Here is a 110266-nt window from a genome sequence, read left to right on the forward strand (position 1 = left end):
GCCTCCTGAGGTCCCTCTCTCTCGGTCTCGTGGCTTCCTCTCAGTGTCCGGGCCGGCCCCCCCCCCCCCCCCCCCCGCCGCCCCCCCCCCCCCCCCCCCCCCGCGGCGAGGTTCTCGATGATCGCCCGGTCGGTGACGGTGATGTTGAGGAAGCCGGGGCCGGAGACCTCGACTTCCTTGATCACGTCACCGGTGACGATGTTGCCGACGACCTGCGTCGCCAGCTCCCGGGGGTTCGACTTGGCCTTCTTGGCGAGGGCCAGGATCCCGTTGGCCTGGAAGTCGGCCCGGTCGCTACGTCGCAGCAGGGCGTCCCCGACGGTTCCCGGGAGGGCGGCCGTCAGGGCGTCGGAGAGCTGTGCGTTGACGTTGGCGGTGATGGACGTGACCGGGGCCATGGGTATGGGCTGCCGTTCTGGTCGGGGCTGGGTTGACAGTCGTGGCCAGTATCCCACGGGGCCGCAAAGGGGTTTTCCGGGTTTGTGCCCGGCCGCGGGCCGGTGGGGGCTTGTCGCGCCCACGCGGCGGAGCCGCATGTCGATACCGCCTACGCCCCTCGATAAACGACTGCGCCGCTTATCCCGTCTGGGACAATGGACGGCGCCAGCCGTTGACCGTACGGCTGCCCCGGAGAAAGAAGGACGTGCCGACGTGGCTCAGAGCACCGAGACCACCGACTGGGTCTCCCGTTTCGCGGATGAGGTCATCGAGGAGTCGGAGCGTCGGGCCCCCGGCAAACCCGTTGTCGTCGCGTCCGGGCTGTCCCCCTCCGGACCCATCCACTTGGGCAACCTGCGCGAGGTCATGACCCCGCACCTCGTCGCCGACGAGATCCGGCGGCGCGGGTACCAGGTGCGGCACCTGATCTCCTGGGACGACTACGACCGGTACCGGAAGGTGCCCAAGGGCATCGCCGGTGTCTCCGACGAGAGCCACCTCCAGCACATCGGCAAGCCGCTGACCTCCGTGCCGGCGCCCCAGGGGTCGCCGTATCCGAACTGGGCCGAGCACTTCAAGGCGGCGATGACCGAGTCGCTCGCCGAGCTCGGTGTGGAGTTCGACGGGATCAGCCAGACCGCGCAGTACACCTCCGGCGTGTACCGCGAGCAGATCCTGCACGCCATGAAGCACCGCGGCGACATCGACGCCGTGCTCGCCCAGTACCGCACCAAGCCCAAGGGCGGCGCCAAGAAGTCGCAGAAGCCCGTCGACGAGGCCGAGCTGGAGGCCGCCGAGGGATCGGGGGCGGCCGCCGAGGACGACGGGAGCTCCGGTGCCGCCGGGTACTTCCCGTACAAGCCCTACTGCGGCAACTGCGAGAAGGACCTCACCACGGTCACCTCGTACCTCGACGACACCACCGAGCTGTCGTACACCTGCGACGAGTGCGGCTTCTCCGAGACCGTCCGGCTCAACGAGTTCAACCGCGGCAAGCTGGTCTGGAAGGTCGACTGGCCCATGCGCTGGGCCTACGAGGGTGTCGTGTTCGAGCCCAGCGGGGTCGACCACTCGTCCCCCGGATCCTCCTTCCAGGTCGGCGGGCAGATCGTCGGGATCTTCGGCGGCAAGCAGCCCATCGGGCCCATGTACGCCTTCGTGGGGATCAGCGGCATGGCGAAGATGTCGTCCTCGCGGGGTGGGGTGCCCACCCCCGCCGACGCCCTGAAGATCATGGAGCCGCAGATCCTGCGCTGGCTCTACGCCCGCCGCAGGCCCAACCAGTCCTTCAAGATCGCCTTCGACCAGGAGATCCAGCGGCTCTACGACGAGTGGGACAAGCTGGACGGGAAGGTCGCGGACGGGTCGGCTCTGCCCGCCGACGTCGCCGCCCACTCGCGTGCGGTGCGCACCGCCGCCGGTGAGCTGCCGCGGACGGCGCGCCCGCTGCCGTACCGGACGCTCGCCTCCGTCGCCGACATCACCGCCGGACACCAGGACCAGGCCCTGCGCATCCTCTCCGAGCTCGACCCGGAGAACCCGCTGAGCTCGCTGGACGAGGCCCGGCCGCGGTACGACAAGGCCGAGGCCTGGATCAACACGCAGGTGCCCGCCGACCAGCGGACCATCGTGCGCGACGAGCCCGACGCCGAGCTGCTGAAGTCCCTGGACGAGGCGTCCCAGCAGTCGCTGCGGCTGCTGCTCGACGGGCTCGCCGAGCACTGGTCGCTCGACGGGCTGACCCACCTCGTGTACGGCGTGCCCAAGGTGCAGGCCGGATTCTCCGCCGACGCCACGCCCAAGGAACTGCCGGCCGAGATCAAGACCGCCCAGCGGGCGTTCTTCGCGCTGCTGTACCACCTGCTGGTCGGCCGGGACACCGGTCCGCGACTGCCCACGCTGCTGCTGGCGGTGGGGCAGGAGCGCGTACGGGCCCTGCTCGGGGAGTAGGACCGGGTGAAGCGTTGAGGGGCCCTCGGACGAGGGCCCCTCAGGTCTTTCACCGGCTCTTATGCGATGTGCTCCTCTTCCAGTTGCGCCGAGTGGCGCTGCTGGAAGCGTTCCGTGAGGGCCTTCAGTTCGCTGCTGCCCAGCGTCGTGCCGTACGTCGCCTGGATGTTGTCGCCCAGGACGCGGGGCGTGGGGTAGCTGCCGTCTATGGACTGGCGGAAGACCTGGTAGTAGTCCTCGTCGGTCGGGTCGGCCGGCTCCGGGGGACCGCCGCCCTCGCCGAGCTGGCGGGTGCGGTTGCCCGTCACCGGGATCGGGAAGGTACCGGTGTCCTCCGGGGAGGGTTCCTGGACCGGGGGCTCTTCCTCGTACTGGTCGCGGTACTCCTCGGCCCGCTGCTGCTCCGTGTACCACTGCTGGTAGTGGCCCTGGGGGTCGTACTGGGCGTCATAGCCCCCCTGGTACTCGACCTGGCGGGGCGTGTTGAACCAGTCCTGTACGTAGTCCGGCTGCTCCGCGCCGGGGCCGCCCATCAGCTCCGGGACGGGCACCGGCCCGGCCGTACGGCCGCCTGCGGCCATGCCGGGAGCCTGTGCGCCTGGAGCCGGAGTGACGGGGGCCGATGTGCCAGGAGTCGGTGCGCCAGGAGTCGGTGCGCCAGGAGTCGGGGCGTGGGGAGTCGGCGCGACCACGTCGGCCGTCGGCGTCACGCCGACGGCGGGCGCCGTGTCCAGGGCCTGCTTCGGTACCGGGGGCAGCAGTGCCGGCTCGATGCCCGCCGCCGCCAGGCCCGCCGGAGCCGTCTGCGCAAGTGGGACGCCGTAGCGCGCCAGACGCAGCGGCATCAGCGACTCCACCGGGGCCTTCCGCCGCCACGAGCGGCCGAAGCGGGAACGCAGCCGGGCCTGGTAGACCAGGCGTTCCTGCTCCAGCTTGATGACCTGCTCGTAGGAGCGCAGCTCCCACAGCTTCATCCGGCGCCACAGGAGGAACGTCGGGACCGGCGACAGCAGCCAGCGGGTCAGACGTACGCCCTCCATGTGCTTGTCGGCCGTGATGTCCGCTATGCGGCCGATCGCATGGCGGGCCGCCTCGACCGACACCACGAACAGGATCGGGATCACCGCGTGCATGCCCACGCCCAGCGGGTCCGGCCAGGCCGCCGCGCCGTTGAAGGCGATCGTCGCGGCCGTCAGCAGCCAGGCCGTCTGACGGAGCAGGGGGAACGGTATGCGTATCCAGGTCAGGAGCAGGTCGAGGGCGAGCAGGACACAGATGCCCGCGTCGATGCCGATCGGGAAGACATAACTGAAGTTCCCGAAACCCTTCTGGATGGCCAGCTCACGGACGGCCGCGTACGAACCGGCGAAGCCGATGCCGGCGATGATCACGGCGCCGAACACGACCACACCGATGAGAATGCGGTGCGTCCGAGTCAGCTGCGGTGTCGCGGCCACTCGTACTCCCCTCCCCTTGCGTGTTGTTGCGCGCAACAGGGTGGCACATCCGTGCGGCGGACGGACCTCCGGTACGGCCCGAGCCCGGCCCCCGAAAGGGCCGGGCTCGGGCAAAAGGCGCGGCTGAGCTGCAAGTTGTGACTCAGTCGTGAGGCGGGTGTGACGGTCAGCTCTTCTTCGCCGCTGACTTGGACGGGGAGGCTGACGCCGCCTTCGAGGGGCTGCCGGACGGGGACTTCGAGGGAGACTTCGAAGCGGACTTCGAAGGGGCGCTGCTCGGCGTGCCCGCGCTGCCGCTGCCGTTCGCCTTCGTCACGGCGGCGACGACCTCCTTGGCCGCCTTCTGCGCCAGCTTGTTCAGGGAGTCCGCGCTCGGGGTCTTGTCACCGGCGTAACCGGCGCCGTTGTAGTCGAGCGAGACGACCACGTTCTCCACCCGGGCGACGATCGTCTCCTGCTTGAAGGCGCCCTCCTTCTTCTTCAGGTCGTAGCGCACCGCCGTGGCCTCGTCACCCACTCCGGCGACCGGCTCCGACTTCACGTTCTTCGCGCCGGACACCGAACGGGCGCCCTGCAGCTGCGACTCGTAGTACTCCCGCGCCAGCTTGTCGCCCGAGCCGCGCGTGACGTCCGACTCGAAGCGCAGCAGGGAGACATTGAGCCAGCGGAACTGCGAGCCCTTCACGCCGTTGTCGTCGAGGCTGCTCCAGGAGCAGGAGCCGCGCGTCGAGTCGTCGTCCGACGCATGCGCCTTGCCCGACTTCGCCTTCGGGACCAGATCCTCCAGCGTCTTCTTCGCCAGCACCTTGCACGCCTGCGGAAGCGACTTGTACGTGGCCGCCTGCACCGTCGGCGACGGGCTCGCGGAGGTCTCCGACGTCGACGCCGAGGTCTTCGCGCTGTCGTTCCCGGCTCCGTCGTCCGAACCGGAGTCCGAGGAACAGCCCACGGCCACCAGCATCGCGGGGACGACGGCCGCGCCGACAAGGACCCGGTGAAGGCCCTTCACACGCTGCTCGCGCTGGTCACGCCGGTCATGCTGGTCTCGCTTCGCTGCTCGCTGCATGGTTCCTTCACTCATGACTGACACTCGTGGTTCCTGCGGTCGGATCGGGTCCGAGGGGCCACGGTACGCGGTGAAGAAGCTGTGTGGTCTCGTTTCGGTTACGTCGCAGGAGGGCGCGAAGGGGCTGCGGAGGGGCGCTACTCCGCAAGTGCGTCCGCCAGTTGCGCGGCCAGTTTCTGGGCTCTGTCCTGCAATTCCTCACTGTCCGGAACCGTGCCGACGGTCGCCGGCTGCTCCTCGTACACGATCCTCACGATCACGTTGGACGTGCGGAACGCCACAGTCACCGTGCGCTGCTCGGCCGTCGAACCGGAGCTGCTGAGCGCGTCGTCGAGGAAGGCCTCGTCGCCGAGGTCCTCCAGGACGCGGGGCTGCAGCTCGGCACCGGCCGCGCCGTCGGGGGAGGCGGAACCGGAGGCGCCCGAGGCGGAGATCGAGGGGGAGGCCGAGGTGGAGGACGAAGGGGACGAAGAGGGTGAAGGGGACTCAGTGGACGTGGGCGTGGAGGCCGAGGAGGACGGTGAGGAGGACGGCGGGCCGCTCGGATCGACGGAGGAGGAGCTCACCGGCTCGGGAAGGTCGGCCGCCTCCTGCCGCACCGCGAAGAGCCGCTCCGCCTCACTGTCGTCGCTGACCGTCTTGTCGTACGACACCACGCGCTCGAAGTCGACGAGCAGGTGATCCGTGGCCTCCGCCGACTCGACCTTCCAACGGCAGCCCACCTTGCGGTCCGTGTCGTAGGTCAGCGTCGGCGTGCCCTCGTACGCCTTGTCGCGCTGCTCCTCGTCCGGGAGTTGCCGGATGCCGGGCAGCAGCGTGTCGAGGGTGTCCTGGTCGACCACGCCGCACGCCTCGGGCAGCGTCTGATACCGGCCGGGCTCGGCCGTCGCGGTCGCCGTGCCGGCGTCGCCGGGGTTGGCGTCGTCCGTCGCGCCGCCGTCGTCGGAGCCGCCGGTGCAGCCGGCCAGCAGCGCCGCGAGGAGCGCGGCGACGCCGGATACGTACGCCTTCCGCTGCACGGTCAGGCTCCTCTCGACGGTGACTGTGTGGTTGGTGTGTTGCCGGTCTCTCAGTGTCCCCGCTGGTTAATCGCTTGCCGCGCGGGGGCGCCGCCTGCAGACAATGTGTATCGCACGCACTGCCGTGGACGCCGGTCCGCTGTCCCTTTTCATTGACCTTGGCGCCGGTTTTGCGATTTCAGACTTGTATTTTGTTTCCGGGGGATAGAGGACGATATGTCGTACGTGGAGATGCCGGGCGCGAAGGTGCCCATCCGGATGTGGACCGACCCGACGACGGTCGAGGACGTGGCCCTGCAGCAGCTGCGCAACGTCGCGACCCTGCCGTGGATCAAGGGCCTCGCCGTGATGCCGGACGTGCATTACGGGAAGGGGGCGACGGTCGGGTCCGTCATCGCGATGCAGGGGGCTGTGTGTCCTGCGGCGGTGGGGGTGGACATCGGGTGCGGGATGTCGGCGGTGAAGACGTCCCTGACGGCGAACGACCTGCCGGGGGATCTGTCGCGGCTGCGGTCGAAGATCGAGCAGGCCATTCCGGTGGGGCGGGGGATGCATGACAGTCCTGTTGAGCCGGGGCGGTTCCATGGGTTGGCCACTGCGGGGTGGGATGACTTTTGGGGGCGGTTCGAGGGGGTCGCTGAGGCCGTGAAGTTCCGGCGGGAGCGGGCGAGTTTGCAGATCGGGACCCTCGGATCCGGGAATCACTTTGCAGAAGTAAATATTTGCGATTCCGGGTCTGTGTGGCTGATGTTGCACTCCGGTTCGCGCAACATCGGCAAGGAGCTGGCCGAGTACCACATCGGCGTGGCCCAGAAGCTCCCGCACAACCAGGGCCTGGTTGACCGTGACCTGGCTGTTTTCGTAGCGGATACCCCGCAGATGGCAGAGTATCGGAACGACCTGTTCTGGGCGCAGGAGTACGCCAAGTACAACCGCACGATCATGATGGCGCTCCTCAAGGATGTTATTCGCAGGGAGTTCAAGAAAGCAAAGCCGACCTTCGATCCGGAGATCTCCTGTCACCACAACTACGTGGCGGAGGAGCGGTACGAAGGCATGGACCTACTCGTGACCCGTAAGGGGGCGATCCGGGCCGGCTCCGGCGAGTACGGGATCATCCCGGGTTCGATGGGGACGGGCTCGTACATCGTGAAGGGCCTCGGCAACGAGAAGGCCTTCAACTCGGCGTCGCACGGGGCCGGTCGGCGCATGAGCAGGAATGCGGCGAAGCGTCGCTTCACGACGAAGGACCTGGAGGAGCAGACGCGAGGGGTGGAGTGCCGTAAGGACTCCGGTGTCGTGGATGAGATCCCGGGGGCTTACAAGCCGATCGAGCAGGTCATCGATCAGCAGCGGGACCTGGTGGAGGTCGTGGCGAAGCTGAAGCAGGTCGTCTGCGTGAAGGGGTGACATACGAGGCCCCCGGCGGGAACCGGGGGCCTTGCTCACTTGGTCACTGGTCGCTCTGCATGGGCACTCGGCCGGTGCGGAGGCGCCAAAGGCGGAGGTGGGCGGCCAACTTCTGTGCCTGCTCCTTCCAGTAGCAGATATTGAAGATGTCGTCGCGTTTGTTGCGTTTGATGTTGCGCTCAGTTCCAGTGACTTCCCTTGCGTAGAAGCACAGATAGGCGCCGATCGCCGTGCTTGCAGTGGTCAGGGAGATGAAGGGCAGCCCTTGCTTGGTGAACCCCACCGAACCGTCGGCGTCGATGACACCTCGGAGATAGTCGCGGCGTGAGAACTCGACGCGAGGCGGAGTGATCGTCTTCGACTTGCGGCCGTACGGCAGGCCGAGGTCGTTGAGCTTGGTCCTGGCTTCGAGGGACCACAGGCTCCACAAGGCCGAGATGTGGGTCTCGGAGAAGTTCGTGGATCGCGTGCGCTCTGTGATGTTGCTGTTGTACGGAGTCAGCTCCTGGAACTTGCGCAGGAGATCGGCGTCTCGGGCGCTGATCTCGACGGTCAATCGCCCTCGCTGCCGGGACTGTTGGGAGAGGTGCCCGTCCGCCTGCAAGAAGCCGAACATGTACGCGTACTCGGGGACCCTCAGGTCCATGAACTGGTGGACGCTAGGCTCGCAGTCAGCCATGAGGAAGTGGTTCCTTCCTTGCTGGTCAGGCCCTCGGTTCGGGTTGCCGCCCGGCCGGGGGCCGTCGATTTGATGTTGTGGCGCGAGCCTAGATCGTCAGTTCAGCGTCCGTTCGGGTGATCGATGACGTTCACTCCTGTGGGTTACTTCGGCGCGTGCGTCACCGCGTAGATCATCACGAACGCCACGATGTGGATGCCGAACAGGAAGTAACCGAGCCACCACCACATCTGGCGTTCGTTGTGCGGGTCCTTGCGGCCGTCCTGTGCCACTACAGCTCCCTGTGGACCTTCGTGTTGGACGCCTGCGCGCGCGGGCGGACGACCAGGAGGTCGATGTTGACGTGGCTGGGGCGGGTGACCGTCCAGGTGATGGTGTCGGCGACGTCGTCGGCGGTCAGGGGCTCGGCGACGCCCTGGTAGACCTTCTCGGCCTTCTCCTTGTCGCCGGCGAAGCGGGTCAGGGCGAACTCGTCCGTCTTGACCATGCCGGGGGCGATCTCGATCACGCGGACCGGGCGGCCGACGATCTCCAGGCGCAGGGTCTCGGCGAGGACGTGGGTGCCGTGCTTGGCGGCGACGTAGCCGGCGCCGCCCTCGTACGTGCCGTGGCCGGCGGTGGAGGAGACGACCACGATCGTGCCGTCGCCGCTCGCCTCCAGCTTGGGGAGCAGGGCCTGGGTGAGGTTCAGGGTGCCGATGACGTTCGTCTCGTACATCGTGCGCCACTCGGCCGGGTCGCCGGTCGCGACCGGGTCGGCGCCGAGCGCGCCGCCCGCGTTGTTGACCAGGACGCCGATCGCCTTGAAGGCCGTCGCGAACTCGTCGACCGCGGCGCGGTCCGTCACGTCCAGCTGGTAGGCCGTCGCCGACCCGCCCGCCGCGGTGATCTCTTCCGCCAGCGCCTCGATGCGGTCCTTGCGGCGGGCCGTCAGGACGACGCGGTAGCCGGCCGCGGCGAGCTGTCGTGCCGTGGCGGCGCCGATTCCGCTGCTCGCACCGGTGATGACGGCGATGCGGGAGGCGGCGGACGGGGCTGCGGTGGGCATGGCTGCTCCTCGTACGTGATCGACGTGTCGTCGTAATCGGGCCGGAGGGTTTCCGGAGACCGTTCGGCCAGGATAGGCGGGGCGAGCGGTGGGACAATGAGATGGGTGATCCCCTGGAGCGGAGGTGGATCATGGGACAGGCACGTGAGGTCATGGACCGGCTCACGGACGCGGTGACCACACACCCGGATCTGAGGACGCTGGGCGAGCTGTATGCCGAGGACGCGGTCGCCGTCACTCCCGACGGCGGTGAGATCCACGGGCGCGACGGCATCGTCGAGTACTGGCGCCAGATGACGGACGCGATCCCCGACGGCACATACGAGTCCGTGCACGCGTACGAGGTCGGCGACACGGCCATCGACGAGGGTTTCTTCAGCGGACACAACACCGGGCCGATTCAGCTGCCCTCCGGCGAGACCATCCCCGCGACGCAGAAAGAGATCAAGATCCGCGGCGTGGACTTCGCCACCGTCCGGGACGGCAAGATCGTGGAGTACCGGCTGTACTTCGACGAGATGGAGTTCCTGGGGCAGCTGGGGCTGCTCCCGCCGTCCTGAGCCGCGGTTTCCGTGGCCGTCGGTTCGTAAGTGCCGTCGGCTGTGTCGGCTCCGTCAGTTTCCGCGTGGTGCGTACATGATCACCGCCATGCCCGCGAGGCAGATCAGCGCGCCCGTCACGTCCCAGCGGTCCGGGCGGTAGCCGTCCGCGACCATGCCCCAGGCCAGTGAGCCGGCGACGAAGACGCCGCCGTACGCGGCGAGGATGCGGCCGAATTCGGCGTCGGGCTGGAGCGTGGCGATGAACCCGTAGGCGCCGAGGGCCATGACGCCCGCGCCGATCCACAGCCAGCCGCGGTGTTCACGCACGCCCTGCCAGACCAGCCAGGCGCCGCCGATCTCGAACAGCGCGGCGACGACGAAGAGGGCGGCGGAGCGGAGGATCAGCATGGCCGCCAGCTTCGCATGCCGTCGCGAGCCCCCTGGCCGGCCTCTCGTGGGCCCTTTCAGCCGTCGGGGTTCTCGGTGTCGTAGCGGTCGCGGGACTCGTGGACCTCGTCGAAGTGGTTCTCCGCCCAGTCCTTCACCGCGGTGAGGAGCTGGGCGAGGCTGTGGCCCAGGGCGGTGAGCTCGTAGTCGACGCGGACCGGGACGGACGGGGTGACGGTGCGGGTGAGGAGGCCGTCGCGTTCCAGTGAACGCAGGGTCTGGGTCAGCATCTTGGGGCTGACGCCGGCGATCTTGCGGCCGAGGTCGCTGTAGCGCATCGGGCCGGCGGCGAGGGCGGAGACGACGAGGCTGACCCACTTGTCGCTGATGCGGTCCAGAAGCTGGTTGGTGGGGCAGCTCCGGAGGAACGCGTCGTACTCGACGCGGGCCTGTTCGCGCCGCTGGGCCGCCGTCATGGTCGCCATGGCTCACCTCCGGGGTAGGTACGCACTCTGAGGTAACTACTTACTGAGAGATAGTAACTCTTCCTAGGGTTGCGGCAGCAGAGAGAAGCAAGGAACGCAAGGAACACAAGGGAAGCAAGGGAGAGTTGCTGTGCGTGCTGCTGTCGTGAACGCGTTCGGTGGGCCCGAGGTGGTCGAGGTCGTGGAGGCCGAGGTGCCGGAGCCCGGTGCGCGGCAGGTGCGGATCAAGGTCGCGGCGGCGGCGTTGAATCCGGTGGACGCGGGGGTGCGGGCCGGGGTCTTCGGGGGTGCGGGGAAGCGGATCGGGCTCGGATGGGACGTGGCCGGGACCGTGGACGCGGTGGGTGTGGGCAGTGCCTGGACTGTCGGGGACCAGGTGGTCGCGCTCGACTACGGCATGGTCAAGCCGCTGGGCACGCATGCCGAGTACGTCGTCGTGGACACGGACGCCGCGGCCAAGGCGCCGGTGACCGTCGACGCCGTGCACGCGGCGACGCTGCCGCTGAACGCGCTCACCGCCGTACAGGCCCTGGACCGGCTGGAGTTGACGCCAGGTCAGTCGCTGCTCGTGACGGGCGCGGCCGGGGCCGTCGGCGGGTACGCCGTCCAGCTTGCCGCGCACCGGGGGATACCGGTGACCGGGCTGGCCCGGGAGGCGGACGGGGAACTCGTACGGTCGCTGGGGGCGACGCCGGCCGTGGACGCTGCCATCGGGGCGGGCGGCTTCGACGCGGTACTGGACGCGGCGGTGCTCGGCGAACCGGCGCTCGCGTGGGTGCGGGACGGCGGCGCCTACATCGGCGTCATTCCGCAGGCACAGCCCGGCTCTGTGCGAGGGGTGCGGACCGGGGCCGTCGAGGTGAGCGCCGATGGACGGCGGCTGGCCGAGCTGGTGCGGTTGGTCGACGAGGGCGTGCTGACGACGCGGGTGGCCGAGACCTTCGCCCTCGACGAGGCGACCAAGGCCCATGCCCGGCTCGCGGAGGGCGGGGTGCGGGGGCGGCTGGTGCTGGTGCCTTGAGGGGTGGGCGCGAGTCAGGGGGCGGTGCCTGTGGGCGGGAATGCCTTGCCCGCGCCCAGCACCGCCCCCCGGTGCCTCAGCGCACCCCCTGTGCATACGCCGTCGGTGGCACGCCCACCGTTCGGGTGAAGTCGCGGATCAGGTGGGCCTGGTCGGCGTAGCCGAGGTCGGTGGCGAGGGCGGCCCAGTCGATGTCGGTGCGGGTGCCGGCCTGTTCCAGGGCCTCGTGGATGCGGTAGCGCAGGAGGACCCACTTGGGGCTGACGCCGACGTAGGCCGAGAAGAGGCGTTGCAGGGCCCGTACGGAGAGGCCCTGCGCGTCGGCGAAGTCGCTGACTTGGCGCACCGTGCGGTCGGTGCGGATGCGCTGGACCAGGGCCATGGCGAGGTCGGCCTGGGGGTCCGGGGCGCAGGGGACGGTGAGGAGGAAGGCGTCCAGGGCCGCTGCTCGGGCGGCGTCGGTGGCGGGGGTGACCACCGAGCGGGCCGTGTCGGGCGTGGCCTGCGGGAAGACCTCCTCGGCCGGCAGGGCCGCGCCCGTCCAGCGGGACACCGGTGCCTCGGGGGCGTACGGGCGGAAGCCGCCGGGCCGGAACTTCGCCCCGCAGACCCGGCCCCGTCCGGTCAGCTTCCTGGTGTAGAGGCCGAGGGCGACTCCGGTGACCTCGCCGTAGGGCGGCCCCTCTTCCTCGTCCCACTGGAAAGTCAGGTTGACGGACGGGTGCGGGACGACATGGGAGGCGTAGGGCTCGGGCAGGTCCCAGTCGATGAACCAGTACCACTCGACATGGCGGCGCAGCGGCTCGGCGGGCTCGTGCCGGCGGAAGCGGACGCGGCTGAGCAGCCCGGGCGGGTCGACTATCCCGCGGGTGTCGTGGCGGGGTGCCTCCATGGGCGGATCGTACGTCGGGATCGGCCGGGCGGGGCGTCGCGTTTCTTCAAGAAGAGCGGCCGTGGATGTCCCTACCGTCGGGGCATGGACACGAACGACGTGAACGTGAAGACGTACGGCATCGGTGAGCTGCTCGGCATGGCGCGGGAGCGGGCCGTTCCGGTGGTGCGGGGTATTCCGGACGCGGCGCTCGACGCGCCCACGCCCTGCGCGGAGTACGACGTGAAGGCCCTGGTCAATCACCTCTTCCAGGTGATCGTGCAGTTCCAGCGGCTGGCCGCGAAGGAGGCGTCGGACTTCGGTGAGACGCCCGACCGGGTCGGTGCGGACTCCGGGTGGCGTGAGCGGCTCGCGGACGAGGCGGAGCGGCTGGTGGCGGCCTGGTCCGCGCCCGGGGCCGAGGACGGGACGACCGGCGGGATGAACATGCCGGCGCGGCTGGTCGGCTCGATGGCGCTGCTCGATCTGACCGTCCATGTGTGGGATCTGGCGCGGGCGACGGGCCAGGACTACCCGGGCGCCGACGAGGCGGTCGTGACGGAGCTGTCCGGCGCGGTGGCCGAGCTGGCGCCGACGGCCCGGAAGATGGGCGTGTTCGGCGAGCCGGTGCCGGAGCCGGAGGGCGCGTCGCCGTTCGAACGACTGCTGGCCCTGACCGGCCGGGATCCGCACTGGAACCTCAAGGACAAGGACAAGGAATAGGCAGGGGCAGGTCTCCGTTCTCCGGGTATCGTTGAATGGTCAACCACCTGGAGGATGGGCCACCATGCAGTTCGGGATCTTCAGCGTCGGCGACGTCACGCCGGACCCCACCACGGGCCGTGCGCCGACCGAGCGCGACCGCATCAAGGCCATGGTCGCCATCGCGCTGAAGGCCGAGGAGGTCGGGCTCGACGTCTTCGCGACCGGTGAGCACCACAACCCGCCCTTCGTGCCGTCGTCGCCGACGACGATGCTCGGCTACATCGCGGCCCGGACCGAGCGGCTCGTGCTCTCCACCGCCACCACCCTCATCACCACCAACGACCCGGTGAAGATCGCCGAGGACTTCGCGATGCTCCAGCACCTGGCCGACGGAAGGGTCGACCTGATGATGGGGCGCGGCAACACCGGGCCGGTCTACCCCTGGTTCGGCCAGGACATCCGGCAGGGCATCAACCTCGCCGTCGAGAACTACGCCCTGCTCCACCGGCTGTGGCGCGAGGACGTCGTGGACTGGGAAGGGAAGTTCCGTACGCCGCTGGAGGGCTTCACCGCCACGCCCCGCCCGCTGGACGGCGTACCGCCGTTCGTCTGGCACGGCTCCATCCGCTCGCCGGAGATCGCCGAGCAGGCGGCCTACTACGGCGACGGCTTCTTCCACAACAACATCTTCTGGCCGGCCGACCACACCCGGCGGATGGTCGAGCTGTACCGGAAGCGGTACGCCCACTACGGGCACGGCACGCCCGAGCAGGCGATCGTCGGTCTCGGCGGGCAGGTCTTCATGCGGCGCAACTCGCAGGACGCGGTCCGCGAGTTCCGGCCGTACTTCGATGTCGCGCCGGTGTACGGGCACGGCCCGTCGCTGGAGGACTTCATGGAGCAGACGCCGCTGACGGTCGGCTCCCCGCAACAGGTCATCGAGAAGACGCTGGGCTTTCGCGAGTACGCCGGTGACTACCAGCGCCAGCTGTTCCTGATGGACCACGCCGGGCTGCCGCTGAAGACCGTCCTGGAGCAGATCGACATCCTCGGCGAGGAGGTCGTGCCGGTGCTGCGCAAGGAGTTCGCGAACGGCCGTCCGGCCCACGTCCCCGAGGCCCCGACCCATGCCTCCCTGTCGGAGGCGGCCGGGCGACGGTGAGAGCCCAGTAAGAAGGGTGATCGTATGCGCCGCATCACGGCTCAACCGCCGGAGGCCTTGGCAGACTGACCTCGTGTCCCAGACTGTTCTCCTCGCCGAAGACGACCGCGCCATCCGCAACGCGCTGGAGCGCGCGCTGACCCTGGAGGGTTACCGGGTCACCGCGGTCGCCGACGGTGTCGAGGCGCTGGCCCAGGCCCATCGCACCCCGCCGGACGTGCTCGTGCTGGACGTGATGATGCCCGGTATCGACGGGCTCCAGGTCTGCCGGGTGCTGCGCGCGGAGGGCGACCGTACGCCGATCCTGATGCTGACGGCGCTGGTGGAGACCCAGGACCGGATCGCCGGCCTGGACGCGGGCGCCGACGACTACGTCGTGAAGCCCTTCGACGTCGAGGAGGTCTTCGCCCGGCTGCGCGCCCTGCTGCGCCGCACCAGCGAGGCGGGCGCCGCCGCCCCCGCCGACGCACCGAGGCAGACCGCCCCCGAGACCCCCGGGGCAGCCGCCGCCCGGCTGATCGAGGCGGCCGGGCTGCGGATGGACCCGCAGGCGCGGCGGGCCTGGCGGGGCGGGCGGGAGCTGGAGCTGACCCGGACCGAGTTCGAGCTGCTGGAACTGCTGGTGCGCAACGCCGGCATCGTCCTCGACCACTCCACCATCTACGACCGTATCTGGGGCTACGACTTCGGCCCCGGCTCCAAGAACCTCGCCGTCTACGTCGGCTATCTGCGCCGCAAGCTCGACCAGCCCGGCGCCCCGGCGCTGATCCACACGGTGCGCGGCGTGGGTTACGTGCTGCGGGAGGACTGAGTGGGCGCGGCCCGCCGAAGGCTCGGGCGCCTGCTGGCCGGACGCCGCCGCAGCGGCCTCGGCACCACCTTCGCCGTGTCCTTCGCGGCCGTGACCGCCGCGGTCACCGTCCTGGTGGGCCTGCTGTCGTACACCGCCGCCGCCCGGCTGGTGCGGGTGGACCAGGAGTCCGTGTTCGACGAGGTCGTGCAGGACCTGCGGGGCGAGGTGCGGCAGCGGTCGATGAACCCGGAGGACTTCTCCTCCTCCGCGCCCGGCCACGATCTCGTACGGCCCGCCCGCACGGACGTCCAGGTGCTGGGCCCGGACGGCGCGGTCGTCGACCCGGGCAGTCCGGGGCTGCCGGTCACGTCCGAGGACCGGCGGATCGCGGCCGACGCGACGGCCGGGCGGATGGTCCAGCACAAGGACGTCGGTGTCGACAGCGACGTCTACCGCGTCGCGACCGTCGCGCTCGGCGGCGGGCGGGGCGCCGTGCAGGTGGCCCAGGAGTTCAGCGACACGGAGGATCTGCTGCGGGCGCTCCAGCAGCGGACCCTGCTGCTGATGGCCGCGGTGGTGACCCTCGCGGGGCTCTTCGGCTGGTGGCTGGCCCGGCGCATCACCCGCCGTCTGGTCGTGCTCACCGCCGCCGCCGAGGACGTCGCCCGCACCCGCCGGCTAGGCATCCAGGTACCGGTCACCGGCTACGACGAGGTCGGCCGCCTGGGCCGCGCCTTCGACCGTATGCTGGGCCGGCTGGCGCAGTCGGAGGAGGACCAGCGGCGGCTGGTGCAGGACGCGGGCCATGAACTGCGTACGCCTCTGACGTCCCTGCGGACGAACATCTCCCTGCTGCGGCGCATAGACGAACTCCCGCCCGCCACCCGCGACGAACTCGTGGCCGACCTGGGCCAGGAGGCACGCGAACTCACCGATCTCGTCAACGAGCTGGTCGACCTGGCGGCCGGGCAGTCCGACACCGAGCCGGTCCAGCAGGTGGACGTCGCCGACATCGCCGAGGAGGTGGCGGGCCTCGCCCGACGGCGCACCGGACGGCGGATCCAGGTCCGTGCGAGCGGCGACACGACGGCGGAGGGCCGGCCGGGGATGCTCCAGCGCGCGGTGACCAACCTCGTGGAGAACGCGGCCAAGTTCGACCGCGACGGCACCGCACCGATCGAGATCAGCGTCGCGGGCCCGGCGCGGCCCGGCACGGTCCGGGTGGAGGTGCTCGACCGGGGGCCGGGCATCGCCGAGGACGACCTGATCCGCGTCTTCGACCGCTTCTACCGGGCCGCCGACGCGCGCTCGCTGCCCGGGTCGGGGCTGGGGCTGTCGATCGTGCGGGAGGTGGCGTTGTCGCACGGGGGTGCGCCGTTCGCCTTCCGGCGGGACGGGGGCGGGACCGTGATCGGGTTCACGGTCGGAGGCTCCGCCTGACCCGCTTCCCTCTCGTGGGCGACCATCTGTGTGGGATCCCGCGCGGCGCCCCCGGGATGCGGGCGTGGGTGTGGGCGTGGGCATATGGCTTGGCTCGGCTCGGGGAGGAGCGTCATCGTGCTGAACGACGTGGAGGCGGCCGTCCTGGCGGAGATCGACGAGGCCGGGATCGGACGGACGCTGCTGGAACTGATCGCGGTGCCGAGCGTGACCGGCAGCGCGGCCGAGTCGGAGTTGCAGCATCTGCTGGCGGGACGGCTGGAGCGGCTCGGACTGGACGTCGACCTGTGGTCCATGGATCTGGCGGCGCTGCGCGGGGATCCCGGGTTCCCGGGGACGGAGGCGGAGCGGGACGAGGCGTGGGGGCTGGCCGGGGTGACGCCGGACGGCGGGGACGGGCCCACGTTCGTCCTGCAGGGCCATGTGGATGTCGTACCGCCCGGTGATCCGGACGCGTGGGACGGCGATCCGTTCGTGCCGAGGGTGACCGGGGATGTCGTACACGGGCGGGGTGCGTGCGACATGAAGGCCGGCCTGGTGGCCCACCTCGCCGCGCTCGCCGCGATACGGGCGGCCGGGGTGCGGCTGCGCGGGCGGGTCGGCGTGCACTTCGTGGTGGGGGAGGAGGACGGCGGCCTCGGCGCCTTCGGCACGCTGCGGCGCGGCCACCGGGGGGACGTCTGTGTCATCACCGAGCCGACCGGCGGCGCGCTGGTCACCGCGAACGCCGGGGCGCTGACCTTCCGGCTCGCCGTGCCCGGCAAGGCGGCGCACGGCAGTGCGCGGGACCAGGGGGTGAGCGCGTTCGACGCGTATCTGCCGCTGCACCGGGCCCTGGGGCGGCTGGAGACCGAGCGCAACCGGGACCCGCATCCGCTGATGGCCGAGCACCCGATCCCGTACGCCCTGTCGGTGGGGACGGTGCACGCCGGGGACTGGGCGAGCAGCGTGCCGGATCTGCTGGTCGCGGAGGGACGGCTGGGGGTGCGGCTGGGGGAGGACCCGGCTGAGGCGCGGGCCGCTTTCGAACGGTGCGTGGCGCGGGCCTGCGCCGACGACCCCTGGCTGCGCGGACATCCGGCGGTGGTGACCTGGCCGGGCGGGCGGTTCGCGAGCGGACGGCTGCCGGAGGGGCATCCGCTGCCGGGGGTGCTGCGGGGCGCGTACGCCGATGCCGTGGGCGCCGCGGAGCCGCGGGAGTGCGGGGCGCCGTACGGGAGTGATCTGCGGCTGTACGCCGGGGCGGGGATACCGACCCTGCAGTTCGGGCCGGGGGACATCCGGGTGGCGCACAGTGCGCGGGAGCGGGTGTCGGTCGCGGAGGTGGTGGGGGTGGCGCGGACGTTGGCGGTCACGGTGCTGCGGACGGTCGGCACCAAGTGAGTGGGGCGTGGGGGTGATCCCAGGTGCCCCTATCGGCGGGTCAGACGGGTGAGGCGGGTGAGCGTGACGCCGTTGGGGAACGCGGTGCGCTCGGCGACTTCGAAGGCGGTGGGGTCGAAGGCGCCGTCGAAGGCCGGGATCCCGGCTCCGGCGACCACCGGGTAGTGCTTGATCACCAGTTCGTCGATCTCGGGCAGGAGCGCGCCGGCGAGCTTGCCGCCGCCGCAGAGCCAGATGCCCAGGCCGGTGCCCTCCTCCCGCTTGAGCTCGCGGACGAGGGCGAGCGGGTCGCCCGGGACGACGGTGACGGCCGGGTCGGCGTCGGGCTTGAGGGTGCTGGAGACCACGTACTGGCGCAGGTGCGCGTACGGGCTGGTGATGCCGTTGTCGAAGGCGGGACGGTAGGCGCCCAGGCCCATGAGGACGGTGTCGAAGTGCCGGTTGGGTATGTCGGTGAGGCCGGCGGCGGCGCGGTAGGCCGTCGGGACGGTCTCGGGGTACAGCGTGTTGGCCCAGGCGCTGTAGGCGGCGCTCTGCCGCTCGTCGCCGGCAGGGAAGAAGTCGTACTCGCCGCCGGGGCCGGCGATGCGCCCGTCGAGCGAGACTGCGATGTAGTAGGTGAGCTTTCGCATTCCTGGTAACCCCATCCGTAGTACTCTCTCTGTAGTGGTTTGAAGGTAGTACTACAACTGGAGTGGTGTCAATGGTGCGACGGAACGACCAGCGGCGGGCCGCCCTCGTCGACGCGGCGATCGAGGTGCTGGCCAGGGAAGGTGCGCGGGGCCTGACCTTCCGGGCGGTGGACGCCGAGGCCGCCGTGCCCGCCGGTACCGCGTCCAACTACTTCGCCAACCGGGACGAACTGTTCACCCAGGCCGGCGCCCGGGTCTATGAGCGGCTCCAGCCCGACGAGGCCACGATCGCCCGCCAGCGGACGGCCGGCCGCGACCGGGAGACGTACGCGGAGCTGATGCGGGAACTCGTCGGCCGGGTGGCCGCCTTCCGCACCGGCTACCTCGCGCTGCTCGAACTGCGCCTGGAGGCCACCCGCCGCCCCGAACTGCGCAAGGTCCTCACCGAGCGGGTCCGCGCCGATGTCGACGCCAACGTCGCCTACCACGAGGCCTCCGGCCTCCCCGGCGACGCCATGGCCGTCAAGCTGCTCATCCTGACCCTGAACTGGCTGATCGTCGAGCAGCTCACCCTGCCGGACGTCTTCACGGAGGCGGAGCGCGAACAGCTGGTGGCGGCGGCGGTCGAGCGCATCGTTACGGACACACCCTGAAAGGGTCCTGTGTCCGTCCGTATGAAGTCCCGTGAAAACAGTCACCGTTGGGCCACCGCTCCGTACACTCCGTGACCGTGTTGACGCTACGGGCCGGGCACGAGGTCGCAGGCCGCCACCTCCTCCAGGAACCCATCGGCCGAGGCGGGATGGGCGTCGTGCGGCAGGCCTGGGACGAGACGCCGCGGCAGACCGTCGCGGTCAAGTGCGCACGGCCGGACGGCGGGCGGGCCGCCAAGAGGCTCAAGAAGGAGGCGCAGTACGCCACGGCCGAGGCGCTGACGGCCGCCGCGCTGAAGAACATCGCCGAACGACTGCCGGAGGAGACGCCGTGACCGCCGGCCGCCGCCCTGACGACCAGGGCCGCAACCGCCCCGCCGAACCGGGCTGCCCTCGCCCCGCCCCCCACGGCCGCCCCCTCCCCGCCACCTACGACAGCCTCGCCCGCGGTGCCTCCGCCACCGACCCCGGCACGCTCTTCGCCCTCGCGCTCGGCGGCGGTATGACGCTGGGCCCCGGCGAGGGCCGTGAGGTGCTGTTCGGGCGCAACCGGCCCGAGGTGCACGTCTGCCTCGGCGAGGACGATCCCCAGGTCGGCCGGCATCAGGGCACGCTCACCCAGCGGGGCGGGCACTGGTGGGTGAGCAACACCGGGCGCCTGCCGATCCGCTGCGCCGGGGGTCGGCTGCTGTTCCGGGGTGAGGAGCCACTTCTCCTCGACCCCGGCTACACGCCGTTGTTCGTCGGCGGTTCACGTGGCCGCGAGCACCTGCTGGAGGTCTTCGTCACGGACGCCGAGGGCGGCCACCGCGCCCCACGGCACGAGGACGTCACCCGGCCGCCCCGGGTCTGGACCCTCTCCGCCGCCGAGCGCCTCGCCCTGGTCGCCCTCGGCCGCCGCTACCTGCTGCACGAACCCCGCCCACAGCCCCTGACCTGGCGACAGACGGCCGCACTACTGACCGACGTGCAGCCGGGGATGACCTGGACGGACAAACGCGTGGAGCACCTGATCAACGGCGTACGCCTGCGACTGTCCCGCGACGGCGTCTCCGGCCTGACCCGGGAGGAGGTGGGCGAGCCGGTCGGCAACGCCCTCAACGACCACCTCATCCGGGCCCTGCTGACCTCCACGACCCTCGTGCCGATGGACCTGGTGCTGATCGACGATGCCTGATCGACGATGCCTGATCGACGGGGCGTGAGCCGAGGGAGGATCCCAGGGCGATGGCCCGTCTCGTCGTACTCAGCCCTCCCACGCGTCCGGCCCGCCGCCCCGCCACTCGATCAGTCCGGACGCCCGCACCCAGTCGTCGTCCACGTCCTCCAGGCCCGCCAGGCGCAGGAACTCGACGACATCGAGCAGTCCGTACGCCATCCCCACGAACCGGTCGTCGACACGGACACGCCGCCCGCCGTCCTCGGCAGGCGGGTAGATCACGATCGGCTGCGCGCTGGCCATGATTCCCAGCGTCGGCGCCGTAGGCAGGACCCGCTACTTGGGATAGCCCTTTGGCGCTAGCCTCGGATCGCATGATCGTATGGCTCAACGGCACCCACGGCGCGGGCAAGACGACGACCAGTGCACTGGTGCAGCAGCTGATCCCGGATTCCCGGGTGTTCGACGCCGAGAAGGTCGGCGAGACGCTCATGGACATCAGGCCGGGGCTGCCCGCGACGGACAACTTCCAGCACTGGCCGCCGTGGCGCCCGCTCGTCGTAGAGACGGCCCGGCGTGTACTCGACTACACCGGCGGCACCCTGGTGGTGCCCATGACCGTCCTGGTCGAGGAGTACTGGCGCGAGATCAGCGCGGGCCTCGCCCAACACGCCATTCCGGTACGGCACTTCGTCCTCCACGCCGACCAGGACACCCTGCGTGGGCGCATCGCGGGGGACACCGTTCTCGGCCCCGACTCCCCGTTCCGGCTCCAGTACCTGAAACCCTACGCCGAGGCCGCCCGCACCTGGCTGCACGCCGAGGCCGAGGTGGTCGACACCACGCACCTCACGCCCGGCCAGGCCGCCCGGCAGATCGTGGCGGCCGTCAAGGGCTGAGGTCAGGCTGAGGTCGGCTCAAGGAGATCGCCGCTTGACGCCCCGTCGCGAAGCTCAACCGGCGTGCAGGATCCGAAAGCGACCGGGCGCTGCCGGATCCCGGTCGACGACCTGGATCGGCGCCCCGGCCCATTGCCACACACTGATGCCCGGCGTCCGGGAGAACTCGACCCGTCCACGGGTGCCCTCGACCGTGACGCGCGGCCAGGACTCGGCGATGCGCGCCCGGTCCGCACCGTGGGAACGCAGCACCTCGGCGAGGACGGCGACCGTGTCGTAGCCCTCGAACGCGACGAAGGAGGGCGCCTCGGCCAGCCGCTCGCGCAGGACCGTCTCCACTCGTGCACCGAGCGGGCTGAGGCGCTCGGGCAGATAGCGCAGGAACGGGATCGCGGCGCCGTCGTCGCCCAGCAGCGTCGCCCATTCGGCGAACTCCGGCTGCCCGGCCGGAGCACCGATCCTGATCCCGGCGAGGCGCGGGTTGCGGCGGACGGACCTGACGATCGGCACGGCCGGTTCCGGGTGGCCGACCAGGAGAAGGAGGGCTGTGGCGCGGCGGTCGACGAGTTCGTCGCACAGGGCCTCGGGGGTGAGCGCGCGCGTGTCGAGTTCGATGACGGTGCCGCCGCGTGGAGCCAGGTGGTCCCGCAGGATGCGGACCCCGGAAGCCCAGTACACGCTCGGCTGGGTTGCCACGGCGATACGGCTGTGGCCCGCGTCGAGCAGGAAGTCGGCGTAGACCTGCCAGCCGCGGGACTGCGGCGGGGAGAGGCGCGCGACCCGGTCCGTCGGCTGGTCGGTGAGCGCGTCGAGCACCGCCGACGAGCACAGGAACGGCAGGCCGAGGGCGTCGGCCCTGGTGGCAGCGGCACGGGCGACGACGCTGTGATACTCCCCCGCCAGCGCCGCCACGCCCAGCTGGGCCAATTCGTCCACGGCCGCGGCGGCCTTCTGCGGATCGGCCGCGGTGTCCCGGACCACCAGCTCCACCGGTCTTCCGCCGCCCCCTCCGGCGTCGTTGACGTCACCGACGGCCAGCTCAAGGCCGGCGAGCAGGTGCCGGCCTGCCTCCGCCCAGCCGGGCCGGGTCAGCGGAACGAGCACACCGATCCGGACGGACGGTCCGTCAGCTCGCCCTGCTCCAGCGGGGGATGACGGCAACTGGGTGATCATGCCGGACATTGCACCCGCCACCGTCGCCGACGGGCAATCGATTATTCGCCTCGTCATCTGTCCGCGACACTCGTCCCTCTCCCGATGCAAGGAGACAGCGCAGCATGAAGACCGCGAAGAGTTCCCTGACGCGTAAGGCCGCCCCGGTCCTGGTCGCGGGTGTGTCCCTGGCCGCGTTCGCCGTGCCCGCGGCCCCCGCCTTCGCGCAGGGGACGCCCGGTTCCGTGGTGGACCGGATCGACGGCACCGTCCGGATTCTCGCCCGCGCCAACGTGGCGAACCACATGAGGGTCGGCCTGGCCGCCAACGGGCACCTGATCGTCGAGGACGACACCCACATCCAGGCGGGCCAGGGCTGCACGATCATGCCCGGCACCGACGACACCGCCGCCGACTGCGGTCCCGCCACCGGATCGGGCGGGGTCACCCGGATCAACGCCGCGCTGGGCAACTTCGGGGACAGCTTCTTCTCCACCGCCCCCATCAACACCAACATCAATGCCGGCACCGGTGGCGACTTCGTCCGCACCGGCTCCGGCAACGACACGATCAACCTCCGCGACGGCGTGATCGGCAACGACGCGGCCGCCTGCGACGGCGGCAACGACGCGGTGGTCGGCAACCTCCGGGACGTGATCACCACGGACTGCGAGCGGCGGGTGAGGTTCTAGGCCGGCAGCCCGCAAGCCTGTCGGTTCGCCCGGTGCGTCAGTCCGTCGCAGGCCGGGTGCGGCGGGCGTACGCGCGTGCCGCTCGGGCGCGGTCGCCGCAGCGGGTGGAGCACCAGTGGCGGCGGCCGTGCCGGAGCAGGTAGCGGTTGCAGGGGGCGGAGCCGCAGGCCGTGAGGCGGTCGGCGTCGGGGGAGGTGAGCAGGTCGGCGGCGTCGGCGGCGAGGGTCGCCAGGGCGTGGTCGACGATCTCGGTGGTGGGGTGCGGGGCCGCGCGGTAGGGGCCGTCCTTGTCGTCCCACCGCAGGAGCGGGGCCGTGGGCACCCTGGTCATCGCGTCGTTCACGGCGGCCAGGGCGGCGGGCAGGGCGGGCAGGGCCGCCACCCGGGAGTCGAACAGGGACCGGATCTGCTCGCGCAGCGAACGCAGCTGGGCGGCGCACATCTCCCGCATACCGGCGTCGACCGGGGCGAGGTCCCGCTCGACGAGCCACTGGTTCGCCGCGGCCGGAGTGCCCAGGAGATCGACGAACTGGCCGCCCGGCAGCGCGATCACGCTGTTGACGAGGGCGAGCGACGGGTACTGCTCCGCCCCCGGCGCGGGCGGGATCGGGGGTTCGGCGGTCTCCGGCGCGGTCGCCATGGCGGTCTCCTTCATGGCCCCATGGTAGGAACCCGGCGCGACCGGGGGTGTCACACCGGGTTCCGGGAGGCGAAGCAGCACTTCGCAGCCCCTCACAGCACCTCACATGTGGACCACCGGTGCCGCGTCGGGGTCGGCCGTGGGTGCGCCGCGCCGGTAGAGGACGAAGCTGATCACCAGTCCGGCGACGAAGAACACCGCCGACCACCAGTACGCGGTGGAGTACGCCTCCAGGCCGGCCTGGGCGAGGACCGCCGGGTCCTTGGGGTTGCGGCCGGACAGGTACTCCGTGGCGGCGCTGGTGGAGAGCGTGTTGAGCAGGGCCGTGCCGAGCGAGCCGCCGACCTGCTGCATCGTGTTCACCGCGGCGGAGGCGACGCCCGCGTCCTCGGCCCGCACCCCGTCCGTGGCCAGGGCCATCGCCGGAGCCATGATCAGACCGAAGCCGAGGCCCGCGACGATCAGCGGCGGCAGGATGTCGGTGGCGTACGCGCTGTCCAGGCCGAGGCCGGTCAGCCAGACCATGGCCGCCGCGGCCAGGCCCATGCCCAGCGGCACGACCGGCTTGGGGCCGATCCGGGGGACCAGCACCGTGGAGGCGAGGGTGGAGGCCAGCATCAGCCCGCCGACCATGGGCAGGAAGGCCAGCCCGGTCTCGATGGGCGTGTAGCCGAGGCTCTGCTGCAGGTAGTAGGTGAGGAAGAGGAAGACCCCGAACATGCCCGCGCCGATCAGCAGCACGGAGACGAACGACGCGCCGCGGTTGCGGTCGAGCAGCACCCGCAGGGGCAGCAGGGGGTGCGAGGCGCGGGTCTGCCACCAGGTGAACGCGGCCAGCAGTACGGCTCCGGCGACCAGGAAGCCCCAGGTGGCGGGGGAGCTCCAGTCGTGGCTCTCGGCGTTGGAGAAGCCGTAGACCAGGCAGAACAGGCCGGAGGAGACGAGCAGGGCGCCCGGGATGTCGATCGTGGCGGACTTGTCGCGGGTGGTGCGCTGCAGCAGGATCACACCGCCGACGAAGGCGACCGCGGCGAAGGCCAGGTTGACGTAGAGGGTCCAGCGCCAGTCGAGGTGCTCGGTCAGGACGCCGCCGAGGAGGAGGCCGACGGCACCGCCCGCCCCGGCGATCGCGCCGTAGACGCCGAAGGCCTTGGCGCGTTCCTTGGCGTCGGTGAACGTCGTCGTCAGCAGTGACAGCGCGGCGGGGGCCAGCAGCGCGCCGAACACACCCTGCGCGGCCCGCGCGACGATGAGCATCTCGAAGCTCCCGGCGGCGCCACCGACGGCGGAGGCTCCGGCGAAGCCGACGAGGCCGACCAGGAAGGTCATCTTGCGGCCGAACAGGTCCGCTATGCGGCCGCCGAGCAGCAGCAGACTGCCGAAGGCGAGCGCGTAGGCGGTGACCACCCACTGCCGGTCCCCGTCGGAGAAGCCCAGGTCCTGCTGTGCCGACGGCAGGGCGATGTTCACGATCGTGCCGTCCAGCACGACCATCAGCTGGGCCAGACCGACGACGGCGAGGATCCACCAGCGATGTCGGGGTGGCGCCTCGGCGGGCGGTGGGGCGGGGGCGGTGGACGTGCCGACGGGAGTGTCGGCGGAGGTCTGGGTCATGACGGGACTCCGAGAGGTCTGACGGTTGTCAGATTGGCCTGACGAGTGTCAGATTAGCTTCCGTCTGACAGGTGTCAAGTAAGCTCCCGGCGAGAGGCGAAGCAGTGAAGGAGGCAGAGGTGGGTGCACGAGCGGAATCCGCACGGAGGCCGGGGCGTCCGGGCGCGGGCACTCCGGCGGTGCCGGACGAGCAGAACATCCTGCACCGCGGGCTCGAAGCCTTCGCGGAGCTGGGCTACGACCATGCCTCGGCGCGCGAGCTGGCCCGCCGGCTGGGCGTCAGCCACAACTTCATCAATGACCGGTACGGATCCAAGGCGGCGTTCTGGCGCGCGGTGGTGGACCACTCGCTGGGGGCGCAGCTGGCGCGCATGCCGCAGGCGGACCCTTCGCTCGACGATGCCGAGCAGCTGCGGCAGATCATCGTCGGCTTCTACCGGACCGCGGCGGACGCTCCCCTGGTCGGACGGCTCTTCGTCAACGAATTCACCCTGGACAGCGAGCGGTTGGACTACCTGTACGAGAACTACATGGCCCCGACCCTGGGGACCATGGGAGGTGTCATCGACCGGCTCGTTGCCGACGGACGCATGGCGGCCGTCCCGATGGACGTGCTCTTCTTCGCCGTGGTCCCTCCCATCTCGGGGATGGTGGAGGTGCCCTTGGCGCGACGCCTGGGCAGGGCCGAGCCGACCTCACCGCAGCAGCTCACCGAGACGGCGCAAACACTGGCGACGCTGGTGGTCAACGGGCTGCTGGCGACGGGAACCAGGGCCTGTCCGGTCGGCGGGGAGTGAAACACCGGACAGGCCCTGGTGGACCGAAGGGGACGTGCGCTCGCTACACCGCCAGCCAGACCGCCTGATCCGGCGCCAGCGTCCCGCCCTCGACGGACCCACTCGTCAGCAGAACCGCCTTGTGCTCCGGCAGCGCACACGCCTCGCCCGACAGGTTCACCACGCACACGAAGCCGGGCTCGCGGCGGAAGGCAAGCACCCCCTCGGGGGCGTCCAGCCAGGTCAGCGCCCCGTCACCGAGGGCCGGTTGCTCGCGGCGCAGGCGCAGCGCGGTGCGGTACAGCTCCAGCATCGACGCCGGATCGCCGCTCTGGGCGGCCACGCTGTACTCGGCCCACCGGGACGGCTGGGGCAGCCACGGTTCGGCGGTCGTGCCGTCGGGGCCGAAGCCGTACGGCGCACTCCGCCCCGACCACGGGATCGGGACCCGGCAGCCGTCGCGGCCGCGCTCGGTGTGGCCGGAGCGTTCCCAGACCGGGTCCTGGAGGACGGACTCGGGCAGGTCCTCGACCTCGGGCAGGCCGAGTTCCTCGCCCTGGTAGACGTAGGCGCCTCCGGGCAGGGCCAGCATGAGCAGGGCCGCGGCGCGGGCGCGGCGGGTGCCCAGGGCGAGGTCCAGGGGGCCCTCGGCGCGGTACGTCTCGTTGGCCACCCAGCGCCGGGTGGGGCTCGGACGGCCGTAGCGGCTGGGATGGCGTACGACGTCGTGGTTGGACAGGACCCAGGTGGCCGGGGCGCCCACCGAGCCGAGCATGGCGAGCGAGTCGTCGATCACCGTGCGCAGGTCCTTGGGGTCCCAAGTCGCCATCAGGAAGTCGAAGTTGAACGCGGTGTGCAGGCCGTCCGGGCGGACGTACGCGGCGAGCCGCTCGGGGGTGTCCGCCCAGGCCTCGGCCACGAAGCAGCGGTCGCCGGGGAACTCGTCGGCCACCTTGCGCCAGGCCCGGTAGACGGCGTGCACCTCGTCGCGGTCCCAGTGCGGGTGGTCGGAGTGCCGGACCGGCTGCCCGTCCTCCGGGTTACTGCGGGGCGGCAGGTCGGGGAGTTCCGGGTGCTTGATCAGGCCGTGGGCGACGTCGATCCGGAAGCCGTCCACACCCCGGCCGAACCAGAAGCGCAGAATCGACTCGAACTCCGCACCGACGTCCGGGTGCTGCCAGTTGAGGTCGGGCTGCTCGGGGGCGAACAGGTGCAGATACCAGTCGCCGTCGGGCAGCCGGGTCCAGGCGGGGCCGCCGAAGCAGGACACCCAGTCGTTGGGCGGCTCGGCGCCGTCGGGGCCGCGGCCGGGGCGGAAGACGTAGCGCTCGCGCTCCGGGCTGCCGGGGCCCGCCGCCAGCGCCGCCCGGAACCAGGCGTGCCGGTCGGAGGTGTGGTTGGGGACGATGTCGGGGATGACGCGGATCCCGTGCTCGTGCGCCTCCTCGATGAGCCGCTCCGCCTCGGCCACGGAGCCGAACAGCGGGTCGATCTCGCGGAAGTCGGCCACGTCGTAGCCGTGGTCGGCCATCGGTGACTTGTACCAGGGGTTGATCCAGATGGCGTCCACGCCGAGGGACTTCAGGTACGGCAGCCTGGAGCGCAGGCCGGCGATGTCGCCGACGCCGTCGCCGTTGCCGTCGGCGAAACTGCGGATGTAGACCTGGTAGATGACGGCGCTGCGCCACCAGGGTGCGGTGGGGGACACGGTTGTGGTGCTCCTCGGTGGTTGAAGGGGGCGTGGCTACTTCGCCGCGCCGGCCGTGAGCCCGGCGACGATACGGCGCTGGAAGACCAGCACCATGACCACCAGCGGGACCGTGACTAGGACGCCGGCCGCCATCTGGCTGCCGAACGGGGTCTCGTACGTCGTCGCGCCGGTGAACTTCGAGATGGCGACCGGTGCGGTCTGCATGCCGGGCTTGTTGGTCATCGACAGGGCGATGAGGAACTCGTTCCAGGCCGCGATGAACGTGATGATCGCGGTGGTGAAGATGCCCGGCGCCGCGAGCGGGATGATGACCTTGCGGAACGCCTGGCCGCGGGTGCAGCCGTCGACCATGGCGGCGTGCTCCAGCTCGTCCGGCATCTGCCGGAAGAACGTGGTCAGGTTCCACACCGCCAGCGGCAGCGCGAAGGACATGCTCGGCACGATCATGGCCTGGTAGGTGTTGATCCAGCCCATGTCCGTGAACAGCTTCAGCAGCGGCACCACGATCGACACCACCGGGAACATCGAGGTGGCGATGATCAGGGTCAGGATCAGCCGCTTGAAACGGAAATCGAGGCGGGCCATCGCGTACGCCGTGAACGTCGCGAGCAGCAGGGCCAGGACGGTCGTGATGCCCGCCACGACCAGGCTGTTGAGCAGCGCCCGGCCGAAGCCCTGCGCGGGGTCGAACACCGCACCGTAGTTCTCGAAGGAGAGCGTGGTGGGCAGGAGCGAGGTGTCGAAGATGTCCGTCGTGCGGCGCAGGCTGGAGACCAGCATCCAGTAGAAGGGGGCCAGGCAGTACGCCACGACCGCGATGACACCGGCGTACAGCAGGCCGCCGCGCCACTTCGCGTTGAGGGTCATGCCGTCACCTCCGTGCGGCGCGACGCGAGGATCCGCCTGTTCTTTCGCCTACGGGTGTGCCCGCCGACGTCGCCGATCAGATCCGCCCCGAGCAGCCGTACGAAGGCCAGCGCGACCAGGAAGACGTAGAGGAAGAGGAGCACCGAGTACGCGGACGCCGGTCCGAAGCGGACGTTGGACGCCTCGTTCTGCGCGAGCATCGACAGGGTCTCCACCGAGCGCTTCTGGGCGCCGACCAGGATGTACGGCAGGTCGAACATGCGCAGCGCGTCCATGCAGCGGAACAGCATCGCCACCAGCAGCGCCGGCTTCACGAGGGGCAGGGTGATGTGCCAGAACTGGCGCGGCGGGCTCGCTCCGTCCATGCGGGCGGCCTCGTAGACCTCCTTGGGGATGACCTGGAGCCCGGCCAGCACCAGCAGCCCGATGAAGGGCGCCGTCTTCCACACCTCGGCGACGATGACCGCGACCTTGGCGTGGAAGCCCTCGGTGGTCCACAGGATCTGATGGCCGATCAGCGCGTTGGCGATGCCGTCGCTGTTGAAGATCCACCGCCACAGCAGACCGGAGATCGCCGTGGGCACCGCCCAGGGGATGAGGATGCCCGCCCGGACCAGGCCGCGGCCCCGGAACGCCTTGTGCATGATCAGGGCCATCGCCACCCCGACCAGCGTCTCCAGGGCGACCGTGACGACGGTGAAGAAGGTGGTGTTCCAGAAGGCGTTCCAGAACCGCTCACCGGCCTCGCCGAAGATGTCGGCGTAGTTGCGCAGCCCGACGAACGGCTCGGTCGCGCTGATGAACCCCGTCTCCGGGTCCAGGCCCTTCGCCCCGTACAGCGACTCGTTCAGCGCCATCAGGGTCGGGTAGAGCACGACGATCGTCAGCACCAGCAGCGTCGGGGAGACCAGCAGCGCGGCCATGCGCGCCGAGCCGGCGGTCGCCCGGGTCTGCTTCCGCGGCTGCTTCACCGGCCCGGAGGGGACCGGAACCGCGTGGCCGGCGGCGGCTTCGGGCGGGGTCTTGGTGTCGGCCATGGCCTGCCTCCTCACTGACCGGTGGACTTCTGCAGCGCCTCCTGCAGGTCCTTCAGTGCCTGCGCGCTGCTCTTGCTCCCGGTCAGCGCGGCATACGCCTCCTGCTGGACCGCCGAGGTCACATCGCCGTACTGCACGACGCGCGGGCGGGGCACGGCGCGCAGGATGGACTCCTTGAGCACCGGCAGATACGGGTACTGCCCGATCAGCGCCTTGTCGTCGTACAGGGAGGCGTACGGCGGGGCCAGGGAGGCCTCCTTGAGGAACGTGGCCGTGTTCTCCTCGTTGCTGAAGAACTTCATGAAGTCCAGGGCCGTGGCCTTGTTCTTCGCGGTGGACGACAGGGCCAGGTTGTGGCCGCCGAGGCTGGAGGAGCCGGGGCCGTCCAGACCGGGCAGCGGGGCGACGGCGTACTCGCCTTTGATGTCGCTCTTGCCGGCCAGGGAGTACACGTAGGGCCAGTTGCGCAGGAAGAGCAGCTTGCCGGACTGGAACGCCTGGCGGCCGTCCTCCTCCAGGTAGGTGATGCCCTCCTTGGGGACCGTCCCGTCCTTGAAGGAGCCGACGAGGAAGTCCAGGCCCTTCCTCGCCTCGGCCGTGTCGACGTCCGGCTTGCCGTTCGCGTCGGTGACGACGCCGCCCGCGGAGTTCACGGCCTCGGAGAAGTTGACGGTCAGGCCCTCGTACTTCTGGAACTGCCCGCCGTAGCACGCCATGCCCTTGCCCTCGGGCAGCTTCTTCACCTTGGCGCAGGCGGCCTTCAACTCGGCCCAGGTGGTGGGGGGTCGGGCGACGCCCGCCTTCTTCAGCAGGTCGGTGCGGTAGTACAGCATGCCGCCGTCGGAGCTGGCCGGGACCGCGTACAGGCCGTCGCGGTACCTGGCCGTCTCCACCACCGGCTTCAGCATCTTCTGCAGCGGGAACTGCTTCTCGGGCAGCCTGTCGATCCACTGGTGGGCGGCGAACTCCGACGTCCACACGACGTCGAGGGAGAGCACCGTATAGGCGTCGGACTTCGTCTCCGCGTTCTGGATCATCTGCTGGCGCTGCGCGTCCGCGTCCGTCGGCAGCTGGATGAAGGTGACCTTCTCCTTCGGGTGCAGCTTGTTCCAGCGGTCGAGCATCGGCTGCACCGCGCCGGTGGTGTCCTTGCCCGCCACGTACGTGATGGGGCCGCGGCCCTCGAACGCCGCCGCCCCGGCGGCCTGCCCGGAGCCGTCGCCGTCGGACGAGCCGCAGGCGGTGAGGAGGAGCGCGCCGACGGCGAGTATGCCCACGGACTGAAACGCTCTGGTGGTTGTGGTCTTCACGGTGTCTCCTGGTCGTACGTGGCCATCTGTCCCTGTTGTCAGACCGCGTTGTCACGGCTGTCATGAGATCAAAATTGCAGGTCAAGCCCCTTGTAAGCGGCTCACTGGAGTGGTGCATGACCCCGTCGTGACAACGCTTGCAAGCTAGGGGGCGTATTTGCCGGAAGTCAATGCGTTACTACGCGGTAATACGCTGATGAAGATGCTTTCCAGTGCATGAAAGCGCTGTCACGAAACGCCCCGCGGAACGTGCCGCCTGTGCTACCGTCCGCTCATGCCACCAGCTCAGCGGCACCCCACGATGGCTGACGTAGCCGAACGGGCCGGGGTCTCCACATCGACCGTCTCGCGCACTCTGCGCGGCATGTCCACCGTCTCTCCCGAGGTCCGCGCCCGCGTCGAGCAGGCCGCGCGCGAGCTGAACTTCGCCGTGTCCAGACAGGCTGCAAGCCTTGTCACGGGCAAGACCGGGAACGTCGCCGTGATGGTGCCCACACTCCGGTCGTGGTTCATGGGAGCCGCCCTGTCCAGCCTCGCCCCGCTGCTGCGCGCGGCCGGCCTGGAGCTGAACGTCTACGTGATCCCCGACATGGCCGCGCGCACCTCGTTCTTCGAGCACCTGCCGGCCCGGCGCAACGCCGACGCGCTGCTGGTCTTCTGCTTCGACCTCACCGACGCGGAGACCGTCAGCCTGGACAACCTCGGCATGCCGGTGATCTATGTCAGCCAGCATGTCGAGGGGCGCCCGAGCGTCTACGTCGACGACGTGGCCGCCGCCGTGCACGGCACCCGGCACCTGCTCAACCTCGGCCACCGGCGGATCGCCTTCCTCCAGACGATCGGCGCCAGCGGCTTCTCCTTCAGCTCCCAGGAACGGCTGCTCGGCTACCAGCAGGCCCTCGCCGAAGCGGGCCTTCCCCTCGACGACGACCTGGTGGTCGCCACCGAGGTCGGCGACAAGCGCGGTGCCGCCGAGGCGGTGGGCAAGCTCCTGAGCCTGCGCGAGCCGCCCACCGCGCTCTTCGCCGAACAGGACGAGGTCGCCGTCGCCGCCGTCTGGACCCTGCGCAGAGCACAGATCCCGGTGCCCGGCCATGTCTCCGTCCTCGGCTTCGACGACCAGCCCGTCGCCGACTGGTTCGACCTGTCCACCGTGGCCCAGTCGCCCGCCGACATGGGCCGCAAGGCCGGCGAACTCGCCCTCGCCCTCATCGACGACTCCGACGCGGACCACGTCCGGCACGTCGTCCTGCCCACCCACCTGATCCCACGAGAGACCACGGCCCCGCCGCCCGCACCGCCGGGCGATGACGTCCGGGACATCTGAACTCCGGGGAGGGGAGGGGTACATGGGGCAGGAGCAGCAGATCGATCAGGAGCGGCACGTGGGCCAGGGGCAGCACATGGGCCAGGGCCAGGGGCGGCACATGGATCGGCTGAGCGCGGTTTCCTGGCAGGAGGCGGCCTGGCTCAACGAGCCCCGGCGCACCGGGCTCGACGGGACCGACCTCCTCGTCACCGCACGCGCCCGCTCCGACTTCTGGCGCACGACGAGCTACGGCTTCGTCCGCGACGACGGTCACGCCCTGCTCCGCGCCTTCCCGCAGGACCGCGCCACCGAGGAGGGCCTGGAGGTGCGGTTCACCGGATTCGCGCGGGGGCCGGCGGACGCGGCGCTGCATCTGCCGTAGGGCCAGGGCTGTCGTCGTAGGGCGTAGGGCTACGGCTGTCGTGCGACCCCGAGGACGTCGAGCATCGCCCGGGTGGCCGGGCTGGGGTTGAAGCGGCTCCACGCCAGATACTCGATGCGATGCGGTCCGTCGACGACCGGGACCAGCGCCAGTTCGGGGTCCCGGGCGGCCAGCGGCCGGACGTATGCCGACGGCAGCAGCGCGATGCCGAGCCGCCGCGCGACCAGCCGGGTGATCAGCTCGACGACTCCGGCCTGGTAGGCGACGTCGCGAGCCAGGCCCGCCGCGGCGAACGCCTGGTCGGACTGGGCCCGGGCGGGGGTGCCGTCCATGAAGTCCACGAACGTCTCGTCGGCGATCTCCCGCAGTCCCACCCGGCGGGCGCCCGCGAGCCGATGACCGGCCGGCACCACCAGCACATGCTCGTCGTGATCGAGGACGACGGTCTCCACACCGGCCGGCCCCTCGCCCTCCGGCAAGCCGATGAAGGCGATGTCCAGGTCGCCGTCCCGGATCGCGGCCACCATCTCGTCGCTGCGTCCGGAGCGGAGGATCACCTGCACCTCCGGGTGCTTGGCGCGATACCGCTGCAACAGCTCCGGTACGTCCACCGCGGCCGCGGTCACGATCACACCGACGGCGAGCCGGCCCCGTACGACGCCGGTCGCCGCGGCGGCGTCGGCGACCGCGCGGTCGGCCGCGGCCAGGCACTCGCGGGCCCCGGCGAGGAACGCCTCTCCGGCGCCGGTCAGCTCGACGCGGCGGCTTGAGCGGGCGAAGAGTCTGACCCCGAGCTCCCGTTCCAGACCGGCGATCCGATGGCTCAGTGACGACTGCACCACGGAGCAGCGCTCGGCGGCGCGGGTGAAGTTGCGGGTTTCGGCGAGGGCTACGACGTAGCGCATCTGCTGCAGGTCCACGGATCCATCGTTCTGCTTCATGGCTTGCATGGCAAACATGCTTTGGAGTCATGGCTCCGCAGGCCGAGACTTCCTCACATGCCCAACACAGCCAACCCACCCAACACGCCCGGCACCTCTGTACCGACCGGGCGGTCACCGGCCGCCGGCCCGCCACGGACGCCGTCCGCGCAGCAGCTGGCGACCACCGCGCTGACCGCACTCGCCCCCGCCTCCTGGGGCACCACCTACTTCGTCACCACGGAACTTCTCCCGCCCGGGCACCCGCTCTTCGCCGGGCTGATGCGCTCCCTGCCCGCCGGACTGCTGGCGCTGGCGATCACCCGGGTGCTGCCGCGCGGCGACTGGTGGTGGCGGGTCGCCGTCCTCGGCGCGCTCAACATCAGTGGGCTCCCCCTGCTGTTCGTGGCCGCCGAACGACTCCCCGGCGGGGTCGCCGCCACCCTCGGCGCCGCCCAGCCGCTGCTGGTCGCCGGTCTGGCCGTCGCGGTGCTGCACGACCGGCCGACGGTCTGGCGACTGGCCTGGGGCGTCCTCGGCGTGCTCGGCGTCGGCCTGGTCGTCCTCGGTCCACAGGCCCGGCTGGACACCGTCGGCGTACTCGCCGGCCTCGGCCATACGGCGACCATGGCCGCCGGCGTCGTCCTCACCAAGCGGTGGGGGCGCCCCTCGGGAGTGGGTCCGCTGACCCTGGCGGGCTGGCAACTGACGGCCGGCGGGCTGCTGTTGCTCCCGTTCACGCTGGCGTTCGACGGGGCGCCGGAGCGGGTGGATGCCGGGGCGGTGGCGGGTTACCTGTGGCTCGGCAGCATGGGTGGGTTGATCGCGTACACGCTGTGGTTCCGGGGCATCGCGCGGCTGCCGGTCGGTGCGACGGCGCCGCTGGTGCTGCTGTCTCCGCTCGTCGCGGCCGGTATCGGGGCGGCCGCGTTGGAGGAGTCGCTGAGTCTGCTTCAGTCGTGCGGTTTCGCGCTTGCGCTGGCTGCGTTGCTTGCGGGGCAGAGGGATGCGCCGGGGGTGCGGGGGATGTCGGGTGCGCGGGGTGCGCGGGGTGTGTGGCGTGTGTCGGGTGTGCTGGGTGTTCTGGGTGTGCTGATTCGGGGAGGGCGGGTTCGGTGAGGACGGGGTCGGGGAGTGCTGGTTCGGTGAGGGCGGATTCGGTGAAGGCGGGTTCAGTGAGGGCGGGTTCAGTGGGGTCGGGCATGACGATCGCCGTGCTGGGTGCCACCGGGATGGTCGGCAGCCGGGTGATCGGCGAGGCCGGTGCGCGTGGGCATCGGGTGCTGGCGCTGTCGCGGAGGGCCGTGAGCGACGTCGGCCATGACTCGGGCCGTCAGGTGACGCCGGTCGCGGTCGACGCGAGCGACTCGGACGCCGTACGCGAGGCGCTCGGCTCCGTGGAGGGCTCCGTGGACGCGGTCGTGGTGACCGTGCGGACCGATCCGGTCGATCAGGGGTTCCTGGTCGGCATGACCCGCTCGGCGCTGGATGCCGCCGCCCGGCTCGGGGCGCGCGTCCTGGTGGTCGGTGGCGCCGGCGCGTTGCGCAGCCCTGGCAACCCGGAGCTGTTGGTCGCGGACAACCCCGCGTATGTGCCCGCCGGGCTGAAGCCGATCGCCGCCGCCGGGGTCGCCCAGTTGCGGACGTGCGAGACGCACGCCGACGCGGACTGGGTCTACCTGAGCCCGCCGGCCCTGCTGGAGCCCGGCGAACGGACCGGCCGCTACCGGCGAGGCACCGACACCCTGCTCACCGGCGCCGACGGCCGGTCGTGGATCAGTGCGGAGAACCTGGCGGTGGCCGTCGTCGACGAACTGGAGGCCCCTGGCGTCGAGCGGCACATCACGGTCGCCCACTAGGGCCGGCGTGACGCTCGAACGGTCGGGATCGACGCCCGAACGGCCGGGACCGTCGCTGTGGCCGCCATGGCTGCCATGGTCGCTATGGTGGACTCAAGCGGACAGTAGTCCGGTACTGAAGAGTGCCTTGGCGGAGCGAGGGTGCCTTGGTGGAGCAGGGGAGGAGTGCCGGTGGGATCCAGGAGTGACGCCCCGCAGCGCTCGGACGCGCAGCGCAATCGCGAGCGCATTCTGGAGGTCGCGCTGGCCGAGTTGTCGCGCTCTCCGGATGCCCCGTTGAGTGTGATCGCCAAGAAGGCCGGGGTCGGGCAGGGCACGTTCTATCGCAACTTCCCCAACCGTGAGGCGCTCGTCCTTGAGGTCCATCGGCATGAGGTGCGGCAACTCACCGACAGCGCCGAGGAATTGGTGCGGACGCGGGAGCCCGATCGGGCGCTGCGCGAGTGGATGGACGGCCTCGCGCACTTCGCCATGGCCAAGTCCGGTCTGGCCGACGCCCTGCGGCAGGCGACGAGTGCGACGGGTGGTCCGGCGCGGCCCGGCTACTCGCTGGTCGTCGCCGCCATCGGGACCCTGCTCGACGCCAACCACGAGGCCGGCACCATCCGGCCCGGCGTCACCCCCGACGACTTCATCCTCGCCATCGCCGGCATCTGGCAGATCGACCCCGAGGGGGACTGGCGGACGCAGTCGACACGGTTGCTGGACATCGTGATGGACGGTTTGCGGGCGGGGGCTCCTGGGCGGGCGTGACGGAGCCGTCCGGGCCGGAGCGCTTGCTAAGCGGACAGCTGTCCGTTACGTTCTTCTCGTAGCGGACAGCTGTCCGCTACGCTCTCCCGCCCCCATCCCCGCCCCGCCTCGGAGGCCCCCGTCATGAAACTCCTCGTCCTCGGCGCGACCGGCCCCACCGGTCGCCACCTCGTCGATCTGGCCGTGCGATCCGGTGACTCCGTCACGGCCCTGGTGCGCAACCCGGCGGGCCTGGGCGACCTCGCCGACCGGGTCACGGCCGTCACCGGCGACGCCACCTCGCCCCGAGACGTCTCCGCCGCCGCTGCCGGACACGACGTGATCGTCTCCGCGCTCGGCCGGGGCAACTCCGTCCGCGCCGACGGCCTCTTCACGCGAGCCTCGGAGGCCGTGATCGGTGCGGCGCGCGACAACGGCGTATCGCGCCTCGTGTGGCTGTCGTCGTTCGGCGTCGGGCACACCTTCGCGTGGTCCAGCACCGCGCAGAAGCTGATCTACAGCACCCTGCTCCGGTCGCTCTACGCCGACAAGGCGATCGCGGACGAGCGCATCCGCGTCAGCGGGCTGGACTGGACCGTCGTCCTGCCGACCAAGCTGACGCACGGCCCCGCCAAGGGCGCCTTCCTCGCGGACGACCGGCTGCCGATGAAGGGCAACCCGTCGATCAGCCGGGCGGACGTCGCCGCCTTCATGCACCGGGCGGCGCACGGCGGCGAGTGGATCCACCGCAGCCCGGTCATCACCGACTGACGCCGTGGCGGGCCGGCTCACCAGTTCTTCGCGGCGGCCAGCAGACGCTCACGGACGACCGTCACGTGCGGGTTGATGGAGCTGCCCGGGCGTTGGACGAGGAAGGAAGGGTTGATCGGCGGGTCCTCGGGCCGGTGCAGCAGCCGGAGCGCGCCGGAGGCGAGGTCGCTGCGGCACAGATAACTGGGCAGGACGCTCCAGCCGACGCCCGCGAGCACCGCCGTAAGGACACCGCGCAGGTCGGGGAAGGTGATCGCGGCCTCGGCGTGCAGACGGCGGTCGAAGACGTGGCGCCAGTAGCGGCGGACGATGGGCAGGTCGTCGGCGTAGGCGATCAGCGGGAGGCCCTCCAGCGCGGCGCGCAGCTCCTGCCCCTCCTGCCCCTCCTGCCTCTCCTGACCCTCCTGACCCTTGAGCCGTTCGGCCCACACAGGGGCGGCGACCAGGACGAACTCCTCGTCTTCGAGGAGCTCCGCGTGCAGCGTCCGGCCGCGCGGCCGCCGAGTGGCGACGACGAGGTCATGGCGCCCGGCCCGCAGCTCCTCCAGCAACGGTTCGGTCAGTCCCACGGCCACCCGCAACCGGACGCCCTGCTCGACCAGCGGGGCCAGCGCCTTGAGGCCGACCTCGCTCAGAAACTCCGCGGGCCCCGCCAGATGCACCGGCGCCACCGTGTCGCCCGGCTCCTCGCCGGTGATGGCGGCCAACCGGTCGAGGGGCGCAGACAACTGTGTGGCGAGTTCGTCGGCATGGGGCAGCGGCGCCACGCCGTGCGCCCGGCGCTCGAACAGTTCGCGGCCCAGACGCTTCTCCAGCGCCCGGATCTGCGTGGTGACGGTGGACTGCGACAGGCCCAGCCGACGCGCGGCGGCGGTGAAGGAGCCAAGGCGGTGCACGGCGAGGAAGGTGCGCAGCAGGTTCAGGTCGACTGGCCCGACCCCATGGGTGTCCTGACGGGCGTCCCGATGGGTGCCCCGACGGGCGTCCCCATGGGTGTCCGGATGGGTCTCCTGATCGCTCACGGCTTCGAGCCTACGAGGTGCGCGGGGAGGCCGGTGTGCGCGCCCACCGTCCCCGACCGGGACGTCCACCCGGCCACCCACCGGGGCATCGGCCGGGGCATCAACCGGGGCATCGGTTCGCCGATACCTGGTATCGGGGGCTTCATTGGCGTGGCTGCGTCACCGGCACTAGGTTCGAGAGCGGGAGTACGGCCGCTCCATCCGATTCCACCACCGGTACGGAAATCTGGCGCCGCGTCTGCGGGCGCCCCCCGACCACCCCTGCTTTCCCTAGGAGACCCCCACCATGTCGAAGATCCTTTTCGTGCTGACCGGCGCGGACCACTGGACGCTGGCCGACGGCACCAAGCACCCGACCGGCTTCTGGGCCGAGGAGGCCGTCGTCCCCTACGAGGCGTTCACGGCGGCCGGCCACGAGGTCGTCGTCGCGACGCCGGGCGGTGTCGTACCGCCGCTGGACCAGGGCAGCCTGGCGCCGCAGTTCAACGGCGGTGAGGAGGGCGCGAAGAGGATGGCGGACGCAGTCGCCTCGATGAGCGAGATCAAGCGCCCCATCAGCCTGGAGGACGTCGACCTCGCCGACTACGCGGCCGTCTACTACCCCGGTGGCCATGGCCCGATGGAGGACCTGGCCGTGGACGCCACGTCCGGCAAGCTCCTCATCGACGCCCTCGCCTCCGGGCGTCCGCTCGGCGTGGTCTGCCACGCCCCGGCCGCGCTCCTGGCCGCCACCCTGCCCGACGGCGGCAACGCCTTCGCGGGCTACCGGCTCACCGGCTTCAGCAACGCCGAGGAGACCCAGGCCGGCCTCGCGGCGGGCGCGAAGTGGCTGCTGCAGGACCGTCTGGTCGAGATCGGCGCGGACTACGACGAGGGCGAGGCGTGGGCCCCGCACGTGGTGGTCGACCGCAACCTGATCACCGGCCAGAACCCCGCCTCCGCCGGACCGGCCGCGGCCGAGATGCTCAAGAACCTGACCTGACCCACCGAACCACCGCTCCCGGCACCGCCAGTTGTGCGGTGCCGGGAGCTTCGTCAGCGGGACCCGTCTGCCCCGTCAGCTGTGCGGTGCCAGGAACCTCGCCGGCAGGACCCGCCCGCCCGCACCCGCGCCCAACAGGCCCGCCACCGTGCAGATGAGGCTGAGCGCGAGGGCGCGGGCTGCGCGCTCGAAGGCGACACACAAAAAGGGCGGGGTCCGAAAACCCCGCCCGCACGTCGTGACATCCCAGGTCAGGGCCACACCAGGCAATACGGCTGATGCCCCGCCTCATGCAGGCGGTGGCTGAAGTCCTGCCACTCGTGCAGCAACTGGTACACGTTGAACGCATCCCGGGGCCCGCCCCGGTCCGGCACCGTCGACCAGATGAAAGCGGCCGCGCCCACCGCTTCCTCTCCTATGCCCCGCAGCGGATCCACCACCGTCATCGGCAGCTTGACCACCGCGTAGTCGGGGTGAAGGACGACCAGTTCCAGCGGGGGGACCTTGTGCAGGGGGACGCCCTCGATGCCGGTGAGGACCATCGCGGCCATCGTCTCCGGCTTGATCTTGGTGAACATGCCGTTCATGCCGAGTTCGTCGCCGCCGAGTTCTTCGGGGCGCATCGAGATCGGGACGCGGGCCGCGGTCGCACCGTCGGGCGCGCCGAAGTACTTGTACGTCACCCCCACCCGACCACCATTCCTGCTCGACCTCAGCCGATCGACACGTCGATCGGCCGCCCGCTCTGATTCATTCGGTACACCCGGCATATCCGGTACTACGTGTCCCTGGCGTGCTTCGTTCGAATCCTCCGCGTCTCGCCGGTGCCTTCCCCGTTGGGCACGTCGAGGACCCAGGTCATCAGTCCCCTCGCCCAGTCCGCCACCGCGATGCATATCTCCACCCGACTGCTTTTCTAGGACGCGTGGCCCCCGCCGCGCAACCCGATCATCGTGTCAGTGACCTCCCCCACGGCCGCCCGCCGAAACGTGCGTTGAAACACCTGTCCGCAGGATCTTTTCAGTCCCCGACCAACACACCCCGCATGAGCTGTGTGTATCACGTCCAGTCTCGCAGATGCCCGGCAGGGAACGGGGGTGAAGGGGAGTGGAGGGAGAGGGGGACGGGAGGGAGGAGGGCGGCGCACGGTAGGGCGGACGGGGCGGACGGGGCTGACGGAGGAGTGGGGGCGCTCGGCAGACCCGGCCTCGGCCGGCGCCGGCCAGCGGTCGTCCTGCCGACCCTGGGCGAAGCCCCGCCCGGCAAATCCCAGCACGCCCCGCCGCCCCCTGCCCTCGCCGCCCCCTGGCCTACCCTGAGGAGGTCACTGGGAACCGGAGTCCGAGATCATCGGAGAAGGTCAGAGAAGGTCGGAGTAGTCGCAGGTCATGAGCGAAGCGCCCTCTTCAGGAACGCCCTATCCATACGATGCGCCTGCCTCGCAGGCTCTGTTCGACCGTGCGGCCGTCGTCACGCCCGGCGGCGTGAACTCCCCGGTGCGCGCCTTCCGGGCCGTGGGCGGGACGCCCCGGTTCATGGTGTCCGGCACCGGCCCGTACCTGACCGACGCCGACGGGCGCGAGTACGTCGACCTCGTCTGCTCCTGGGGACCCATGATCCTCGGGCACTCCCACCCCGAGGTCATCGCCGCCGTACAGGACGCCGTCTCCCGCGGTACCTCCTTCGGTACGCCGGGGGAGGGCGAGGTCGCGCTCGCCGAGGAGATCGTCGGCCGGATCGAGCCCGTCGACCAGGTGCGGCTCGTCTCCAGCGGCACCGAGGCCACCATGTCCGCGATCCGGCTCGCCCGCGGGTTCACCCGGCGGTCCAAGGTGATCAAGTTCGCCGGGTGCTATCACGGGCATGTCGACTCGCTGCTCGCCGCGGCCGGGTCCGGCGTCGCCACCTTCGCGCTGCCCGACACCCCGGGCGTCACCGGTGCCCAGGCCGGCGACACCATCGTCCTGCCCTACAACGACCTGGAGTCCGTGCACGAGGCCTTCCACCGCTACCCCGGTGAGATCGCCTGTGTGATCACCGAGGCCTCGCCCGGCAACATGGGCGTCGTCCCGCCCCGGCCCGGCTTCAACGAGGGGCTGAAGGACGCCTGCCAGAAGAACGGCGCCCTCTTCATCTCCGACGAGGTCATGACAGGGTTCCGGACCAGCCGTGCCGGGTGGTACGGGGTCGACGGGGTCAGGCCCGACCTCATGACCTTCGGGAAGGTCATGGGGGGTGGCTTCCCCGCCGCCGCCTTCGGTGGGCGCGCCGATGTGATGGCCCACCTCGCGCCCGCCGGGCCCGTCTACCAGGCCGGCACCCTCTCCGGGAACCCGGTCGCCACCGCCGCGGGCCTCGCCCAGCTGCGGCTCCTCGACGAGGCCGCGTACGTCACCGTCGACGCCGTCTCCGCGCAGATCCGGTCCCTCGTCACCGAGGCCCTCACCAAGGAAGGCGTCGCGCACCGGCTGCAGAACGCCTCCAACATGTTCTCCGTGTTCTTCACGGACCGTGAGGTCCGCAACTACGAGGACGCCAAGCGGCAGGAATCCTTCCGCTTCACCGCCTTCTTCCACGCGATGCTGGCGCAGGGCGTCTATCTGCCGCCCTCGTCCTTCGAGTCCTGGTTCGTTTCCACGGCACACGACGAGCAGGCCGTCCAGCGGATCGCCGACGCCCTCCCGGCGGCGGCCCGAGCGGCGGCGGAGGCCACGGCGGAATGAGCGACAACCCGATGACCGACGGCAGCCCCATGATCGACAACAGCGACATCACCGTCGTACACCTCATGCGGCACGGCGAGGTCGCCAACCCGGACGGGATCCTCTACGGCCGGCTCGCGGGCTACCACCTCTCCGAGCTCGGGCGGCAGATGGCCGACCGGGTCGCCGAGCACCTCGCCTCCCGTGATGTCACCCACGTCTGCGCCTCCCCGCTGGAGCGGGCGCAGGAGACCGCGACGCCGATCGCCAAGGCGCACGGGCTGGACCTCGCGACCGACGGGCGGCTCATTGAGGCCGACAACGTCTTCCAGGGCAAGACCTTCGGCGTGGGCGACGGGGCGCTGAAGAAGCCGGGGAACTGGAAGCATCTCGTCAACCCGTTCAAGCCGTCCTGGGGCGAGCCGTACGTCGACCAGGTCATCCGGATGATGGGCGCGCTGAGTGCCGCCAAGGACGCCGCGCGCGGGCACGAGGCCGTACTGGTCAGTCATCAGCTGCCGATCTGGATCGTGCGCAGCTATGTCGAGAAGCGGCGGCTGTGGCACGACCCGCGCAAGCGGCAGTGCACGCTCGCGTCCCTGACGACCTTCACGTTCCAGGGCGACCGGATCGTGTCCGTCGGGTACACCGAGCCCGCCATCGATCTGGTGCCCGCCCATCTCCGCGCAGGCGCCAAGCCGGTGAAGGGGAAGGACAAGGCATTCGGTGCCTGATGGCACTGTTCTGAGCGGGTTGCCCCACGTGGGCTTCTAAGACACGTTTGTGACATTTGTTGCGAATCCTCCGCGATCAGGAGGAACCTCCCTGTTCGTCGTGCCCTCTGACTGGGTGACCACGAGAGCACGACGGATGGGGCAGGAATGCGCAATGTCACCCGGAGGGGACTTATAGGACTCGGTGTCGGTACGGCCGCCGCCGTCGGACTGGCCGGTTGCGGCACCCTCACCTCGTCAGAGGGGTCGAAGGGGTCCGAAGGTTCCGAAGGCGGCGAAGGCAACAAGCCCGGCACCCAGACCAACCGCGCCCGCCCCATCGGTGACGGCTCCACCTCCTACACCGGCAAGCAGCCCAGGCAGCCGGCCAAGCCCGAGCCGCTGGAGCCCGGTCAGGAGCCGCCGCAGTTCGTGGTCTTCTCGTGGGACGGCGCCGGCGAGGTCGGCAACGGCCTCTTCCCGCGCTTCCTCGACCTCGCCAAGGAGAACGACGCGCACATGACCTTCTTCCTCTCGGGGCTGTATCTGCTCCCCGAGTCGAAGAAGCGGCTCTACGACCCCCCGAACAACCCGCGCGGCGCCTCCGACATCGGCTATCTCACCGACGATCACGTCAAGGCGACGCTGACGAACGTCCGGCGCGCCTGGCTCGAAGGGCACGAGATAGGCACCCACTTCAACGGCCACTTCTGCGGCGGCAGCGGCACCGTCGGCAACTGGACGTCCCAGCAGTGGCGCAGCGAGATCCAGCAGGCCAAGGACTTCGTGAAGAAGTGGCGGACCAACACCGGGTGGACCGACCTGCCGTCCCTGCCCTTCGACTACGACAAGGAGCTCGTCGGCGGCCGCACGCCCTGTCTCCTCGGCCAGGACAACCTGCTGCCCACCGCCAAGGAGCTCGGCTGGCGTTACGACGCCTCCTCGCCCGGCGGCCGTCAGGTGTGGCCGCAGAAGAAGCAGGGGCTGTGGGATCTGCCGTTGCAGCAGATACCTTTCCCCGGGCGCTCCTTCGAGGTCCTGTCCATGGACTACAACATGCTGGCCAACCAGTCGATCAACTCGACGAAGGCGCCCGCCCACAACTACCCGGGCTGGCGCGAGCAGTCGTCGCAGGCGTACATCCAGGGATTCAAGCGGGCATTTGAGACGAACCGCGCGCCCTTCTTCATAGGCAACCACTTCGAGCAGTGGAACGGCGGCATCTACATGGACGCCGTCGAGGCCGCCCTCAAGCACATCGCGCAGGAGAAGGAGAAGGGCGCCGACATCCGGCTCGTCTCCTTCCGGCAGTTCGTGGACTGGATGGACGTACAGAAGCCCGAGGTGCTCGCCAAGCTGCGCACCCTGGAGGTCGGACAGGAGCCGGCCGGCGGCTGGAAGACGTTCATGAAGGGCGGCTCCACCGGTACCTCCACGAGCAACTCCACGGGCACTCAGAACGCCGCCTGAAATGCGGGTTTACGTCCGGGAGGGGGGTGCGCAAGATCCCCGGAACGGGCATGCGAAACTTTTCACATGAGTGCCCGTAGCGCCCGTAGTCGTGTCGCCGTCCTGGCCATCACCAGCGCCGCCGTCGCCGCGCTGACCCTGTCCGCGTGCAGTTCCGGCGGTATGTCGGGCGGTGGCGGCGACACCAACTTCGTCCCCGGCAGCAACGGCATCGACACCGCCGTCCAGGGCAAGCGCTCCGCGGCGCCGGCCCTGTCCGGCGAGACCATCGACGGCAAGCAGCTCGACACCGCCGACTACAAGGGCAAGATCCTCGTCATCAACGTATGGGGATCCTGGTGCCCGCCGTGCCGGGCAGAGGCGAAGAACTTCCAGACCGTCTACGACGACGTCAAGGGCCAGGGTGTCGAGTTCGTCGGCATCAACACCCGGGACACCAGCACCACCCCCGCGAAGGCCTTCGAGAAGGAGTTCGGGGTCACCTACCCGAGCCTGTACGACCCCACGGGCAAGCAGATGCTCCGCTTCGGCAAGGGCACGCTCAACCCGCAGGCGATCCCCTCCACGCTGGTCATCGACCGGAAGGGAAAGATCGCCGCGCGTGCGCTGACGCCCCTCAGCGAGGAGACACTGCGCAGCATGATCAAGCCCGTCCTCGCGGAGAAGTGACGTGAGCGCGCTGTCCACGCTCGCCGAGGCCGCGGGCCCCAACCAGACGGTGATGAGCGGCGCTCTGCTGCTGGCCCTGCCCATCGCGCTGCTCGGCGGCCTCGTCTCCTTCTTCTCCCCCTGCGTCCTGCCGCTGGTCCCCGGCTATCTCTCCTACGTCACCGGGGTCACCGGTACGGATCTGGCCGAGGCCCGGCGCGGACGGATGGTCGCGGGCGCCTCCCTGTTCGTGCTCGGCTTCACCGCGGTGTTCGTCTCCAGCGGAGCGCTGTTCGGCTACTTCGGGGACTCGCTGCAGGACCACAAGGACGTCCTGTCCAAGGTGCTGGGCGTGCTCATGATCCTCATGGGTGTCTTCTTCATGGGCCTGATGCCCTGGATGACCCAGCGCGAGTTCCGCTTCCACAAGCGGCCCGTGACCGGGCTGATCGGCGCGCCCTTCCTCGGCGCGCTGTTCGGCATCGGCTGGACGCCCTGCCTCGGCCCGACGCTGACCTCGGTGATCGCGCTGTCCTACAACGAGGCGAGCGCGGGCCGCGGCGCCATACTCACCGTCGCCTACTGCCTGGGCCTCGGCGTCCCCTTCGTGCTCGCTGCCGTAGCCTTCCGCAAGGCCCTCGGCGCCTTCGCCTGGGTCAAGCGCCACTACGTCTGGGTGATGCGCATCGGCGGCACCATGATGATCGCGACCGGTGTGCTGCTGCTGACCGGCGCCTGGGACCGCATCGTGCAGGAGATGCAGGTCTGGTCCAACGGCTTCACTGTGGGGATCTGATCCATGAGCAACACGACCGACAAGGCCGGCCCGGCCGCCGGTGAGGAGGACCTGGACGCCGCCGGCTCCCAGCTCTCCACCGCCCCCGCCGAGGAACTCTCCAGTCCGCCCTCCCTCGGCGTCATCGGCTGGGCCCGCTGGTTCTGGCGGCAGCTCACCTCGATGCGGGTCGCGCTGCTGCTGCTCCTGCTGCTGTCGCTCGGCGCGATCCCCGGCTCGCTCATCCCGCAGACCGGCATCGACGAGACCAAGGTCGCCGAGTTCCGCAAGACGCACGAGACGCTCGCGCCGATCTACGACAAGCTCGGCCTCTTCAACGTCTACAGCTCGGTGTGGTTCTCCGCGATCTACATCCTGCTGTTCGTCTCCCTCATCGGCTGCATCGTCCCGCGCACCTGGCAGTTCGTCGGCCAGCTGCGCGGCCGTCCGCCGGGCGCCCCGAGGCGCCTGACCCGGCTGCCCGCCTACACCACCTGGCGCACCGAGGCGGAGCCCGAGCAGGTCCGCGAGGCCGCGCTCGCCCTGCTGAAGAAGCGCCGCTTCCGCGCCCATCTCTCCGGTGACGCCGTCGCCGCCGAGAAGGGCTATCTGCGCGAGGTCGGCAACCTCGCCTTCCACATCGCGCTGATCGTGATGCTGGTCGCCTTCGCCTGGGGCCAGCTGTTCAAGTCCGAGGGCAACAAGCTGGTCGTCGAGGGCGACGGGTTCTCCAACACCCTCACCCAGTACGACGACTTCAAGTCCGGCAGTCTCTTCACCCAGGACGACCTGGACCCGTTCAGCTTCAGCCTGAAGAACTTCACCGGCACCTACGAGCCGTCCGGCCCCAACCGCGGCACCCCGCGGATCTACAAGGCGGACATCACCTACAGCGTGGGCGCCTACGGCAAGGACAAGGCGACCAGCATCGAGGTCAACGAGCCGCTGGAGATCGGTGACTCGAAGGTCTACCTCGTCAGCCACGGCTACGCCCCCGTCATCACCATCCGCGACGGCAAGGGCAACGAGGTCTTCCACGACGCCGTGCCCCTCCTTCCCCTCGACGGGAACGTCACCTCCACCGGCGCGATCAAGGTCATGGACGGCTACCGCAACGCCAAGGGCGCGTGGGAGCAACTGGGCTTCCAGGCCTTCTTCCTGCCTTCCTACGTCAAGGGCAACGAACTCGCCTCACAGTTCCCGGCACTGCTGAACCCGGTGCTGAACCTGGAGGCGTACCACGGCGAACTCGGTGTCAACGCGGGCATCCCGCAGAGCGTGTACCAGCTGAACAAGAAGAACCTGAAGGGGTTCAAGGACGCCAAGGGCAAGCAGGTCAGGGAGAACCTGAAGCCCGGCGAGACCATGAAGCTCCCGAACGGCGCGGGCACGGTCACCTTCGAGAAGGAGATCAAGGAGTGGGCCGGCTTCCAGGTCGCCCGCCAGCCCGCCAGCGGCTGGGCCTTCGCCGGTGCCCTCACCGCGATCTTCGGCCTCGCCGCCTCCCTGTTCATCCAGCGCCGCCGCGTATGGGTACGGGCGGTCAGGGGCGACGACGGCATCACGGTCGTCGAGATGGCCGGCCTCGGCCGCAGCGAGTCCGCCAAGGTGCCCGAGGAACTGGGCGACCTCGCCGGAATCCTCTATGACCAGGCACCGGGCGCGCCCGACGCCGACGACGACCCCGCAGATTCCGAAGCTTCCCCCGACCCCCAAGTCGCACCCGCCGAAGGGGCTGACACCAAGTGACTCTCGCCGCCGCGACCGAGCTGGCCGCCGCCACCAACGAAAACCTCGCGAGCATCAGCAACACGCTGATCTACTCGTCGATGGCCGTCTACACCCTGGCCTTCTTCGCGTACATCGCCGAATGGCTCCTCGGCAGCCGCAGCAAGGTCGGCCGCACGGCCGCCGCGCTCACCCCGGCCAAGGAGAAGGCGTCGAAGGCCGCAGCGCCCGCCGTCACCGTGAAGAAGGGCGGCTCCACCGCCGTACTGGAGCGGCCGAAGGTCGTCGTGCGGGCCGCGGCCGGGCAGCGGGACGTGCCGGACGGGCCCGGGGCGCACGGTGGGGACGAGCAGGGTGACCTCTACGGGCGTATCGCCATCTCCCTCACCGTCCTCGCCTTCCTGGTCGAGTTCGGTGGTGTGCTCACGCGGGCGCTGTCGGTGCAGCGGGCGCCGTGGGGCAACATGTACGAGTTCAACATCACCTTCTCCACCGTCGCCGTCGGGGTGTACCTCGGGCTGCTGGCGCTGAAGAAGAACGTGCGCTGGCTCGGGCTGTTCCTGATCACCACGGTCCTCCTCGATCTCGGCCTCGCCGTCACTGTCTTGTACACCGCCAGTGACCAGTTGGTTCCCGCCCTTCACTCGTACTGGCTGTACATCCACGTCTCCACCGCGATCTTCTGCGGCGCGGTGTTCTACGTGGGCGCCGTCTCCACGCTGCTGTACCTCTTCAAGGACAGCTACGAGAACAAGCTGGCGAACGGCGGCACCCCCGGCCGCTTCGCGAACTCCGTCCTGGACCGGCTGCCCGCCTCGGCGTCCCTCGACAAGTTCTCCTACCGGGTCAACGCCGCCGTCTTCCCGCTGTGGACGTTCACGATCATCGCGGGCGCCATCTGGGCGGGCGACGCCTGGGGCCGCTACTGGGGCTGGGACCCCAAGGAGACCTGGTCCTTCATCACCTGGGTCGCCTACGCCTGCTACCTGCACGCCCGCGCCACCGCCGGCTGGAAGGGCCGCAAGGCCGCCTACCTGGCCCTCATCGCCTTCGGCTGCTGGCTGTTCAACTACTACGGCGTCAACATCTTCGTCTCCGGCAAGCACTCCTACGCCGGAGTGTGATGCGTTTCGTCCCCTGCGGGGTCAGGCTGGTGTCATGACCGGTTCTGTCGAGCAGGGCGTCATCCAGACCCAGGGGAACACGCACATCCTGCACTTTCTCGTGCGGCTTCCCCGGGTGATGGAGTCGGTCTGGCCGGCGCTCAGCACCCCGGAGGGGCTCGCGGGCTGGTTCACCGCCGCCGATGTGCTGGAGCCCCGGCTCGGCGGTGCGGTCACGCTGCGTGATGTCGGAGCGGGGCGGGTCACCGCGTGGGACGTGGAGCGGGTCGCCGAGTACACACTGGAGGGCGCCGGCCGGATCCGGTTCCATCTGGAGCGGGACGGGGACCGGGGCAGCATCCTGCGCTTCACCCACGAGTACCGGGAAGAGGCGCACTCCGAGCAGCGCTGGCGGGCCCGGTTGGAGAAGCTCGTCGAGACGGTCGCGGCGCACCCGTGACCGCTACGACGACGCCGGCGGCAGGCACTCCTTCGTCGGTGGCTTCCCCGTCGGCCAGGCCAGGGTGACGAAGCGGGCGCGGCCGTCGGCGGTGACCTCGACGATCGGTACGGCCTTGTCGTAGGGGTTGCCGTGCTTGTCCAGGCAGATCCAGCCGCTCGCGCCGTTCACCCGCTGGGAGCCCGTCATCAGCTCCCACTGGTCGTGGACGTCGGCGAGGGTCGGCGCGTCCTCGCCGTCCGGCTTGGCCTCGCGGATGCCCTGGTAGGTCAGTGTCATGGCGTCGTAGGCGATGATCAGCTGGCCGTCCTCCAGGGTGGCCGGACCGATGGGCCCGGCCCGCCGCACGCCCTGCGCCGCCGAGCCCTCCGGCTTCTCCTGTGCCGTGCGCACCAGGTCCGCCAGGACCCTCGCGTCCTCGGCGGAGCCGCCGGTCGCCGGCGGGTTCTTCGTCAGCCAGGCGTCCGGGTGGGCGAGGGCGGTGTATCGGACGGACAGCCTGTGCTTCAGGGCGTCCCGGTCGAGATCCTTGTCGCCGGTGAGATACGAGGCCTCGTCCCCGGTGAGCAGGGTGAACGCCCGGTCCTGGCAGCCGCGTTCGCCGAGCGCGTTGATGAACTGCCGCAGCTGGGTGTGGCGTCCGGCGAACAGGATCGTGTCGGTCTCCTCGGCCGTGTCGCAGACCAGGTGGGTGATCTGCCGGAAGTCGTTCGCGGTGGACCCCTCCTCGCTGCGGTCGGCGGGCGGGGTGAACGCCCACGGCTGGTACGGCGACCCCTTCAGCAGCTTCTCGAACGACCGCTGCAGCGTCGTCGTGTACGGGTCGCCCGGCTTGTCGTACACCAGCACCGCCTCACCCGCCCGCACCTTGGCGAAGGAGGTGAGCGCCCGGGCCTCGTCGGTGTTGGTCGGGGCGACGCGGGCGAGCCCGGGGTAGGGGTCCTCGCCGTCCTGCCCGTTGGCGAGGTTGTCGGCGGTGATGGAGGTGCCGACCACCGGGATACCGCGCCGGGTCAGCTCCTCGACGGCCCGCTTGTTGTTCGCGGTGGACAGCCCTATCCCGGTGACCGCCCGCAGCCGGTCCGGCCCCTCGGCCATCCGCTCCAGCTGCTCGACGGTGTGCTTCCAGTGCTTCCCCGTGGCGCCCGGGTTGGCGAGCACCAGCCGGATCGCCGGGGACTCGCCGTTGGAGCCGTGGTTGGCCTGGTACTGCGCGAGATAGGCGCCCTGGAGCTCGTGCAGGGTGTCGTTGAGGTTGTCGGGGTCGGAGGCGGTGAAGGGCTCGAACAGGGCGACGGTGACGTAGGCGCCCTTGATGGAGCGGTTCTCCCGGTCGATCGCCCGCACGGTGTCCCGGAACCGGTCCCGGTCGAAGTGGTAGTCGGACGTCGACACGCCCACGCACTCGTCGCCGTCCTCGGGCATGACCACCCCGGGCGCGCACGAGCGGTCGTCGTGCAGCAGCACCCGTGCGCCGAGGACACACCCGGTCACCAGCGCGGCGCCGACGAGCAGGGCGACGTACCGGCGCAGCGGGATCTCCCAGACATGCTCGCGCAGCCACGCCCCGGCACCTGCGGCCATCACGCCTCCCCGTCCTCGTCGTCGTCCGGCACCCGCAGGGGCCGCCCGGCGAGCGCGTCCTGCGGCCAGTCCCGCGAGGCCCGCCACAGCAGCGCGTTGCCCGCGGGCCGCAGATTGGACAGCTGCTCCAGCTCGAACCGCAGCCGGTCGCACACCTTCGCGTCGGGCAGCGTCAGCGGATCGGTCAGCTGCCATACGGCGTGCAGCAGCCGCCGTACCCGAAGGTGCAGCGTGGCGTCGACGCCCCGGGGCGGCTCGTGGCCGGCGTCGGTGCGGCCGAGCGCGACCGCGGTGCGCCGGTCGTCATGGCCGGTGAAGCCGTGGCCGTCGGCATCGTGGCCGTCGGCGTCATGGGCGTGGAAGTAGGGCGCGGAGGCGATGAAGCGCAGCGAGCGCAGCCACGCGCGCGTGTCCAGCGTGTGGAAGGTGTCCCGCAGATACGCGACCGCCGACTCGCTGTCCCCCAGGGCGAGTTCGTGATGCAGCCGGTACGGGACCCGGCGGCCCGCGACCTCGGGGTCATCGCCGTCGCCGTCATCGTCGCTGTCGTCGGCGTAGTACGCGATCAGCGTGTCGTGCGCCTTGCGCCACTGTCCGTGGTCCGCGTCGCCGTGATGCAGCCGGAGCAGCAGCAGGGTGCGCGCGAACAGGTCCCCGACGAACTGCCCCGGCACCTCCGGCAGCCCCTCCGTCACCAGCCGGGTCTGCAGCGCGCGTACGTCCGCCGGGCCGAAGTCGTCCGGCAGGAGCTCGTCGGCGAGGGCGCAGGCCGAGTCGTGGTCGTGGGCGGCGGCCAGCACGGTCAGCTCGTCGAGGCGGTCGGCGGGGACGAGCCGGTCCAGCAGCGCGAGATACGTCGGCTCCCCGTCGTGCTCCTCGTGCAGCCGTACGGGCGCGGTGAGCAGCTCGCCCAGGGAGGCCGCGGCGGGCAGGTGCTGGGCGGCGGACTCGGCGAGCAGGGCGATACCGAGCGGGTTGCCGCCGGTCAACCGGTGGGTGGCGTGCGGGAGTTGGGGCGGCACCGCGACCTCCGTGCAGACCGCGCCGATGATGTGCAGGGTGTCGTCGGGGCTGAGCGGCGGCAGCGAGACGAGCAGCGCCCGCGAGGAGGGGGCGGCCGGGTCCGGTGTCCAGTCGCTGCGCCGGGCGACCTCGGGCAGGGCACGGTGGACGGCGTTGCGCAGGGCGGGACGGTGGTCGCCGCGCAGCCCGCAGACGAAGACGACCTGGTCGCCGAGGCCCTCGGCGCGGTCCCGCAGCACGGCCTCGACGAGCCCCGGGCCGGGCGGGGACTGCGCGTTGTCCAGCAGGACGAGCGGCCGGCCGATCCGCTGCATCCGCGGCAGCATCCCGGCGTACGCCTCGCCGAGGTCGGCCAGCAGGGCCCGTACGAGATACCGCTCGGCGTGCTCGCGGGAGGTGCCGCCGGCCCGGAAGTGGTCGGAGAGCAGCATCAGTCCGCGCCGCGCGTTGCCGCCCGCGTTCGGGTAGTCGCGGTACCAGGTGGACGCCCGCTGCCGGCGCCGGTGCACGACGCTGTCGGAGATCGCCTCCAGCGTGGCCTCCACGGCGGACGACAGCAGGGGCCCGCCACCGGTCGCCGCCGCGGCCACCTTGGCGGCGACCCGCCCGGCCCACCGCCCCGCGAACCCGGCGACCCACGACCCGCTCTCGTTCAGCAGCAGGATCCGCTCCACCTCACGCCGGATGCGCTCGGAGTCGGCGTCCCGCCAGCCGCCCGCGGCCACCGCGACCAGCCCCGACATCAGCCGCGGGAACTGGATCCGCCCCGCCCCGGTCACCGGCTCGGCGAGCTGCTCGGCGATCACCAGCAGCGCCTGCGACACCGGCGACCAGGCCTCGGCGGGCCGCCCCGACGGCGGGGCCGCGAACTCGCCCTGCTCACAGTCGATCAGCGCGACCGGGGTGTGCCCCTTGTAGGCGTCCCGCAGCTCCCGCAGCACCGCCGACTTGCCGAGTCCGCGCGTGCCGGTCAGCACGACGAGGGGCAGTTCCTGTGGATGCTCGACCTTGGCGGTCCGGTGCTGGTGCGGACGCAGTCCCACGAGCCGTGGGGCGAGACCGGCGGGGTCCGCGTCGAAGAGGGCTCCACGCCCGTGCAACCGTGTGCCCACCCGCACCTCCCCCCAAAGGCTCTCAACTCAAGGGTAAGGAGGGGGACTTGGTTCGGACTAGATCGCGTGGTGTCCGTTGGGTTACGAAACTGTCGGCGTGCTTACGAAACGGTCGGTGCGCTTACGGAAGGGTCGAGACGATGATGTCCCGCAGCCGTTCGACGTAGAGCCGCATGTTCTTGTACGCGATGTCGGTGTCCGGGTAGCGGCCCGCGAACCACAGGCCCTCGTGGAGCCGGGTGACCCAGGCGCACACCTGGTCGCCGTACGACACCCTGATCAGCCCGTACGCCTTCTGCTCGGCCCAGCGTCCGGATCCGGGGACGCTCCGGGTGTCGACATAGGAGACGGTCGAGTACAGGTCGGGTGACGTCGGGCGGAAGTCCGCGCCGAGCAGCTGGAGCACCCGGGGCAGCGGCATGCGGGCCATGTGCCGGTTGGCGTGCAGCGCGGCGCGCACCGTGCGCAGGGCGCTGGGCAGGTCGTGGACCTCGGTCATGGGGATCTCGACGGGGGCACCGCCCACGTACCAGCCCACGGAGTCCGACCAGCGGGACTTCACCCGGGTGTGCAGGGGCACGATGGTGCGGTAGACGGGCTCTCCGCCGATCTCGTGGACGACGAGGGCGGTGGCGGCCAGGACGCCGACCGCGCTGCCGCCGTAGGGACGGCAGTACGTCTCGAACGCGGCGGCGGCGTCCGGGTCCGTGAGCCGCTCGCGCATGAGCCTCTGGATGGGCAGCGGGCCGTCGGGGTCCAGGCCGAGGTCGAGGGGGAAGGCCGGCGGCCGCCCGTCGCAGCGGCCGATGAACTCCCGCCAGTGGGCGACGATGTCGTGGCTCTCGTCGATCCGGTCGGCGTCCGTCCGCTCGATCTCGCAGAAGTCGACGTAACTTCCGGTCGGCGCGAGCTCCATGGTCCGGCCCGCGACACCCGCAGCGTAGAGCTCGCCGATCTCGGCGGGGATCCGGTAGATGGAGTGGGCGTCGACGTTGCTGTGGTCGAAGGCCAGGTACACGCTGGTCGAGTCGTCCCGGACGACGGCCGTGTAGATGAGGTTGGGCCAGCACAGGGCGTCCGCCGTGGTGTCGAAGCGGTCCAGGAGGTGCCGGACCAGGGCGGCCTGATCGGTGAAGTCGCCGACCTCGGCACGCTGCAGGGACACGGCGTCGGCGTCGAGCGTGAACCGGCGCATTTCGTCGCCCGGCTCGCCGGACCAGCGGAAGCCGCTGCGCAGCGTCTCGTGCCGCAGTGTCCAGCCGCGCAACGCCTCCTCCAGCGCGTCGAGATCGGCCCGGCCCGGGATGTCGAAGGCGGTGCCGATCCAGGTCGGTGCGGACAGGCCGTCCTCACGCATGGACCGGGCGGTCCTGAAGTGCGACTCCTGGTTGTACGCGGGCGGCCTCGTATCCTCCGGCAGACCGGCTGCCGCCGCGACGGTCGCCGCGCTGAGCGTCCACTCGACGAGGCGTCCGGGCCGGACCTCGCAGCGCTGGATGTCGGTGATTCGCACGGGTGGCTCCATTCGCGGCGGGGGACACACCCGAAAGGGTGGTATCTCGCCCAACGAGGCAACCCTTGCTCAGAAACGGTTCGCCGAGAGCGGCCGACCGCGCCCGGACGACGGCGATCAGGCAACGGTGACCAGTGGACAGCGATCAGTCGACGGTGATCGAGTCCAGCTTCTGACGCAGATACACATGCGAGTCGACCGGCTCGTACGCCACCCGCCCCACCGGAGCCGGCACGGACTCCACACGCGTGCCGGGCGTGCACTCCCCGAAGTAGACGAGGGACATCAGCTCCTCGGCCGGCGCGTCCGCGGGCGGCGGCAGCACCCGGTGCCGCCCCGACCGCCACCGGTCACCCGTCCAACGGGCCATCAGATCCCCGATGTTGATGGTGAACGCCTCCGGGTCGAAGGGCGCGTCCTCCCATCCGCCCTCGTCCGTGTAGACCTGCAGCCCGCCCTTCCCCGCCTGCCGGTCGAGGATCGTCACCGTGCCGAAGTCGGTGTGCGGACCGATACGGAACTGCCCGGGCTCCGGCGCACCGATCAGCTCCGCCCCCGGATACCAGTTGATGTTGAAGCCGTACGTCGGATGGTCCATGTGCCGTGAGAAGAAGTCGGGTTCGAGACCGAGGGCCTCGCCGAGCAGGGAGAGCAACTGGTTCTCCAGCTCACCCATCCGCGCGAGGTACTCCTCGCACAGCGACCGGAGTTCGGGTGTCTCGGCCGGCCAGACGTTCGGCGCGTACCACTCGGCGTTGATCGCCGGGTCCTCGAACGGCTCGTGCGTCGCGAAGGTGAGCGACTCCTTCAGGTCCGGCGGGGTCTCGGTGCCCTCCGCGTACCCGTTGGCCTCGGCACCCGGGCCGAGCCAGCCGCGACCGCCGACCTTCGCCTCGTACGCCTGCTTGACCTCGACGGGGAGCGTGAAGAAGGCGCGGGCGGCCGTACGGATGCGGGCCCGCAGGGACGGGTCCACGCCGTGCCCGGTGACCAGGAGGAATCCGGCGGTCTGGAGCGCCTCGTCGACGGTACGGGCGATGGCCCGGCGGGCCTCGGTGTCACCGTCGCGCCAGGGGCGCAGGTCGATCGTGGGGATTCGTGGATTACTCACCGATGTCACCGATGTCCTCGTTCCACAGTGCCGGATTGTTCTCGATGAAGTCGCGCATCATCCCGACGCACTCGGGATCGTCCAGGAGCACGATCCGCACACCGTGCTCGGCCAGCCAGTCGTGCCCGCCGTGAAAGGTGACCGCCTCCCCGATCACCACCCGGGAGATCCCGAACTGCCGGACCAGACCGGAGCAGTACCAGCATGGCGAGAGCGTGGTCACCATGGTCGTACCCCGGTACGACCGCTGCCGCCCCGCCGCCCGGAAGGCCGCCGTCTCCGCGTGCGTGGACGGGTCGCCGTCCTGGACGCGCCGGTTGTGTCCGCGGCCGAGGAGGGCCCCGTCGGGGCCGTACAGCGCGGCGCCGATCGGGATGCCGCCCTCGCCGAGCCCGGCCCGTGCCTCGTCGACGGCGGTGCCGAGCCAGGCACGCGCGGTCTCCTGATCCAAGAGCTCCATGCCCTTACTCTCCGGTGCCCTCCAGGTAGTCGTCCAGGCGACCCGCGCCGGACAGCATCGCCCGGGTGCGGGCCGTGAGCATTTCGCCCCGTGTCGCGATCGCCGCCCGCAGGGCCTCGCTGCTGCCCTCCCGGCGCAGACCGTCGAGGACCGGACGGATCTGGTCCAGGAGGTAGTGGCTGCGGCGCAGGGTGTGGATCAGGCGCGCGTCACGGACGTCGACGGGCCGGTACACGCGATACCCCGTGACCCGCTCCCGCTCCGGCGCGATCAGCCCGGCCGCCTCCCAGACCCGCAAAGCCGACGTCCGTACCCCGAGCAGGGCCGCCACCTCGCCGATCCGCAGCCCGGAGCGCGGCAGCTCGTCCGGCGGCCCCTCGGTCAGCGTCTCCAGGGCCGCGCTGGTCGCCCGCAGCGCCGTCCGCTCCTCGTGCAGCGCGGCGTGCGCGGCGTCGACGAGGGCGAGTGCGGCCGGGATGTCACCGGCGTGCACGGCCCGCATGATCCCGGTCGCCGTGACCGGCCCGAAGCCGCGCAGCAGCGCGCGGTACGCCAGCAGCGCCCGCCGGTGCACGGCCGTGAAGGCCCGGTACCCGGAGGCGGTGCGCGCGGCCGGCGGCAGGACGCCCGCCTCCTCGTAGTTGCGGACCTGCTGCGTCGAGATCCCGGCGAGCCGGGCCAGGTCGACGGGCCACAGCCGCTCGTCTTCGTTCCTCACGGGACTTGAAGGTTACACGGCATCCCTTCCCGCATCACCTGGGGAGAACGCGGCCAAAGTCCCAACAATGACTTCAATGGAAAACTTGAAGGCATGGAGGACTTCATCCGCATCACCGGCGCCCGTCTGCACAACCTCGACAACGTCACCCTCGCGATCCCCAAGAACAAGCTGGTCGTCATGACCGGCCTCTCCGGTTCCGGCAAGTCCACCCTCGCCTTCGACACCCTCCACCGGGAGGGCCAGCGGCAGTACATGGAGTCGCTGGGCATGGTCACCGGCCTCGTCAGCCGCCCCTCCGTGGACTCCATCACCGGCCTGTCCCCGTCCATCAGCGTCGACCAGCACCTCACCAACCGCAGTCCCCGCTCCACCGTCGGCACGGTCACCGAGGTCTTCACCTATCTGCGGCTGCTGTGGTCGAGGATCGGGGTACGGCGGTGTCCCGGCTGCGGGAAGGACGTCCCGCCGTCGCACACGTACGAGTACGGCTACGACGACGAGGACACCGAGGGCGAACAGGCCCCCTGCCCGCACTGCGGCACCCCCGTTCCCGAGCTGGTGATGGGCTCCTTCTCCTTCAACAAGCCCGCCGGCGCCTGCCCGGCCTGCACCGGCCGCGGCGAGGTGATCCGGGCGGACGTGAGCCGCCTGGTCGACGGCGCGCGCTCGGTCGTCGACGGCGCCGTACTGGGCTGGCATCCCCGGGCCGTCGAGCGCAATGTGCAGCTGCTGTCGGCGGCCGCCCGGTACTACGGCTTCACCTTCGACGCGGAACTCCCGCTGGACCAACTCACCTCCACGGAACGCGACTTGCTGCTCCACGGCGTCGAAAGCCCAGAGTTCCGCCGCCACTTCCCGGACACCGAACCGCCCGCCACTGTCACCGCAGGACGCTTCGAGGGCGTCGCCACCGCGGTGCTGCGGCGCTACGCCGAGCGCATCGAGGACACCGAGTACCGGGAGCGCACCGAGAAGCAGGCGCTGGTGAAGGAGGTCTGCGGGGAGTGCCGGGGCGCCCGGCTGCGGGCGGAGAGCCGGGCGGTCACCGTGCACGGCCTGACCATCGTCGAGGCCGCCCACACCTCCCTCGACGAACTCGCCGACTGGCTGGGCGGGTTGCGCGAGCGGGTCTCCCCGGACGAGTGGCTGTTCGTGGAGCCGGTCGTCGCCGACCTGGTGGAGCGGGTACGACGGCTGGTCGACGTCGGCGTCGGCTATCTGACCCTGGAACAGCCCACGCCGAGCCTCTCCGCGGGCGAGTCGCAACGGCTGCGGCTGGCCGCGCTGCTGGGCTCCGGCCTCACCGGGGTGCTCTACGTCCTGGACGAGCCGACCATGGGACTCCATCCCACCGACACCGCCCGCCTGGTCGACGTACTGCGCAGGCTTCGGGATCTGGGCAACACGGTGCTGGTGATCGAGCACGACCTGGACGTGCTGCGGGCGGCCGACCATGTGGTGGACGTCGGCCCGGGCGCGGGCCGGGCCGGCGGGCGGATCGTGGCCCAGGGGACACCTCAGGAGGTGGCGCGGGCCGGGGCGGCGGAGGCGGTCGAGGGTGCCGTGGGCCCGGACACGGGTGCCGTGGGCTCGGTGACGGGAGCGTATCTGTCGGGCCGGCTGTCGGCGCCGGCGTCACGGCGGCGCGGGGACGGCGACCGGGCGCTGGTGATCCGCGGGGCGCGTGCGCACAACCTCAAGGACCTCACCGTACGGATACCGCTCGGCCGTCTGGTCACCGTCACCGGCCCGTCCGGATCGGGCAAGTCGACCCTGCTCCTGGACATCCTGGGCCGGGCCGCGCGCAGGCGCTTCCACGGCGCCGGGGACCGGCCCGGCGAGCACGACGGGATCGACGGCTGGGAGCACCTGGGCAAGGTGGTGGCCATCGACCAGGAGCCGATCAGCCGGCTGCCGCGCTCGAACGCGGCGACGTACTCGGATGTGTTCACGCCGATCCGGGAGGCGTTCGCGGCCCGTTCCGGAGGACGGCTGACTCCCGGCGCCTTCTCCTTCAACGTCCCCGGCGGCCGCTGCGAGCGCTGCGAGGGCGCCGGTGTGCTGTCGGTCCACATGCACTTCCTGCCGCCGGTGGAGGTGAGGTGCCCGGGCTGCCGCGGCCGGCGCTTCAGGCCCGAGGTGCTGGCGGTGCGGCACGACGGGCACGACATCGCCGAGGTGCTGGACGCCACGGTCGACGAGGCCCTGGCGATCTTCACCGGCGTCCCGTCGATCACGGCCCGGCTGCGCCGCCTGTCCGACGTCGGCCTCGGCTACCTCCCGCTGGGCCAGCCGGCCCCGACCCTCTCCGGCGGCGAGGCCCAGCGCCTGAAACTGGCGAAGGAACTGGGCCGCAAGGCCGCGGGCAGCACCCTCTACCTCCTGGACGAGCCCACCACCGGCCTCCACTCGGCCGACACCGCCCGCCTCCTGGCCGTACTCCAACGCCTGGTCGACACCGGCCACTCGGTCATCACCATCGAGCACAACCTCGATGTCGCCCACGCCTCGGACTGGCTGATCGACCTGGGGCCGGAGGGTGGAGCGGGCGGGGGGAAGCTGGTGGCGGAGGGGCCGCCGACGGGATGAGAGGGCCGGGCCCTGCTACTTGCCGTCGTCCTTCTTGTCGTCGTCCTCGTCCAGCGACTTCAGGAAGTCGGGGTTGTCGTCGGGGGCCACCCACTGCTGACGGTCGGTCCGGCGGTCCCGTACGCCGGACCAGCCCTCGGCGGCCGGGCTGCGCTTCTTGCCGGCGATCAGCCAGGAGATCGAGCCGACGAGCGGGAACAGCAGCACGAGGATCGCCCACAGCGGCTTCGGCATGTGGCGGATGTCCTCGTCCTTCGTGCTGATGCAGTCGATGAACGCGTACACGCTCAGCGCCAGTGGCACAAGGAACATCAGCACCCGGAGCATGGGCCCTCTCCAGCGAAACGGTCGTCGGTGCCGGGGGCACGCCCCCGGGTTCAGGGCCAGGGTAGCCGCTCGGGGATACTTGACCCCATGGCTTACGACGATCTTCGTTCCCTGCTCAGGGCACTGGAGCGCGAGGGCGACCTCAAGCGCGTCAAGGCCGAGGTCGATCCGTATCTGGAGGTCGGGGAGATCGTCGACCGGGTACAGAAGTCCGGCGGCCCGGCACTGCTCTTCGAGAACGTGAAGGGCTCCTCGATGCCCCTCGCGATGAACGTCTTCGGCACCGACCGACGGCTGCTCAAGGCCCTCGGCCTGAAGTCGTACGGCGACATCTCCGACAAGATCGGCGGGCTGCTGAAGCCCGAGCTGCCGCACGGCTTCGTCGGCGTCCGCGAGGCCTTCGGCAAGCTCGGCGCCATGACGCACGTGCCGCCGAAGAAGGTGAAGTCGGACAGCGCGCCCGTGCAGGAGGTCGTGCTGCACGGCGACGAGGTGGACCTCGACCGGCTCCCGGCCCTGTTCACCTGGCCCAAGGACGGCGGCTCCTTCTTCAACCTGGGGCTCACCCACACCAAGGACCCGGAGAGCGGCGTACGCAATCTGGGCCTGTACCGCCTCCAGCGCCACGACAAGCGCACCATCGGCATGCACTGGCAGATCCACAAGGACAGCCGGAACCACTACCAGGTGGCGGCCAGGAGGGGCGAGCGGCTGCCGGTCGCGATCGCCTTCGGATGTCCGCCCGCCGTGACGTACGCCTCCACCGCCCCGCTTCCCGGTGACATCGACGAGTACCTGTTCGCCGGCTTCGTCGCGGGCAAGCGGATCGAGATGGTCGACTGCAAGACCGTCCCGCTCCAGGTCCCGGCGCAGGCGGAGGTCGTGCTGGAGGGGTGGCTGGAGCCCGGCGAGATGCTGCCGGAGGGCCCGTTCGGCGACCACACCGGCTTCTACACCCCGCAGGAGCCGTTCCCGGCCCTGAAGATCGACTGCGTGACGATGCGCCGCCGACCGCTCCTCCAGTCGATCGTCGTAGGCAGGCCTCCGACGGAGGACGGACCCCTGGGCCGTGCGACGGAACGCTTCTTCCTCCCCCTGCTGAAGATCATCGTCCCGGACATCGTGGACTACCACCTGCCGGAATCCGGCGGCTTCCACAACTGCGCGATCGTCTCGATCGACAAGAAGTACCCCAAGCACGCCCAGAAGACGATGCACGCGATCTGGGGCGCCCACATGATGTCCCTGACCAAGCTGATCGTGGTCGTCGACTCCGACTGCGACGTCCACGATCTGCACGAGGTCTCCTGGCGGGCGCTCGGCAACACCGACTACGCCCGTGACCTCACGGTCGTCGAAGGCCCCGTCGACCATCTCGACCACGCCTCCTACCAGCAGTTCTGGGGCGGCAAGGCCGGGATCGACGCGACGAAGAAGTGGCCCGAGGAGGGCTACACCCGCGACGGCGGCTGGCCGGACATGGTGGAGTCCGACCCCGAGACGGCGGCGAAGGTCGACCGCCGGTGGAAGGAGTACGGACTGTGAGCAGCGCCTCCGCGGCGATTCCGCAGCCAGGACGCACGAAGGCGTTCCTCCGCCTGGTCATGATCGAGCACTCGGTGTTCGCGCTGCCCTTCGCGTACATCGCCGCGCTCTCCGCGATGTTCCAGTGGGACAGGAACATCCACTGGGGGCGGCTGCTCCTTGTGACGATCTGCATGGTCGGCCTGCGCACCTTCGCGATGGCGGTCAACCGGATCATCGACCGTGAGATCGACGCGCGAAACCCCCGGACGGCGCACCGCGAGCTGGTCACCGGCGCGATGTCGGTCCGCCACGCCTGGACCGGCGCGCTGATCGCCCTGGTGATCTTCCTGGGCTCGGCGGCCCTGCTGAACCCCCTGTGCCTGGCCCTCGCCCCCATCGCCGTGATCCCGATGGTGGTCTACCCCTACGGCAAGCGGTTCACGAACTTCCCCCAGGCCATCCTGGGTCTCGCCCAGGCGATGGGCCCGGTCGGCGGCTGGCTGGCCGTCACCGGCACCTGGTCCTGGGACGCGGTGATCCTCGGCCTCGCCGTCGGCGTCTGGATCGGCGGCTTCGACCTGATCTACGCCTGCCAGGACGTCGACACCGACCGTGAGATCGGCGTCATGTCGGTCCCGGCCCGCTTCGGCATCCCGGCGGCGATCTGGGGCGCGCGGGTCTGCCACACGGTCACCACGGCCCTGTTCGTCTGGTACGCCCTGGCCACGGACGCGGGCGCCTTCTTCTGGCTGGGCCTGCTGATCGTGGCCGCCGCGTTCCTCTACGAGCACTCGATCGTCCGCCCGCACGACCTGTCCCGCGTCAACAGGGCGTTCTTCAGCGTCAACGGGTTCATCGGGATCGCCCTGTTCGTGTGTGCGCTGCTGGATCTGCTGGTGCGCGGGCTCAGCGTCTGACGGATACGGAGCGGGGCTCTAGGCGATGAGTTCCTGACCCGAGGAGGTCCTGCGGCGGCGGAACACGAACGCCGCCGTCACTCCCGCCACCAGCCCCACCAGATGCCCCTGCCAGCTGACGCCGGACTGGGTCGGGGCGAGGCCCGCCAGGATCGAGCCGCCCCAGACCGCGGCCACCAGCAGGCCGGCCAGCACGCCGAGCGGACGCCGCTCGACGAACCCGGTGACCAGCAGGAAGCCGAAGAGGCCGAAGATCAGGCCGGAGGCACCCGCGGTGTTGGTGCCGGACGGCGATATCAGCCACACGCCCAGGCCGTCGGCGACGACGATCAGGGCGCAGACCAGCGCGAACCGGCGTATGCCGCCGAGCGCGGCCAGGAAGCCGAGGACCAGTAGCGGCACGCTGTTCGCGGCGACGTGGGCGAAGCCGAAGTGGATGAAGGCGGCCGGGACCACGTCCACCAGCTCGGACGGGGTGCGCGGGACGATCCCGAAGCCGTCCAGCGCGTGTCCGCTGATCACATCCGCCACTTCCAGCAGCCACAGCAGCGCCACCCAGCCCAGCATCAGCTTGGCCGCCGTCAGCGCGCGCTCACCCCGCGACCCGTCGCGCTCGGCACCCCACACACCCCGCATGGCAACCCCACCGTCCAACTCGTCCCCAAACGGGAACGCCTGGCCCCCCTTGGTCGGTTCCCACCCCGCGACGCCGGATAGGCTCGGAGTCGTGAACCCAGCCAAGCCAGGAGAGACGGCACGTACGCCTTGGATCGTAGGGGTGTCCGGCGCTTCCGGCACCCCATACGCCGCCGCCGTGCTGCGTGCGCTCCTTGCCGCCGGGGAGACCGTCGACCTGGTCGTCAGCCGGGCCTCGCGGCTCACCCTGCTCGATGAGACGGGCATCCCGTTCCGGGACGCGCACTGGCAGGACGACCTGCGGGAGTGGCTCGCCCGGGGCGCCGACGGCAAGCCCGGGACCTTCGGCGTCGACGTCAGCGGCGTGCGGTACTGGGCGGCCGGTGACCTCGCCGCCGGGCCGTCCTCCGGGTCGTACCCCGCTAAGGGCATGCTGATCGTGCCCGCCTCCACCGCCTGCGTCGCCGGTGTCGCCCTCGGGCTGTCCAAGGACCTGCTCCAGCGGGCGGCGAGCGTGACACTTAAAGAGGGTCGGCAGCTCGTCGTCGCCATACGGGAGACCCCCCTGGGCGGGCAGACGCTGCGGCACCTCGTGACACTGGACGACGCGGGAGCGACCGTCGTACCGGCCTCGCCCGCCTTCTACGCGGGCGCCACCCATATCCAGGACCTGGTCGACTTCGTCGCCGGACGCGTACTGGACGCGGCGGGCGTCGAACACCGGCTCTACCGCCGCTGGAAGGGCGAACTCGGCGGCGGACCCCGCACGACATGAACGCCAACTGAGCAAGTCGCAGTACCTCTCATTCACTTCGGGAACTCTTCAGCGGAAGGCTTCGAATCGCATGGACGCGGTGGACAGGCAGCTCATCCAGGCCCTGAGGGAGAACGGCCGGGCCTCCTACGCGGAGCTGGGACGCCTTGTCGGCCTGTCGGGACCCAGCGTCACCGACCGCATCAACCGGCTGGAGGCGGCCGGTGTCATCACCGGTTACCGCGCCACCGTCGACGCCGCCTCGCTCGGCCTCGGCGTCACCGCGCTCATCGGAATCTCCCTCTCCGACGCGGTCGACCACGAGGACGTGGCCCGCCGGCTGAAGGACCTGCCCGAGATCGAGGACTGCTGGTTCATCGCCGGCGACGACTCGTACATGCTCAAGGTGCGGGCGGCCGACGTGGACGGGCTGGAGAAGATCATCCGGCGGCTCAGCGGGACGAAGGGCGTGTCCCGGACCCGTACGACGATCGTGCTCTCCACGAAGTGGGAGAACCGCGTGGGTGAGCTGCCCGAAGAGGTGTAGGGGCGTAGGCGTACGGTTGGCAGGGCTGTCGTAGAAAGGTTGTGGGCATGGACGTCGGGCTCAAGCGCGAGCTGGAGGAGAAGGTCAGGGCCGGTGAGCGGCTGACCCGTGAGGACGGCATCGCGCTGTACGAGTCGGACGACCTGGCATGGCTGGGCGGCCTCGCGCACGAGGTGCGTACGCGCAAGAACGGCGACGTGGTCCACTTCAACGTCAACCGTCACCTCAACATGACCAACGTGTGCACGGCCTCGTGCGCGTACTGCTCCTTCCAGCGCAAGCCGGGCGAGAAGGACGCGTACACGATGCGCATCGAGGAGGCGGTGAAGCTCGCCAAGGCGATGGAGGGCGAGAACCTCACCGAGCTGCACATCGTCAACGGCCTGCACCCGAACCTCCCGTGGCGCTACTACCCGCGCTCGCTGCGGGAGCTGAAGGCCGCCCTGCCGAACGTGTCGCTGAAGGCCTTCACGGCCACCGAGATCCACCACTTCGAGACGATCTCCGGGCTGTCGGCGTCGGAGATCCTCGACGAGCTGATCGACGCGGGCCTGGAGTCGCTGACCGGCGGCGGTGCGGAGATCTTCGACTGGGAGGTCCGCCAGCACATCGTGGACCACCGGACGCATTGGGAGGACTGGTCCCGTATTCACCGGCTGGCGCACGAGAAGGGTCTGAAGACCCCGTGCACCATGCTGTACGGCCACATCGAGGAGCCGCGTCACCGCGTCGACCACGTCCTGCGCCTGCGTGAACTCCAGGACGAGACCGGTGGCTTCCAGGTCTTCATCCCGCTGCGCTACCAGCACGACTTCGTGGACATGAAGGACGGCAAGGTACGCAACCGCCTCCAGGCCCGCACCCAGATGGCCACCGGCGCGGAGGCCCTGAAGACCTTCGCGGTCTCCCGTCTGCTCTTCGACAACGTCCCGCACGTCAAGGTCTTCTGGGTCATGCACGGCGTTCAGACCGCCCAGCTGGCCCTCCAGCACGGCGCCGACGACATGGACGGCTCGGTCGTCGAGTACAAGATCACCCACGACGCGGACAACTACGGCACCCCGAACAAGCTGACCCGCGAGGACCTGCTGGACCTGATCCGGGACGCCGGGTTCCGGCCGGTGGAGCGGAACACGCGGTACGAGGTGATCCGGGACTACGACGGCCCGGACCCGCTGCGCCGGGAGTCCCCGCAGCCCATGCGCCTCTGAGCGCACCGGCTCATGGCGGGTACTCGGCCTCCATGGTGACCACCCGAGCGCCCGAGGACGCCTACACCGCGGAACCCTTCGTCCCCTCTCGTGCCGGTCTGCCCTCGCTGCGTCGCGCCGCCGCCGACTGCCGTGGCTGCCCCCTGCACCGGGACGCGACCCGGACCGTGTTCGGCGAGGGCACGGCCGACGCCCGCGTCATGCTCGTCGGCGAACAGCCCGGCGACCAGGAGGACCGCCAGGGCAGACCGTTCGTCGGCCCCGCGGGCAAGCTGTTGGACCGGGCTCTCGCGGAGGCCGGTATCGACCCGGCGGACGCGTATGTCACCAACGCCGTCAAGCACTTCAAGTTCACCCGGGCCGAACCCCGTAAGCGCCGTATCCACAAGGCACCGTCCCTTCGGGAGATGACGGCGTGCGGTCCCTGGCTCGCCGCCGAGCTGGCCGTCGTGAAGCCGGAGCTGATCGTGCTGCTGGGCGCCAGCGCGGGGAAGGCGCTGCTGGGGTCGTCGTTCCGGGTCGGGGAGATGCGCGGGGCGGTGCTGGAGCGGGAGGTGCACGGCCGGCGGGAGAGGCTGGTGGCGACGGTGCATCCGTCGTCGGTGCTGCGGGCGCGCGACGACGCGGACCGGGAGGCGGCGTACGAGGGGCTGGTCGCCGATCTGAAGGTGGCGGCGCGAGCGCTGGAGTAATGGCTACGATGGCTCGGTGCCTCTTACTTTCACGCTCGATCCCGCCGTCACCCCCGCCCTGCGCGACGGCATCCTCGACCTGTGGACCGATGTCTCCAACGCGGGCGGAGCCGTCGGCTTCGTGCCGCCCGTGACCCGGGAGGCGGTCCGGCCGGAGCTGGTGCGGCACCTCGCGGCGATGGCGGAGGGGCGCAACCGGCTGCTGGTCGGGCACGACGAGGCGGGTGACGTGGTCACGACGGCCTTCTTCACCTTCAACACGCACCGGCTGATGACGCACTGGGTGTGGCTGTACACGGTGATGGTGCACCCCCGGCACCAGGGCAAGGGCTACGGCCGCGACCTGCTGACCGCCGCCGAGGAGGCGGCCCGCACCTTCGACGGCATCGAGGCGATACGGCTCACCTGCCGCGGCGGCCTCGGCCTGGAGCGCTTCTACGGCTCCTGCGGCTACAAGGAGGTCGGCCGCATCCCGAGCGCCATCCGCCTCGCACCGGGCGACGACCGCGACGACGTGATCATGCTGCTGCCGCTCGACTGAGCCCTGCGCCAACCCCCCTGCAAGATCGGTGGCCCTCCGTGCTTCACTGGACAGTGGCCCTTTTTGGAATCGGAAGAGTGGATTGAGATGCTCCGGTACACGCTGATGCGCCTCGGAATCTTCGTGGGCTGCCTCGTGGTCGTCTGGGGCCTCGTCTACTCCGGTCTCGCCCCGCGCGGCCTCGGCGCCTCCAACGGGATGTGGCTCATCCTGCTCGCCCTGGTGATCTCGGCCCCGATCAGCTTCGTCGTGCTGCGCAAGGAGCGCGACCGCGCCTCCGTGCGGATCGTGCAGAAGGTCGACCGGGTGAAGGCCAACCTGGAGGCGAACCGCAGCCAGGAGGACGACGTGGTCGACGAGGCCGCGAAGGCGCAGGGACAGGCTTCTCCCCAGGCCTAGCAAGACAGGTAACTGCGCGGGGCCACCCCCCTTACCCTTGTCCGGATCATGCTGTGAGATGACTGGAACCACATCGGCCCGACCGGTGTATCACCAGTAGGACCCGCAGCGAACGGGCATCGGAACACAAGGGGGAAACGTGGCACGAGCGCGCGCCAAACAGGGCGCACGACGCGTCGCCGAGGCCGTAGCCTCCGGCACCGATCCGCGGAAGGCCGCGCAGGAAGAACTGCAGCGGCAGGCCGGCGGACGCGGAAGCCGGGGAGCCGGCGGCGAGGAGTACGACGCGGAGGGCTGGGCCATCGACCCGGCCGACTTCCTGGCCGCCCGGGAACAGGGCGGCTCCACCGCCACCGTCATGCGGCAGAAGACCGTGCCGCTGGACGAGGCCGGGGAGGCGCTCGGCCGCAGCGAGCAGGTGCGCGAGGGCGGCGAGGTGGTGCACGCCATCTGCCCGATGGTGATCCCCAAGGGCCGCTCGATCGTCTCCATGCTGCCGGTGCTGACCCTGCTCGTGCTGGGCGCGGTGGGCGCGGCACTGGTCGGGGCCGCGGGTGACGACGTCCTGACCAACCCGCTGTTCGGCGTGCACTACTGGGTCATCGCGCTCTTCGCCGTCGCCTTCGTGTGGTGGCGGCAGGGCATGGTCATGGTGCCGGACGGCTGCCAGGCGCTGATCACGCGCTTCGGCAAGCTGGAGAAGGTCGTCGGCCCGGGTCGGATCGTGCTGCTGAGCCCGTGGAAGCGGGTGTCGTACATCGTCAACACCACGATCGAGTACCCGTTCAACGCGCCGGTGCGCGAGGCGCCCACCAAGGGCGGCGTGAAGGCGTCGATCGACCTGTTCATCCAGTTCCGGATCAGCGACCCCACCGAGTTCGTCTACACCCTGGGCGCGGTGCGCGGCTTCGAGGAGAAGCTGAGCAACGCCGTGAGCGAGACGATCCGCAGCCTCATCTACGAGCAGGAGGCCGCCGGTATCTACGACATGGTCGGCGAGGACAGCGGCCGGCTCCTTGAGCAGCTCAACCAGCAGTTCCGCCCGGCCGTCGAGCTGACCAACGCCAACATCACCCACGCCGAGCCCTCCGACCAGCGCTACCGCATGGACCTGGCCGCGCCTGAGATGGTGCGGGTGGCCAAGGAGGCGTACACCCACGAGTACGCACTCCAGCTCCGCAAGGAGCAGGACGAGGGCGACCTCACCCGGGAACTGGCCTCCAGCCTGGAGACGCTCTCCGCGATCCAGGCCGACATCGCCCAGTACCAGGCGCAGATGGACACCGCCGTGGAGCGCGAGACCAACCGCGCCGAGGCACTCGCCCGCCAGCGCTACGTCCAGGCCGAGTCGGAGGCGAAGGCCAACGCGGCCCTCCTGGAGGCACAGGCCCTCGACATCCGCGCGGTGACGGCCGCGGAGGCGCCCGAGATCCTGGAGTACCGCTACCAGCAGCAGGTGCTGGACACCCTGGAGCAGGTCGCCGACCATCTGCCGCGCCTGGTGCGCATCGGCGGCGCCTCGGACGGCGGCGCCGGGATCGACTTCCTGGAGCTGGCCCGCGAACTGGTCGGCGAGCGCGGCACGGAGCTGTTCAGCGACGAGGACATGGCCGCCGTACGGTCGCGGCTCACCGAGGTGTCCGAGCGGATCGCCGCGCGTGAGGCGGAGATCGGCGCGCTGCTGGCCGCCGACCGGCCCACGGTGCCGCACGTGCCGGGCCCGGCCGAGGCCCCCGACGGCGCCGAACCGACCGACCTGACCGAGCCCGCCGAGGAGGCCGCCCAGTGAGCACCGCCCGTTCCCACCGCAGGTCGGTCGTCTCCGAGGCCGTCGCCCCCTGGAGCGACATCGCGCGGCTGCTGCGCGGCGGCGAGGCCGACACCCTGATCCCGGTGATCATCCCCCGCCACCGGCGCCGCCTGTGGTGGATGCTGCCGCTGTGGCTCGGCGTCTACGCCCTGTTCATGGGCGTGATGCTGTCGCTGCACGGGGCGGACGCCGAGTCGACCGCCGGAGACCTCGCCTACGGCGCCCTCGCCACCCTCTCCTACGTCGGCGGTGTCGTCCTGGTGCTGATCGGCGCGCTGTGGTGGTGGCGCTCCTCGATCGTCGAGATCGAGCAGGGCACCAACGGCGTGCTGACCCGCTACGGCGCCGTCACCCGCACCCTGGACGCCGGCCGCCACTACCTGTGGCACCCGTGGTCCCGGGTCGACTTCGTCGTCGACACCGCCACCGAGATCCCGTACTCGGCCCCGGTGATGGCCTGCCCCACGCAGGAGAACGTCCCGCTGCGCTCGATCGAGTTCTTCCTGAAGTTCCGCATCACCGACGCCGTGCTGTTCGTCCGCACCATCGGCGCGGGCAACTTCGACCTGGTGCTCTCCAGCGCCGTACAGGACGCGATCCGGCAGCGGGCGCGTCTGATGCGCACCGAGCGGGCGTACGACCTGCGCGGCTCGGACGTGGCCGACATGCAGGAGCTGCTCAACCGCCAGCTGTCCGGCTACGGCGTGCGCATCACCGGCTGCAACATCCCGGATGTGCAGCTGCCGGCGCAGTACCAGCAGCACCTGGCCACCCGGGAGCGCATCGCCAAGGAGCGCACCGCCTACGACCAGGAGTGGGGACTGATCCGCAAGCGCCGGATCGACCAGCTGGGCATGGACATCGAGCGTGCCAAGAAGGTGCGGGACGCCCGGATCGTCGAGGTCAAGGCAGCGCTGAACCGGGCCCGCGAGGAGGTCGCCCAGCTGCTTGAGCAGCAGGAGACCAACGCCCAGCGCGTGCGGTTCGAGATCGAGACGCGGGGCCGCAGCGGTCTGATCGCCGCGGAGAACGAGGCCCGCGCCCAGCGCGCCCTGGCCAAGGCCTACCGCGACAACCGCGCGGTGCTGCAGTACGAACTGGCCCGGCGCCGCCTGGAGGTGGGCGCGAAGCTCGCCGGAAGAGCCCCGCAGCCGGTGGTCGTCCGGACCGACGGCACGGGCGCCGACACCTCCGCCCTGTCCACCCTGCTCACCGCCCAGCTGCTGCCCCGGCTGACGGCCCTGCCGTCCGGCGACGGGCAGCCGTGGGCAGACAGGACGGAGCGGCTCGCGCGGCTCGTGGACGACGTGAGCGGCGAGGAGTAGAGCGGCCGGTTGCAGCGGGCCGGGTGGGAACGCCCCTCCCGGCCCGTACGCTAATCGGCATGGGTGCTGTGAAGACCAAGCGGATGCCGCGTGCCGTCCGTGAGCAGCAGATGCTGGACGCCGCCGTGCGGACCTTCGGTCAGCGGGGGTACATGGCCGCGTCGATGGATGAGATCGCCGAACTGGCGGGCGTGTCCAAGCCGTTGGTGTACCTGTACCTGAATTCGAAGGAAGACCTGTTCACCGCCTGCATCCGCCGCGAGTCGGCGGCGCTCACCGCGGCCGTGCGGGCGGGCGTCCAGACCGAGCTGCCCGCCGACCGGCAACTCTGGGACGGGCTGCGGGCGTTCTTCACGCACACCGGGCAGAACCCGGACGGCTGGTCCGTCCTGCACCTGCAGGCCCGCACCCACGGGGAGCCGTTCGCCTCCGAGGTCGCGGCGATGCGCGCGGAGATCGTGGCGTTCGTGACGCAACTGATCCTGGCGGCGGCCCGGGAAGCCCATCGCGACCCCGACCTGCCCGAGCGTGAGGTCGCCGGTCTCGCCGAGGCGCTGGTCGGCGCCGCCGAGTCGCTCGCCGCCTGGGCCAACGCCACGCCGGGCGTGACGGAGACCGAGGCGGCGGCCACCCTGATGAACTTCGCGTGGTCGGGCCTGGGCAACCTCATGGCCGGCCGGCCATGGACACCGCCGGAGGCCGCGGCTCAGACCAGCGGATGAACCCGCCCGGCCATGTGCAGGCGCTGCGCCGCCCCACCCCGCAGCTCGAACCGCCCGCCCTCGGCCGCGTACGTCACCGTCCCCGGCAACAGCACCGGCGCCCGGAACTCCGCCTCCACCCGGGCCCGCGCGGGCACCCCGTGCGCGGCGAGGCAGCGGGCCACCGTCCACATGCCGTGCGCGATGGCCCGCGGGAAGCCGAACAGACGGGCGGTGAGGGGGTGGAGATGGATGGGGTTGCGGTCACCGGAGGCGGCACCGTAGCGGCGGCCGACGTCCCCGGCGAGGCGCCATTGGGCGACTTCGGGGAGCGGCTTGAGCTCCTCGGCCGTACGGCTCCCGGCGACCTCGTCCGTACGGTGCCGGGCGAGATAGCTGCTCCTCGACTCCCATACGACGCCGTCCTGCGCCCGCACCTCGGTGACCACCACGGCCTCCGTCCCCCGGCGATGCGGCACCAACCCGTCGACATGAACGCCGAGTTCGTACGCACCGGTCGCCGTCATCGGCATGTGCCGGGTGATCTCGATCGACGTGTGGACGAGCCCGAGCAGCGGCAGCGGGAACTCCCGCGCGCTCATCAGCCGCATGGCCAGGGGGAAGCCGAGGACATGCGGATAGGTGACCGGCAGCGCGTCGTCGCCCGTGGCGAAGCCGCACACCCGCTCGTACGCCGCCAGTCGCGCGAGGTCGACGCGAACGCCGGGCAGAACGAGCCGGGTGCGCGGGAACTCCGCGTCCGGTGCGGGACGTTTGAAGAGTGAGAGCAGGGCGCCCCGGGCGAGCAGGGGCGGAAGGGAAGGAGGAGTCGTGAGGACGAGAGACATCAGGCCCCCAGCAGGCTCTGGCCGCATACCCGTACGACCTGCCCGTTGACGGCACCGGAGCCCGGATCCGCCAGCCAGGCGGTCGTCTCGGCGACATCGACCGGCAGCCCGCCCTGCGCGAGGGAGTTCATCCGGCGCCCCGCCTCCCGGATGAACAGCGGAACCGCGGCGGTCATCCTGGTCTCGATGAAGCCCGGCGCGACCGCGTTGACCGTCACCCCGTGCTCGGCGAGCGCGCGCGGCGCGAGGGAGCGGACCAGTCCGACGACGCCCGCCTTGCTCGCACCGTAGTTGGTCTGACCGGCGTTCCCGGCCAGCCCCGCGATCGACGCCGTCGCCACGATCCGGCCGCCGCGCCGCAGCGTCCCGCGCGCCAGCAGCGCGTCCGTCGTGCGCAGCACGCTCGCGAGGTTGACGTCCAGTACCGAACTCCAGCGCTCGGCGGGCATGTTGACCAGCCGTCGGTCGTGGGTGATCCCGGCGTTGTGGACCAGGACGTCGATCCCGTCGGGTAGCGCGGCCGCGATGCGTTCGCCGGCGTCGGGTGCGGTGATGTCGAGCGCGAGGGCGGTGCCGCCGAGCCGGTCGGCCACGCGCCGGGCGTCCTGCTCGGCCTGCGGCACGTCGAGTACGACGACCCGGGCGCCGTCCCTGGCCAGCGTCTCGGCGACGGCCTCACCGATGCCGCGCGCGGCGCCGGTGACCAGGGCGGTGCGGCCGGTCAGCGAGCGGTCGGGGTCGTAGGGGGAGAGGTCGGGGGCGCCGGACCCGGCGTCTGCGGCCTGCGCCGAGCCCGTCTCGGCGGCCCTCGCCTCGGAGGCCCCCGCCCCGGCCGCACCCACCTCGATGACCTGCCCACTGACGTAAGCCGACTTGGGGGAGAGGAGGAAGCGGAGGGTCGACTCGGCGGCGTGTGCGTCCGTCAGGCGGACGAGATTCACGGTCCTGCCCCGCCCGACCTCCTTGCCGAGCGAGCGCGTGAAGCCCTCCAGGGCCTGCTGGACGGCGGCCTGGTGATGGTCGGCGGGGTCGAGGGGGGCGCCGAGCACGACGAACCGGCCGCTCTCGGCGACGGACCGTACGACGGGGTGGAGGGCGGCGTGGACTTCGGCGAGCGTGTCGACGTCCCGGACTCCGGTGGCGTCCAGGACGACGGCGGCGGGCTTCTCGGCGGATGCCGTCAGGCCGAGGTTCGTCGAGGTCAGGTCCAGGTCCGACTTGCCGGCCGTGAGCAGCAGCCGGTCGCCCGGCAGCGAGGGCCGCTCGGCCGACCAGCGTTTCAGTGGCGAGGGCTGGGGCAATCCGAGACGGCGGGTGAGGAAGCGGCCGGGTGTGGTGCCGGTGAAGCTCAGATAGCGGTCGGGCATGTGCGACTCCCAGTGCGCTCCGGAACTGACTCCGGAGTAAGGTTACCGGAGGTAAGGGCACCGTGACGTGAGGAGTGGGTGGAGATGAGCACGCTGTTGGCGCCGGCGGTACGGCGCGTCGCGGTCATCGGCGGCACGCGTATCCCGTTCGCCCGCTCCGACGGTCCGTACGCCACCGCGTCCAACCAGGACATGCTCACGGCGGTGGTCGACGGCCTGGCCGAGCGGTACGGGCTCGGCGCACCGGGCGCGGTCGGGGAGCTGGTCGCCGGGGCCGTACTCAAGCACAGCAGGGACTTCAACCTCGCCCGTGAGACCGTGCTCGGCTCGAAGCTGGACGCGCGTACGCCCGCGTACGACATCCAGCAGGCCTGCGGCACCGGACTCCAGGCGGTCATCGCCGCCGCCAACAAGATCGCGCTGGGGCAGACCGAGTCGGCGATCGCGGGCGGTGCGGACACGGCGAGCGACGCGCCCCTCGGCGTCAACGACGAACTCCGCCGGATCCTGCTGGAAGTCCGGCGGGCCAAGTCGCCGGGCGGCCGGGTCAAGGCGCTGACCCGTGTCCGGCCCACCCACCTCGTCCCCGACATCCCCCGCAACGCCGAGCCCCGCACCGGGCTCTCCATGGGCGAGCACGCCGCCGTCACCGCCCGCGCCTGGGGTGTCACCCGCGAGGCCCAGGACGAGCTGGCGGCGACGAGTCACCAGCGGCTGGCGGCGGCGTACGAACGCGGCTTCCTCCAGGATCTGGTCGTGCCCTTCCGGGGGCTGGACCGCGACCAGAATCTCCGCCCCGGCTCGACGCCGGAGAAACTGGCCGCGCTGAAGCCGGTGTTCGGTCTCGACCGGCCCGGCGCCACCATGACGGCGGGCAACTCGACGCCGCTGACGGACGGGGCGGCGGTCGTGCTGCTGGCGAGCGAGGAGTGGGCGGCGAGCAGAGGGCTGGAGCCGCTCGCCTACCTCACCGCCTATGAGACGGCGGCCGTGGACTTCGTACGCGGTGATGTGGCGGACGGCGAGGACGGGCTGCTGATGGCACCGGCGTATGCCGTCCCGCGCATGCTGGAGCGGGCCGGACTCGCGCTCGCCGACTTCGACTTCGTCGAGATCCACGAGGCCTTCGCGTCCCAGGTGCTGGCCACGCTGGCGGCGTGGGAGAAGCGGGGGCTCGCCCCCGTGGACCGCGCCCGGCTGAACGTGGCCGGATCGTCCCTGGCCACCGGTCATCCCTTCGCGGCGACGGGGGCGCGGATCGTGGCGACGCTCGCCAAGTTGCTGGCGGAGAAGGGCGGTTCGGGCCGCGGGCTGATCTCGGTCTGCGCGGCGGGAGGGCAGGGGGTGACGGCTGTGCTGGAGCGGGCGTGACGGCTGTTTCGGAACGGACGCGAAGGTCGTGGTCGGCCGGGCGTGACGGTCGTCCGAAGTGAAGGTAAGGGGACGGTGAGACGAAGCTGAGGGGCCCTCACATAACCCGCGACGTTGCACATACCCGGCCCCGGACCCCCGCCGAACCCGCACAACGCCCACACGCGGGAGCCGTACGATCACCTGCCTAACCAGCGGTAACACCGTTCCGCAGGCCTCCGCAGATGAACGCCAGGGTGCGCGAGGCACGTACGTCATGCAGCAAGCAGTTTCTTCGCTGCACGCCCGCCGCAGGAGCCGCCCGTGTCCACCCCGCTTCCCTCCTTCGCCCCCTCGGCCGCCTTCGACGACGCTCCCGGACCGACCCTGGTCCAGCCGGAGACGCGACGGCTGGACGGGGCCGTGCGGGAGGCGCACGTACCGCCGTTCGCGCCCACGGTGACCCATGGGTCGCTCGCGGATCTGCCGTTCGACAACGCGAGCGCGGTGCCGGGTGCGGTGGTGCTCAGCCGCAGGAGCGAGGACGGGCAGTGGTCGGACGTGACGGCGACCCAGTTCGCCGATCAGGTGCAGGCGGTGGCGAAGGGGCTGATCGCCGAAGGGCTGATGCCGGGGGACCGGATCGCCGTCATGGCCCGCACCCGCTACGAGTGGACGCTCCTCGACTTCGGGGCATGGGCGGCCGGCCTCGTCACGGTGCCCGTCTACCCCACCTCGTCCGTCTTCCAGACCCGCTGGATCCTCCAGGACTCGGGCGCGGTCGCCCTGGTCACCGAGACCGCCGCCCAGGCGGCCGCCCTCGGCCCCGAGCTGCACCGGGTGCCCGATCTGCGTCACATGTGGGTGATGGAGAAGGGGCACGTGGAGCGGCTGGCGGAGTACGGCGCCCAGCAGCCGGACGGGGAGGTGGGCGTACGGCGCGGCATGCTGGCGCCGGACACCCTGGCGACGCTCATCTACACCTCCGGCACGACGGGCCGCCCCAAGGGCTGCGCGCTGACCCACGGCAATTTCTTCGCCGAGGTGGACAACGCCATCGAGCTGCTCTACCCGATCTTCAAGACGAGGACGAGCGAAGAGGCGTCGGTGCTGCTCTTCCTCCCCATGTCGCATGTCTTCGGCCGGATGGTGGCGGTGGCCTGTATCCGGGCCCGGGTCCGCCTGGGCCACGCGCCGAGCCTGAAGGCGGAGGACCTGCTCCCCGACCTGGCGGCGTTCCGCCCCACCTGTCTCCTCACCATCCCCTACATGCTGGAGAAGATCTTCAACTCCGCCCGCGCCAAGGCCGAGACGGGCGGCCGGGCGTCGTCCTTCGACCGCGCGGCATCGGTCGCCGAGCGCTACGGCGAGGCGCTGGAGGCCCGGGCGGCGGGGACCGGCTCGGGCCCGAGCACGGCCCTGAAGACGGCCCGCGCCTTCTACGACCCGCTCGTCTACCGCCGTATCCGCAACGCCATGGGCGGCAGGGTGAAGTACGCGATCTGCGGCGGCTCACCGCTCGGCCGGCGCCTGGCCGCGTTCTACGCCGGTGCGGGCATCGAGATCTACGAGGGCTACGGCCTCACGGAGACGACGGGCGCGGCGACCGTGACGCCCCCGCTCAAGCCCCGTCTGGGCACCGTGGGCTGGCCGCTGCCCGGCACCAGGATCCGGATCGCCGCGGACGGCGAGATCCTGATCGGCGGCGAGCAGGTGCTGCGCGGCTACTGGGACCCGGCCGCGGGCGGCGTCGTCCCCGCGGCGGCGGACGGCTGGCTGCCGACCGGTGACATCGGCGAACTCGACGACGAGGGCTACCTGACGATCACCGGCCGCAAGAAGGAGATGCTGATCACGGCCGGCGGCAAGAGCGTGGCCCCCGCGCCCCTGGAGAACTGGCTCCGCTCGCACCCCCTGATCTCCCAGTGCATCGTCCTCGGCGACCGCAGGCCCTTCGTGTCCGCCCTGATCACCCTGGACATGGACGGCGTCTCCCACTGGCGCCGCATGAACGGCAAACACACCGTCCCCGCCGAACTCCTCGTCACCGACGCCGAGTTGCGAGCCATCATGCAACGCGCCGTGGACGAGGCCAACAAACTCGTCTCCCGCCCGGAATCCATCCGCCGCTTCGCCATCCTCCCGACCGACTTCACCGAGATGGACGGCCATCTGACACCGTCGATGAAGCTGCGCCGGGACGCGGTGCTGCGGGACTTCGCGGCGGAGGTGGAGGGGCTCTACCAGGGGTAGCGGCGGCTCAGGGCGTGCCGTTGGCGGTCTTCAGGGCCCTTTCCAGCAGGCGGTCGGCGAGCCCCGCGAAGGCCGTGCTCAGGGCCTCGTCCGTGATGCGGTGGGCGTAGGACTGGAAGACCAGGGCGGCCGAGGCCTGGACGGCGGAGGAGACGCGCTGCGGGTCGTCGGCGAGCTGTTGCCGCAGTTGGACGGGCACGGGCCACTTCTTCGGCCAGGGCATCTTCGGCGGCTCGGGGCAGATGTCGTCCCCGACCTCCTGCACGATATCGGCGGGCTTCTGCCCTGCCAGGCTGGCGGCGATCGTGGCCTCCGCCACGGCCACGGACATGTCCCGGACAGCCGGCAGCAGCGTGCTTCCGGGCGGGATCGGCTGGGGGTTCAGGCGCTCCCCGTCGCCGGCCGCCGAACGGAAGCCGAGACGGTGGCCGACGCCGTGGCCGATGCCGGCGGCGTGGACGGGGTGAGGCGGGAGGTCCGGCTCGATGATCTCCCACCACCGGGGGTCGTAACGGGCCAGCAGCTCGATGAACTCGACGGTCAGCGCCGTACGGGAGACGGTTGCCATGGGGGCTCCCTTCCTGGATCTCGATGACAGCCTGAGACCGTAGGTCGGGTTGGTACGACTGTTCGGGCATTGACCCGATCGAGGGCGCGCCCGTCAGAAGCGGGGCCGCGCCCGCCGTTGCTCCAGCCGTGCCGGCGTGTTCGCCCTGATGCTCCGCATCTCCTCGTCCAGGGCCGGCCGTCCGGTGTCGAGCGGATTCGCGGCCACCAACAGGACCTTCACGGACACCGCCCCAGGGATGCGAACTCACTGTTGCCGACAGGGAGTTGATGTTACATCGGGGCCTTTCGTGCGGCGGCGTTCGCCTCCCACTCGCGGCCGATGGAGCGCATGAGGGCCGGGTAGACGCCGATGTACCGGAAGGGCTTGATGGCGGCCATGTAGAGCGCCCCGAACAGCCCGTTCGGCTTCACCAGCACGGTCATCTGGCCTCGGTAGCCGCCGGATGCGTCCGGGACCCAGCCGATGTGCATCACCGCGTGCACGGTCTTGTTGCCCATCTCGGCGGCCCATTCGTCCTCCCGCTGATAGAGGGAGGTGAAGGGGGACGAACCGAGGTCGGGACCCCGGGGACCGTCGCGAAGGTCCGCCGGCAGCCGGTCGCGCAGGGAGGGCAGCCGCGCTCCGACGCCGGTCCCGTCCTTGTCCCAGCCGAGCAGCGCGCCGAGCTTCCAGCGGACGGTGAAGAGCACGCGGGAGACGAGGCCCTCCCCCTTCACCCCACCACTGATTCCGTCGGCGGTCTGGCGCACCAGCCACTTGAGGTCGTCGGGTCCGCCGGGGGTGGGCAAGGCCCACACGTCCTCGACCGTGAAGTCGGGCGCGATCTCGTGGATCCGCCAGGGGCGGTCGGTGTGGGCGGTTCGGGGAAGTCGCATGATCAGGCCCCTGTCCCTATGGCTGTCCAGCTGTCTATACGGTGGCGTATAGATCCAGCGTAGAGCTATCTATACGCCACCGTATACTCGGCCGGCGGGGACGTGAGGAGGCACACAGCATGGGCGCGACCCGCACGCCACGGGGCAAGTGGATCGAGGAAGGCCTGCGGGCGCTTGTCGCGGGCGGCCCCGAGGCCGTCCGGATCGAGGCACTGGCGCAGGCACTCGGCGTGACCAAGGGCGGCTTCTACGGGTACTTCCGCAACCGGGACGCACTGCTCACCGAAATGCTCGACACCTGGGAGTACGAGTGCGCCGAGGGCGTGATCGAGCAGGTCGAGGGCGAGGGGGGAGACGCCAGGGCCCGGCTGGAGCGGCTGTTCGGCATCGTCGCCGCCGCCACCGACGGACCCGTGCGCGGTGTCACCGCCGACATGGCGATCCGCGACTGGGCCCGCCGCGACCCTGCCGTCGCCGAACGCCTGCGCCGCGTCGACAACCGCCGGATGGACTACCTGCGTTCCCTGTTCTCGTCCTTCTGCCCCGACGAGGACGAGGTCGAGGTCCGCTGCCTGCTCGCCGTCTCCGTCCGCATCGGCAACCACCTCAACGCCGCAGACAACGGCAGACGCAGCCGCGCGGAAGTGATGGAGCTGATCAGGCAACGACTGCTGGAATAACGGCTGCTGGAATAGCGGGTGTTGCTGCCGCATGGGTGGGTTGGCGGCTAGCGTCCTGCCATGAGGCGGGCGTCGAAGCAGGTGCGCGTGGGCGGAGAGCGGGCTGTCGGGGCTGGCGGGGATGTAAAGGCCGCCGCGACCGGGGATCACGGCACCGCGTCGTACACGCACATCGAGAACCAGTACGTACAGTCGCCGGTCCGGGAAGTGCTGGAGCTGTCTGCGGAGGAGAGGGACGAGGCGTTACGGCGGTACGCCACCCGCATCCGTGAGTGCTACGGCCGCCTGGACCTGGACGTCCTCATCCCCACCGAGGAGGGCGAGCATCCGCCCGTCGGCCTGGACGAGGTGTTCGTGGCGCCGACGGTGCGGGCGGATCCGCCGCCGGTGGAGTTGCCGCGCGACATCAGGCAACGGCTCGTCGACTCGGGGGAGTGGCCGTCGAGCCTGCCGCCCGGGGTGGAGCGGGAGGCGTTGGAACGGGCGCGGCGGGCCTATGCGGACCGGCCCGCACGGGACGTTCTTGAGGTGTTGGCCGGACCGGGGGAGCACCGCGTCGTGCTGCTCGGCGACCCGGGGGCGGGCAAGTCGACGCTGGCCCGCCTCCTCGCGCTCACGCTCACCCAGGAGGTTCCGGCCGACGATCCGCTGGAGCCGCTCGCCGGCCGCGTACCCCTGGTCGTGGAGCTGCGGGAGTACGCGGCGGGGGAGTGGCGGGAGCGGACCTTCGAGGACTTCCTCAGGCATCTGCACGGTACGAAGGGGATGGCGCCGCCGATGGCGGTCGTGGACCGGCTGCTGGCCGAGGGACGTGCGGTCGTCGTCTTCGACGGGCTGGACGAACTCTTCGATCCCGCCGCGCGGGAACAGGTCGGCCACCGGATCGCGGACTTCGCCGGGCGGTACGGGGAGGCCGGGGTGCGTGTGGTGGTGACGTCCCGGGTCATCGGGTATCGGCGGGGGGTGCTGGACAGCGCCGGGTTCGCGCACCACATGATCCAGGACCTGAGCAAGGAGCAGATCGCTCGGTTCGCCGGGCAGTGGTACACGACCGCGTATCCGCGCGACGAGGAGCGAGCGGCCCAGCTGCGCCGACGGCTGACGGATGCGGTGGGGTACTCGCGGCCGGTCGGCGAACTGGCGGGAAATCCACTGCTGTTGACGATCCTCGCCATCATCGGCCGGCGCCGGGAGCTGCCCCGCGATCGGCAGGGCGTCTACCGGCATGCGGTCGCCGTCCTGGTGGCCCACTGGGACGACCACGCCAAGAACCTGCGCGCTCCCACCGACGTCGAGGCCCTGTCGTACCTGGGCGACGAGGACCGTCATGAGCTGCTACGGCTGGTGGCTCGGCGGATGCAGGACGGGGACGGCGGGATCGCCGGGAACCACATCCACCAGGACGAGCTGCTGGACACGTTCAAGGCGTACCTGCGCGAGCAGTACGAACTGCCGGTCGCTCAGGCGGTGTCGGCGGCCCGGACGATGGTGCGGCAGTTCCGGGAGCGGAACTTCATCCTGAGTCATTACGGGGGCGGGGTGTACGGGTTCGTGCACCGTGCGTTCCTGGAGTACTTGGCCGCCGAGGACATCGATCGCCGGTACACGCGCGAACGCGAGTGGACCCAGGAGGAGTTCATCGAGCGCGTCTTCGTGCGGCACGCGGAGGATCCGGCGTGGCATGAGGTGTTGCTGCTGCTCGCCGGGCGGATCGGGGAGCGGGACGCGGCCGCGGCGATCGACCGGCTGTTGGAGATGCATCGGCGATGCGTCACCACGAACGCGCAGGCGCGGCTTCTCGCCCTGAGTGTGCGGGCGCTGGCGGAGGTACGCAGGATCGGTGCGCTCTCGGCGCAGAGCAGAGCTGTCGTGGACGGGATCATTGCGGCTCTGGAGCGAAACGGCCCACACAGCCTGTTCCATGTGGTGGAGGAGATCTCGCACGCGCTGAAGACGTTTCCGCCGCACTGGAGTGGGCGGCCCCGATTCCTACGCTGGTTCCACCTGTGCGGCCAGTTCGCCCATTCACCGCATGCGGGCGAGTTCGCATCCGCGCTCTACCAGGGGCAGGCGCTGGCGCAGGCCGTGGCGGTGCATTCCCATGACTACCTGGCCCGCGGGGGATTGCTGGAGATGCTGGCGGCGCGCTGGGGCACCGAGCGGGGCGTCCGGGAACTGCTCCGGGCTCGTCTGTTCGTGGATCCGGACGAGGAGGTCCGCACAGCGGCATTGGAGGCCCTGTTCCAATGCGGCGAGAACGAGGCTGAGATGAGCGACCTGATCCTGGACCGTTCCGTCAACGACCCCTCGCTGCAGGTGCGCGCCCATGCGCTGCACCTCTGGAGAGGTCCCGACGTCCCCGGCTTGTGGGCGCCGATCCTCGACCTCCTCTTCTATCACTGGTACGGGGACCGGCCTGAGGCGTTGAATCTGGTCCTCAGGTACAGGGCTGAAGATCCGCTGGTCCAGGCTCTGCTGTGGCGCCTGGCGGTCGACGACCCGGAAGGCGCGGTGCGGGACATTGCGGTCGAATGGGTGAGCAAGCTCTTTGACGATGAAACCGTCCAGAAACTGCTGCCGGACCTGGCGATCGAGGACCCCGATGAGGCCGTACGGCATGTAGCCATGTCCCAGTTGGTCACCAAGCAGAGGGACTGGCGACTCGCGCGCAGACTCGCCGTCGAGGACGACCACGCCTTTGTCCGATCGAGTGCCCTGCGCGCACTGGGAGAGGTGAGGGGCGAGGAGCCCGACACCTGGGAACTGGCCCGTCACATTGCCCTTGCGGACCGGGACGGAGAGGTCCGTGAAGCCGCCTGCGATGTGCTGGTGCAGACAGCGGTGGCGTCATCCCGGACCGACACGTGGGAATTCCTGCGCGATCGTCTCTCCGAGGACCCCGGTGACGATGCTCGGAGAACTGCGCTCGCCGGACTGGCACTGCTGCGGACGCGGGAGACCGAGACCTGGTCGCTGGTCCGCGAACACCTGGTCAACGACCCTGACACCGGCGTCCGCCACCGCGCGGCGGAGGCATTGTGCGACTACTGGAGTCACGAGCCCAGTACCTGGGAGTTGGTGTTCGACCGGCTCAGAAATGAACCGGATGAAAATGTCCGCCACGAGATTGTGGACGCCATCCGGCACTGCCCGGATTCCGTCGACGGCTGGGCAGCGGTCCGCGAGCGGGCGTCCGAAGACAGTTCCGAGAAGGTGAGGGGCAAGGCGCTGACACTCCTGGCCACAGACCGGGGTGACGACGCCACGACCCGAGAGCTGTTGCGCGCCAGGGCGGTCGCTGACCCCGAACAGTGGACTCGGGCCCTTGCCCTGCGCTGGTGGGCCGTACACGAGACGGACGACAGGGCGGTCGGGTTCCTGCGGGACCGGGCCGTCGCCGACCCCCAGGCCCAGCCCCGGATCGCCGCCCTCCAGTCGCTCGCCTTCGCCTGGCCCGCCCACCCACAGACGCTGCCGCTGCTGCGGGAGCGGGCCGAGGCCGACGAAGAGAAGGAGGTACGCGAGGCGTCCGCGCGAGCCCTGGCCGCGGCCGAGGCGCTAGCCCCGCTCGCCGGCCAACTCCCCTGACAGGAAGGCCGACCAGGTGGTGGGGGAGAGGGTGAGGTGGGGGCCGGTGGGGTTCTTGGAGTCGCGGATGTGGATGGTGTGGGGGCAGGTGGCGACCTCTACGCATTCGCCGCCTTCGCCGCTGCTGTAGCTGGACTTGATCCAGTCGAGTCTGTCGGTGTTCACAGTTCCCCCAGCTTCTTCTCGATCAAGGCGCGGGACTCCAAGGGATTGAGGGCCAGCGCCCGCATAATCCCATAGCGTTCGGCGAGCTTCCGCACCTCCTCCATGTCAGTGATGAGCCGCGGATAGCCCTGCGCTTCCGTATAGCCCACCTGCGCATGCTTCTGCGGTGTGAGCAGGTTGAACGCGCTGTCCAGGTTGGGGTGCGCCTCGACCCTGGTCGGCATGACCTGGAGCTCGACGTTGCGGAGGTCCCCGATCCGCAGCAGACGCTGCAACTGCTCTGCGAAGACGGCCGTCCCGCCAATTGGCCGGTCAAGGATGGCCTCTTCGAGGATGTAGCTGATGACGGGCAGGGGGTCGCGCTCGAAGACCTGCTGCCGGGACAACCGGTCCGACACCCGCTTCTCGATAGCCTCCTCGGTCAGTAGCGGACGCCGTTTAACGAACACGGCGTGCGCGTAGTCCGCGGTCTGGAGCAGCCCCGGCATGCCATGGTTGGCATAGAAGTGCAGCTCAACCGCCTCCGCCTCCAGCGCCGCATAACTCCGGTACCACTCCGGATGCCGAGTCCGCCGCTTGGACATCGCCCGCTCGACGTCCTCCATCGCGTCCGTCAACAGCCCGCCCGCGTCGAGGAGTTCGTCCGCCTTCTCCAGGAACTCCGGCCGCGGCACCCGCACACCCCGCTCCATCGCGGAGATCTGGTCGGGCCCGTAGCCGACCATCTCGCCGAACTCCTTCTGCTTCAGCCCGGCCCGCTCGCGCAGCCGCCGCAGCATCTTGCCGAGCGTGCTGAACAACTCGATGGTTCCGTCGGCCTCGGCCGGGGTCTCCGGCCTACGCTCTCGTTCGTCCGTCACGTACGTCCCCGTCCTCACGTCGTTGTGGTCACGGCCGACCCGCCGACTCCGCACCCGCCGCAGCCGTACTGCTACCCAGAGTCGCGCAATCGCCCTGGCCAGAGTAAATACAACCGGCCACTCTCAGTGACGTGAACGCAGAAACCGCCACCCCCACGAGCACCCCCACCCTCACTCAACGCCTCAGCGCCACCCCCCGAGGCGCCCGCCTGGCCAGACGCCTCACCGCCCATCAACTCGCCTCCTGGGGGCACCCGTACGACAGCGACGCGAACCACACCGCCCAGCAACTCGTCGCCGAGCTCGCCGCGAACGCCGTCACCCACGGCCGCGTTCCCGGTCGCGACTTCGAACTGCGGCTCGTCCTCCTCCCCGAGGACATCCTGCGTATCGAGGTGAGCGACGCGCGCGGCGACCGGCAACTGCGGTTCGTCACCGAAGCGGAATCGGGTGGTGAGAGCGGGAGGGGACTGATTCTCGTCCAGCTCCTCGCACTGACCTGGGGGGTTTCGGAGCGGAATGTCGGGAAGACTGTCTGGGCGGAACTCCGCCTCAAGGAGCTGTACTCGTGAGTACGGTAAACGGTTGCCTTCTCGTTACGACAACACCTTGACGTGACATGCCGAGTGCGCGTTGGCTACCGCCAACCCGGGTCGCACCGCCGCTCCTCCACTCAGAAGGCACCACTCGTGAACGCACGTACCCCCCACACCTCCGCCGTACGCCGTACAGGCATAGCCCTCGCCGCCTCCGCCGCGGCCCTCGCGCTCACCGCGTGCGGGGTCGTCGACGGTATCGGGGGCGGTGACAGCTCGGAGGCGCCGGAGAAGGGTGACGACATCACGGTGGGGCTGCTCCTGCCCGACAAGGACACGGCGCGCTTCGAGAAGTTCGACTACCCCCTCATCAAGAAGGAAGTCGGCGTCCTCACCAACGGCAAGGGGAAGGTCGTCTACCTCAACGCCGAGGCGAGCCCGAAGAAGCAGAGTCAGCAGTTCCAGCAGATGATCGGCGACAAGGTGGACGTCATCCTGGTCGACGCGCTGGACGCCAAGGCCATCGCCTCGGACGTGCAGAAGGCCAAGGACGCGGACATTCCGGTCATCGCCTACGACCGGCTCGCGGAGGGGCCGGTCACGGCGTACGTCTCGCACGACAACGAGCTGGTCGGCGAGGTCCAGGGCCGCTCCATCGTCGAGGAACTCGGCTCGAAGGCGGCGTCCAGCAAGGTCGTCATGATGAACGGCGACCCCGCCGACCCGAACACGGGCCGGTTCAAGAAGGGCGCGGTCGGCGAGCTGGAGGGCGCGGTCGACATCGTCAAGCGGTACGACACCGACAAGTGGTCGCCCGAGGTCGCCAAGAAGAACATGCAGACCGCGATCGCCTCCGTCGGCGTGAACAACATCGCCGCCGTCTACTCGGCCAACGACGGTATGGCGGGTGCCGTCATCGAGGCGCTCAAGGACGCCGGTGTCAGCAAGATGCCGCCGGTGACCGGGCAGGACGCCAACCTGGACGCGGTGCAGCGGATCGTCGCGGGCGAGCAGTTCATGACGGTGTACAAGCCGTTCGCGCTGGAGGCGACCGACGCCGCGAAGATGGCCGTGTACAAGGTCCAGGGGCGTGACATCGAGTTCGACGCGCTGACCCAGGACTCGGTCGACAGCGGGTCGCAGGAGGGCATTCCGGCGCAGCTGGTGTCGGTGGTGCCCGTCACCAAGGACAACGTCAAGAGCACCGTGGTCCGGGACGGCGTCTACACCGTCAAGGAGATCTGCACCGCCGAGTACGCGGCGGCCTGCGCGGCGATCGGCCTCAAGTAGGCCTCACCTGACCTGACCCATCAGCCCCGCCAGGCTTGACGTCAGCCCCGCCCCGTCGGCGATACCCCTCCACCAGGTCCGCGAACGCCCTGGCCGGTGGGCTGAGCGCGTCCCAGCGGCGGACCGCCCAGCCCACCGGGAGGGGGCGCAGGGCGGGGACGGGGATCAGGCGCAGGGTGCCGTCGCCGGGGACCCGCAGTCCCGGCAGCGCCGGCACCACCGCCCGCCCCACCCCCAGCTCGGCCAGCAGCAGTGCCGTGTCCCAGTCGGCCACGCTCGTGTCGTGCGCGAAGCGGACGCCCGACTCGGCGCAGGCGGCGTCCAGATGCGCGGCCGAGGCGGAGTTCGGCGGCAACCGGATCAGCCGTACGTCACACAGGTCGGCGCTGGCATCGACGTACGGCCGCTCGGCGAGTGGATCGTCGGACCGTACCGCCAGCACCCAGGGCAGCTCCACGACCGGGCGCTGCTCGATGCCGCGTACCGGTGGGCCGAGGGTGATCCAGGCCAGGTCCAGGGTGCCGTCGGCCAGCGCGTCGAAGCTGCCCCGGCCCGAACTCACCGTGCGGAACTCCAGGTTGACCCGGGGGTGGCGGCGCCGGTACGCGACGACGGCCTCCGACATGAAGTGCCGTACGGTCGTCGCGCCCGTGGCCACGCGGACGTACCCGCTCTCGCCGTCGACGAGATCCCGCAGCTGCCGTATCGCCAGATCCAGCCCGGAGATCCCCTCGGCGGCGGCCGCCTCCAGCACCCGTCCGGCCTGGGTCGGTACGACCCCCCGCGGCTGCCGTTCCAGCAGCGCGACCCCGGTCTCCCTCTCCAGCCGCTTCACATGCTGACTCACCGCCGACTGTGTGCACCCCAGCTCCCGGGCCACCGAACTCAGACTCCCGGCCCGGCACACGGCCACGAACACACGCAGATCATCAAGGGTCATGAACCCCAAGTTAACCCTTGGGGATGGCTACAAATCCCAAGGATTGACTGGGCTTTGGCCGATGGGCGACGATCCTGAACGGGCCCGGGCGGCAACCCGCTCCACACCCCCGCCGAGTCCGGACAGCGCGGGGGAGGGGGCGGGTGCCGACCCAAAGACGACCACGAGCTCCGAAAGGACGGCATGTGTCGACTCCCGGCCGTGACGCCGAATCCCTCCTGGAGGACCTCGGCGCCGGAACCGTCCCGCACCCCGGTGGCACCCTCCTCGCCCATCTGCGCCGGGTACGGTCCCGCCTCGCCGGCTGGAACGCCCGCCCGGATCTCCAACTCGCCGGTCTCTGCCACGCGTTCTATGGCACGGACGGCTTCCCGACGGCCCTGCTGCCGCTCGACCGGCGTGGCGAACTGACGGGAATCATCGGAGCGGAGGCGGAGGCGATCGTGTACTTCTACGCCTCGTGCGACCGCAAGGTGTCGTATCCGGTTCTCGCGGACCCGGACTCGCCCTTCCGTGACCGCTTCACCGGCGGCTCCCACACACCGGATCCCGGCCTGCGCCGCGACTTCGCCGAGCTGACCGCCGCCAACGAACTCGATCTCGCCGACCACGATCCCGCGTTCCGCGAACGGTACGGCGCCGACCTGTTCGCCCTGTTCACCCGCTTCCGGCCGCTGCTGAGCCGGGCGGCCTGGACGGATTGTCTGGACTGTCTGAGCCTTGACGACGGTGCGGGCCCTACCCCATGACTTTGCCGACGCCTCCCAGGACCTCGGTGGCCCGCTTGTCGATCTGCCACAGCTGGCCCTCACGGTTGCTCACGTAGATCTGGCCGGCGACGGTGTCCAGCGCGAGGCCTTCGCACGTCCCCAGGCCTGTGGCCACCACGCGGTACCCGCCGTCGGCGAGGGAGATGTCGTACAGACGCCCGTTCAGGTGGTCGATGGTGAACGCCTTACCGGCCCCGTCGAGTTCCACACGGATGGTGCTCGCCCCGGGGACGCTGGTCACGACGCGGTGCGTGCGGGCGGTCAGGTCGACCTCGAACAGCTTGCCGGCTCCGTCCTTCTGACCGACGTACGCCTTGCCCTTCCCGTCCAGTGCCACCGCGGAGATGCCGCCCCCGAGGGTGCCGTCGACCGTGGTCTTCTGTCCGCTCGCCAGATCGACCGCGATCAGCTGTCCGTCGGTCCAGTTGGCGACATAGGCCTTGCCCGCTCCGTCGAGCGCGACGCCGTACGCGCCGTTGACGCCGGCGACCGTGCGGGAGGTGCCGGCGGCCAGGTCCACCGCGAGGAGGCGCGCACCGCTCCAGTCGGCCACCGTCGTGATCAGGGCGAAGTGCCGCCGGTTGTCGGTGATCTTCGACAGTTCCCCGGCCGTCGGCATGTCGTCGTCGCCGATGCTCACCTTCAGCGGTCCGAGCGCCTTCAGGCCCGACGACGCCATGCCGGACGTCGAAGCGGGGTCCTCGGACACCTGCCGCTGGGCGGCGGCCACGTTCTGGGCGTTCTGGAACAGGGTCCGTCTTCGAGGCCTCAACGCCCCTGCCTATGACTTGACTTCACAAGGCGACCGCGCCACATTCACGTTCCTGACACACCCTCAGAAACGTGGCGTCGTCGTCCATACGGGAGCGGCCTCCATGCCCACCAACTCCGTCTCCACCAGCGCGAACCCGTCCCGAAGACACGTCCTCGCCGCCGGTGCCGCGGGCTCCGCCACCGCCGCGCTCGGACTCGTGGGAGCGGCCCAACAGAGCGCCCTGGCCGCCGACCTGCCCCTCCTCGGCACCTACGACGTCGTCGTCATCGGCTCCGGAGCCGCCGGCATGACCGCAGCGCTGACCGCGGCCAAGCAGGGCCTGAGCTGTGTCGTGCTGGAGAAGGCGGCCACCTTCGGCGGATCCGCCGCCCGGTCCGGTGCCGGGATCTGGATCCCCAACAACTCGGTGATCCTCGCGGCCGGCGTACCGGACACGCCCGCGAAGGCCGCCGCCTACCTCGCCGCCGTCGTCGGCCCGGGCGTCCCCGCCGACCGGCAGCGGGCCTTCCTCGCCCAGGGCCCGGCGATGCTCTCCTTCGTCATGGCCAACAGCCCGCTCCGGTTCCGCTGGATGGAGGGGTACAGCGACTACTACCCCGAGCTGCCCGGCGGTCTCCCGAACGGCCGCTCCGTCGAGCCCGACCAGCTCGACGGCAACCTCCTCGGCCCCGAACTGGCCCGGCTGAACCCGCCGTACATGGACGTGCCCGCCGGCATGGTCGTCTTCAGCGCCGACTACAAGTGGCTGGCCCTGGCCGCGGTGAACGCCAAGGGGGCGGCCGTGGCCGCGCAGTGTCTGGCGCGGGGTACGGCGGCCGCCCTGCGGGGCGAGAAGCCGCTGACGATGGGGCAGTCGCTGGCGGCGGGGCTGCGCGCGGGGCTGCGGTCCGCCGGGGTCCCCGTCTGGCTCGGCACACCGCTCACCGACCTCCACGTCGAGAACGGCACGGTGAGCGGCGCGGTCGTCACCCGGGACGGCGGCCCCGGCCTGGTCCGCGCCCGCCGGGGCGTGATCGTCGGCTCGGGCGGCTTCGAGCACAACGCGGCGATGCGCGCGCAGTACCAGCGCCAGCCGATCGGCACGGACTGGACGGTCGGTGCGAAGGAGAACACCGGCGACGGCATCCGGGCCGGGCACCGCATCGGCGCCGCCCTCGGCCTCATGGACGACGCCTGGTGGGGCCCGGCGATCCCGCTCCCCGGCCAGCCGTACTTCTGCCTGGCCGAACGCACCCTCCCCGGCGGCCTGCTGATCAACGGCGCCGGCGCCCGCTTCGTCAACGAGGCCGCCCCCTACAGCGACGTCGTCCACACCATGTACGACGTGAACGGCACCGACCCGGCCATCCCGTCCTGGCTGATCGTCGACCAGCACTACCGCAACCGCTACCTCTTCAAGGACGTCCTGCCGACCCTGCCGTTCCCCAACGCCTGGTACGACTCGGGCGCCGCGCACAAGGCCTGGACCCTGGACGCCCTCGCCACCTCGATCGGCGTCCCGGCGACGGCCCTGCGCACGACCGTGGACCGCTTCAACTCCCAGGCGCTGAAGGGGAACGACCCCGACTTCCACCGCGGTGACAGCGCCTACGACCACTACTACACGGACCCGTCGATCCTCCCCAACACCTGCCTGGCCCCGCTCTGGCTGCCCCCGTACCACGCCTTCCGGATCGTCCCGGGCGACCTCGGCACCAAGGGCGGCCTGCGCACGGACGCGCGGGCGCGGGTGCTGCGGGACGACGGCTCGGTGATCCCCGGCCTGTACGCCGCCGGGAACGCCAGCGCGGCCGTGATGGGGCACAGCTACGCGGGGGCGGGCTCGACGATCGGTCCGGCGATGACGTTCGGCTATGTCGCGGCGCGGGACATCGCCGGGAATCTGTAAGTGAGCGTTACGCGGACTTCCTGGCGATCAGGAACGCCTGCTGGCTCGTCTCGTCCAGCGTCGGGTCCGGTTCGCGGACCGTCCGGGAGAGCAGGGCGAAGCCGGCCGCCGTCAGCAGGTCGGCCATGTCCTCCGGGCGGCGGCGCTGGAAGGTGAGCGCGACGGGGTGGCCGAAGGGGCGGTCGTGGTGCCGGTGTTCGTCACCGGCCTGGAAGGCGAGCAGCAGGGGCGCGCCGGGTGCCAGCACACGGTGGAACTCGGCGAAGAGGGACGGGAGTTGATCCACGGGGGTGTGGATGGAGGAGTAGAAGGACAGGGCGCCCGCCAGCGCGCCGTCCGGGAGATCCAGCTCCAGCATCGAGCCCTGCTCGAAACGCAGCCCCGGGTTCTCGCGGCGGGCGATCGCGAGCATCGACTCCGACAGATCGACCCCGAACACGGACAGCCCCAGCGCGGCGAGCCGCGCGGTCGTCCGACCGGGCCCGCAGCCCAGGTCGGCCACCGGCCCGTCCCCCTCGACCAACTCGGCGAACACCCCCAGCACCGCCCGCTCCACGGGCCTTCCCACCAGCTCCTCCCGGAAGAGCTCGGCGTAGTCCTCGGCGATGGCGTCGTAGAAGGTACGGGTGGTGGCGAGAAAGTCGGCTTCGGTCATGAGCGGGACCCTAGCGATGCCCGTGTCTCCCATGCGCCTTCTTCAAGCCACCCCCACCACCCGCAGCACCGCAGCAACCCCCGCCGCCCCCAGCACCACCACCGGGAACGGCGCCCTGCGCCACGCCAGTACGCCCGCCACCAGCACCCCGGCCGGCCGCGCCCACCCCGCGAAGCCGCCGCCCTCGGTCAGCGCGCCCGTGGCCAGCAGGGCCGCCAGCAGGACGATCGCGCCCGCGGACAGGAGCTCCTGGACCCGGGGCGGGAGTTCCACGCGCCCGTGGAGCACGGGCCCGACCAGCCGGAAGGCGTACGTCCCGACCGCCAGCGCCAGCATCATGGCCACCGTCGCGCTCATGCCGTACGCCTCTCGGTGCCGCGTCCGTACGCGGTGAGCCCCGCCAGCGCCACCAGGACCGGGACCCCGGCCGGGACGCCCGGCGTCACCGCCAGCGCCAGACCGGCGCCGAGCAGTGCGGACCGCCGTACGGCAGGGTTCTCGCGCAGGGCGGGCAGGACCAGGGCGACGAGGACGGCGGGGAAGGCCGCGTCCAGGCCGTAGGTGGCGGTGTCGCCGAGCGCGTCGCCGGCCAGCGCTCCGGCGAGGACGCCGAGGTTCCACACGGCGAACAGGCCGAGGCCGGAGATCCAGAAGGCGGCTCGGCGTCGTGCCGGGTCCGGCTGGGCCAGGGCGAAGGCCACCGTCTCGTCAGTGACGAGGTGGGCGCCGAGGAGACGGGTGAGGCGGCCCCGGCCGATGACGTCCGCCACGGCCAGGCTGAACGCCGCCGTGCGCGTGTTGAGCAGCAGCCCGGTGGCCGCCGCCGCCAGTGGCCCGCCCCCGGCCAGCAGCACCCCGACCGCGCTGAACTGCGCCGAGCCCGCGTACACCACCAGCGACATCACCACCGGCACCCACACCGGCAGCCCGCCCGCCACGGCGATCGCCCCGAAGGAGACGCCGACGACACCGCTCGCCAGCCAGACGAGGGCGCTGTCGCGCACCAGGGATGCCATCAGAGGTGCCGTCAGAGGTGTCATCATCGGTGTTCGGAGTAGCGAACGCATGTTTTCCAGAATGAACAGCCGAGGGTTCGTTCGTCAAGGCGAACGAACGTACTCGTAGAGCGAACGGCAGGAAGTGGACCCATGAGCGAGCCCCTCACCTGGATCGCCGCCTCGCTGCGGCGCGAGCGCACCCGGGCCGGACTGTCCCTGTCCGAGCTGGCCAAACGGGCCGGGATCGCCAAGTCCACGCTGTCCCAGCTGGAGGCGGGCGGCGGAAATCCCAGCGTGGAGACACTGTGGGCGCTGGGGGTCGCGCTCGGTGTGCCGTTCAGCGTGCTGGTGGAGCCACCGGCACCGGCCGTGCAGGTGATCCGGGCGGGCGAGGGGCCCACCGTCGCCTCCGAGCGGTCGGACTTCGTGGCGACCCTGCTCTCCGCCAGCCCGCCCGGCGCCCGCCGGGACCTCTATCACCTGCGCGCGGAACCCGGCCCGGCCCGGGAGTCCGAGCCGCACATTCCGGGGAGCATGGAGCATCTGATCGTCAGTACGGGGCGGGTGAAGGCGGGGCCCCGGGGCGAGGAGGCCGAGCTGGGGCCGGGCGACTACATGTCGTATCGCGGGGATGTGCCGCACTCGTACGAGGCGCTGACGCCCGGGACGACGTTCGTGCTGGTCATGCAGCACATCTAGGCCGCCGGGCGGGAGACGTGCGGAGAAAAGGCAGGAGCCCCGTTGCCTTGCGGCACGGGGCTCCTTGGGTACTGCTATCAGTTCCGGATCAAAGCACCAGGCTCCGAGACCGAATCAGACGGGGGTGACGTTCTCCGCCTGCGGGCCCTTCGGGCCCTGGGTCACGTCGAAGGAGACCTGCTGGTTCTCCTCCAGCGAGCGGAAGCCGCTCGCGTTGATGGCGGAGTAGTGGACGAAGACGTCCGGGCCGCCACCTTCCTGGGCGATGAAGCCAAAGCCCTTTTCGGCGTTGAACCACTTCACGGTTCCGGTAGCCATAAGCCCTCCTTGGGCCCAAAGGGTTGCCCTGCTCCAGAACCTGCAAGTGTGAAAACAGTGCTGCACAACTGCATACGTCTGAAAACGACGAGAGCCCGCGGTTACATGCTCCGCAGGCTCTGTACTGCAAGGGAAACCAAACTGCAACTTGCGGCGAGCCTAGCACGCGGGCAGCCGAAAGCAATAGAGGTCAAGATCACGTCACCCGGACGTTTGATGTCCCGTTTCGGGATTGACGGGAGTGGTGGTGACCTGGGTGTAACCGGAGAGTCGCCACCCTGAAGGCTGCACGCTACCTCATAGGGTCTAGCCTCGCGATGTGGACAATCCTCGCAACCGGCCGCGCGTAGGCCACATCCAGTTCCTGAACTGCCTGCCCCTGTACTGGGGGCTTGCCAGAACGGGCACACTCCTCGATTTCGAGCTGACCAAGGACACCCCCGAGAAGCTCAGCGAGCAGCTGGTGCAGGGCGACCTCGACATCGGGCCGATCACCCTCGTCGAGTTCCTGCGCAACGCCGACGACCTGGTCGCCTTCCCCGACATCGCGGTCGGCTGCGACGGCCCGGTGATGTCCTGCGTGATCGTCTCGAAGGTCCCCCTGGACGAGCTGGACGGCGCCCGGGTCGCCCTCGGCTCGACATCCCGTACGTCCGTCCGCCTGGCCCAGCTGCTGCTGGCCGAGCGCTACGGCGTACGCCCCGACTACTACACCTGCCCGCCCGACCTCAGCCTGATGATGCAGGAGGCGGAGGCGGCCGTACTCATCGGGGACGCGGCGCTGCGGGCGAACCTCCTCGACGGGCCGCGCTACGGCCTTGAGGTGCACGACCTCGGCGCGCTCTGGAAGCAGTGGACCGGCCTGCCCTTCGTGTTCGCGGTGTGGGCGGCGCGCCGGGACTACCTGGAGCGCGAGCCGGTCATCACCCGCAAGGTCCACGAGGCCTTCCTCGCCTCCCGCAACCTCTCCCTGGAGGAGGTCGGCAAGGTCGCCGAGCAGGCGGCCCGCTGGGAGTCCTTCGACGAGCAGATCCTGGAGCGGTACTTCACCACCCTCGACTTCCGCTTCGGCGGCGCGCAGCTGGAGGCGGTCGCCGAGTTCGCGCGGCGGGTCGGGCCGACGACGGGATTCCCGGCGGATGTGAAGGTGGATCTGCTCCAGCCGTAAAGGGCGGGGCGCTCGCGCACTAATCTGCTGGGAGTCCTACGGGGGAGGGGTGGACGCCGATGCAGCCGCTCGGAGTTGACGAGCCGACCGCGGTCGGGCCGTACCGGCTGCTCGGGCGGCTCGGCTCCGGCGGGATGGGGCGGGTGTACCTGGGGCGCAGCGCGGGCGGCCGCACCGTCGCCGTCAAGATCGTGCACCCGCACTTCGCGCTGGACGAGGAGTTCCGCGCCCGCTTCCGCCGGGAGGTGGAGGCGGCGCGGCGGGTGGGCGGCGCCTGGACCGCGCCCGTGCTGGAAGCGGACCCGGAGGCCCCGGTGCCCTGGGTGGCCACGGCGTACGCGGCGGGTCCGTCGCTGACGGCGGCGGTCGCCGACCCGGGCGGCCCACTGCCCGCCCATACCGTACGAGTGCTGGGGGCGGGGCTGGCCGAGGCGCTGGCGGCCGTCCATGAACTGGGCCTTGTGCACCGGGATGTGAAGCCGTCGAACGTGCTGCTCACGCTGGACGGCCCCCTGCTCATCGACTTCGGCATCGCCCGCGCCATGGACGGCACGGCGTCGCTGACGTCGACCGGCGTCTCGATCGGCTCGCCCGGCTACATGTCGCCGGAACAGATCCTGGGCAAGGGGATCACCGGGGCGGCCGACGTCTTCTCGCTGGGCGCGGTGCTGGCGTACGCGGCGAACGGGGAGCCGCCGTTCTCCGGGGACACTTCGGCGGCGCTGCTCTACAAGGTCGTGCACGAGGAGCCCGAACTCGGCCCGCTTGAGGGTGAGCTGCGGGAACTGGTGGCTGACTGTCTGGCCAAGGAGCCGGGTGCGCGGCCCACGCCGGGGGAGGTCGCGCGGCGACTGGCTCCGGACGGCGCGGCCCGGTCGGTGGCGGGCGGGTGGCTGCCGGGGGCACTGGTCGAGCAGGTCAGCCGCGGTGCCGTACGACTGCTGAACCTGGAGGCCGGGACTGGGGCGGGGGACGACGCCCCGTCGGGGCCGGTGCCCTTCAGCCGACAGGCGACCGCGGGGGAGTTCGGGCCGCCGCCGGTGATGCCGGGGGCCGTGACCGGGGCTGCGACCGGGGCTGCAACCGGGGCCGCTTCCGCCCCTGCCCCCGGGGCCCCCGTCGTCGTACCCGAGGCGCCCGTCCTCGTACCCGAACCCCGTGATGCCATGCCTCGTGATGCTGTGGCTCGTGATGCCTCGGCCCGTGATGCCGTGGCTCCCCAGGACACCGCCCCGGCGTCGGGGGAGCGTCCCGGCAAGCTCTCGCTCTCCGTCGCGGCGGCCTCCGCGCCGGGGGAGGGGGGCCGTGGACGGCGGTTGAGCTGCACGGTGGCGCTTGCCGTGGCGGGGGCGTTGGCCGCGGTGACGGTGGGGTCGGTGTTCCTGTTCGACGTGTTGCCGGGCGGGGACCGGGACGCCGCCGGTGGGGACTCCGGGGCCGCCGCGTCCAAGGCGCCGGACGAGCAGTCCGCCGACGCCGTGCCCGCCCGTTACCTCGGTACCTGGGAGGGCAAGGCCAGTGTCCTGGACGGCGCGCTGCCGGCCGGCACCTTCCGGCTTACCGTGCACAAGGCCCAGGTGGGCGACGAGGTGGGCACGCTCCGGCAGACCGACCTGATCGGCGGCGTCTGCAACGACGTACTGACCCTGAAGAAGGCGACGGCGAAGGAGCTCGTCGTGACGTCCGTGGGCCGCAGGACCAACCACAAGGGCTGCAACCCGACCCCGCACACCGTCCGGATCACCCCGGCCGGCGACGACCTCCTCTACCGCTCGGAGAGCAGCGCGGAGGGCAGCCCCGAGGCGCGGCTGTCGAAGGTCGAGCCATAGCAGGGGCCCTCTACCGGAACCGGCGGACGATCCCCAGCAGGCCCGCCACCAGCCCGAAGACCAACCCGGCCGCCACCCCGCCCATGAGCAGGGTCGGCCAGAAGTCGCTGCCGAAGAGCGGGGGCAGGTCGTCCTCGGTGACCGGGTCGGTCACCGGGTACGGGTCGCCGGGGGAGTTGGGTTCGTCCGTGCGCGGGGTCTTTTCGAGGATCGTCATCAGGGCGCCCAGACGCTCGCCGAGGAAGTGGTCCGCGGCCTCGTCCGCCTTGCCGTCGCCGTGGGTGATGGATTCCGGCAGGTCGAAGAGAAGGCTGTAACCGTCCAGCCGCAGGCCGTGGTTGAACACGTCGATGTAGCCGCTCGCCGGATCGGCCACGATGTACACCCCGTCCTCGCCCAGCTTGTCGTGGACGGCCGCGGCGAACGCCTCCTCGTCGCCGCCGGACTCGTCCTCCGCCAGCTGCGGGACGAGCGAGACGAAGACCGGGCCGCCGTTCTGCGAGCGTGCGAACGCGCGGATGCGGTCGTGGAGGCGGGCCGACTGGGCGGAGTCCAGAACCCGCGGGCTCTCCGGGTCCGCGTACACCGGGTCCTGTGCCAGGCCCTCCGCGACCCGGTCGAGGCGGGCGTTGAGGTCGATCGCCCTGGGCCTGGGAGACCAGCTCGACCTGGTCTGGTCGAAGACGACGGGGGCGGTCACGGCGACCGCGACGGCCGAGGCGAGGGCCAGCACCGGAAGGGTCCGGCGCAGGGCGCGGCTCGCCTTGACCTCCTTGCGCCAGGCAGCGCCGGTCGTCCCGGCGGGCCTGGGACCGCGGAGCCACCAGCGTCGTACGTACGGAACCAGCAGCAGAATCAGCAGCGGCACGCCGGTGAGCAGGGTCCCGGTGAGGAACGACTGGTCGCTGCGGTCGGACGGCCCGATGTACAGGGCGGCCGGCTCCTCGTCGCCGTCGCCGTACTTGGCACGGGCCGCCTTCGCCCGCGCCGCGGCCTTCTCCCCGCCCTGCGCGACGACCTCGGCGAAACGCTCGAAGCGGCGCAACGGGCCCGCGTCGTAGGGGACTTCGTAGAGGGCGACCGTCCAGGCGTCCTCCGCCGGGGCGCCGACTCCGTGCGCCTCGGCCTCCGCCACGAACGACTCGTCCATGAGCACGTACAGCCCGTCCCGCCCGAGCCGCTTGTGGACCTTGGTGAGCAGGCCCGGGTCCGCCGCGTTCTGGCTCGGGAGGACGATGACGTACGTCGGTACGCCGGTGCGCCTCGCCACCTCGGCGAAGGCGGGGGCCGTGGACTGCGGGACCTCGCGCGGGAGTTGGTCGGTGACGTAGACCGGGTTCGCGCGCAGGCGGTCGGCGAGGTGGGCGGCCTGGGCGGAGCTGTCGGTGCCGGTGGCCGCCTGGGCCGGGCCGGTGACGGCTGCGAACAGGGCGGTCAGGGTGCACAACACGGTGCACAACAGGGTGCGGAGGAGGCGAGGGACGCGTCGGGTGCCGCGTATGCCGGACGTCTTGCCTGTGCGCACTGCCGCGTTCCCCCGTGTCCCGCCGAACTGCTGTACCCCGGCACTCTACTGAGCGGGGCCGGCCCATATTTACGGCTGATACGGTGCCATGATCATGAGCACCACCCTGTTGGCCCTCACCGCCGCGCTCTGGGGTGCGGCGGCGGGAGCGTTGCTGCCGAAGGCCGCCTATCGGTTCTCCGTTCCGGAGGACGAGGGATGGCGGGAGCTGTGTCCGGGCGGGCACGCGATCGGCGGACGGTTCGGGGGGTGGCTCGGGCGGGGCCGGTGCGGGCGGTGCGAGGCCGGAACGCCGCCGTACGGCTCCGGCGCCCCGATGCTCGTCATCGTCACCTCCCTCGTCTGCGCCGCCCTCGCCGCGGCCACCGGCACCCGGCCCGAGGTGGGCGTCTGGCTGCTGCTGGCGCCGGTCGGTGTGCTGCTCGCGGCGGTCGACCTCCGGGTGCGGAGGCTGCCCGACCCGCTCACCCTCCCGCTCGCCGGCGCCGCGCTCGCGCTGCTCGGCCTGGTCTCCCTCGTCCCCGAGCACGCCGGTGACTGGCCGACCGCCCTGTGGGCCGCGCTCGCGCTCGGCGCCGGTTACTTCGTGCTGTGGCTCATCAACCCCGGCGGCATGGGCTTCGGCGATGTGAAGCTGGCCCTCGGGGCGGGGGCGGTACTGGGCTGGTACGGCTGGCCGACGGTGATGCTCGGCACCTTCGCCGGGTTCCTGTCCGGGGCGCTGTACGGCTGGGGGCTCGTCCTCGTACGGCGGGCCGGGCGCAGGTCGGCGATCCCGTTCGGGCCGTTCATGATCGGCGGGGCGTTCGCGGGGCTGCTGATCGGGGCGTACGCGGCCTGACTGGCGAGGCGGGCGGCGCGGCCTGGCGTCGATCGTCCAAAACGCCTGGCGTAGGCTGGTTCGGTCCGTCCAACCCCTTGACGAAAGGGACGTCCCGGTGACCGAGAAGGCCGACCTTCAGTCCGTCCTCGACCGTGCCGCAGCGGGCGGACGCATCACCCCCGAGGAAGCGCTCGACCTCTACCGCGACGCCCCGCTGCACGCGCTGGGCGCCGCCGCCGACGCCGTACGCCGCCGCAGGTACGCGGGCACCGAGCACATCGCGACGTACATCATCGAGCGCAACATCAACTACACGAACGTGTGCGTCACGGCGTGCAAGTTCTGCGCCTTCTACGCCGCCCCCAAGGACAAGGACAAGGGCTGGACCCGCGACCTGGAAGACATCCTGCGGCGCTGCGCCGAGACCGTGGAGCTGGGCGGCACCCAGATCATGTTCCAGGGCGGACACCACCCGGACTTCGGCGTCGAGTACTACGAGAAGCACTTCGCGGCCATCAAGAAGGAGTTCCCGCAGCTCGTCATCCACAGCCTGGGGGCGAGCGAGGTCGAGCACATGGCGCGGATCTCCGGTGTGTCGGTCGAGGAGGCCATCACCCGGATCCACGAGGCCGGGCTCGACTCCTTCGCGGGCGCCGGTGCCGAACTGCTGCCCGCGCGGCCGCGCAAGGCGATCGCCCCGCTGAAGGAGAGCGGTGAGCGCTGGCTGGAGATCATGGAGATCGCGCACGGGCTGGGCGTGGAGTCGACGTCGACCATGCTGATGGGCACCGGCGAGACCAACGCCGAGCGCATCGAGCACCTGCGGATGATCCGTGACGTCCAGGACCGCACGGGCGGCTTCCGGGCCTTCATCCCGTACACCTACCAGCCCGAGAACAACCACCTGAAGGGCCGTACGCAGGCCACGATCTTCGAGTACCTGCGGATGATCGCCATCGGGCGGCTGTTCATGGACAACATCGCCCACATCCAGGGCTCCTGGCTGACCACCGGCAAGGAGATCGGCCAGCTGTCGCTGCACTACGGCGCCGACGACCTGGGCTCGATCATGCTGGAGGAGAACGTCGTCTCCTCGGCCGGTGCCAAGCACCGCTCCAACCGGATGGAGATCATCGACCTGATCCGCAAGGCGGGCCGGGTGCCGGCGCAGCGGGCGACGACCTACGAGCACCTGGTGGTGCACGACGACCCGGCGAACGACCCCGTCGACGAGCGGGTCATGTCCCACATCTCTTCCACGGCGATCGAGGGCGGCACGGCGCACCCCGAGCTGAAGATCCTCGCCTCCAACTGATCCGCCCGTGCTGACGATTCACGCCGACTCCAGGGGCGACGCGCTCGCCGTCAAGGGCGCGTGGATCGCCGACTCGGGGTCACTGGAGGAACTCGTGGCCGCGCATCCGGGGGCGCGGGTGCGTCAGTGGCCCGGCATCCTCACGCCGGGCCTGATCAACATCCACGGCAACGAACTGCTGGAGGAGGCGTACCACCCCGATCCGCGCGAGGCCGACGAGCTGGGCACCGAGCCGCTCACCGGCGACGCGCTGGCGGCCCTCGCCATGGACGACGCTCGCTGGGGCGCGAGCGCGCGGCGGGCGGTACAGCGGATGCTGGCACACGGCACGGTCCGGGCGGCCTGCGAGTCACTGACCAATCGGGCGGTGCGCGACGCCGTGCACCGCTCCGGCCTGGCGGTCATGGGCCGACTGGGGCGTCCTGGCGGGACCCCCGCACTCGATCCGTACGACGCCGGGTGGCCGGTGGAGTTCGCGTCCCCGAGGGAGCGTGACTCCGCCGCCCGGTTCGCGGTGTTCGACGTACGGGACGAGACGGAACTGGCCGAGCGGGGTGCGGGGACGTGCGTGGCCACGGTGGCGGAGGGACGGATCGTCTACCGTCGACGGTGAGGGAACGCCCCGTCTTTCAGGGGCGAACTCCCGAGCTCATCCCGAAAACGCCTCCGCGAACGCACCGTTCTCCTGACCGACCCCGCTGCAGTTCGTCAACGCGTCATCCGAAGACGAATCGTCACCACACTCCTGATCCCGAAACGTCGCCCACATCGACACCCACCCAACCCCCTTCTCCTCCGCGAATTCCCGCACCTGCGCCGCGTCGTCGAGTGAGAACGTCTCGTTGTCGACGTCGTTCACTCCGAGCATCGATGTCAAGGCCATCGCTTTCCACGCGGTCGCGTCGGACGTACCGAAGATCTCCTTCAGCTGGGAATGGGTGGCCTTCGCCGACGTGACCGCGTAGTCACCCATGTCTCCGGTGTACGACTCGCCGTAATTCATCGTCATGATGTTCACGGTGGAGACCTGGACGTCGTGCTCGTTGGCGGACTCCAGCAGCGCCACGCTGTCGTCGTCGAGACCGGACGGCATCACCGGCAGCGTGAAGGAGACCTCCAGCCCGCCGCGTTCCTTCTGCAGCAGGGCGATCGCCTCCGAACGCAGGTCGACCGAGTCGGAGTCGGTCAGCTCGTCGCCCTCGATGTCGAAGTCGGCCTGCGAGGAACCGGCCGCGTCCAGCGCCTTCCCGTACGCCTCCGCCAGCCTCGACGCGCTGTCGCAACTCGCCGCCAGCTCCTTGCCGGAGGCCCCGCCGAAGGAGACGCGGACGGTGGCGCCGTCCTGGGTGAGCTTGGCGATACGGGACTTCACTGCCGCGTCGGACAGGGCGGTCGTGCCGTTCCACTTGGGTGTGCAGTCGCTGCCGTCCGCGATCACGAAGGCCAGGTTGTACGTCGCCGGTGAGCCGGCGGAGTCGTAGGCCGAGGCCTCGGTGGCGCTGACGTAGGGGGCGTACGACGTGCTCGACGAGGCGCTCTGTGAGGCGTTCTGCGAGGCGCTCCGGGAGGGCGGCGCCGCGTCCGCCGTACCGTCGTCGGAACCCGCGGAGCACCCCGTGACGGCCAGTGCGAATACGCAGGTGAGTCCGGCCGCCGATTTCCCTGGGTACGTATGCATGACGGCAAATCTCTCATCATTCCGCGGCCGTCCCCGAAAACTCTCAGGCAAAGGACAGACTCAGGCGTTTCTCATATGCGTCTCACATAGAGAGCGAGTTCGGGGCACATAAAGGCTCCGTAACGTCCGGGGAATGCAATCCGAGACTGCCATCGACAAGCAGGCCGACGTGCGCGGCCGCCGCCGCAGGCGCGGCAAGGGCCCCGCCGAGGGACCCGTGTTCGTCGACAACTCCGGACGCCGCTCCAAGCTGCTGCGGCGCATCGGCCTCCTGGTGGGCGTCGCCTGCCTCGGGTACGCGGTCGTGCTGGGCATGGCCTTCATGGGCTTCGGCACCTCGCTCACACCGTCCGAGCTGCTGCCGTTCGGAGGCAGAGGTCCGGCCGGTGCCCCCAACTCGGGCCCCGGCGGCGCCCAGCCGCAAGGCGGCATCGGCACGCCGCCCGCGATGCCCAGCGGTACGCCGCCGACGGGCACCGCGACCGGCGAGCCGCCCGGCGCGGCCCCGACCGCTTCCGCCGCCCCGACCGCGTCCGCCTCCGCTGCCGCCGACAACTGACCGGAACCCACCCACACCCATGACTACGACGACTCCCTCACGGGGCCGCCGCCGTGCCCCCACCCGGATCCAGCGGGCGGCCGGCAAGGCCGCGGCCCTGCAGAAACCCCGTGTCATCCTCGCCGGACTGCTCCTGCTCGCGCTGACCAGCGTCATGCTGCTCGACGGCTATCTGCGCGCCGAGGTCGGCGGCGACCAGCGCGTGCGCACCGGCGCCAGCTCCAGCAAGGTGCCCGACAAGATCCTCGACGGCGGGCCGATCCTCACCTTCCGGGGCGGTCAGGCCACCACGGTCTCCGTGCCGGACAAGACGATCGCGCTCACCTTCGACGACGGTCCGAACCCCACCTGGACCCCGCAGGTCCTGGAGATCCTCAGGAAGTACGACGTACCCGGCACGTTCTTCGTGGTCGGCTCGATGGTCTCGCGCTACCCGTCGATCGTCTCGGACATGGTCGAGCAGGGGAACGAGGTGGGCATCCACACCTTCACCCACGTCGACCTCTCCTACCAGAGCGACGCCCGCGTCAACCGCGAGATGCAGCAGACCCAGCTCGCGCTGGCGGGCGCGGCCGGCATCACGACGACGCTGTTCCGGGCGCCGTACTCCTCGGAGACGGACGCCATCGACAACTACAGCTGGCCCGTCTACGAGAAGCTCGGCGAGGACGGCTACACCAGCGTGTTCGTCGACACCGACAGCGACGACTGGAAGCGGCCGGGCGTCTCGAAGATCATCAAGTGGGCCACGCCGGAGGACGGCGAGGGCGCGTCCGTGCTGTTCCACGACGCGGGCGGCGAGCGGTCGCAGACGATCAAGGCGTTGCCGACGTACATCGAGAAGATGAAGGCGAAGGGCTACACCTTCACCACGATCAGCGGGGCCCTTCAGGAGGAAGAGGCGGCGGCGAACGGCGGGCAGGCCGGGAGCGCTCAGCAGCCCGGAGTCCAGGGGCAGCCGGGTCAGCAGCGTCAGCAGGGGTCGAACGGGGCCTCGAATCTCCAGGCCGCCCACCGTGAGGCGACCGGCGCGACCCTGTACGAGGGGAAGGCCCTGATCGGGGCGGTGGCCGTCGCCGAATGGACCGTACCGGTGCTGTCGGTCGGCCTGCTCGTCGTCGGCGTCGCCGTCATGGGCCGCTTCGGCATGATGCTGCTCCTCGCCCGGCGCCACTACCGGCAGCGCAACAGACGCCGGTTCAGCTGGGGGCCGCCGGTCCACGAACCGGTGAGCGTGATCGTCCCGGCGTACAACGAGAAGGAGTGCATCGCCAACACCCTCAAGTCGCTGGCGCAGAGCACCCACCCGATCGAGATCATCGTGGTCGACGACGGCTCCACCGACGGCACGTCCGAGATCGCCCGCACCGCGGCCTGGGAACTCGGCATGACGAACGTCCGCGTCATCCGGCAGGAGAACGCGGGCAAGCCGGCCGCGCTCAACAACGGTGTGCGCAGCGCCAGTCACGACATCGTCGTGATGATGGACGGTGACACGGTCTTCGAGCCGGACACCGTACGGCAGCTGGTGCAGCCCTTCGCCGACCCCGAGGTCGGCGCGGTCGCCGGCAACGCCAAGGTCGGCAACCGCAACACCGTGATCGGGGCCTGGCAGCACATCGAGTACGTGATGGGCTTCAACCTCGACCGGCGGATGTACGACCTGCTGCGCTGTATGCCGACCATCCCGGGCGCGATCGGCGCGTTCCGCCGGGAGGCGGTGCTGCAGGTCGGGGGCATGAGCGAGGACACCCTCGCCGAGGACACCGACATCACCATCGCCATGCACCGCGCGGGCCGGCGGGTCGTCTACCAGGAGCACGCACGCGCGTGGACCGAGGCGCCGGGCTCGCTCAAGCAGCTGTGGTCGCAGCGGTACCGGTGGTCGTACGGCACCATGCAGGCGTTGTGGAAGCACCGCAAGTCCCTTACGGACAAGGGTCCTTCGGGCCGCTTCGGCCGCGTCGGCATGCCGCTGGTCGTGATCTTCCAGATCGTCACGCCGGTCTTCGCCCCGCTCATCGACGTGTTCACCGTCTACTCGATGATCTTCGTCGACTTCGAGGCGGCGCTCCTCGCCTGGCTGGCGGTGCTCGCGGTGCAGCTGTTCTGCGCGGCGTACGCCTTCCGTCTGGACCGCGAGCAGTACCGCTACCTGCTGATGATGCCGCTCCAGCAGCTCGCCTACCGCCAGATGATGTACCTCGTCCTCATCCACTCCTGCATCACGGCGCTGACGGGCGGCCGTCTGCGCTGGCAGAAGCTGAAGCGGACCGGCGAGGTCGGGACACCGGCGGGGGCGAGCTGATGGGGGCGCACAGCAAGGGGGCGGTGCGGCCAGGGAAGAGGGCGGTGCGGCCGAGCCCGGCGGCGGACACCGCACCGCTCCCGCAGGTACGGCCGTCCGGCCGCGACCGCTACTTCGACACCCTTCGCGCGGTCGCCCTCATCCGCGTCGTCACCTACCACACCTTCGGCTGGGCCTGGGCGGGCATGGTCTTCCCTTCTATGGGGATCATGTTCGCGCTGGCCGGCACGCTGATGGCGAAGTCCCTGGAGCGTCCCCCGCTCAAGGTGATCCGCGGCCGACTGCGCCGCCTGCTGCCCCCCTTCTGGTTCTGGGGCTTCTTCGTGGTCGTGGCGATGCTGATCCACGACTGGATACCGGGCTGGCAGATCGTCTACTGGATCGTGCCGCTCGGCGACCCGCCGGGCAACGCGTGGGGCGAGCAGGCCTGGGAGATCCTCTGGTACCTGCGCACCTACCTGTGGTTCGTCCTGCTCTCCCCGCTGCTGCTGAAGGTGTTCCGGCCGGCCCCGATCCCCGTGCTGCTGCTGTCCCTGGCCCCGATCCTGGCCTTCCAGTTCGTGTGGGAGCCGCCGGACAACCGCTTCGGCACCGCACTCACCGACCTCGCCACGTTCCTGTTCTGCTGGATCCTCGGCTTCGCGCACCGCGAGGGCGTCCTGAGCCGCCTCAAGCCGCTCGCCGTCACGGTCCTCTCGCTCGCGGCGATCGCCTTCGGCGGCTGGTACGCCTTCACGCACCAGGCCGAGACCGGCTCGTACGACCTGGACGACATCCCGCTCGCCCAGGCGTTCTGGTCGGCGGGCTTCGTGACGCTGCTGATGTACGCCAAGGAGTTCTTCCGGATCGACTTCGCCCGGCTGACCCGCTTCCGCCGCACCGACCGCCTGGTCACGGTCTTCAACGCCCGCGCGGTGACGATCTATCTCTGGCACGAGATCGCCCTGATCCTCGCCGTCCCGCTGATCGACCAGTTCTGGAACGTGCCCGCGTTCGAGAAGTACCTCCCGCTGGAGAGCCAGTGGTTCATGTTCGGCGTCGGCTGGATCCTGATCGCCGTCTTCGTGCTGCTGTGCGGGTGGGTGGAGGACGTGGCCGGGAAGAAGAAGCCCAGGCTCGTTCCGTGAGGGCCTCAGCGGCTTCCCCGAGGGCTTCGGCGGCTTCCCAGAGGGCCTCGGCGGCTTCCGCGGGGGCGGCTGCAAGAATGAGCACGTGACCCGCGCTTCCCTGAACAAGCAGCCGCACGAAGTCGCCTCGATGTTCGACGACGTGGCGGAACGGTACGACCTGACCAACGACGTGCTGTCGCTCGGCCAGGACCGTGTGTGGCGCAAGGAGGTGGCGAAGGCGGTCGACGCCCGCCCCGCGCAGAAGGTCCTCGACCTGGCGGCCGGCACGGCCACCTCGTCGCTGCCCTTCGCGCAGACCGGCGCGTACGTCGTCCCCTGCGACTTCTCGCTCGGCATGCTCCAGGTCGGCAAGAAGAAGCACCCGTGGCTGCCGCTCACGGCCGGCGACGCGACGAAGCTGCCGTTCCGGGACGACACCTTCGACGCGGTCACCATCTCCTTCGGGCTGCGCAACGTCCAGGACTTCGACGCCGCGCTGCGCGAGATGTACCGGGTGACGCGGCCCGGCGGCCGGGTCGTGATCTGCGAGTTCTCGCACCCGACCTGGGCGCCCTTCCGCACCGTCTACACCGAGTACCTGATGCGTGCCCTGCCCCCGGTCGCGCGCGCGGTGTCCTCCAACCCCGACGCCTACGTCTACCTCGCCGAGTCCATCCGCGCCTGGCCCGACCAGCCGGCCCTGGCGGAGCGCCTGCGCAAGGCGGGCTGGTCGAAGGTGGCCTGGCGGAACCTGACGGGCGGGGTCGTGGCCCTGCACCGTGGGTTCAAGCAGAGCTGAGCGCCGGGTTCAGGCCGAGCTGACCACAGGGTACGAGTCCTCTCCGGGCTCATCGAGCTCGCGTTGCAGCCCGCCCGAGGGCGGCCGCGGTATGCGTGGCTCGCGTATTCCTCCGCCGCCCTCGCCCTCACCGAAGTCGAACCAGACGTAGACCATCGAGTCACGCGGCACCTCGGCACCGGGCTGGGGATATTGGCGTACGACGTAGTCGACGACGGTGAGATGGAAGTCCGGTCGGTCTGGTGCGTTCAGGAGCAGGCCGTGCGACTTCGCTGCCTCGCGCGCGTCCATGGCCATCAGTCCGACGAGTTTCGGTACTCGCACCTCGGGCGTTTTGGGTGTTATGCGCACAGATGTCACCCCCAGCGGTACTGGCAGGGTAACCGCCCGGGGGTACCGTCCGGAAGCGGCATGTACCTTTCTGTAACAGTCGGTTACTCGTAGTCACGTAACCGGAGTGGATGATTTCGGAGTCACGGACGGGGATCGTGGACCCGGCGTCACAGATCGAGCCGGTAGCAGTGCCCCTCCCGCTGTGCGCCCGGTGTCGTGAACACCTCGGCGAGCTGCATCCCCAGCCGTCGCGTCACCGCGATCGAGCGCGCGTTGCGGGCGTCGACCATCGCCACCACGCTCGGCACCCCGGCCGCCCGCACCCGCTCCAGCGTCAGCCGCGCGGCCGCCGTGACGTACCCCTTGCCCCAGTACTCCCGCGCCAGCCGCCAGCCGATCTCGATCTCGCCGACGGGGCCCCAGCCCATCTCCCAGGGCTGGGCACCCGTGAAGCCGATGACCTGCCCGTCCTCGTCGAGCATGGTCCACAGACAGAACCCCCGCTCGGCGTCGTGCCGGCGCTGGCGGGCGGTGAGCTCGTCGTAGACGGACAGCTCGGCGGCCTTGCCGCCCTGGAACTCCATGACGTCCGGGTGGGCGAAGGCCCGGTGCCAGGCGACAGCGTCCTCGTCGGTGGGGACGCGGAGCTGTACGACGGGGAGAGCTTGGTTCACGGAGGCGGCCCTTCAGTCGGTTGATCAATGCTGCTGAATAGACTGCCCCTGTCCAGTGCCGGTCGGCACACAGATTTCGAACTTGGGGAGATCCCGCCGTGACCGACGTGACCGAGCCACTCTCCTCACCTCTCTCCTCGCCCCTCTCCGAGAACACCGCCGATGTGATCGTCGTGGGCGCGGGGCCGGCCGGCTCCACCACGGCATACCACCTGGCCAAGTCCGGCCTCGACGTACTCCTGCTGGAGAAGACCGAGTTCCCGAGGGAGAAGGTCTGCGGTGACGGTCTGACCCCGCGCGCGGTCAAACAGCTCGTCGCGATGGGCATCGACATCTCCGAGGAAGCCGGCTGGCTGCGCAACAAGGGCCTCAGGATCATCGGCGGCGGCGTACGCCTCCAGCTGGACTGGCCTGATCTCGCCTCCTTCCCCGACTACGGCCTCGTCCGCAAGCGCGACGACTTCGACGAGCAGCTCGCCCACCAGGCCCAGAAGGCCGGAGCCCGGCTCTACGAGCGCTGCAACGTCGGCGCCCCGATCATCGACGACCGCACCGGCCGGATCACCGGCGTCCACGCCAAGCTCGGCGAGGAGAAGCGCGAGGTCACCTTCCACGCGCCGCTGGTCGTCGCCGCCGACGGCAACTCGACCCGCCTCTCCCTGGCGATGGGCCTGCACCGCCGCGAGGACCGCCCGATGGGCGTGGCCGTACGGACGTATTTCGAAAGTCCCCGCCACGAGGACGACTACCTGGAGTCCTGGCTGGAGCTCTGGGACCGCCGAGGGCCGGGCGAGGACCGCCTGCTCCCCGGCTACGGCTGGATCTTCGGCATGGGCGACGGCACCTCGAACGTCGGCCTGGGCGTCCTCAACACCTCCGACTCCTTCAAGGAACTGGACTGGCGCGAGGTCCTGAAGGCCTGGTGCGCGTCGATGCCGGAGGACTGGGGCTACACGCCGGACAACATGACGGGCCCGATCCGCGGCGCCGCCCTGCCGATGGCCTTCAACCGCCAACCGCACTACACCAAGGGCCTGCTCCTGGTCGGCGACGCCGGCGGCCTGGTGAACCCCTTCAACGGCGAGGGCATCGCCTACGCCATGGAGTCCGGCCAGATCGCCGCCGACGTCATCGTCCAGGCCCACGCCCGCTCGACCCCCGCGGGGCGCGAACTGGCCCTCCAGCACTACCCGCGCGTCCTGAAGGACACCTACGGCGGCTACTACACGCTGGGCCGCGCCTTCGTGAAGCTCATCGGCAACCCGAAGGTCATGAAGATCGCGGCCCAGCGCGGCCTGACCCACCCGCTCCTGATGAAGTTCACCCTGAAGCTCCTCGCGAACCTCACCGACCCGACGGGCGGCGACGCGATGGACCGCATCATCAACGGCCTGAGCAAGGTGGCGCCCAAGGCGTGACGAACGATCTCCGCCCGGTGCCATAGTCGAGTCACGCCCTCACGAATGGTGAGTGCGCGGGAACGCGTGGTACTCAGGGGGACCGATGGGATCGTTGGCGCTGCTCGTTTTCGCCATTCTGATCGGAGTGGCGTTCTGGGCCCTGGTCCGTTCCTTCAGGGCGCTGGGCACCGGCCGGCCGGGCGCCGCCGCGCCGAGGGCAGGCCGGCCGCCCCGCCCGGAGCTTGCCGGGCCACGGCGGCCACTGCTCACCGTGGCCGCCGAACTGGCCGCGATCGTCGGCCTGTTCATCGCCTTCATCGCGCTCATGAGGTGAGTGCCCGACCTGCCGTACCCCGTTCAGGACCCCCTGGCGCGGGTTGTGAGGATGCTGTGGCCGGGCGGGAAACAGGCTTCCGGCCTGTGTAGTCCCTCCCTACCCTCCGGGACTCATGACAACAGAACACACGCACGAGCCCCAGGAGAACGCGGGTCACGCGCAAACCGGCCACACCCGCAGACGCTTTCTGGCCGGTGCCGGGGGAGCCGCGGGTGCCGTCGCCTTATGGCCCGTCGGCACCGCGAAGGCCGCCGCAGGCAAGCGCGTCGCCGTCCTCGGCGGCGGAGTCTCCGGCCTGAGCGCCGCCCACGAACTCGCCGAACGCGGCTACGCCGTCACCGTCTACGAGTACTACGACACCCTCGGCGGCAAGGCCCGCTCGATGCCCGTCCCCGGAACCGCCGCCGACGGCCGCGCCGACCTCCCCGCCGAGCACGGCTTCCGCTTCTTCCCCGGCTTCTACCGGAACCTGCCGGACACCATGCGCCGCATACCCGTCCCCGGCAACGCGCACGGCGTCCACGACAACCTCGTCAGCGGCACCGAGGCCCTGTTCGCCCGCACCGGCGGCCGCCCCGACCTGCACTTCCCGCTCCGCCGCGCCACCACCCCGCCCCGCCCCGGCGATCTCACCCCCGGCTGGATCCGCGACCAGATCCTCTCGGCCCTGGACCTCGGCACCCGTCTCCCCGCCCATGAGGCCGCCTACTTCGCCGACCGCCTCCTGGTCCACCTCACCAGCTGCGACGCCCGCCGCGAGGAGCACTGGGAGAAGGTCGCCTGGTGGGACTTCATACGCGCCGAGGAGATGAGCGCGGAGTACCAGACCCTCCTCGGCATCGGCCAGACCCGCAATCTGGTCGCCACGCGCGCGGAGGTGGCGTCGACCAGGACCGTCGGCCGCGTCATCATCGAGGCCCTGCTGCTGTGGGGCCTGCTCGGTCGCGGCATGGACGGCGACGCCGACGTCGACCGCGTCCTGAACGCCCCCACCAGCGAGGCCTGGATCGACCCCTGGGAAACCCACCTGCGCTCCCTCGGCGTCGAGTTCGCCCTCGGCACCCAGGTCCACGAGGTCGGCCACGCCGGCGGCCGGGTCACCGGCGTCCGTGTCTCGGCCCGCGACGGCGGCGACGAACGTACCGTCACCGCCGACCACTACATCTCCGCCCTCCCGGTCGAGCACGCGCGCCAGACGTGGGGCCCGGGACTGCGCGCGGCCGACCCGCAGCTCGCGCGCTGCGACGCCCTGCGGACGGACTGGATGACCGGCGTGATGTTCTACCTGCGCACGCCCACCCCCGTCGTGCACGGCCACATCAACTGCCTCGACTCACCCTGGTCGGTGACCGCCGTCGGCCAGGCCCAGTTCTGGGCCGGACGGGACTTCTCCCGCGACTACGGCGACGGCCGCGCCCACGACTGCCTCTCCGCCATCATCTCGGAGTGGGACAAGCCGGGCATCCTGTACGGCAAGACGGCCAAGGAGTGCACCAAGGAGGAGGTCGTCGCCGAACTCTGGGCCCAACTGAAGGACGGTCTGAACGACGCCGGCAAGACCACGCTCCGGGACGAGGACCGCCTCGGCTGGTTCATGGACCCGGCGGTGACGGGCCTCGGCGGCCCCGATCCGCGCAACCGCGAGCAACTCCTCATCCACCCCACGGGCACCCTCTACAACCGCCCCACGGCCCGCACAAAGGTCCCGAACCTCTACCTCGCGGGCGACTACGTCCGCACCGACGTGGACCTGGCGACGATGGAAGGCGCCAACGAGTCGGCCCGCCGCGCGGTCAACGCACTCCTGGACGCGGACAATTCGGGCGCCGAGCGATGTGAGATCCAGGAGCTCTACCGGCCCCCGGAGATGGAGCCCCTCAAGCGGATCGACGAGGTGCGCTACCGGCTGGGCCTGCCCAACACCTTCGACCTCGGCTGAGACGTAAGGGCCGCTGCCCCCGAGCGGCTGCGGCCCTTACGGTGATCCCTGAGAGATCCTGAGACTCAGAGGACGCGCACCGCGCCCGACGCCGGGTATCCGGAAAGGTCCTGGATGACGACACCCTTGGACGGGTTGGCCGCGTCCAGGTACTGGCCGTTACCGATGTAGACACCCACGTGGTACGCGGAGCCCTTGCCGCCCCAGTAGAGGATGTCCCCCTCCTGGATCTGCGACAGCGGGATGTCGGTGCCCTGCATCGACTGGTCCTGCGAGACGCGCGGCAGGTCGACGCCGACCTGCTTGAACGCGGCCTGGACCAGGCTGGAGCAGTCCCACGCGCTGGGGCCGGTGGCACCCATGACGTACGCGTCGCCCAGCTGCGCCTTGAGGAAGGAGATGACGGTCCCGACGCTGCCGCTGGCGGGAGCGGACACGTCGGCGCTCGCCGAGGCGGACAGGGTGGCGCGCTCGGCGCTGCGCGAGGTGGCTTCCTCGGCGGCGGCCCTGCGGGCCTCCTCGGCCTTCTTCTTCGCCTCGGCCTTCTTCTTGGCCTCGGCGAGGTCCTTCTTGGCCTCCTTGGCCGCTGCGGCGGCCGCCGCGTCACGCTCGGCGTCCAGCTCGTAGTTCGCCGCCGCCAGCTGAGTGGCGTCCGCGGACTGGGAGAGCTGGTCGGCCAGGTCACCCGTGAGGGTGGGCAGTTCGATGGTCTGCGTCACCGGCTCGGCGGCGTTCGCCGTGGCGGCAGCACCGGCGCCTGCCATGCTGAGGACGCCACCGGCAACTCCGGCACGCATCGCGATCGTCGTGGACGAGCTGCGGCGGGGCTTCCGGTGGCTACGTATGTGAGCGGTGTGGGACATGAGAGCAATCGGTATCAGGGGCTCCTCCATACCTTCAAGAAACGTGTGCTGCGCCACAGTTGTTCAACGGCCGCTCCAATTCCCCTGCGGACCACCCTTTATTGACG

General features: G+C 70.6%; 110 protein-coding genes and 1 pseudogene. 63 read left to right on the plus strand and 48 right to left on the minus strand.

Annotation, left to right across the window (positions count from 1 at the left end; translation table 11 throughout):
* Positions 1–398: pseudogene (locus ACFWYS_RS00005) on the minus strand (hypothetical protein); the annotation flags it as partial.
* 253 nt (positions 399–651) lie between these two features.
* On the opposite strand from ACFWYS_RS00005, the gene lysS reads away from it, so the two are divergent.
* The gene (gene lysS / locus ACFWYS_RS00010) at positions 652–2388 is read left to right on the plus strand and encodes a lysine--tRNA ligase (RefSeq protein WP_384761506.1); all 1737 of its coding nucleotides are present in this window, start codon (positions 652–654) and stop codon (positions 2386–2388) included.
* 59 nt (positions 2389–2447) lie between these two features.
* Here the strand turns inward: lysS and ACFWYS_RS00015 are convergent, their stop codons facing one another.
* From ACFWYS_RS00015 to ACFWYS_RS00025, 3 genes are all read right to left on the minus strand, one after another.
* Positions 2448–3845: a DUF2637 domain-containing protein gene (locus tag ACFWYS_RS00015; protein ID WP_384761508.1), complete on the minus strand. Its 1398-nt coding sequence runs from the start codon at positions 3843–3845 to the stop codon at positions 2448–2450.
* 166 nt (positions 3846–4011) lie between these two features.
* Positions 4012–4911 carry a DUF3558 family protein gene (locus tag ACFWYS_RS00020; protein ID WP_384761510.1) on the minus strand — a complete coding sequence of 300 codons (900 nt, stop codon included), beginning with the start codon at positions 4909–4911 and terminating at the stop codon, positions 4012–4014.
* 137 nt (positions 4912–5048) lie between these two features.
* A complete protein-coding gene (locus tag ACFWYS_RS00025) occupies positions 5049–5930 on the minus strand; it encodes a DUF3558 domain-containing protein (protein WP_384761512.1) in 882 nt (293 codons plus the stop codon).
* 216 nt (positions 5931–6146) lie between these two features.
* Here ACFWYS_RS00025 and ACFWYS_RS00030 point away from each other — a divergent pair, with 216 nt between their 5' ends.
* The gene (locus tag ACFWYS_RS00030) at positions 6147–7340 is read left to right on the plus strand and encodes an RtcB family protein (protein WP_384761514.1); all 1194 of its coding nucleotides are present in this window, start codon (positions 6147–6149) and stop codon (positions 7338–7340) included.
* Between the two features lie 43 nt (positions 7341–7383).
* Here ACFWYS_RS00030 and ACFWYS_RS00035 read toward each other — a convergent pair whose 3' ends face one another.
* The 3 genes from ACFWYS_RS00035 to ACFWYS_RS00045 form a co-directional block, all read right to left on the minus strand.
* Positions 7384–8019 carry an LAGLIDADG family homing endonuclease gene (locus ACFWYS_RS00035; protein ID WP_384761516.1) on the minus strand — a complete coding sequence of 212 codons (636 nt, stop codon included), beginning with the start codon at positions 8017–8019 and terminating at the stop codon, positions 7384–7386.
* Positions 8020–8162: 143 nt separating this feature from the next.
* The gene (locus ACFWYS_RS00040) at positions 8163–8291 is read right to left on the minus strand and encodes a hypothetical protein (protein ID WP_272114384.1); all 129 of its coding nucleotides are present in this window, start codon (positions 8289–8291) and stop codon (positions 8163–8165) included.
* Positions 8291–9067: an SDR family NAD(P)-dependent oxidoreductase gene (locus ACFWYS_RS00045; RefSeq protein ID WP_384761518.1), complete on the minus strand. Its 777-nt coding sequence runs from the start codon at positions 9065–9067 to the stop codon at positions 8291–8293. Before ACFWYS_RS00045 ends, ACFWYS_RS00040 begins: the two co-directional genes overlap by 1 nt.
* A gap of 131 nt (positions 9068–9198) precedes the next feature.
* Between ACFWYS_RS00045 and ACFWYS_RS00050 the strand changes: the two genes are divergently transcribed.
* Entirely contained in the window at positions 9199–9627 is a 429-nt protein-coding gene (locus ACFWYS_RS00050; protein ID WP_384761520.1) for an ester cyclase, read from the plus strand.
* A 54-nt stretch (positions 9628–9681) separates the two neighbouring features.
* Here the strand turns inward: ACFWYS_RS00050 and ACFWYS_RS00055 are convergent, their stop codons facing one another.
* Positions 9682–10017, minus strand: a complete 336-nt coding sequence (locus ACFWYS_RS00055) for a YnfA family protein (protein ID WP_380853824.1) — start codon at positions 10015–10017, stop codon at positions 9682–9684.
* Positions 10018–10073: 56 nt separating this feature from the next.
* Positions 10074–10481 (minus strand): winged helix-turn-helix transcriptional regulator, encoded by a 408-nt coding sequence (locus ACFWYS_RS00060; RefSeq protein ID WP_384761522.1) that lies wholly within the window; start codon positions 10479–10481, stop codon positions 10074–10076.
* 130 nt (positions 10482–10611) lie between these two features.
* On the opposite strand from ACFWYS_RS00060, the gene ACFWYS_RS00065 reads away from it, so the two are divergent.
* Positions 10612–11502, plus strand: a complete 891-nt coding sequence (locus ACFWYS_RS00065; protein WP_384761524.1) for an NADP-dependent oxidoreductase — start codon at positions 10612–10614, stop codon at positions 11500–11502.
* Between the two features lie 76 nt (positions 11503–11578).
* Here ACFWYS_RS00065 and ACFWYS_RS00070 read toward each other — a convergent pair whose 3' ends face one another.
* Positions 11579–12394 (minus strand): DUF6597 domain-containing transcriptional factor, encoded by an 816-nt coding sequence (locus tag ACFWYS_RS00070; RefSeq protein ID WP_384761526.1) that lies wholly within the window; start codon positions 12392–12394, stop codon positions 11579–11581.
* A gap of 84 nt (positions 12395–12478) precedes the next feature.
* Here ACFWYS_RS00070 and ACFWYS_RS00075 point away from each other — a divergent pair, with 84 nt between their 5' ends.
* The 5 genes from ACFWYS_RS00075 to ACFWYS_RS00095 all read left to right on the plus strand — a co-directional run bounded on the left by ACFWYS_RS00075 (position 12479) and on the right by ACFWYS_RS00095 (position 17856).
* Positions 12479–13096, plus strand: coding sequence for a TIGR03086 family metal-binding protein (locus ACFWYS_RS00075; RefSeq protein ID WP_384761528.1), 618 nt, complete (start codon positions 12479–12481; stop codon positions 13094–13096).
* Positions 13097–13160: 64 nt separating this feature from the next.
* The gene (locus ACFWYS_RS00080; RefSeq protein WP_384761530.1) at positions 13161–14240 is read left to right on the plus strand and encodes an LLM class flavin-dependent oxidoreductase; all 1080 of its coding nucleotides are present in this window, start codon (positions 13161–13163) and stop codon (positions 14238–14240) included.
* 73 nt (positions 14241–14313) lie between these two features.
* Entirely contained in the window at positions 14314–15051 is a 738-nt protein-coding gene (locus ACFWYS_RS00085; protein ID WP_384761532.1) for a response regulator transcription factor, read from the plus strand.
* A complete protein-coding gene (locus tag ACFWYS_RS00090) occupies positions 15052–16473 on the plus strand; it encodes an ATP-binding protein (RefSeq protein WP_384761534.1) in 1422 nt (473 codons plus the stop codon).
* 84 nt (positions 16474–16557) lie between these two features.
* Complete coding sequence (locus ACFWYS_RS00095; RefSeq protein ID WP_384761536.1) at positions 16558–17856, plus strand: ArgE/DapE family deacylase; 1299 nt, start codon at positions 16558–16560, stop codon at positions 17854–17856.
* A 29-nt stretch (positions 17857–17885) separates the two neighbouring features.
* Here the strand turns inward: ACFWYS_RS00095 and ACFWYS_RS00100 are convergent, their stop codons facing one another.
* Positions 17886–18488 carry a dihydrofolate reductase family protein gene (locus ACFWYS_RS00100; protein WP_384761538.1) on the minus strand — a complete coding sequence of 201 codons (603 nt, stop codon included), beginning with the start codon at positions 18486–18488 and terminating at the stop codon, positions 17886–17888.
* A 71-nt stretch (positions 18489–18559) separates the two neighbouring features.
* Between ACFWYS_RS00100 and ACFWYS_RS00105 the strand changes: the two genes are divergently transcribed.
* The 3 genes from ACFWYS_RS00105 (at position 18560) to ACFWYS_RS00115 (ending at position 20318) form a co-directional block, all read left to right on the plus strand.
* Positions 18560–19141 (plus strand): TetR/AcrR family transcriptional regulator, encoded by a 582-nt coding sequence (locus tag ACFWYS_RS00105; protein ID WP_384761540.1) that lies wholly within the window; start codon positions 18560–18562, stop codon positions 19139–19141.
* 71 nt (positions 19142–19212) lie between these two features.
* Positions 19213–19476, plus strand: coding sequence for a hypothetical protein (locus ACFWYS_RS00110; protein WP_384761542.1), 264 nt, complete (start codon positions 19213–19215; stop codon positions 19474–19476).
* Positions 19473–20318 carry an FHA domain-containing protein gene (locus tag ACFWYS_RS00115; RefSeq protein WP_384761544.1) on the plus strand — a complete coding sequence of 282 codons (846 nt, stop codon included), beginning with the start codon at positions 19473–19475 and terminating at the stop codon, positions 20316–20318. The genes ACFWYS_RS00110 and ACFWYS_RS00115 overlap by 4 nt, the downstream gene beginning before the upstream one ends.
* 69 nt (positions 20319–20387) lie before the next feature.
* Here the strand turns inward: ACFWYS_RS00115 and ACFWYS_RS00120 are convergent, their stop codons facing one another.
* Positions 20388–20603 carry a hypothetical protein gene (locus ACFWYS_RS00120; protein WP_384761545.1) on the minus strand — a complete coding sequence of 72 codons (216 nt, stop codon included), beginning with the start codon at positions 20601–20603 and terminating at the stop codon, positions 20388–20390.
* A gap of 71 nt (positions 20604–20674) precedes the next feature.
* Here ACFWYS_RS00120 and ACFWYS_RS00125 point away from each other — a divergent pair, with 71 nt between their 5' ends.
* Positions 20675–21199 (plus strand): AAA family ATPase, encoded by a 525-nt coding sequence (locus ACFWYS_RS00125; RefSeq protein ID WP_384761547.1) that lies wholly within the window; start codon positions 20675–20677, stop codon positions 21197–21199.
* A 54-nt stretch (positions 21200–21253) separates the two neighbouring features.
* Here the strand turns inward: ACFWYS_RS00125 and ACFWYS_RS00130 are convergent, their stop codons facing one another.
* Complete coding sequence (locus ACFWYS_RS00130) at positions 21254–22372, minus strand: ABC transporter substrate-binding protein (protein ID WP_384761549.1); 1119 nt, start codon at positions 22370–22372, stop codon at positions 21254–21256.
* A gap of 104 nt (positions 22373–22476) precedes the next feature.
* Between ACFWYS_RS00130 and ACFWYS_RS00135 the strand changes: the two genes are divergently transcribed.
* Complete coding sequence (locus tag ACFWYS_RS00135) at positions 22477–23043, plus strand: hypothetical protein (RefSeq protein ID WP_384761551.1); 567 nt, start codon at positions 22477–22479, stop codon at positions 23041–23043.
* A gap of 37 nt (positions 23044–23080) precedes the next feature.
* On the opposite strand, the gene ACFWYS_RS00140 is transcribed toward ACFWYS_RS00135, so the two are convergent.
* The gene (locus ACFWYS_RS00140; RefSeq protein ID WP_384761553.1) at positions 23081–23698 is read right to left on the minus strand and encodes an ABATE domain-containing protein; all 618 of its coding nucleotides are present in this window, start codon (positions 23696–23698) and stop codon (positions 23081–23083) included.
* 87 nt (positions 23699–23785) lie between these two features.
* Complete coding sequence (locus ACFWYS_RS00145) at positions 23786–25297, minus strand: MFS transporter (RefSeq protein ID WP_384761555.1); 1512 nt, start codon at positions 25295–25297, stop codon at positions 23786–23788.
* Positions 25298–25416: 119 nt separating this feature from the next.
* On the opposite strand from ACFWYS_RS00145, the gene ACFWYS_RS00150 reads away from it, so the two are divergent.
* Positions 25417–26094 carry a TetR/AcrR family transcriptional regulator gene (locus tag ACFWYS_RS00150; RefSeq protein WP_384761557.1) on the plus strand — a complete coding sequence of 226 codons (678 nt, stop codon included), beginning with the start codon at positions 25417–25419 and terminating at the stop codon, positions 26092–26094.
* Between the two features lie 43 nt (positions 26095–26137).
* Here the strand turns inward: ACFWYS_RS00150 and ACFWYS_RS00155 are convergent, their stop codons facing one another.
* The 4 genes from ACFWYS_RS00155 to ACFWYS_RS00170 are packed head-to-tail and all read right to left on the minus strand — an operon-like array spanning position 26138 to position 30998.
* Positions 26138–27781, minus strand: a complete 1644-nt coding sequence (locus ACFWYS_RS00155; protein ID WP_384761559.1) for a glycoside hydrolase family 13 protein — start codon at positions 27779–27781, stop codon at positions 26138–26140.
* Positions 27782–27817: 36 nt separating this feature from the next.
* The gene (locus ACFWYS_RS00160; protein WP_384761561.1) at positions 27818–28651 is read right to left on the minus strand and encodes a carbohydrate ABC transporter permease; all 834 of its coding nucleotides are present in this window, start codon (positions 28649–28651) and stop codon (positions 27818–27820) included.
* Positions 28648–29688: a carbohydrate ABC transporter permease gene (locus tag ACFWYS_RS00165; RefSeq protein ID WP_384761563.1), complete on the minus strand. Its 1041-nt coding sequence runs from the start codon at positions 29686–29688 to the stop codon at positions 28648–28650. Before ACFWYS_RS00165 ends, ACFWYS_RS00160 begins: the two co-directional genes overlap by 4 nt.
* An 11-nt stretch (positions 29689–29699) precedes the next feature.
* A complete protein-coding gene (locus ACFWYS_RS00170) occupies positions 29700–30998 on the minus strand; it encodes an ABC transporter substrate-binding protein (protein WP_384761565.1) in 1299 nt (432 codons plus the stop codon).
* 301 nt (positions 30999–31299) lie between these two features.
* Between ACFWYS_RS00170 and ACFWYS_RS00175 the strand changes: the two genes are divergently transcribed.
* Together ACFWYS_RS00175 and ACFWYS_RS00180 are read left to right on the plus strand one after the other, a co-directional pair.
* Entirely contained in the window at positions 31300–32325 is a 1026-nt protein-coding gene (locus ACFWYS_RS00175) for a LacI family DNA-binding transcriptional regulator (RefSeq protein WP_384762205.1), read from the plus strand.
* A gap of 22 nt (positions 32326–32347) precedes the next feature.
* Entirely contained in the window at positions 32348–32689 is a 342-nt protein-coding gene (locus ACFWYS_RS00180) for a DUF1349 domain-containing protein (protein WP_384761566.1), read from the plus strand.
* A 29-nt stretch (positions 32690–32718) separates the two neighbouring features.
* Here the strand turns inward: ACFWYS_RS00180 and ACFWYS_RS00185 are convergent, their stop codons facing one another.
* The gene (locus ACFWYS_RS00185; RefSeq protein WP_384762207.1) at positions 32719–33609 is read right to left on the minus strand and encodes a LysR family transcriptional regulator; all 891 of its coding nucleotides are present in this window, start codon (positions 33607–33609) and stop codon (positions 32719–32721) included.
* A gap of 78 nt (positions 33610–33687) precedes the next feature.
* Between ACFWYS_RS00185 and ACFWYS_RS00190 the strand changes: the two genes are divergently transcribed.
* The 4 genes from ACFWYS_RS00190 (at position 33688) to ACFWYS_RS00205 (ending at position 36971) form a co-directional block, all read left to right on the plus strand.
* The gene (locus tag ACFWYS_RS00190; RefSeq protein ID WP_384761568.1) at positions 33688–34728 is read left to right on the plus strand and encodes an EamA family transporter; all 1041 of its coding nucleotides are present in this window, start codon (positions 33688–33690) and stop codon (positions 34726–34728) included.
* A gap of 83 nt (positions 34729–34811) precedes the next feature.
* Positions 34812–35468, plus strand: coding sequence for an NAD(P)-dependent oxidoreductase (locus ACFWYS_RS00195; RefSeq protein WP_384761570.1), 657 nt, complete (start codon positions 34812–34814; stop codon positions 35466–35468).
* Between the two features lie 171 nt (positions 35469–35639).
* Positions 35640–36221, plus strand: a complete 582-nt coding sequence (locus tag ACFWYS_RS00200; protein WP_384761572.1) for a TetR/AcrR family transcriptional regulator — start codon at positions 35640–35642, stop codon at positions 36219–36221.
* A 123-nt stretch (positions 36222–36344) separates the two neighbouring features.
* Positions 36345–36971, plus strand: a complete 627-nt coding sequence (locus ACFWYS_RS00205; RefSeq protein ID WP_384761574.1) for an NAD(P)-dependent oxidoreductase — start codon at positions 36345–36347, stop codon at positions 36969–36971.
* 17 nt (positions 36972–36988) lie between these two features.
* Here ACFWYS_RS00205 and ACFWYS_RS00210 read toward each other — a convergent pair whose 3' ends face one another.
* Positions 36989–37894: a LysR family transcriptional regulator gene (locus ACFWYS_RS00210; protein ID WP_384762209.1), complete on the minus strand. Its 906-nt coding sequence runs from the start codon at positions 37892–37894 to the stop codon at positions 36989–36991.
* Between the two features lie 385 nt (positions 37895–38279).
* On the opposite strand from ACFWYS_RS00210, the gene ACFWYS_RS00215 reads away from it, so the two are divergent.
* Positions 38280–38975 (plus strand): type 1 glutamine amidotransferase domain-containing protein, encoded by a 696-nt coding sequence (locus ACFWYS_RS00215; protein WP_384761576.1) that lies wholly within the window; start codon positions 38280–38282, stop codon positions 38973–38975.
* 251 nt (positions 38976–39226) lie between these two features.
* On the opposite strand, the gene ACFWYS_RS00220 is transcribed toward ACFWYS_RS00215, so the two are convergent.
* Positions 39227–39664: a hypothetical protein gene (locus ACFWYS_RS00220; protein ID WP_003974483.1), complete on the minus strand. Its 438-nt coding sequence runs from the start codon at positions 39662–39664 to the stop codon at positions 39227–39229.
* 699 nt (positions 39665–40363) lie between these two features.
* Between ACFWYS_RS00220 and hemL the strand changes: the two genes are divergently transcribed.
* From hemL to ACFWYS_RS00260, 8 genes are all read left to right on the plus strand, one after another.
* On the plus strand, positions 40364–41698 hold the full coding sequence (hemL, locus tag ACFWYS_RS00225; RefSeq protein WP_384761579.1) for a glutamate-1-semialdehyde 2,1-aminomutase: 1335 nt from the start codon (positions 40364–40366) through the stop codon (positions 41696–41698).
* A complete protein-coding gene (locus ACFWYS_RS00230) occupies positions 41695–42411 on the plus strand; it encodes a histidine phosphatase family protein (RefSeq protein WP_384761581.1) in 717 nt (238 codons plus the stop codon). The genes hemL and ACFWYS_RS00230 overlap by 4 nt, the downstream gene beginning before the upstream one ends.
* Positions 42412–42558: 147 nt before the next feature.
* Positions 42559–43860 (plus strand): hypothetical protein, encoded by a 1302-nt coding sequence (locus ACFWYS_RS00235; protein WP_384761583.1) that lies wholly within the window; start codon positions 42559–42561, stop codon positions 43858–43860.
* A 66-nt stretch (positions 43861–43926) separates the two neighbouring features.
* Complete coding sequence (locus ACFWYS_RS00240; protein ID WP_384761585.1) at positions 43927–44529, plus strand: TlpA family protein disulfide reductase; 603 nt, start codon at positions 43927–43929, stop codon at positions 44527–44529.
* Position 44530: 1 nt separating this feature from the next.
* The gene (locus ACFWYS_RS00245; protein WP_384761587.1) at positions 44531–45304 is read left to right on the plus strand and encodes a cytochrome c biogenesis CcdA family protein; all 774 of its coding nucleotides are present in this window, start codon (positions 44531–44533) and stop codon (positions 45302–45304) included.
* Between the two features lie 3 nt (positions 45305–45307).
* Positions 45308–47032 carry a cytochrome c biogenesis protein ResB gene (locus ACFWYS_RS00250; protein WP_384761589.1) on the plus strand — a complete coding sequence of 575 codons (1725 nt, stop codon included), beginning with the start codon at positions 45308–45310 and terminating at the stop codon, positions 47030–47032.
* Complete coding sequence (ccsB, locus tag ACFWYS_RS00255) at positions 47029–48135, plus strand: c-type cytochrome biogenesis protein CcsB (protein ID WP_384761591.1); 1107 nt, start codon at positions 47029–47031, stop codon at positions 48133–48135. Before ACFWYS_RS00250 ends, ccsB begins: the two co-directional genes overlap by 4 nt.
* Before the next feature lie 34 nt (positions 48136–48169).
* A complete protein-coding gene (locus ACFWYS_RS00260; RefSeq protein WP_384761593.1) occupies positions 48170–48574 on the plus strand; it encodes an SRPBCC domain-containing protein in 405 nt (134 codons plus the stop codon).
* A 3-nt stretch (positions 48575–48577) separates the two neighbouring features.
* Here ACFWYS_RS00260 and ACFWYS_RS00265 read toward each other — a convergent pair whose 3' ends face one another.
* From ACFWYS_RS00265 to ACFWYS_RS00290, 6 genes are all read right to left on the minus strand, one after another.
* Complete coding sequence (locus tag ACFWYS_RS00265) at positions 48578–50158, minus strand: hypothetical protein (protein WP_384761595.1); 1581 nt, start codon at positions 50156–50158, stop codon at positions 48578–48580.
* Complete coding sequence (locus ACFWYS_RS00270; protein ID WP_384761597.1) at positions 50158–52299, minus strand: hypothetical protein; 2142 nt, start codon at positions 52297–52299, stop codon at positions 50158–50160. Before ACFWYS_RS00270 ends, ACFWYS_RS00265 begins: the two co-directional genes overlap by 1 nt.
* A 115-nt stretch (positions 52300–52414) precedes the next feature.
* A complete protein-coding gene (locus ACFWYS_RS00275; protein WP_384761599.1) occupies positions 52415–53806 on the minus strand; it encodes a condensation domain-containing protein in 1392 nt (463 codons plus the stop codon).
* Between the two features lie 145 nt (positions 53807–53951).
* Positions 53952–54926, minus strand: coding sequence for an isopenicillin N synthase family dioxygenase (locus ACFWYS_RS00280; RefSeq protein WP_384761601.1), 975 nt, complete (start codon positions 54924–54926; stop codon positions 53952–53954).
* Entirely contained in the window at positions 54910–55377 is a 468-nt protein-coding gene (locus ACFWYS_RS00285; protein WP_384761603.1) for a nucleoside deaminase, read from the minus strand. Before ACFWYS_RS00285 ends, ACFWYS_RS00280 begins: the two co-directional genes overlap by 17 nt.
* Before the next feature lie 4 nt (positions 55378–55381).
* On the minus strand, positions 55382–56095 hold the full coding sequence (locus ACFWYS_RS00290) for a MerR family transcriptional regulator (protein WP_384761605.1): 714 nt from the start codon (positions 56093–56095) through the stop codon (positions 55382–55384).
* A 93-nt stretch (positions 56096–56188) separates the two neighbouring features.
* On the opposite strand from ACFWYS_RS00290, the gene uvrA reads away from it, so the two are divergent.
* The gene (gene uvrA, locus ACFWYS_RS00295; protein WP_384761607.1) at positions 56189–58687 is read left to right on the plus strand and encodes an excinuclease ABC subunit UvrA; all 2499 of its coding nucleotides are present in this window, start codon (positions 56189–56191) and stop codon (positions 58685–58687) included.
* Positions 58688–58702: 15 nt separating this feature from the next.
* On the opposite strand, the gene ACFWYS_RS00300 is transcribed toward uvrA, so the two are convergent.
* Positions 58703–59014, minus strand: coding sequence for a PLD nuclease N-terminal domain-containing protein (locus ACFWYS_RS00300; protein WP_384761609.1), 312 nt, complete (start codon positions 59012–59014; stop codon positions 58703–58705).
* 87 nt (positions 59015–59101) lie between these two features.
* Here ACFWYS_RS00300 and ACFWYS_RS00305 point away from each other — a divergent pair, with 87 nt between their 5' ends.
* Positions 59102–60559, plus strand: a complete 1458-nt coding sequence (locus ACFWYS_RS00305; RefSeq protein WP_369171522.1) for a menaquinone biosynthesis decarboxylase — start codon at positions 59102–59104, stop codon at positions 60557–60559.
* The gene (mqnP, locus tag ACFWYS_RS00310) at positions 60556–61458 is read left to right on the plus strand and encodes a menaquinone biosynthesis prenyltransferase MqnP (protein ID WP_384761612.1); all 903 of its coding nucleotides are present in this window, start codon (positions 60556–60558) and stop codon (positions 61456–61458) included. Before ACFWYS_RS00305 ends, mqnP begins: the two co-directional genes overlap by 4 nt.
* Positions 61459–61476: 18 nt before the next feature.
* On the opposite strand, the gene ACFWYS_RS00315 is transcribed toward mqnP, so the two are convergent.
* Positions 61477–62094, minus strand: a complete 618-nt coding sequence (locus tag ACFWYS_RS00315; protein WP_384761614.1) for a rhomboid family intramembrane serine protease — start codon at positions 62092–62094, stop codon at positions 61477–61479.
* Positions 62095–62185: 91 nt separating this feature from the next.
* Between ACFWYS_RS00315 and ACFWYS_RS00320 the strand changes: the two genes are divergently transcribed.
* The 9 genes from ACFWYS_RS00320 (at position 62186) to ACFWYS_RS00360 (ending at position 70095) form a co-directional block, all read left to right on the plus strand.
* On the plus strand, positions 62186–62869 hold the full coding sequence (locus tag ACFWYS_RS00320) for a UbiX family flavin prenyltransferase (protein ID WP_384761616.1): 684 nt from the start codon (positions 62186–62188) through the stop codon (positions 62867–62869).
* 70 nt (positions 62870–62939) lie between these two features.
* Complete coding sequence (locus tag ACFWYS_RS00325; RefSeq protein WP_272114330.1) at positions 62940–63395, plus strand: Lrp/AsnC family transcriptional regulator; 456 nt, start codon at positions 62940–62942, stop codon at positions 63393–63395.
* A gap of 47 nt (positions 63396–63442) precedes the next feature.
* The gene (gene mqnE, locus ACFWYS_RS00330; RefSeq protein WP_384761619.1) at positions 63443–64606 is read left to right on the plus strand and encodes an aminofutalosine synthase MqnE; all 1164 of its coding nucleotides are present in this window, start codon (positions 63443–63445) and stop codon (positions 64604–64606) included.
* A gap of 32 nt (positions 64607–64638) precedes the next feature.
* Positions 64639–65298 (plus strand): UdgX family uracil-DNA binding protein, encoded by a 660-nt coding sequence (locus ACFWYS_RS00335; RefSeq protein ID WP_384761621.1) that lies wholly within the window; start codon positions 64639–64641, stop codon positions 65296–65298.
* 16 nt (positions 65299–65314) lie between these two features.
* Positions 65315–65839 carry a GNAT family N-acetyltransferase gene (locus ACFWYS_RS00340; protein WP_384761623.1) on the plus strand — a complete coding sequence of 175 codons (525 nt, stop codon included), beginning with the start codon at positions 65315–65317 and terminating at the stop codon, positions 65837–65839.
* 87 nt (positions 65840–65926) lie between these two features.
* Entirely contained in the window at positions 65927–66238 is a 312-nt protein-coding gene (locus tag ACFWYS_RS00345; RefSeq protein WP_384761625.1) for a DUF4229 domain-containing protein, read from the plus strand.
* Between the two features lie 139 nt (positions 66239–66377).
* Complete coding sequence (locus ACFWYS_RS00350) at positions 66378–68027, plus strand: SPFH domain-containing protein (RefSeq protein ID WP_384761627.1); 1650 nt, start codon at positions 66378–66380, stop codon at positions 68025–68027.
* Positions 68024–69373: an SPFH domain-containing protein gene (locus ACFWYS_RS00355; RefSeq protein WP_384761629.1), complete on the plus strand. Its 1350-nt coding sequence runs from the start codon at positions 68024–68026 to the stop codon at positions 69371–69373. The genes ACFWYS_RS00350 and ACFWYS_RS00355 overlap by 4 nt, the downstream gene beginning before the upstream one ends.
* Before the next feature lie 59 nt (positions 69374–69432).
* Positions 69433–70095, plus strand: coding sequence for a TetR/AcrR family transcriptional regulator (locus ACFWYS_RS00360; protein ID WP_384761631.1), 663 nt, complete (start codon positions 69433–69435; stop codon positions 70093–70095).
* Here ACFWYS_RS00360 and ACFWYS_RS00365 read toward each other — a convergent pair.
* On the minus strand, positions 70080–70922 hold the full coding sequence (locus ACFWYS_RS00365; RefSeq protein ID WP_384761633.1) for a MaoC family dehydratase: 843 nt from the start codon (positions 70920–70922) through the stop codon (positions 70080–70082). The two genes, ACFWYS_RS00360 and ACFWYS_RS00365, sit on opposite strands and share 16 nt — an antisense overlap.
* Positions 70922–72289, minus strand: a complete 1368-nt coding sequence (locus ACFWYS_RS00370) for a 3-oxoacyl-ACP reductase (protein ID WP_384761635.1) — start codon at positions 72287–72289, stop codon at positions 70922–70924. The genes ACFWYS_RS00365 and ACFWYS_RS00370 overlap by 1 nt, the downstream gene beginning before the upstream one ends.
* Positions 72290–72373: 84 nt before the next feature.
* On the opposite strand from ACFWYS_RS00370, the gene ACFWYS_RS00375 reads away from it, so the two are divergent.
* Both ACFWYS_RS00375 and ACFWYS_RS00380 read left to right on the plus strand, forming a co-directional pair.
* On the plus strand, positions 72374–73660 hold the full coding sequence (locus ACFWYS_RS00375) for an acetyl-CoA C-acetyltransferase (protein WP_384761637.1): 1287 nt from the start codon (positions 72374–72376) through the stop codon (positions 73658–73660).
* Positions 73661–73963: 303 nt separating this feature from the next.
* Positions 73964–75892, plus strand: coding sequence for an AMP-dependent synthetase/ligase (locus ACFWYS_RS00380; protein WP_384761639.1), 1929 nt, complete (start codon positions 73964–73966; stop codon positions 75890–75892).
* 7 nt (positions 75893–75899) lie between these two features.
* Here ACFWYS_RS00380 and ACFWYS_RS00385 read toward each other — a convergent pair whose 3' ends face one another.
* From ACFWYS_RS00385 to ACFWYS_RS00395, 3 genes are all read right to left on the minus strand, one after another.
* Complete coding sequence (locus ACFWYS_RS00385; protein WP_384761641.1) at positions 75900–76460, minus strand: hypothetical protein; 561 nt, start codon at positions 76458–76460, stop codon at positions 75900–75902.
* A 93-nt stretch (positions 76461–76553) separates the two neighbouring features.
* The gene (locus ACFWYS_RS00390; protein WP_384761643.1) at positions 76554–76688 is read right to left on the minus strand and encodes a hypothetical protein; all 135 of its coding nucleotides are present in this window, start codon (positions 76686–76688) and stop codon (positions 76554–76556) included.
* A 44-nt stretch (positions 76689–76732) separates the two neighbouring features.
* Positions 76733–77338: a DUF2867 domain-containing protein gene (locus ACFWYS_RS00395; RefSeq protein ID WP_384761644.1), complete on the minus strand. Its 606-nt coding sequence runs from the start codon at positions 77336–77338 to the stop codon at positions 76733–76735.
* A gap of 119 nt (positions 77339–77457) precedes the next feature.
* Here ACFWYS_RS00395 and ACFWYS_RS00400 point away from each other — a divergent pair, with 119 nt between their 5' ends.
* On the plus strand, positions 77458–78018 hold the full coding sequence (locus ACFWYS_RS00400; protein ID WP_384761646.1) for a TetR/AcrR family transcriptional regulator: 561 nt from the start codon (positions 77458–77460) through the stop codon (positions 78016–78018).
* Positions 78019–78078: 60 nt separating this feature from the next.
* On the plus strand, positions 78079–81606 hold the full coding sequence (locus ACFWYS_RS00405; RefSeq protein WP_384761648.1) for a HEAT repeat domain-containing protein: 3528 nt from the start codon (positions 78079–78081) through the stop codon (positions 81604–81606).
* Here the strand turns inward: ACFWYS_RS00405 and ACFWYS_RS00410 are convergent.
* Positions 81577–81771, minus strand: coding sequence for a DUF397 domain-containing protein (locus ACFWYS_RS00410; protein ID WP_384761650.1), 195 nt, complete (start codon positions 81769–81771; stop codon positions 81577–81579). The two genes, ACFWYS_RS00405 and ACFWYS_RS00410, sit on opposite strands and share 30 nt — an antisense overlap.
* Entirely contained in the window at positions 81768–82631 is an 864-nt protein-coding gene (locus ACFWYS_RS00415) for a helix-turn-helix domain-containing protein (protein WP_384761652.1), read from the minus strand. The genes ACFWYS_RS00410 and ACFWYS_RS00415 overlap by 4 nt, the downstream gene beginning before the upstream one ends.
* A 131-nt stretch (positions 82632–82762) precedes the next feature.
* Between ACFWYS_RS00415 and ACFWYS_RS00420 the strand changes: the two genes are divergently transcribed.
* Together ACFWYS_RS00420 and ACFWYS_RS00425 are read left to right on the plus strand one after the other, a co-directional pair.
* The gene (locus ACFWYS_RS00420; protein WP_384761654.1) at positions 82763–83203 is read left to right on the plus strand and encodes an ATP-binding protein; all 441 of its coding nucleotides are present in this window, start codon (positions 82763–82765) and stop codon (positions 83201–83203) included.
* A 117-nt stretch (positions 83204–83320) separates the two neighbouring features.
* A complete protein-coding gene (locus ACFWYS_RS00425) occupies positions 83321–84457 on the plus strand; it encodes a sugar ABC transporter substrate-binding protein (protein WP_384761656.1) in 1137 nt (378 codons plus the stop codon).
* On the opposite strand, the gene ACFWYS_RS00430 is transcribed toward ACFWYS_RS00425, so the two are convergent.
* Positions 84450–85397 carry a LysR family transcriptional regulator gene (locus ACFWYS_RS00430; RefSeq protein WP_384761658.1) on the minus strand — a complete coding sequence of 316 codons (948 nt, stop codon included), beginning with the start codon at positions 85395–85397 and terminating at the stop codon, positions 84450–84452. The two genes, ACFWYS_RS00425 and ACFWYS_RS00430, sit on opposite strands and share 8 nt — an antisense overlap.
* Positions 85398–85582: 185 nt before the next feature.
* On the opposite strand from ACFWYS_RS00430, the gene ACFWYS_RS00435 reads away from it, so the two are divergent.
* Positions 85583–86146: a DUF6817 domain-containing protein gene (locus tag ACFWYS_RS00435; RefSeq protein ID WP_384761660.1), complete on the plus strand. Its 564-nt coding sequence runs from the start codon at positions 85583–85585 to the stop codon at positions 86144–86146.
* On the opposite strand, the gene ACFWYS_RS00440 is transcribed toward ACFWYS_RS00435, so the two are convergent.
* Positions 86136–86939: a hypothetical protein gene (locus ACFWYS_RS00440; RefSeq protein WP_384761662.1), complete on the minus strand. Its 804-nt coding sequence runs from the start codon at positions 86937–86939 to the stop codon at positions 86136–86138. The two genes, ACFWYS_RS00435 and ACFWYS_RS00440, sit on opposite strands and share 11 nt — an antisense overlap.
* A gap of 103 nt (positions 86940–87042) precedes the next feature.
* Here ACFWYS_RS00440 and kstD point away from each other — a divergent pair, with 103 nt between their 5' ends.
* Entirely contained in the window at positions 87043–88830 is a 1788-nt protein-coding gene (gene kstD / locus ACFWYS_RS00445) for a 3-oxosteroid 1-dehydrogenase (RefSeq protein ID WP_384761664.1), read from the plus strand.
* Between the two features lie 7 nt (positions 88831–88837).
* On the opposite strand, the gene ACFWYS_RS00450 is transcribed toward kstD, so the two are convergent.
* The 3 genes from ACFWYS_RS00450 to ACFWYS_RS00460 are packed head-to-tail and all read right to left on the minus strand — an operon-like array spanning position 88838 to position 90501.
* Positions 88838–89485 (minus strand): class I SAM-dependent DNA methyltransferase, encoded by a 648-nt coding sequence (locus ACFWYS_RS00450; protein ID WP_384761666.1) that lies wholly within the window; start codon positions 89483–89485, stop codon positions 88838–88840.
* Between the two features lie 42 nt (positions 89486–89527).
* Entirely contained in the window at positions 89528–89842 is a 315-nt protein-coding gene (locus ACFWYS_RS00455) for an AzlD domain-containing protein (protein ID WP_384761668.1), read from the minus strand.
* Complete coding sequence (locus ACFWYS_RS00460; RefSeq protein ID WP_384761670.1) at positions 89839–90501, minus strand: AzlC family ABC transporter permease; 663 nt, start codon at positions 90499–90501, stop codon at positions 89839–89841. Before ACFWYS_RS00460 ends, ACFWYS_RS00455 begins: the two co-directional genes overlap by 4 nt.
* A 132-nt stretch (positions 90502–90633) precedes the next feature.
* On the opposite strand from ACFWYS_RS00460, the gene ACFWYS_RS00465 reads away from it, so the two are divergent.
* Complete coding sequence (locus tag ACFWYS_RS00465) at positions 90634–91182, plus strand: helix-turn-helix domain-containing protein (protein WP_384761672.1); 549 nt, start codon at positions 90634–90636, stop codon at positions 91180–91182.
* Positions 91183–91296: 114 nt separating this feature from the next.
* Here the strand turns inward: ACFWYS_RS00465 and ACFWYS_RS00470 are convergent, their stop codons facing one another.
* On the minus strand, positions 91297–91500 hold the full coding sequence (locus ACFWYS_RS00470) for a cold-shock protein (protein WP_003992177.1): 204 nt from the start codon (positions 91498–91500) through the stop codon (positions 91297–91299).
* A 319-nt stretch (positions 91501–91819) separates the two neighbouring features.
* On the opposite strand from ACFWYS_RS00470, the gene ACFWYS_RS00475 reads away from it, so the two are divergent.
* Both ACFWYS_RS00475 and ACFWYS_RS00480 read left to right on the plus strand, forming a co-directional pair.
* Positions 91820–92668: a menaquinone biosynthetic enzyme MqnA/MqnD family protein gene (locus ACFWYS_RS00475; RefSeq protein ID WP_384761674.1), complete on the plus strand. Its 849-nt coding sequence runs from the start codon at positions 91820–91822 to the stop codon at positions 92666–92668.
* Positions 92669–92727: 59 nt separating this feature from the next.
* Complete coding sequence (locus ACFWYS_RS00480) at positions 92728–94497, plus strand: protein kinase (protein WP_384761676.1); 1770 nt, start codon at positions 92728–92730, stop codon at positions 94495–94497.
* 10 nt (positions 94498–94507) lie between these two features.
* Here the strand turns inward: ACFWYS_RS00480 and ACFWYS_RS00485 are convergent, their stop codons facing one another.
* Positions 94508–96022 carry a hypothetical protein gene (locus tag ACFWYS_RS00485; protein ID WP_384761678.1) on the minus strand — a complete coding sequence of 505 codons (1515 nt, stop codon included), beginning with the start codon at positions 96020–96022 and terminating at the stop codon, positions 94508–94510.
* A gap of 94 nt (positions 96023–96116) precedes the next feature.
* Here ACFWYS_RS00485 and ACFWYS_RS00490 point away from each other — a divergent pair, with 94 nt between their 5' ends.
* The 3 genes from ACFWYS_RS00490 to ACFWYS_RS00500 all read left to right on the plus strand — a co-directional run bounded on the left by ACFWYS_RS00490 (position 96117) and on the right by ACFWYS_RS00500 (position 98773).
* Positions 96117–96863 carry a prepilin peptidase gene (locus ACFWYS_RS00490; protein WP_384761680.1) on the plus strand — a complete coding sequence of 249 codons (747 nt, stop codon included), beginning with the start codon at positions 96117–96119 and terminating at the stop codon, positions 96861–96863.
* Between the two features lie 97 nt (positions 96864–96960).
* Entirely contained in the window at positions 96961–98160 is a 1200-nt protein-coding gene (mqnC, locus tag ACFWYS_RS00495; RefSeq protein WP_384761682.1) for a cyclic dehypoxanthinyl futalosine synthase, read from the plus strand.
* A 7-nt stretch (positions 98161–98167) separates the two neighbouring features.
* A complete protein-coding gene (locus ACFWYS_RS00500; protein WP_384761683.1) occupies positions 98168–98773 on the plus strand; it encodes a hypothetical protein in 606 nt (201 codons plus the stop codon).
* A gap of 36 nt (positions 98774–98809) precedes the next feature.
* Here the strand turns inward: ACFWYS_RS00500 and ACFWYS_RS00505 are convergent, their stop codons facing one another.
* Positions 98810–99838, minus strand: a complete 1029-nt coding sequence (locus ACFWYS_RS00505) for a chitinase (RefSeq protein WP_384761685.1) — start codon at positions 99836–99838, stop codon at positions 98810–98812.
* Positions 99839–99971: 133 nt separating this feature from the next.
* On the opposite strand from ACFWYS_RS00505, the gene ACFWYS_RS00510 reads away from it, so the two are divergent.
* The 4 genes from ACFWYS_RS00510 to ACFWYS_RS00525 all read left to right on the plus strand — a co-directional run bounded on the left by ACFWYS_RS00510 (position 99972) and on the right by ACFWYS_RS00525 (position 104613).
* Positions 99972–100397 (plus strand): hypothetical protein, encoded by a 426-nt coding sequence (locus ACFWYS_RS00510; RefSeq protein ID WP_384761687.1) that lies wholly within the window; start codon positions 99972–99974, stop codon positions 100395–100397.
* 19 nt (positions 100398–100416) lie between these two features.
* Positions 100417–102705 carry a bifunctional polysaccharide deacetylase/glycosyltransferase family 2 protein gene (locus ACFWYS_RS00515; protein WP_384761689.1) on the plus strand — a complete coding sequence of 763 codons (2289 nt, stop codon included), beginning with the start codon at positions 100417–100419 and terminating at the stop codon, positions 102703–102705.
* Positions 102705–103832 (plus strand): acyltransferase, encoded by a 1128-nt coding sequence (locus ACFWYS_RS00520; protein ID WP_384761691.1) that lies wholly within the window; start codon positions 102705–102707, stop codon positions 103830–103832. Before ACFWYS_RS00515 ends, ACFWYS_RS00520 begins: the two co-directional genes overlap by 1 nt.
* An 85-nt stretch (positions 103833–103917) precedes the next feature.
* Complete coding sequence (locus tag ACFWYS_RS00525; protein ID WP_384761693.1) at positions 103918–104613, plus strand: demethylmenaquinone methyltransferase; 696 nt, start codon at positions 103918–103920, stop codon at positions 104611–104613.
* A 9-nt stretch (positions 104614–104622) separates the two neighbouring features.
* Here the strand turns inward: ACFWYS_RS00525 and ACFWYS_RS00530 are convergent, their stop codons facing one another.
* Positions 104623–104937 (minus strand): PASTA domain-containing protein, encoded by a 315-nt coding sequence (locus ACFWYS_RS00530; protein WP_384761695.1) that lies wholly within the window; start codon positions 104935–104937, stop codon positions 104623–104625.
* Positions 104938–105113: 176 nt separating this feature from the next.
* Positions 105114–105620, minus strand: a complete 507-nt coding sequence (locus ACFWYS_RS00535; protein ID WP_384761697.1) for a GNAT family N-acetyltransferase — start codon at positions 105618–105620, stop codon at positions 105114–105116.
* 98 nt (positions 105621–105718) lie between these two features.
* Here ACFWYS_RS00535 and ACFWYS_RS00540 point away from each other — a divergent pair, with 98 nt between their 5' ends.
* The 3 genes from ACFWYS_RS00540 (at position 105719) to ACFWYS_RS00550 (ending at position 109296) form a co-directional block, all read left to right on the plus strand.
* On the plus strand, positions 105719–107038 hold the full coding sequence (locus ACFWYS_RS00540) for a geranylgeranyl reductase family protein (RefSeq protein ID WP_384761699.1): 1320 nt from the start codon (positions 105719–105721) through the stop codon (positions 107036–107038).
* 85 nt (positions 107039–107123) lie between these two features.
* Positions 107124–107354: a hypothetical protein gene (locus ACFWYS_RS00545; RefSeq protein ID WP_384761700.1), complete on the plus strand. Its 231-nt coding sequence runs from the start codon at positions 107124–107126 to the stop codon at positions 107352–107354.
* 115 nt (positions 107355–107469) lie between these two features.
* Complete coding sequence (locus ACFWYS_RS00550) at positions 107470–109296, plus strand: FAD-dependent oxidoreductase (RefSeq protein WP_384761702.1); 1827 nt, start codon at positions 107470–107472, stop codon at positions 109294–109296.
* 65 nt (positions 109297–109361) lie between these two features.
* Here the strand turns inward: ACFWYS_RS00550 and ACFWYS_RS00555 are convergent, their stop codons facing one another.
* Positions 109362–110189 carry a C40 family peptidase gene (locus ACFWYS_RS00555; RefSeq protein ID WP_384761704.1) on the minus strand — a complete coding sequence of 276 codons (828 nt, stop codon included), beginning with the start codon at positions 110187–110189 and terminating at the stop codon, positions 109362–109364.
* Positions 110190–110266 lie beyond the last annotated feature (77 nt).

The sequence above is a fragment of the Streptomyces sp. NPDC059010 genome, from assembly GCF_042740355.1.
In the GTDB taxonomy this organism is placed as follows: Bacteria; Actinomycetota; Actinomycetes; order Streptomycetales; family Streptomycetaceae; genus Streptomyces.

What these genes read in the sequence shown, in the direction of transcription:
- ACFWYS_RS00020 (WP_384761510.1), bottom strand. Translation starts at nt 4,911, where the DNA reads ATGCAGCGAGCAGCGAAGCGAGACCAGCATGACCGGCGTGACCAGCGC.
- ACFWYS_RS00030 (WP_384761514.1), top strand. Translation starts at nt 6,147, where the DNA reads ATGTCGTACGTGGAGATGCCGGGCGCGAAGGTGCCCATCCGGATGTGG.
- ACFWYS_RS00035 (WP_384761516.1), bottom strand. Translation starts at nt 8,019, where the DNA reads ATGGCTGACTGCGAGCCTAGCGTCCACCAGTTCATGGACCTGAGGGTC.
- ACFWYS_RS00045 (WP_384761518.1), bottom strand. Translation starts at nt 9,067, where the DNA reads ATGCCCACCGCAGCCCCGTCCGCCGCCTCCCGCATCGCCGTCATCACC.
- ACFWYS_RS00050 (WP_384761520.1), top strand. Translation starts at nt 9,199, where the DNA reads ATGGGACAGGCACGTGAGGTCATGGACCGGCTCACGGACGCGGTGACC.
- ACFWYS_RS00055 (WP_380853824.1), bottom strand. Translation starts at nt 10,017, where the DNA reads ATGCTGATCCTCCGCTCCGCCGCCCTCTTCGTCGTCGCCGCGCTGTTC.
- ACFWYS_RS00060 (WP_384761522.1), bottom strand. Translation starts at nt 10,481, where the DNA reads ATGGCGACCATGACGGCGGCCCAGCGGCGCGAACAGGCCCGCGTCGAG.
- ACFWYS_RS00070 (WP_384761526.1), bottom strand. Translation starts at nt 12,394, where the DNA reads ATGGAGGCACCCCGCCACGACACCCGCGGGATAGTCGACCCGCCCGGG.
- ACFWYS_RS00075 (WP_384761528.1), top strand. Translation starts at nt 12,479, where the DNA reads ATGGACACGAACGACGTGAACGTGAAGACGTACGGCATCGGTGAGCTG.
- ACFWYS_RS00080 (WP_384761530.1), top strand. Translation starts at nt 13,161, where the DNA reads ATGCAGTTCGGGATCTTCAGCGTCGGCGACGTCACGCCGGACCCCACC.
- ACFWYS_RS00095 (WP_384761536.1), top strand. Translation starts at nt 16,558, where the DNA reads ATGGCTTGGCTCGGCTCGGGGAGGAGCGTCATCGTGCTGAACGACGTG.
- ACFWYS_RS00100 (WP_384761538.1), bottom strand. Translation starts at nt 18,488, where the DNA reads ATGCGAAAGCTCACCTACTACATCGCAGTCTCGCTCGACGGGCGCATC.
- ACFWYS_RS00105 (WP_384761540.1), top strand. Translation starts at nt 18,560, where the DNA reads ATGGTGCGACGGAACGACCAGCGGCGGGCCGCCCTCGTCGACGCGGCG.
- ACFWYS_RS00120 (WP_384761545.1), bottom strand. Translation starts at nt 20,603, where the DNA reads ATGGCCAGCGCGCAGCCGATCGTGATCTACCCGCCTGCCGAGGACGGC.
- ACFWYS_RS00125 (WP_384761547.1), top strand. Translation starts at nt 20,675, where the DNA reads ATGATCGTATGGCTCAACGGCACCCACGGCGCGGGCAAGACGACGACC.
- ACFWYS_RS00130 (WP_384761549.1), bottom strand. Translation starts at nt 22,372, where the DNA reads ATGATCACCCAGTTGCCGTCATCCCCCGCTGGAGCAGGGCGAGCTGAC.
- ACFWYS_RS00135 (WP_384761551.1), top strand. Translation starts at nt 22,477, where the DNA reads ATGAAGACCGCGAAGAGTTCCCTGACGCGTAAGGCCGCCCCGGTCCTG.
- ACFWYS_RS00140 (WP_384761553.1), bottom strand. Translation starts at nt 23,698, where the DNA reads ATGAAGGAGACCGCCATGGCGACCGCGCCGGAGACCGCCGAACCCCCG.
- ACFWYS_RS00145 (WP_384761555.1), bottom strand. Translation starts at nt 25,297, where the DNA reads ATGACCCAGACCTCCGCCGACACTCCCGTCGGCACGTCCACCGCCCCC.
- ACFWYS_RS00160 (WP_384761561.1), bottom strand. Translation starts at nt 28,651, where the DNA reads ATGACCCTCAACGCGAAGTGGCGCGGCGGCCTGCTGTACGCCGGTGTC.
- ACFWYS_RS00165 (WP_384761563.1), bottom strand. Translation starts at nt 29,688, where the DNA reads ATGGCCGACACCAAGACCCCGCCCGAAGCCGCCGCCGGCCACGCGGTT.
- ACFWYS_RS00175 (WP_384762205.1), top strand. Translation starts at nt 31,300, where the DNA reads ATGGCTGACGTAGCCGAACGGGCCGGGGTCTCCACATCGACCGTCTCG.
- ACFWYS_RS00180 (WP_384761566.1), top strand. Translation starts at nt 32,348, where the DNA reads ATGGGGCAGGAGCAGCAGATCGATCAGGAGCGGCACGTGGGCCAGGGG.
- ACFWYS_RS00190 (WP_384761568.1), top strand. Translation starts at nt 33,688, where the DNA reads ATGCCCAACACAGCCAACCCACCCAACACGCCCGGCACCTCTGTACCG.
- ACFWYS_RS00195 (WP_384761570.1), top strand. Translation starts at nt 34,812, where the DNA reads ATGACGATCGCCGTGCTGGGTGCCACCGGGATGGTCGGCAGCCGGGTG.
- ACFWYS_RS00205 (WP_384761574.1), top strand. Translation starts at nt 36,345, where the DNA reads ATGAAACTCCTCGTCCTCGGCGCGACCGGCCCCACCGGTCGCCACCTC.
- ACFWYS_RS00215 (WP_384761576.1), top strand. Translation starts at nt 38,280, where the DNA reads ATGTCGAAGATCCTTTTCGTGCTGACCGGCGCGGACCACTGGACGCTG.
- hemL (WP_384761579.1), top strand. Translation starts at nt 40,364, where the DNA reads ATGAGCGAAGCGCCCTCTTCAGGAACGCCCTATCCATACGATGCGCCT.
- ACFWYS_RS00230 (WP_384761581.1), top strand. Translation starts at nt 41,695, where the DNA reads ATGAGCGACAACCCGATGACCGACGGCAGCCCCATGATCGACAACAGC.
- ACFWYS_RS00235 (WP_384761583.1), top strand. Translation starts at nt 42,559, where the DNA reads ATGCGCAATGTCACCCGGAGGGGACTTATAGGACTCGGTGTCGGTACG.
- ACFWYS_RS00240 (WP_384761585.1), top strand. Translation starts at nt 43,927, where the DNA reads ATGAGTGCCCGTAGCGCCCGTAGTCGTGTCGCCGTCCTGGCCATCACC.
- ACFWYS_RS00250 (WP_384761589.1), top strand. Translation starts at nt 45,308, where the DNA reads ATGAGCAACACGACCGACAAGGCCGGCCCGGCCGCCGGTGAGGAGGAC.
- ACFWYS_RS00260 (WP_384761593.1), top strand. Translation starts at nt 48,170, where the DNA reads ATGACCGGTTCTGTCGAGCAGGGCGTCATCCAGACCCAGGGGAACACG.
- ACFWYS_RS00265 (WP_384761595.1), bottom strand. Translation starts at nt 50,158, where the DNA reads ATGGCCGCAGGTGCCGGGGCGTGGCTGCGCGAGCATGTCTGGGAGATC.
- ACFWYS_RS00285 (WP_384761603.1), bottom strand. Translation starts at nt 55,377, where the DNA reads ATGGAGCTCTTGGATCAGGAGACCGCGCGTGCCTGGCTCGGCACCGCC.
- uvrA (WP_384761607.1), top strand. Translation starts at nt 56,189, where the DNA reads ATGGAGGACTTCATCCGCATCACCGGCGCCCGTCTGCACAACCTCGAC.
- ACFWYS_RS00300 (WP_384761609.1), bottom strand. Translation starts at nt 59,014, where the DNA reads ATGCTCCGGGTGCTGATGTTCCTTGTGCCACTGGCGCTGAGCGTGTAC.
- ACFWYS_RS00305 (WP_369171522.1), top strand. Translation starts at nt 59,102, where the DNA reads ATGGCTTACGACGATCTTCGTTCCCTGCTCAGGGCACTGGAGCGCGAG.
- ACFWYS_RS00315 (WP_384761614.1), bottom strand. Translation starts at nt 62,094, where the DNA reads ATGCGGGGTGTGTGGGGTGCCGAGCGCGACGGGTCGCGGGGTGAGCGC.
- ACFWYS_RS00325 (WP_272114330.1), top strand. Translation starts at nt 62,940, where the DNA reads ATGGACGCGGTGGACAGGCAGCTCATCCAGGCCCTGAGGGAGAACGGC.
- mqnE (WP_384761619.1), top strand. Translation starts at nt 63,443, where the DNA reads ATGGACGTCGGGCTCAAGCGCGAGCTGGAGGAGAAGGTCAGGGCCGGT.
- ACFWYS_RS00335 (WP_384761621.1), top strand. Translation starts at nt 64,639, where the DNA reads ATGGTGACCACCCGAGCGCCCGAGGACGCCTACACCGCGGAACCCTTC.
- ACFWYS_RS00345 (WP_384761625.1), top strand. Translation starts at nt 65,927, where the DNA reads ATGCTCCGGTACACGCTGATGCGCCTCGGAATCTTCGTGGGCTGCCTC.
- ACFWYS_RS00360 (WP_384761631.1), top strand. Translation starts at nt 69,433, where the DNA reads ATGGGTGCTGTGAAGACCAAGCGGATGCCGCGTGCCGTCCGTGAGCAG.
- ACFWYS_RS00365 (WP_384761633.1), bottom strand. Translation starts at nt 70,922, where the DNA reads ATGTCTCTCGTCCTCACGACTCCTCCTTCCCTTCCGCCCCTGCTCGCC.
- ACFWYS_RS00370 (WP_384761635.1), bottom strand. Translation starts at nt 72,289, where the DNA reads ATGCCCGACCGCTATCTGAGCTTCACCGGCACCACACCCGGCCGCTTC.
- ACFWYS_RS00375 (WP_384761637.1), top strand. Translation starts at nt 72,374, where the DNA reads ATGAGCACGCTGTTGGCGCCGGCGGTACGGCGCGTCGCGGTCATCGGC.
- ACFWYS_RS00385 (WP_384761641.1), bottom strand. Translation starts at nt 76,460, where the DNA reads ATGGCAACCGTCTCCCGTACGGCGCTGACCGTCGAGTTCATCGAGCTG.
- ACFWYS_RS00395 (WP_384761644.1), bottom strand. Translation starts at nt 77,338, where the DNA reads ATGCGACTTCCCCGAACCGCCCACACCGACCGCCCCTGGCGGATCCAC.
- ACFWYS_RS00400 (WP_384761646.1), top strand. Translation starts at nt 77,458, where the DNA reads ATGGGCGCGACCCGCACGCCACGGGGCAAGTGGATCGAGGAAGGCCTG.
- ACFWYS_RS00405 (WP_384761648.1), top strand. Translation starts at nt 78,079, where the DNA reads ATGAGGCGGGCGTCGAAGCAGGTGCGCGTGGGCGGAGAGCGGGCTGTC.
- ACFWYS_RS00430 (WP_384761658.1), bottom strand. Translation starts at nt 85,397, where the DNA reads ATGACCCTTGATGATCTGCGTGTGTTCGTGGCCGTGTGCCGGGCCGGG.
- kstD (WP_384761664.1), top strand. Translation starts at nt 87,043, where the DNA reads ATGCCCACCAACTCCGTCTCCACCAGCGCGAACCCGTCCCGAAGACAC.
- ACFWYS_RS00450 (WP_384761666.1), bottom strand. Translation starts at nt 89,485, where the DNA reads ATGACCGAAGCCGACTTTCTCGCCACCACCCGTACCTTCTACGACGCC.
- ACFWYS_RS00455 (WP_384761668.1), bottom strand. Translation starts at nt 89,842, where the DNA reads ATGAGCGCGACGGTGGCCATGATGCTGGCGCTGGCGGTCGGGACGTAC.
- ACFWYS_RS00460 (WP_384761670.1), bottom strand. Translation starts at nt 90,501, where the DNA reads ATGGCATCCCTGGTGCGCGACAGCGCCCTCGTCTGGCTGGCGAGCGGT.
- ACFWYS_RS00465 (WP_384761672.1), top strand. Translation starts at nt 90,634, where the DNA reads ATGAGCGAGCCCCTCACCTGGATCGCCGCCTCGCTGCGGCGCGAGCGC.
- ACFWYS_RS00470 (WP_003992177.1), bottom strand. Translation starts at nt 91,500, where the DNA reads ATGGCTACCGGAACCGTGAAGTGGTTCAACGCCGAAAAGGGCTTTGGC.
- ACFWYS_RS00480 (WP_384761676.1), top strand. Translation starts at nt 92,728, where the DNA reads ATGCAGCCGCTCGGAGTTGACGAGCCGACCGCGGTCGGGCCGTACCGG.
- ACFWYS_RS00490 (WP_384761680.1), top strand. Translation starts at nt 96,117, where the DNA reads ATGAGCACCACCCTGTTGGCCCTCACCGCCGCGCTCTGGGGTGCGGCG.
- ACFWYS_RS00505 (WP_384761685.1), bottom strand. Translation starts at nt 99,838, where the DNA reads ATGCATACGTACCCAGGGAAATCGGCGGCCGGACTCACCTGCGTATTC.
- ACFWYS_RS00510 (WP_384761687.1), top strand. Translation starts at nt 99,972, where the DNA reads ATGCAATCCGAGACTGCCATCGACAAGCAGGCCGACGTGCGCGGCCGC.
- ACFWYS_RS00515 (WP_384761689.1), top strand. Translation starts at nt 100,417, where the DNA reads ATGACTACGACGACTCCCTCACGGGGCCGCCGCCGTGCCCCCACCCGG.
- ACFWYS_RS00520 (WP_384761691.1), top strand. Translation starts at nt 102,705, where the DNA reads ATGGGGGCGCACAGCAAGGGGGCGGTGCGGCCAGGGAAGAGGGCGGTG.
- ACFWYS_RS00545 (WP_384761700.1), top strand. Translation starts at nt 107,124, where the DNA reads ATGGGATCGTTGGCGCTGCTCGTTTTCGCCATTCTGATCGGAGTGGCG.
- ACFWYS_RS00550 (WP_384761702.1), top strand. Translation starts at nt 107,470, where the DNA reads ATGACAACAGAACACACGCACGAGCCCCAGGAGAACGCGGGTCACGCG.
- ACFWYS_RS00555 (WP_384761704.1), bottom strand. Translation starts at nt 110,189, where the DNA reads ATGGAGGAGCCCCTGATACCGATTGCTCTCATGTCCCACACCGCTCAC.